At 64.7% G+C, this 112,313-nt stretch carries 109 protein-coding genes and 2 pseudogenes (2 of these 111 only partly in view); 42 read left to right on the top strand and 69 right to left on the bottom strand.

Features of this window, described 5'->3' with window-relative positions:
* Positions 1-21, bottom strand: partial view of an SAM-dependent methyltransferase gene (locus tag F8237_RS18255; RefSeq protein ID WP_137900599.1) — the 5' end (the start) only. It extends 405 nt beyond the left edge of the window; the window shows 21 of its 426 coding nt (coding positions 1-21); it begins with the start codon at positions 19-21; its stop codon lies beyond the left edge, outside the window.
* A gap of 161 nt (positions 22-182) precedes the next feature.
* Between F8237_RS18255 and F8237_RS18260 the strand changes: the two genes are divergently transcribed.
* The 4 genes from F8237_RS18260 to F8237_RS18275 are packed head-to-tail and all read left to right on the top strand — an operon-like array spanning position 183 to position 2,070.
* Complete coding sequence (locus F8237_RS18260) at positions 183-521, top strand: ArsR/SmtB family transcription factor (protein ID WP_116970616.1); 339 nt, start codon at positions 183-185, stop codon at positions 519-521.
* The gene (locus F8237_RS18265; RefSeq protein WP_116970615.1) at positions 511-978 is read left to right on the top strand and encodes an SRPBCC family protein; all 468 of its coding nucleotides are present in this window, start codon (positions 511-513) and stop codon (positions 976-978) included. The genes F8237_RS18260 and F8237_RS18265 overlap by 11 nt, the downstream gene beginning before the upstream one ends.
* The gene (locus tag F8237_RS18270; RefSeq protein WP_137900600.1) at positions 978-1,433 is read left to right on the top strand and encodes an SRPBCC domain-containing protein; all 456 of its coding nucleotides are present in this window, start codon (positions 978-980) and stop codon (positions 1,431-1,433) included. Before F8237_RS18265 ends, F8237_RS18270 begins: the two co-directional genes overlap by 1 nt.
* 49 nt (positions 1,434-1,482) lie before the next feature.
* Positions 1,483-2,070 (top strand): uridine kinase family protein, encoded by a 588-nt coding sequence (locus F8237_RS18275; RefSeq protein WP_157973342.1) that lies wholly within the window; start codon positions 1,483-1,485, stop codon positions 2,068-2,070.
* A 50-nt stretch (positions 2,071-2,120) separates the two neighbouring features.
* Here the strand turns inward: F8237_RS18275 and F8237_RS18280 are convergent, their stop codons facing one another.
* From F8237_RS18280 to F8237_RS18355, 16 genes are all read right to left on the bottom strand, one after another.
* On the bottom strand, positions 2,121-2,549 hold the full coding sequence (locus tag F8237_RS18280) for a CopG family transcriptional regulator (RefSeq protein WP_116970689.1): 429 nt from the start codon (positions 2,547-2,549) through the stop codon (positions 2,121-2,123).
* Between the two features lie 9 nt (positions 2,550-2,558).
* Positions 2,559-4,544: a conjugal transfer protein TraG gene (locus F8237_RS18285; protein WP_137900601.1), complete on the bottom strand. Its 1,986-nt coding sequence runs from the start codon at positions 4,542-4,544 to the stop codon at positions 2,559-2,561.
* 407 nt (positions 4,545-4,951) lie between these two features.
* Complete coding sequence (locus tag F8237_RS18290) at positions 4,952-5,344, bottom strand: VOC family protein (RefSeq protein WP_137900602.1); 393 nt, start codon at positions 5,342-5,344, stop codon at positions 4,952-4,954.
* 228 nt (positions 5,345-5,572) lie between these two features.
* Complete coding sequence (locus F8237_RS18295) at positions 5,573-7,312, bottom strand: relaxase/mobilization nuclease domain-containing protein (protein ID WP_137900603.1); 1,740 nt, start codon at positions 7,310-7,312, stop codon at positions 5,573-5,575.
* Between the two features lie 244 nt (positions 7,313-7,556).
* Complete coding sequence (locus F8237_RS18300) at positions 7,557-8,333, bottom strand: lytic transglycosylase domain-containing protein (protein WP_137900604.1); 777 nt, start codon at positions 8,331-8,333, stop codon at positions 7,557-7,559.
* A gap of 4 nt (positions 8,334-8,337) precedes the next feature.
* Complete coding sequence (locus tag F8237_RS18305) at positions 8,338-8,673, bottom strand: DUF736 domain-containing protein (RefSeq protein ID WP_137900605.1); 336 nt, start codon at positions 8,671-8,673, stop codon at positions 8,338-8,340.
* A gap of 46 nt (positions 8,674-8,719) precedes the next feature.
* Positions 8,720-9,265 (bottom strand): S26 family signal peptidase, encoded by a 546-nt coding sequence (locus F8237_RS18310; RefSeq protein WP_137900606.1) that lies wholly within the window; start codon positions 9,263-9,265, stop codon positions 8,720-8,722.
* On the bottom strand, positions 9,262-9,783 hold the full coding sequence (locus tag F8237_RS18315; protein ID WP_137900607.1) for a DUF2840 domain-containing protein: 522 nt from the start codon (positions 9,781-9,783) through the stop codon (positions 9,262-9,264). The genes F8237_RS18310 and F8237_RS18315 overlap by 4 nt, the downstream gene beginning before the upstream one ends.
* Positions 9,780-10,034 carry a hypothetical protein gene (locus F8237_RS18320; RefSeq protein ID WP_137900620.1) on the bottom strand — a complete coding sequence of 85 codons (255 nt, stop codon included), beginning with the start codon at positions 10,032-10,034 and terminating at the stop codon, positions 9,780-9,782. Before F8237_RS18320 ends, F8237_RS18315 begins: the two co-directional genes overlap by 4 nt.
* Positions 10,031-10,669, bottom strand: coding sequence for a ParA family partition ATPase (gene parA / locus F8237_RS18325; protein ID WP_137900608.1), 639 nt, complete (start codon positions 10,667-10,669; stop codon positions 10,031-10,033). Before parA ends, F8237_RS18320 begins: the two co-directional genes overlap by 4 nt.
* 211 nt (positions 10,670-10,880) lie before the next feature.
* Positions 10,881-11,765, bottom strand: coding sequence for a replication initiator protein A (locus F8237_RS18330; RefSeq protein ID WP_137900609.1), 885 nt, complete (start codon positions 11,763-11,765; stop codon positions 10,881-10,883).
* A gap of 11 nt (positions 11,766-11,776) precedes the next feature.
* The gene (locus tag F8237_RS18335) at positions 11,777-12,058 is read right to left on the bottom strand and encodes a helix-turn-helix transcriptional regulator (protein ID WP_137900610.1); all 282 of its coding nucleotides are present in this window, start codon (positions 12,056-12,058) and stop codon (positions 11,777-11,779) included.
* A 134-nt stretch (positions 12,059-12,192) separates the two neighbouring features.
* On the bottom strand, positions 12,193-12,732 hold the full coding sequence (locus F8237_RS18340) for a DUF2285 domain-containing protein (RefSeq protein ID WP_151646748.1): 540 nt from the start codon (positions 12,730-12,732) through the stop codon (positions 12,193-12,195).
* The gene (locus F8237_RS18345; protein ID WP_137901433.1) at positions 12,710-12,964 is read right to left on the bottom strand and encodes a transcriptional regulator domain-containing protein; all 255 of its coding nucleotides are present in this window, start codon (positions 12,962-12,964) and stop codon (positions 12,710-12,712) included. Before F8237_RS18345 ends, F8237_RS18340 begins: the two co-directional genes overlap by 23 nt.
* A 111-nt stretch (positions 12,965-13,075) precedes the next feature.
* A complete protein-coding gene (locus F8237_RS18350) occupies positions 13,076-13,339 on the bottom strand; it encodes a DNA -binding domain-containing protein (protein WP_137901432.1) in 264 nt (87 codons plus the stop codon).
* A gap of 128 nt (positions 13,340-13,467) precedes the next feature.
* Entirely contained in the window at positions 13,468-13,716 is a 249-nt protein-coding gene (locus F8237_RS18355) for a helix-turn-helix domain-containing protein (protein ID WP_033965369.1), read from the bottom strand.
* 154 nt (positions 13,717-13,870) lie between these two features.
* Here F8237_RS18355 and F8237_RS18360 point away from each other — a divergent pair, with 154 nt between their 5' ends.
* Positions 13,871-14,089 carry a helix-turn-helix domain-containing protein gene (locus F8237_RS18360; RefSeq protein ID WP_137901431.1) on the top strand — a complete coding sequence of 73 codons (219 nt, stop codon included), beginning with the start codon at positions 13,871-13,873 and terminating at the stop codon, positions 14,087-14,089.
* Positions 14,090-14,292: 203 nt separating this feature from the next.
* Here the strand turns inward: F8237_RS18360 and F8237_RS18365 are convergent, their stop codons facing one another.
* The 5 genes from F8237_RS18365 to F8237_RS18385 all read right to left on the bottom strand — a co-directional run bounded on the left by F8237_RS18365 (position 14,293) and on the right by F8237_RS18385 (position 18,698).
* Complete coding sequence (locus F8237_RS18365; RefSeq protein ID WP_137901430.1) at positions 14,293-15,333, bottom strand: IS110 family RNA-guided transposase; 1,041 nt, start codon at positions 15,331-15,333, stop codon at positions 14,293-14,295.
* 114 nt (positions 15,334-15,447) lie between these two features.
* A complete protein-coding gene (gene merBA, locus F8237_RS18370; RefSeq protein ID WP_137901429.1) occupies positions 15,448-17,712 on the bottom strand; it encodes a bifunctional organomercurial lyase/mercury(II) reductase MerBA in 2,265 nt (754 codons plus the stop codon).
* On the bottom strand, positions 17,709-17,957 hold the full coding sequence (locus tag F8237_RS18375) for a mercury transport protein (RefSeq protein WP_137901428.1): 249 nt from the start codon (positions 17,955-17,957) through the stop codon (positions 17,709-17,711). The genes merBA (F8237_RS18370) and F8237_RS18375 overlap by 4 nt, the downstream gene beginning before the upstream one ends.
* A 1-nt stretch (position 17,958) precedes the next feature.
* Positions 17,959-18,252 carry a mercury resistance system periplasmic binding protein MerP gene (merP, locus tag F8237_RS18380; protein ID WP_137901427.1) on the bottom strand — a complete coding sequence of 98 codons (294 nt, stop codon included), beginning with the start codon at positions 18,250-18,252 and terminating at the stop codon, positions 17,959-17,961.
* Between the two features lie 20 nt (positions 18,253-18,272).
* Positions 18,273-18,698: a mercuric transporter MerT family protein gene (locus F8237_RS18385; protein WP_137901426.1), complete on the bottom strand. Its 426-nt coding sequence runs from the start codon at positions 18,696-18,698 to the stop codon at positions 18,273-18,275.
* Positions 18,699-18,782: 84 nt separating this feature from the next.
* On the opposite strand from F8237_RS18385, the gene F8237_RS18390 reads away from it, so the two are divergent.
* Positions 18,783-19,205 (top strand): MerR family transcriptional regulator, encoded by a 423-nt coding sequence (locus F8237_RS18390; RefSeq protein WP_137901425.1) that lies wholly within the window; start codon positions 18,783-18,785, stop codon positions 19,203-19,205.
* 361 nt (positions 19,206-19,566) lie between these two features.
* Here F8237_RS18390 and F8237_RS18395 read toward each other — a convergent pair whose 3' ends face one another.
* The gene (locus F8237_RS18395; RefSeq protein ID WP_137901424.1) at positions 19,567-19,911 is read right to left on the bottom strand and encodes an ETC complex I subunit; all 345 of its coding nucleotides are present in this window, start codon (positions 19,909-19,911) and stop codon (positions 19,567-19,569) included.
* Between the two features lie 78 nt (positions 19,912-19,989).
* Positions 19,990-20,496 (bottom strand): Hsp20/alpha crystallin family protein, encoded by a 507-nt coding sequence (locus F8237_RS18400; RefSeq protein ID WP_137901423.1) that lies wholly within the window; start codon positions 20,494-20,496, stop codon positions 19,990-19,992.
* 376 nt (positions 20,497-20,872) lie between these two features.
* Between F8237_RS18400 and F8237_RS18405 the strand changes: the two genes are divergently transcribed.
* The 3 genes from F8237_RS18405 to F8237_RS37375 are packed head-to-tail and all read left to right on the top strand — an operon-like array spanning position 20,873 to position 24,106.
* Positions 20,873-22,378 carry an ATPase domain-containing protein gene (locus tag F8237_RS18405; RefSeq protein WP_244625929.1) on the top strand — a complete coding sequence of 502 codons (1,506 nt, stop codon included), beginning with the start codon at positions 20,873-20,875 and terminating at the stop codon, positions 22,376-22,378.
* Positions 22,356-23,609 (top strand): ATP-binding protein, encoded by a 1,254-nt coding sequence (locus tag F8237_RS18410; protein ID WP_338025185.1) that lies wholly within the window; start codon positions 22,356-22,358, stop codon positions 23,607-23,609. Before F8237_RS18405 ends, F8237_RS18410 begins: the two co-directional genes overlap by 23 nt.
* A 2-nt stretch (positions 23,610-23,611) precedes the next feature.
* Complete coding sequence (locus F8237_RS37375; RefSeq protein ID WP_338025186.1) at positions 23,612-24,106, top strand: response regulator; 495 nt, start codon at positions 23,612-23,614, stop codon at positions 24,104-24,106.
* 88 nt (positions 24,107-24,194) lie between these two features.
* Here the strand turns inward: F8237_RS37375 and F8237_RS18415 are convergent, their stop codons facing one another.
* Both F8237_RS18415 and F8237_RS18420 read right to left on the bottom strand, forming a co-directional pair.
* On the bottom strand, positions 24,195-24,521 hold the full coding sequence (locus tag F8237_RS18415; protein ID WP_065997979.1) for a DUF736 domain-containing protein: 327 nt from the start codon (positions 24,519-24,521) through the stop codon (positions 24,195-24,197).
* Between the two features lie 570 nt (positions 24,522-25,091).
* Complete coding sequence (locus tag F8237_RS18420) at positions 25,092-25,526, bottom strand: hypothetical protein (protein WP_137901421.1); 435 nt, start codon at positions 25,524-25,526, stop codon at positions 25,092-25,094.
* Between the two features lie 368 nt (positions 25,527-25,894).
* On the opposite strand from F8237_RS18420, the gene F8237_RS18425 reads away from it, so the two are divergent.
* The 4 genes from F8237_RS18425 to F8237_RS18440 are packed head-to-tail and all read left to right on the top strand — an operon-like array spanning position 25,895 to position 31,654.
* Entirely contained in the window at positions 25,895-27,334 is a 1,440-nt protein-coding gene (locus F8237_RS18425) for a tyrosine-type recombinase/integrase (RefSeq protein ID WP_012092607.1), read from the top strand.
* The gene (locus F8237_RS18430; protein WP_012092606.1) at positions 27,334-29,142 is read left to right on the top strand and encodes a hypothetical protein; all 1,809 of its coding nucleotides are present in this window, start codon (positions 27,334-27,336) and stop codon (positions 29,140-29,142) included. Before F8237_RS18425 ends, F8237_RS18430 begins: the two co-directional genes overlap by 1 nt.
* Positions 29,139-31,283: a hypothetical protein gene (locus F8237_RS18435; protein ID WP_066115909.1), complete on the top strand. Its 2,145-nt coding sequence runs from the start codon at positions 29,139-29,141 to the stop codon at positions 31,281-31,283. The genes F8237_RS18430 and F8237_RS18435 overlap by 4 nt, the downstream gene beginning before the upstream one ends.
* Positions 31,280-31,654, top strand: coding sequence for a hypothetical protein (locus F8237_RS18440; protein WP_012092604.1), 375 nt, complete (start codon positions 31,280-31,282; stop codon positions 31,652-31,654). The genes F8237_RS18435 and F8237_RS18440 overlap by 4 nt, the downstream gene beginning before the upstream one ends.
* Before the next feature lie 12 nt (positions 31,655-31,666).
* Here the strand turns inward: F8237_RS18440 and merBA (F8237_RS18445) are convergent, their stop codons facing one another.
* From merBA (F8237_RS18445) to F8237_RS18460, 4 genes are read right to left on the bottom strand one after another with little or no spacing between them, the layout of a single operon-like run.
* Positions 31,667-33,904 carry a bifunctional organomercurial lyase/mercury(II) reductase MerBA gene (gene merBA / locus F8237_RS18445; protein ID WP_012092603.1) on the bottom strand — a complete coding sequence of 746 codons (2,238 nt, stop codon included), beginning with the start codon at positions 33,902-33,904 and terminating at the stop codon, positions 31,667-31,669.
* Positions 33,901-34,149 carry a hypothetical protein gene (locus F8237_RS18450; RefSeq protein WP_012092602.1) on the bottom strand — a complete coding sequence of 83 codons (249 nt, stop codon included), beginning with the start codon at positions 34,147-34,149 and terminating at the stop codon, positions 33,901-33,903. Before F8237_RS18450 ends, merBA (F8237_RS18445) begins: the two co-directional genes overlap by 4 nt.
* Positions 34,150-34,443: a heavy-metal-associated domain-containing protein gene (locus F8237_RS18455; RefSeq protein WP_012092601.1), complete on the bottom strand. Its 294-nt coding sequence runs from the start codon at positions 34,441-34,443 to the stop codon at positions 34,150-34,152.
* A gap of 20 nt (positions 34,444-34,463) precedes the next feature.
* Positions 34,464-34,889, bottom strand: coding sequence for a mercuric transporter MerT family protein (locus tag F8237_RS18460; protein ID WP_012092600.1), 426 nt, complete (start codon positions 34,887-34,889; stop codon positions 34,464-34,466).
* 85 nt (positions 34,890-34,974) lie between these two features.
* Here F8237_RS18460 and F8237_RS18465 point away from each other — a divergent pair, with 85 nt between their 5' ends.
* The gene (locus F8237_RS18465; protein WP_012092599.1) at positions 34,975-35,415 is read left to right on the top strand and encodes a MerR family transcriptional regulator; all 441 of its coding nucleotides are present in this window, start codon (positions 34,975-34,977) and stop codon (positions 35,413-35,415) included.
* Here the strand turns inward: F8237_RS18465 and F8237_RS36375 are convergent.
* Entirely contained in the window at positions 35,398-35,535 is a 138-nt protein-coding gene (locus tag F8237_RS36375) for a hypothetical protein (RefSeq protein WP_167527479.1), read from the bottom strand. The genes F8237_RS18465 and F8237_RS36375 overlap by 18 nt on opposite strands.
* 430 nt (positions 35,536-35,965) lie before the next feature.
* Here F8237_RS36375 and F8237_RS18470 point away from each other — a divergent pair, with 430 nt between their 5' ends.
* From F8237_RS18470 to F8237_RS18485, 4 genes are all read left to right on the top strand, one after another.
* Positions 35,966-36,304 carry an ArsR/SmtB family transcription factor gene (locus tag F8237_RS18470; protein WP_137901420.1) on the top strand — a complete coding sequence of 113 codons (339 nt, stop codon included), beginning with the start codon at positions 35,966-35,968 and terminating at the stop codon, positions 36,302-36,304.
* Complete coding sequence (locus tag F8237_RS18475) at positions 36,304-36,819, top strand: SRPBCC family protein (RefSeq protein ID WP_137901419.1); 516 nt, start codon at positions 36,304-36,306, stop codon at positions 36,817-36,819. The genes F8237_RS18470 and F8237_RS18475 overlap by 1 nt, the downstream gene beginning before the upstream one ends.
* Positions 36,819-37,391, top strand: a complete 573-nt coding sequence (locus tag F8237_RS18480; protein WP_137901418.1) for a dihydrofolate reductase family protein — start codon at positions 36,819-36,821, stop codon at positions 37,389-37,391. Before F8237_RS18475 ends, F8237_RS18480 begins: the two co-directional genes overlap by 1 nt.
* Before the next feature lie 204 nt (positions 37,392-37,595).
* Entirely contained in the window at positions 37,596-37,946 is a 351-nt protein-coding gene (locus F8237_RS18485; protein WP_137901417.1) for a GFA family protein, read from the top strand.
* Between the two features lie 244 nt (positions 37,947-38,190).
* Here F8237_RS18485 and F8237_RS18490 read toward each other — a convergent pair whose 3' ends face one another.
* From F8237_RS18490 to F8237_RS18520, 7 genes are all read right to left on the bottom strand, one after another.
* Positions 38,191-38,649, bottom strand: a complete 459-nt coding sequence (locus tag F8237_RS18490) for a hypothetical protein (RefSeq protein ID WP_137901416.1) — start codon at positions 38,647-38,649, stop codon at positions 38,191-38,193.
* Positions 38,650-38,693: 44 nt separating this feature from the next.
* The gene (locus F8237_RS18495; RefSeq protein ID WP_137901415.1) at positions 38,694-39,623 is read right to left on the bottom strand and encodes a DUF2493 domain-containing protein; all 930 of its coding nucleotides are present in this window, start codon (positions 39,621-39,623) and stop codon (positions 38,694-38,696) included.
* Between the two features lie 315 nt (positions 39,624-39,938).
* Positions 39,939-40,997: a DUF7146 domain-containing protein gene (locus tag F8237_RS18500; RefSeq protein ID WP_137901414.1), complete on the bottom strand. Its 1,059-nt coding sequence runs from the start codon at positions 40,995-40,997 to the stop codon at positions 39,939-39,941.
* A gap of 72 nt (positions 40,998-41,069) precedes the next feature.
* Entirely contained in the window at positions 41,070-43,241 is a 2,172-nt protein-coding gene (locus F8237_RS18505; protein WP_137901413.1) for a ParB/RepB/Spo0J family partition protein, read from the bottom strand.
* Positions 43,242-43,416: 175 nt separating this feature from the next.
* Positions 43,417-44,613 (bottom strand): DUF932 domain-containing protein, encoded by a 1,197-nt coding sequence (locus F8237_RS18510; RefSeq protein ID WP_137901412.1) that lies wholly within the window; start codon positions 44,611-44,613, stop codon positions 43,417-43,419.
* A 126-nt stretch (positions 44,614-44,739) separates the two neighbouring features.
* Positions 44,740-45,144, bottom strand: coding sequence for a YkvA family protein (locus tag F8237_RS18515; protein WP_244625930.1), 405 nt, complete (start codon positions 45,142-45,144; stop codon positions 44,740-44,742).
* A gap of 182 nt (positions 45,145-45,326) precedes the next feature.
* A complete protein-coding gene (locus F8237_RS18520) occupies positions 45,327-45,755 on the bottom strand; it encodes a hypothetical protein (protein ID WP_137901411.1) in 429 nt (142 codons plus the stop codon).
* Between the two features lie 149 nt (positions 45,756-45,904).
* On the opposite strand from F8237_RS18520, the gene F8237_RS18525 reads away from it, so the two are divergent.
* From F8237_RS18525 to F8237_RS18540, 4 genes and pseudogenes are all read left to right on the top strand, one after another.
* Positions 45,905-46,321 carry a response regulator gene (locus tag F8237_RS18525; protein ID WP_058639974.1) on the top strand — a complete coding sequence of 139 codons (417 nt, stop codon included), beginning with the start codon at positions 45,905-45,907 and terminating at the stop codon, positions 46,319-46,321.
* Positions 46,318-46,722 carry a response regulator gene (locus F8237_RS18530; protein WP_116968902.1) on the top strand — a complete coding sequence of 135 codons (405 nt, stop codon included), beginning with the start codon at positions 46,318-46,320 and terminating at the stop codon, positions 46,720-46,722. Before F8237_RS18525 ends, F8237_RS18530 begins: the two co-directional genes overlap by 4 nt.
* 28 nt (positions 46,723-46,750) lie before the next feature.
* A complete protein-coding gene (locus F8237_RS18535) occupies positions 46,751-46,960 on the top strand; it encodes a hypothetical protein (RefSeq protein WP_058771712.1) in 210 nt (69 codons plus the stop codon).
* A gap of 294 nt (positions 46,961-47,254) precedes the next feature.
* Positions 47,255-47,452, top strand: a pseudogene (locus F8237_RS18540) (PAS domain S-box protein); the annotation flags it as partial.
* A 218-nt stretch (positions 47,453-47,670) separates the two neighbouring features.
* Here F8237_RS18540 and istB read toward each other — a convergent pair.
* Together istB and istA are read right to left on the bottom strand one after the other, a co-directional pair.
* Complete coding sequence (gene istB, locus F8237_RS18545; RefSeq protein WP_151650599.1) at positions 47,671-48,399, bottom strand: IS21-like element helper ATPase IstB; 729 nt, start codon at positions 48,397-48,399, stop codon at positions 47,671-47,673.
* On the bottom strand, positions 48,386-49,900 hold the full coding sequence (gene istA / locus F8237_RS18550; protein WP_151646750.1) for an IS21 family transposase: 1,515 nt from the start codon (positions 49,898-49,900) through the stop codon (positions 48,386-48,388). Before istA ends, istB begins: the two co-directional genes overlap by 14 nt.
* Before the next feature lie 240 nt (positions 49,901-50,140).
* On the opposite strand from istA, the gene F8237_RS18555 reads away from it, so the two are divergent.
* Positions 50,141-50,695 carry a putative glycolipid-binding domain-containing protein gene (locus F8237_RS18555; RefSeq protein WP_198669278.1) on the top strand — a complete coding sequence of 185 codons (555 nt, stop codon included), beginning with the start codon at positions 50,141-50,143 and terminating at the stop codon, positions 50,693-50,695.
* A gap of 119 nt (positions 50,696-50,814) precedes the next feature.
* Here the strand turns inward: F8237_RS18555 and F8237_RS18560 are convergent, their stop codons facing one another.
* The 3 genes from F8237_RS18560 to F8237_RS18570 are packed head-to-tail and all read right to left on the bottom strand — an operon-like array spanning position 50,815 to position 55,897.
* The gene (locus F8237_RS18560; protein WP_116968899.1) at positions 50,815-52,719 is read right to left on the bottom strand and encodes a UvrD-helicase domain-containing protein; all 1,905 of its coding nucleotides are present in this window, start codon (positions 52,717-52,719) and stop codon (positions 50,815-50,817) included.
* A 2-nt stretch (positions 52,720-52,721) separates the two neighbouring features.
* The gene (locus F8237_RS18565; protein WP_116968898.1) at positions 52,722-54,704 is read right to left on the bottom strand and encodes an ATP-dependent nuclease; all 1,983 of its coding nucleotides are present in this window, start codon (positions 54,702-54,704) and stop codon (positions 52,722-52,724) included.
* 14 nt (positions 54,705-54,718) lie between these two features.
* Positions 54,719-55,897 carry a Fic family protein gene (locus F8237_RS18570; RefSeq protein WP_116968897.1) on the bottom strand — a complete coding sequence of 393 codons (1,179 nt, stop codon included), beginning with the start codon at positions 55,895-55,897 and terminating at the stop codon, positions 54,719-54,721.
* 125 nt (positions 55,898-56,022) lie between these two features.
* Here F8237_RS18570 and F8237_RS18575 point away from each other — a divergent pair, with 125 nt between their 5' ends.
* The 4 genes from F8237_RS18575 (at position 56,023) to F8237_RS18590 (ending at position 60,376) form a co-directional block, all read left to right on the top strand.
* On the top strand, positions 56,023-56,628 hold the full coding sequence (locus tag F8237_RS18575; RefSeq protein ID WP_198669277.1) for a hypothetical protein: 606 nt from the start codon (positions 56,023-56,025) through the stop codon (positions 56,626-56,628).
* Positions 56,629-56,741: 113 nt separating this feature from the next.
* Complete coding sequence (locus F8237_RS18580) at positions 56,742-57,938, top strand: ABC-three component system protein (protein WP_137901410.1); 1,197 nt, start codon at positions 56,742-56,744, stop codon at positions 57,936-57,938.
* Between the two features lie 3 nt (positions 57,939-57,941).
* On the top strand, positions 57,942-58,442 hold the full coding sequence (locus tag F8237_RS18585; protein WP_137901409.1) for a three component ABC system middle component: 501 nt from the start codon (positions 57,942-57,944) through the stop codon (positions 58,440-58,442).
* On the top strand, positions 58,439-60,376 hold the full coding sequence (locus F8237_RS18590) for a DUF3732 domain-containing protein (protein ID WP_162006109.1): 1,938 nt from the start codon (positions 58,439-58,441) through the stop codon (positions 60,374-60,376). Before F8237_RS18585 ends, F8237_RS18590 begins: the two co-directional genes overlap by 4 nt.
* Positions 60,377-60,526: 150 nt before the next feature.
* On the opposite strand, the gene F8237_RS18595 is transcribed toward F8237_RS18590, so the two are convergent.
* The 3 genes from F8237_RS18595 to F8237_RS18605 all read right to left on the bottom strand — a co-directional run bounded on the left by F8237_RS18595 (position 60,527) and on the right by F8237_RS18605 (position 62,942).
* Positions 60,527-60,814: a thermonuclease family protein gene (locus F8237_RS18595; protein ID WP_232824134.1), complete on the bottom strand. Its 288-nt coding sequence runs from the start codon at positions 60,812-60,814 to the stop codon at positions 60,527-60,529.
* A gap of 131 nt (positions 60,815-60,945) precedes the next feature.
* Positions 60,946-62,199: a tyrosine-type recombinase/integrase gene (locus tag F8237_RS18600; RefSeq protein WP_116968893.1), complete on the bottom strand. Its 1,254-nt coding sequence runs from the start codon at positions 62,197-62,199 to the stop codon at positions 60,946-60,948.
* Between the two features lie 131 nt (positions 62,200-62,330).
* Positions 62,331-62,942 carry a JAB domain-containing protein gene (locus F8237_RS18605; RefSeq protein WP_151646752.1) on the bottom strand — a complete coding sequence of 204 codons (612 nt, stop codon included), beginning with the start codon at positions 62,940-62,942 and terminating at the stop codon, positions 62,331-62,333.
* Positions 62,943-63,087: 145 nt separating this feature from the next.
* Here F8237_RS18605 and F8237_RS18610 point away from each other — a divergent pair, with 145 nt between their 5' ends.
* Entirely contained in the window at positions 63,088-64,581 is a 1,494-nt protein-coding gene (locus F8237_RS18610) for a glucosaminidase domain-containing protein (protein WP_162006110.1), read from the top strand.
* Between the two features lie 78 nt (positions 64,582-64,659).
* Here the strand turns inward: F8237_RS18610 and map are convergent, their stop codons facing one another.
* Positions 64,660-65,478, bottom strand: coding sequence for a type I methionyl aminopeptidase (gene map / locus F8237_RS18615; protein ID WP_014439361.1), 819 nt, complete (start codon positions 65,476-65,478; stop codon positions 64,660-64,662).
* A 119-nt stretch (positions 65,479-65,597) separates the two neighbouring features.
* Positions 65,598-66,914 carry a mechanosensitive ion channel family protein gene (locus F8237_RS18620; RefSeq protein ID WP_151646756.1) on the bottom strand — a complete coding sequence of 439 codons (1,317 nt, stop codon included), beginning with the start codon at positions 66,912-66,914 and terminating at the stop codon, positions 65,598-65,600.
* A 210-nt stretch (positions 66,915-67,124) separates the two neighbouring features.
* Here F8237_RS18620 and F8237_RS18625 point away from each other — a divergent pair, with 210 nt between their 5' ends.
* Positions 67,125-68,918, top strand: a complete 1,794-nt coding sequence (locus tag F8237_RS18625; protein ID WP_151646758.1) for a potassium/proton antiporter — start codon at positions 67,125-67,127, stop codon at positions 68,916-68,918.
* A 45-nt stretch (positions 68,919-68,963) separates the two neighbouring features.
* Here the strand turns inward: F8237_RS18625 and modC are convergent, their stop codons facing one another.
* From modC to mepA, 5 genes are all read right to left on the bottom strand, one after another.
* The gene (modC, locus tag F8237_RS18630) at positions 68,964-69,626 is read right to left on the bottom strand and encodes a molybdenum ABC transporter ATP-binding protein (protein WP_151646760.1); all 663 of its coding nucleotides are present in this window, start codon (positions 69,624-69,626) and stop codon (positions 68,964-68,966) included.
* A 2-nt stretch (positions 69,627-69,628) separates the two neighbouring features.
* Positions 69,629-70,324 carry a molybdate ABC transporter permease subunit gene (gene modB, locus F8237_RS18635; RefSeq protein WP_151646761.1) on the bottom strand — a complete coding sequence of 232 codons (696 nt, stop codon included), beginning with the start codon at positions 70,322-70,324 and terminating at the stop codon, positions 69,629-69,631.
* 6 nt (positions 70,325-70,330) lie between these two features.
* Positions 70,331-71,113: a molybdate ABC transporter substrate-binding protein gene (modA, locus tag F8237_RS18640; RefSeq protein WP_151646763.1), complete on the bottom strand. Its 783-nt coding sequence runs from the start codon at positions 71,111-71,113 to the stop codon at positions 70,331-70,333.
* Between the two features lie 233 nt (positions 71,114-71,346).
* Positions 71,347-71,850, bottom strand: coding sequence for a hypothetical protein (locus F8237_RS18645; RefSeq protein WP_162006111.1), 504 nt, complete (start codon positions 71,848-71,850; stop codon positions 71,347-71,349).
* A 314-nt stretch (positions 71,851-72,164) separates the two neighbouring features.
* A complete protein-coding gene (gene mepA / locus F8237_RS18650) occupies positions 72,165-73,109 on the bottom strand; it encodes a penicillin-insensitive murein endopeptidase (protein WP_151646767.1) in 945 nt (314 codons plus the stop codon).
* Between the two features lie 513 nt (positions 73,110-73,622).
* Here mepA and F8237_RS18655 point away from each other — a divergent pair.
* Positions 73,623-75,791, top strand: a complete 2,169-nt coding sequence (locus F8237_RS18655; protein WP_151646769.1) for an EAL domain-containing protein — start codon at positions 73,623-73,625, stop codon at positions 75,789-75,791.
* A gap of 146 nt (positions 75,792-75,937) precedes the next feature.
* Here F8237_RS18655 and F8237_RS18660 read toward each other — a convergent pair whose 3' ends face one another.
* Entirely contained in the window at positions 75,938-77,902 is a 1,965-nt protein-coding gene (locus F8237_RS18660; RefSeq protein WP_151646771.1) for a methyl-accepting chemotaxis protein, read from the bottom strand.
* A gap of 369 nt (positions 77,903-78,271) precedes the next feature.
* Here F8237_RS18660 and F8237_RS18665 point away from each other — a divergent pair, with 369 nt between their 5' ends.
* The 3 genes from F8237_RS18665 to F8237_RS18675 are packed head-to-tail and all read left to right on the top strand — an operon-like array spanning position 78,272 to position 82,751.
* Positions 78,272-79,369, top strand: coding sequence for an efflux RND transporter periplasmic adaptor subunit (locus F8237_RS18665; RefSeq protein WP_162006112.1), 1,098 nt, complete (start codon positions 78,272-78,274; stop codon positions 79,367-79,369).
* Positions 79,369-82,443: an efflux RND transporter permease subunit gene (locus F8237_RS18670; RefSeq protein ID WP_151646775.1), complete on the top strand. Its 3,075-nt coding sequence runs from the start codon at positions 79,369-79,371 to the stop codon at positions 82,441-82,443. The genes F8237_RS18665 and F8237_RS18670 overlap by 1 nt, the downstream gene beginning before the upstream one ends.
* Positions 82,440-82,751, top strand: coding sequence for a DUF3240 family protein (locus F8237_RS18675; RefSeq protein ID WP_151646777.1), 312 nt, complete (start codon positions 82,440-82,442; stop codon positions 82,749-82,751). Before F8237_RS18670 ends, F8237_RS18675 begins: the two co-directional genes overlap by 4 nt.
* A gap of 31 nt (positions 82,752-82,782) precedes the next feature.
* On the opposite strand, the gene F8237_RS18680 is transcribed toward F8237_RS18675, so the two are convergent.
* Positions 82,783-84,003 carry an MFS transporter gene (locus tag F8237_RS18680; RefSeq protein ID WP_151646779.1) on the bottom strand — a complete coding sequence of 407 codons (1,221 nt, stop codon included), beginning with the start codon at positions 84,001-84,003 and terminating at the stop codon, positions 82,783-82,785.
* A gap of 160 nt (positions 84,004-84,163) precedes the next feature.
* Between F8237_RS18680 and F8237_RS18685 the strand changes: the two genes are divergently transcribed.
* The 3 genes from F8237_RS18685 to F8237_RS18695 all read left to right on the top strand — a co-directional run bounded on the left by F8237_RS18685 (position 84,164) and on the right by F8237_RS18695 (position 86,631).
* Positions 84,164-84,613, top strand: a complete 450-nt coding sequence (locus F8237_RS18685) for a GNAT family N-acetyltransferase (protein ID WP_151646781.1) — start codon at positions 84,164-84,166, stop codon at positions 84,611-84,613.
* A gap of 136 nt (positions 84,614-84,749) precedes the next feature.
* Positions 84,750-86,012 carry a serine hydrolase domain-containing protein gene (locus F8237_RS18690; protein WP_162006113.1) on the top strand — a complete coding sequence of 421 codons (1,263 nt, stop codon included), beginning with the start codon at positions 84,750-84,752 and terminating at the stop codon, positions 86,010-86,012.
* 205 nt (positions 86,013-86,217) lie between these two features.
* Positions 86,218-86,631, top strand: a complete 414-nt coding sequence (locus tag F8237_RS18695) for an SRPBCC family protein (RefSeq protein WP_151650600.1) — start codon at positions 86,218-86,220, stop codon at positions 86,629-86,631.
* Positions 86,632-86,864: 233 nt separating this feature from the next.
* Here the strand turns inward: F8237_RS18695 and lepA are convergent, their stop codons facing one another.
* Positions 86,865-88,676 (bottom strand): translation elongation factor 4, encoded by a 1,812-nt coding sequence (gene lepA, locus F8237_RS18700; protein WP_151646783.1) that lies wholly within the window; start codon positions 88,674-88,676, stop codon positions 86,865-86,867.
* 114 nt (positions 88,677-88,790) lie between these two features.
* Between lepA and F8237_RS18705 the strand changes: the two genes are divergently transcribed.
* Positions 88,791-90,416 carry a glycosyltransferase family 39 protein gene (locus tag F8237_RS18705; protein ID WP_151646785.1) on the top strand — a complete coding sequence of 542 codons (1,626 nt, stop codon included), beginning with the start codon at positions 88,791-88,793 and terminating at the stop codon, positions 90,414-90,416.
* Between the two features lie 116 nt (positions 90,417-90,532).
* On the opposite strand, the gene F8237_RS18710 is transcribed toward F8237_RS18705, so the two are convergent.
* The 5 genes and pseudogenes from F8237_RS18710 to F8237_RS18730 all read right to left on the bottom strand — a co-directional run bounded on the left by F8237_RS18710 (position 90,533) and on the right by F8237_RS18730 (position 94,596).
* Positions 90,533-90,850, bottom strand: coding sequence for an HPr family phosphocarrier protein (locus tag F8237_RS18710; protein WP_151646787.1), 318 nt, complete (start codon positions 90,848-90,850; stop codon positions 90,533-90,535).
* The gene (locus tag F8237_RS18715; RefSeq protein WP_011090868.1) at positions 90,847-91,248 is read right to left on the bottom strand and encodes a PTS sugar transporter subunit IIA; all 402 of its coding nucleotides are present in this window, start codon (positions 91,246-91,248) and stop codon (positions 90,847-90,849) included. Before F8237_RS18715 ends, F8237_RS18710 begins: the two co-directional genes overlap by 4 nt.
* A 190-nt stretch (positions 91,249-91,438) precedes the next feature.
* Positions 91,439-91,921, bottom strand: a pseudogene (locus tag F8237_RS18720) (HPr kinase/phosphorylase).
* A complete protein-coding gene (locus F8237_RS18725) occupies positions 91,918-93,720 on the bottom strand; it encodes a sensor histidine kinase (RefSeq protein WP_162006114.1) in 1,803 nt (600 codons plus the stop codon). Before F8237_RS18725 ends, F8237_RS18720 begins: the two are co-directional and overlap by 4 nt.
* Positions 93,721-93,894: 174 nt before the next feature.
* Entirely contained in the window at positions 93,895-94,596 is a 702-nt protein-coding gene (locus tag F8237_RS18730) for a response regulator transcription factor (protein ID WP_008542552.1), read from the bottom strand.
* Between the two features lie 240 nt (positions 94,597-94,836).
* Between F8237_RS18730 and F8237_RS18735 the strand changes: the two genes are divergently transcribed.
* From F8237_RS18735 to F8237_RS18745, 3 genes are all read left to right on the top strand, one after another.
* On the top strand, positions 94,837-95,571 hold the full coding sequence (locus F8237_RS18735; protein WP_151646791.1) for a HugZ family pyridoxamine 5'-phosphate oxidase: 735 nt from the start codon (positions 94,837-94,839) through the stop codon (positions 95,569-95,571).
* A gap of 85 nt (positions 95,572-95,656) precedes the next feature.
* Positions 95,657-98,251, top strand: coding sequence for a CHAT domain-containing protein (locus tag F8237_RS18740; RefSeq protein WP_162006115.1), 2,595 nt, complete (start codon positions 95,657-95,659; stop codon positions 98,249-98,251).
* Between the two features lie 281 nt (positions 98,252-98,532).
* Entirely contained in the window at positions 98,533-100,149 is a 1,617-nt protein-coding gene (locus F8237_RS18745) for a phosphoenolpyruvate carboxykinase (RefSeq protein ID WP_151646793.1), read from the top strand.
* A gap of 232 nt (positions 100,150-100,381) precedes the next feature.
* Here F8237_RS18745 and F8237_RS18750 read toward each other — a convergent pair whose 3' ends face one another.
* The 5 genes from F8237_RS18750 to F8237_RS18770 all read right to left on the bottom strand — a co-directional run bounded on the left by F8237_RS18750 (position 100,382) and on the right by F8237_RS18770 (position 106,867).
* The gene (locus F8237_RS18750; protein ID WP_151646795.1) at positions 100,382-101,197 is read right to left on the bottom strand and encodes an acyl-CoA thioesterase; all 816 of its coding nucleotides are present in this window, start codon (positions 101,195-101,197) and stop codon (positions 100,382-100,384) included.
* A 192-nt stretch (positions 101,198-101,389) separates the two neighbouring features.
* Positions 101,390-103,906, bottom strand: a complete 2,517-nt coding sequence (locus F8237_RS18755) for a glycogen/starch/alpha-glucan phosphorylase (protein ID WP_162006116.1) — start codon at positions 103,904-103,906, stop codon at positions 101,390-101,392.
* A gap of 281 nt (positions 103,907-104,187) precedes the next feature.
* Positions 104,188-104,790 (bottom strand): PAN domain-containing protein, encoded by a 603-nt coding sequence (locus F8237_RS18760; protein WP_151646799.1) that lies wholly within the window; start codon positions 104,788-104,790, stop codon positions 104,188-104,190.
* A 107-nt stretch (positions 104,791-104,897) separates the two neighbouring features.
* The gene (locus F8237_RS18765) at positions 104,898-106,268 is read right to left on the bottom strand and encodes a glutamate--cysteine ligase (protein ID WP_151646801.1); all 1,371 of its coding nucleotides are present in this window, start codon (positions 106,266-106,268) and stop codon (positions 104,898-104,900) included.
* Between the two features lie 101 nt (positions 106,269-106,369).
* Positions 106,370-106,867, bottom strand: a complete 498-nt coding sequence (locus tag F8237_RS18770) for a MarR family winged helix-turn-helix transcriptional regulator (RefSeq protein ID WP_151646803.1) — start codon at positions 106,865-106,867, stop codon at positions 106,370-106,372.
* 126 nt (positions 106,868-106,993) lie between these two features.
* Between F8237_RS18770 and gstA the strand changes: the two genes are divergently transcribed.
* Both gstA and F8237_RS18780 read left to right on the top strand, forming a co-directional pair.
* Positions 106,994-107,608, top strand: a complete 615-nt coding sequence (gene gstA, locus F8237_RS18775; protein WP_151646804.1) for a glutathione transferase GstA — start codon at positions 106,994-106,996, stop codon at positions 107,606-107,608.
* 223 nt (positions 107,609-107,831) lie between these two features.
* Positions 107,832-108,140, top strand: a complete 309-nt coding sequence (locus F8237_RS18780) for a hypothetical protein (RefSeq protein WP_151646806.1) — start codon at positions 107,832-107,834, stop codon at positions 108,138-108,140.
* A 450-nt stretch (positions 108,141-108,590) separates the two neighbouring features.
* On the opposite strand, the gene F8237_RS18790 is transcribed toward F8237_RS18780, so the two are convergent.
* The 3 genes from F8237_RS18790 to F8237_RS18800 all read right to left on the bottom strand — a co-directional run.
* Positions 108,591-110,804: a 3-hydroxyacyl-CoA dehydrogenase NAD-binding domain-containing protein gene (locus F8237_RS18790; protein WP_151646809.1), complete on the bottom strand. Its 2,214-nt coding sequence runs from the start codon at positions 110,802-110,804 to the stop codon at positions 108,591-108,593.
* A gap of 147 nt (positions 110,805-110,951) precedes the next feature.
* A complete protein-coding gene (locus tag F8237_RS18795) occupies positions 110,952-112,160 on the bottom strand; it encodes an acetyl-CoA C-acetyltransferase (protein ID WP_151646811.1) in 1,209 nt (402 codons plus the stop codon).
* Positions 112,161-112,231: 71 nt separating this feature from the next.
* A protein-coding gene (locus F8237_RS18800; protein WP_151646813.1) for an acyl-CoA dehydrogenase C-terminal domain-containing protein crosses the window boundary here: on the bottom strand, positions 112,232-112,313 show its 3' end. It continues 1,709 nt past the right edge of the window; only the last 82 of its 1,791 coding nucleotides appear in the window; its start codon lies off the right edge, out of view; the stop codon is at positions 112,232-112,234.

The following is a 112,313-nucleotide window of genomic DNA, read 5'->3' on the forward strand; positions in this document are numbered from 1 at the left end:
TAGGGACAGCCGTTCAGTCACTTTTCTCCTCCGGACAGGCTCGGTGGCTTCGACGGGTTTGGTGCGACGACGTCGTCCGTGTCGTTTGGTTTCATCATGACCTTCGCTCCGCCGGATGGAAGACACCTTTCCATATGGCTAGGTATCTTGACGAGCACTGTGCCAAGTCAATAGATAGCCATATGGCTAACCTTGATTCGATTTTCCACGGACTCGCTGATCCCACCCGCCGTGCGGTGATCGCCCGGCTGGCAGCCGGCCCCGCGCCTGTCTCTGAGCTTGCCGCGCCGCATGACATGGCGCTGCCGAGCTTCCTCAAGCACCTGAAGGTGCTGGAGGCGGGCGGATGGATTGAATCCGACAAGGCCGGCCGCATCCGCACCTGTCGGCTCAAGGCTGAAACGGCGAAAGCCGCCGAAGGCTGGCTGGGCCAGCAGCGGTCACTTTGGGAGGCGCGTCTCGACCGCCTCGATGCATTTCTAGCGAATCTACCCGGTGAAGGAGAAAATAGTGACGCATGATGCCAAACTCGATCTCGTGCTGGAGCGGACGGTCAGGGCCACACCCGCCCAGCTCTGGCGCGCGTGGACGGAGCCCGACCTGCTCAAGCAATGGTTCGCACCGAAACCTTGGACGGTAGCGCGCGTCGCGATCGACCCCCGCGCCGGGGGAATCTTCTCGGTCGTGATGGCGTCGCCGGACGGCGCCGAAATGGATGAAACGCCAGGCTGCGTGCTGCTGGCAGAGCCTCGGAAGCGTATGGTATGGACCGATGCGGTCGGGCCCGAGTTCCGTCCGAATTCCGAAACCTTCATGACCGCCGACATCACGATGGAGGCGGTGGAAGGCGGCACCCGCTATCGGGCACTGGTGCGCCACAAGTCAGACGCAGACCGTCAGAAGCATGAGGAGATGGGCTTCCATGATGGCTGGGGCACGTGCCTCAACCAGCTCGAAGCCTTGGCCGGAGGGCTCTGATGGCGGGCAACCCGATCAAGCACGGAAGCTTCACCATCGAACGGAATTACTCTGCGCTGCCGGCCAAGGTTTTCGCGGCGTTCGCGCAGGCCGACGCGCGGCGCAAGTGGCTGGTCTTCGCCGACGGCTGGACCATCCATGAGTATCGGCCAGCCGAACCGACCGTGGCAGGCGCCGTTGAGTTCACCCGGTTCAGCCCCCGGGGAGCGGACTTCGTCCTCACGAACGCCACGACCTGGCTGCACGTAGATGAGGGCAACACGCTCATCTACGCCTACCACATGACATTGGAGGGGACGCCGCTGTCCTCTTCGCTCGTCACCATCAGCTTCAACTCCGATGGCGCCGGTACGCGTTTGGAGCTGACCGAACAGGGCGCCTACTTCGACGGCGACATCGCCGGCCGGGAAGCAGGTACGAGAGCGCTCCTCGATGAAGTGGAGAAGGTGCTTTGAAAGGAGGATCGCTGAACAGCCCGACGCAATCAGCGAACGGAGTGGTCGAATGATGCGTGCCAGCGATGAGGTCACGCTGGCCGGGATCATGACCGAAGCGGCGCAGCGTAAGGGGCTGCCCTTGATCGTCGCGGTTGATGGCAGAAGTGGTGTCGGCAAATCGACGTTGGCGAGGACGCTCGCCGAGCGGGTCGAGGCCTGCGTGATCGAGGGCGACGACTTTTATGCGGGCGGGATCGAGCTTCGGGCGGATAGCGCCGTAGCGCGCGCAGCGGCCTGCATCGATTGGACGAGACAACGATCGGTGCTCCAAGGCCTTGCGGCCGGCCGGGAGGCATGTTGGCGCGCCTTCGACTGGGACGCTTTCGATGGACGGCTGCGCGATGAGCCGACGTGGATCGGCCCAAGGCCGATCGTGATCCTGGAAGGGGTCTATGCGGCGCGTCCGGAACTGGCCGACCTGCTCGATCTGCGCGTCGCGCTCTTGGCGCCGGACGATGTGCGCTTGGCGCGGTTGGCCGCTCGGGAAGGAGCGATCGGACCTTGGGAGCGGCAGTGGCATGAAGCTGAGGATTTCTACTTCAAGAGCGTGATGCCCCCTGACGCGTTTGACGTGGCCATTAATCTCACCCCCTGAGCCCGAGCGTCGCAAACCTGGTCGCGTAGCCGAGGTGGTCCCGGCACCGATCAATTGCCGCCTGCAGGAACGTCCTCCGAGATTTCCTGTCGCAGCTTCGGCCCCTTGGCGAGTCGCCGGCCGAGGGCCGCGACGAACGCATCGTAGCGCTCGCCGGCCTGTGCGCGGGCGGCGGCTTGGGCCGGCTCAGGCAAGGGTGGATTGGTCGTGAGCCAGAAGCGCACGAAGACCGCCAGTGTCTCGACCGAGATACCGAGGTCGCGTTCCATGCGCGTCATGCGCCGATCGAGTTGATCGAGCCGCTTCGTCGTGGCCGCCTCCTGCCGCTCGGCGGCGTCGGGAGACAGGAAGGACGCGATGGCCGCCTCCGCGACGAGAGAGCGCGAATGATCCCGGCGCGCGGCATAATCCGCCAGCGCCTTCATGACCTCCCGGTCGAGGTAGACGGACAAGCGCTGTTTTTTCGAGCTTGATGCCATCGCCGCCTCTCACAGCTCCATGCCGTCGTTGGGATCAAGCGACACTTGCCGGGCCACACCCTGCACGAGCCGGTTCATCCGGCTGATCCGGGCGCTGTCGTCTTCGGCGTCATCATCGAGATCTGCCGCAAACTCGTTCTCGATCGGGACCTTCTTCTCGACCGCTTGGGCGTGGCTCAATTCGGGCTGGTGGCGGCGCTCCGATCCCGTCGGATCCTCACCGTCAGTCCCGCCCTGCTCGACGGCTGGTTCGGTTTGCGGTGACCGCGGCAACGGCAAGGCGCTCCAATCGTCGGGATTTGCCTCAGGCGACTTCGCCAAAGAGGGCGGTGGCAGGATGCGCTCCTGGAAGCGCCGGTCCTCGAAATAGCGCGCCTTTTTTGCGCGGATCGGCGGCGTCCCAGCCACCATGACGATCTCATCGGCCGGTGGGAGCTGCATCACCTCGCCGGGGGTGAGCAGCGGCCGCGCCGTCTCCGAGCGCGAGACCATAAGGTGGCCGAGCCAGGGCGAGAGGCGGTGCCCGGCATAGTTCTTCATCGCGCGCATCTCGGTCGCGGTTCCGAGCGCATCGGAAACCCGCTTGGCGGTACGCTCGTCGTTTGTCGCGAAGCTGACCCGGACATGGCAGTTGTCGAGGATCGAGTTGTTCGGCCCGTAAGCCTTCTCGATCTGGTTCAGCGACTGCGCGATCAGGAAGCTCTTCAGGCCGTAGCCGGCCATGAAAGCCAAGGCGCTTTCGAAGAAGTCCAGGCGTCCGAGCGCGGGAAACTCATCGAGCATCAGGAGCAGCCGGTGGCGTCCGCCTTTGGCCTGCAGGTCCTCGGTCAGCCGTCGGCCGACCTGGTTGAGGATCAGGCGGATCAGCGGCTTGGTGCGCGCGATGTCGGAGGGCGGCACCACCAGATAAAGCGTGGTGGGTCGTTTCCCCCCAATGATATCCGTAATGCACCAGTCGCAACGGCGCGTGACTGCGGCGACGACGGGATCGCGGTAGAGGCCGAGGAACGACATCGCGGTAGAGAGCACGCCTGACCGTTCGTTGTCCGATTTGTTGAGCAGCTCGCGCGCGGCGCTGGCGATGACCGGGTGGGGACCGGCCTCGCCGAGATGCGCGGTCTTCATCATGGCGGCCAGTGTCGATTCGATCGGTCGCTTCGGGTCGGAAAGGAAAGCGGCGACACCGGCCAGCGTCTTGTCGGCTTCGGCGTAGAGGACATGGAGGATGGCGCCGACGAGGAGCGCGTGGCTGGTCTTCTCCCAATGGTTCCGTTTCTCCAGGCTCCCTTCCGGATCGACCAGGATGTCGGCGATGTTCTGGACGTCGCGTACCTCCCACTCGCCGCGGCGGACCTCGAGCAGAGGATTGTAAGCGGCCGACTGCGCATTGGTGGGATCGAACAGCAGCACCCGGCCGTGCCGGGCGCGAAAGCCCGCAGTGAGCTGCCAGTTCTCACCCTTGATGTCGTGGACGATCGCGGAGCCCGGCCAGGTCAGAAGCGACGGAACGACGAGGCCGACTCCTTTGCCGGACCGGGTCGGAGCAAAGCAGAGCACATGCTCGGGTCCATCATGACGGAGATAGGCGCGGTCGAGCTTGCCGAGCACTACGCCATCGGGTCCGAGTAACCCGGCGGACCTCACCTCGTCCGGGCGTGCCCATCGCGCCGAGCCGTAGGTCTCGACGTTCTTGGCCTCGCGTGCCCGCCACACCGACATGCCGATCGCGACCGCTATCGAAATGAAGCCACCCGATGCGGCGATATAGGCGCCTTCGACGAAGATCGGCGGCGCATAGGCATCGTAGAAATACCACCACCAGAAGAAGGCCGGTGGGTAGTAGATGGGCCAGCCGAACAGCTCGAACCAGGGTGAGCCGAGCTGCGGCTGGAAGCCGAGCCGCCAAGCCGTCCATTGCGTCGCCGCCCATGTGGTCAGGACCACGATCAGCAAGACGGTGAGGATCTGACCCCATAGGATTTTCGTGGCAGACAAGCAGATTTCCTCGACGGTGACTGCATCGAGGTCAGTGCTTGGCCGGCCAGATTGCAAGACGCGTTTTCGGGGATCGCATTGCCGGCAACCTTGGCGCGCGAATACAGGTCTTGGCGTAGAAAGTTTCATTGTCCGAGACCGGCGCCCGCATGACACCTGACCCCGTATTGCGCTGGGGCAGGCATTTCTCGCCATCGGCCGGTTCGCGATGATCGCCTGGGGCCGGACTTCTAGCCCGTGCCAAAGGCGACGCTACGGATAGGCAGCTTTTGCCATATCGGCGACGGGCGGCTGACTGACTATGCGGGCGAACCCCAAGGTGAGCATTTGAACGGCGCGCTCAGCAGCTGACTCCCTGTGGAGTCCGGAATGTCGGCCTTTGCGACAAGAACCGATTGAACCGGAGGCTAGAAATAAGGCCCGTTGCTCAGGCGCTGGGAGATCCACCATATGTTGCCTGCGGGATCTCTGATGCCCCCTTGCAGATCTCCATAAGGCATGTCGGCCGTATCCATGATCTTGTCGGCGCCAGCTCCCAATGCTTTGTCCATCGCTGCATCGGCATCGTCGACGTAAAGGTAAAAGGCAGCTGAGCTCGCTGGAAAATCCTCGGACGCTTCGCTGATCATGATCGTCGCGGTCTCGAATCTCATCTGGCAATTGGCGATGCGGCCGTCGGGAGCGATGCTTCTACCGATTTCGCGCGCGCCGAATGCGGCCTCGAGGAAGCGTACATAATCCTCGCCTCCATCTACAAAAATGTACGGCGTCACCACCGCGAAACCTTCTGGAACGGGCATGTCACTCTTCCTTTGGGTGCGAAATACGATGTCTAGCTCAGCCTTTAAGGTCAACGCGGAAGCCTACGTTTGGCGGAAACGTCATCACCGCGGTCGAACGCTGGCAGTGTGCCAGCCTGTAGCGACGCCATCCAGGTGGCGGGCACGCTCGTCGGCCAGGCCACGTTGGCCCCCTGTCCAACGATGGGGTCTCGGCTTCCTGTAAACTATTCCAAAACGCAACTCCAACTATAGGCCGAGGCCCCGCTTGCGGCCGAAGCTCCAGTCGACGCCGCCGTCGCCGCGCGAGACGCCGGAAACATGCTGACCGAGCTGCCTTTCCAGCGAGGGGGACCAAGGCACGAGCTGGAAGCCGAGCCCGTCGTCGATCATCGCGAACCGGCCCGAGGCGAGCGTGAAGCGCTGTCGGTAGCTGCCGGCGACATACTCGCCGGCCGCGGCGCGGGTCAGCGGCCGGCCGATTTCGGTCGTCAACTGTTTCGCGAGGGCGTTCAACTCACGCTGGCGGAGCGTCTCGATCAGCCCGGGTCGGAAGCTGACGCCGCGAGCCTGGCGTTCGGCAAGACCTTGCCCGATCAAATGTTCGGCGCGTGCGTCCATCGCGTGGCGAACCTCCGCGCCGAAACCGGCACCGCCGAGCGCGACCGGCTCGCGCGCGATCGCCTGCCGGTCCAGCCAGGTGGCGCCGCTCGCGGTAATCTGTTGTTCGATCGCCAGGTCCGAGCGGACCGCCAACGCGACCCGTCGCTGACCCCGCGCGTCGTCGAATTTGCGGAGTTCGACGATCGAGCCCGGCGCACTGTCGCCGGCGGCGTCGAGGTCGGCGAGTCTGACGTGGTGCGTGCGGCCATCGACGCCGTCGATCACGGCGAAGGCTGTGCCCTTCAGCTCGTCGTCGAGGCCGCGGGCGACCAGCCGGCCGACGACGGGATCGTCGAGGCTCTCGCCGGCCAACACGTAGCTCGCCGTGCCGCGCTCGATGCCGCGCTCCGAAAGCCCACGATGGATGCGCTTGATGATGTCGCCGCGCTCGCCGAGCTCGCGCAGCGTCGCCTCGGCCTTCTCTGATACCGACCACTGGCCGGGGCCGATCTGGTCGGCGAGTCCCAGTGACTCCAGCTTGCGCAGCCGTCCGACCTTGAGGGCATGGAATTCATCGGGCTGGCGGTCTGGATGCGGTGCGAGGTCGATGACGCCGGTCCGGTAGGTGTCGCGGGCGAGCTGGCGATCGAGATTGGTCCAGCGCTCTGCTTCGATCTGGCGTTCGAGCGTGCGGCGGATCTCCTGATCGGTCCGGACGCCGAGCTCCTGGGTGATCAGGTCGCGCGCGCGATCGCGCATGCCTTCCTTGATGTAGTCCCGCGCGATGACAAGATTTTCGCCGTCGTCGCGCACGCCGCGGAGGATCAGGTGGACGTGCGGATGTTCGGTATTCCAGTGCGCGACGCCGACCCAGTCGAGCCCGGTCCCGAGATCCTTCTCCATCTGGCCGACGAGCTCGCGAGTAAAGCCTTTGAGGTCGGACATCTCGACGGCGTCGTCGGGCGAGACGATGAAGCGGAAATGATGGCGGTCCTCCTCGCACCGTGCCGAGAAGGCCTTGGGATCGGCGTCGTCGATTTCGGGGCCGAACAGCCGGGCCTTCTCTCCATCCCGGGTGACGCCTTCGCGGCGCAGATAGCTCAAGTGGGTGGCGAGCGGCGCGCCTCGTCCCGTGTGGCGCACGACGCGCGCCTTGATCACGGCGCCGCGCGACCGGGCGGTGATGAAGCGATTGGCCTGGACCGAGGCGCGCTGGCCGCGGCCGAAGCGCGAGCGATGGCCGGGTCCGATCGCGCCCTTGCGTGAGACCGATCCGCCTGCGCGCTGGGCGGCGGCCAGCGCCTGGGCGATGAAGGGTCGCGCCCGGTGCGCGCTGGTCGAGCGGATGCGGCCCGGCCGGATGCGGAACTCGTCCTCGCCGCTCATTGTGCCCAGTTCGCACATCGCGCGATCGCGCTGATCTGCCGAGGAAAATACCGAAGTCGCAGGCTGCGCCTCTCATGCGCACATCGCGAATTTGCCGCATAAGTCCCTGAAAAAGCACGACCGACCCGAAGCGCACATCGCGCCCCTTTATCCTGCCATCGTGCGGTTGTGTTGCCTGCTTCTCCTCCCGAAGGTCGCCAGAAGACGCCGGGGCACGCTAGACTGCGATATCGGCTTGGTGCGGTCATCGCGGGCCTCGACTATCGGGTCGTGCGACGAACAGGCCGGTGGACTGCGGCGCCATCGCTAGCGTTTCCTGCACTGGAGCGGGCAGCGGAGCCTCGCCCGAACGGCGTTCAGTTTGCGCCGGATCGGCAGCTGTCGTGCTGCCGCTGTGCGCGATGAACAGCGGCGCCCGCGTCCATGCGAGTGGATCGGCGGCCGCCACTATGGCGGGGCCGGCGATCTCTCCGCCGCCAATGACGGGCGCGAGCGCCGCCACATAGGCCCGCGTTTCAGCCGGCAAGGCTCGGCCGCTCGCCAGGTATTCGTCGTAGCGGCCGGGACCCGCATTGTAGGCCGCGAGGAAGCCGGGCGAGCCGTAGCGGTCGTGCATCTCGCGCAGATAGGCGGCCCCCGCCAGGATGTTCTCGCGGGGATCATAGGGGTCGTTCCCGAGCCCGTGACGGGTGCGCAAATCGGCCCATGTCGCGGGCATGATCTGCATCAATCCCATCGCGCCCGCAGGAGAGATCGCGCGCACCTCGCCGGCGCTTTCGACACGCATGACGGCGCGGAGCCAGCTCTCCGGAACGCCGAAGCGCTGCGCCGCTTCGGTGACGAAGGCGGCGAACGGATCGGCTGGAACCGAGCGGACGATCTGCGGCGTCTGGCCGAGTGCGGCTGCGGGCGGGCCGAGCTGGATTAGCAGACCGGAAAGGAGAAGCGGTGAGAGACGCCGGGCGGCGTGTAACCGCCCGGTGTCGGTGGATGGCTCAAGCGAGCGGCGAAACCTCCACATCGGCTCAGTCCTGCTCGTTGCGCTTGGGCGGACGGCTCCAGTTCAGGCCCCAAGCCGATATGTCGTCGCCCGACTGGAACAGGTTGGCGCGCATCGGACGGGCGAGCGTGGGATCGTCGAGCAGCAGCGAGACGTAGTCGCCGGCCTTCTCGCCGGTGCGTTTCCACGCAGCGCCGACCTCCGGGCCGTCCTCATCGCCGAGATGGATGCGGAAGTCCGGCGCATTCTCGGCGTCGGACGGATCGGCCGGGAGGAGGACGAGTGCAGCATCCAGCGTGAGCGTTCGGATGTGGCCGGAATAGCCGGACTTGGTGCGGGTGAATTGACCGATCAGCGCCATGGAAAGGCTCCTTCTGCTGGTGGTGGGGGAGAGGATCGGCGCGCGGTCATCGTGTTGGCGCGCGCCATTCGAAACGGCCGCTGCCGTCTTCGTCGGTCCACACCGGCATCGCGCGGCCGATGATCGTGCCCGTGGGAAGCGGACCGAAGTAGCGGCCGTCGAGGCTGTCCTCGACGGACCAGTTCATGAGGAAGATTTCGCCCGCCGCGATACGGCGGCAGCCCTGCCAGATCGGCAGTTCGCGACCGAGCCGGTCGCGCGCCAGCGCGTCTCCCATCGGCACGCCGTCGACGCTGACCTGCGCGCCGGCGCGGCAAACCCGTTGTCCGGGAAGGCCGGCGACGCGCTTCAGGAGTGGCACGCCGCGGGGCAGATAGCCACGCCCGGCGAGGAAGGACGCGAGCGGTTCCGGGGCGTCCACGGCCACGAGGTCCGTGACCTCAAGACGGGGCGAGCGCTCGATCGCATAGAGCCCGATCGGCGTGCTGCCGGAGGCATTCCAGATCAGCCTCGGCGTGATCGGCAGCACCGACAGCCCGCCGATCAACATAACGGTCAGACCCGTTGTCATGACATAGCCGAGACGGGTCATGGTGCGACGCTCCGGCGCAGGCGGAACGCCAGGTGGCGCGCGGACGTATAGGTCCGCGGCTCCAAACCGGCGGCCAGCCGGTTGTGGACATGTCGCCAGTAATCCGGCGCGGCGTCGGCGGGATCGAGGCCGCGGTGCTCGACGGCGTCGATGGTCTGCAGCACGCGCTCGACCTTTGGCCATCCATCCACCGTCAGCAGGATGTCCGCGCCAGGACGCACCGATGGCAGCGTCTGAAAGGCCTCGGCGTGCTCCACCGCGCGCCCAATGGCGATGTTGGAGAGGATCGTGCCGAAGTCGTTGGCCGCCCACCGGACCAAGGCAAACGTGCTTCCGGGTGGGAAGCTGACGACCCGTCGGCGGCGATCGAGAATCTGTTCACGCGCCTGCCGGCCGAACCGGATCCAGTCCTCCTGCCGCTTCTCGAGCCAGGTCAGCTCGACGTGGGTGAGCGGGTCGGATGCGGCGTCGGCGGAGCTCTTGTCGCGCCTCGCGGGGCTGGCGTCGGGGGCGATCATTGATCACCTCCTTGGTTCTCGGGATACTCACGCGCGAGCAGCGCGCGCAGCATGTCGGCGACGGTTTGCGCACGCTGGAACGCGGCGATCTTGATCCGTCCGCGCAGCTCCGGCGTGACGTCGATGGTTAGCCGGGCCGTGAAGGCGGCGGCATCGCCGCTTCGCGGCCGTTGCGGGTCGCAGGCCTTGATCCAGCTGTCCGGATCAGCGGGACGCTTGGCGAAGGCACGCTTCGACGACCGCTCGGTCACCATGTGATCCTCCCGATTTCGGCGCAGAGGGCGGTGATCTCGCGCGCCGCTCGGCTTTGCCCGTCGACCTCCGAGACGAGCCGTCCGGATTGAGCGGTGTCGGCGAAGGCGACGCGCTGGCCGATGGTGGAAGCCAGCAGCGGCGGATCGTGGTCGGCGAGCGTCTCGGCGGTGTCGCGGGCGATGACGGTGCGCGCGGCGCAGCGGTTGAGCACGAAGCGTGCGGCGAGCTGCGGGCGGTAGATGCGCGCCTCGCCGAGCAGCGACAGCATCTCGGCGGACGCCCAGCCGTCGAACGGCGATGGTTGCACCGGGATCAGGATCAGATCGGCGGCGAGCAAGGCCGATCGCATCAGCCCGGCGACGCGCGGCGGGCCGTCGATGACGATGTGATCGGCGTCCTGCGCCAGCTCGGGCGCTTCACGGTGGAGCGTGTCTCGCGCCAGGCCGACGACGCCGAACAGGCGCGGCAAGCGCTCACGGGCGCGCTGCTGCGACCAATCGAGCGCGGAGCCTTGCGGGTCAGCGTCAATCAGGGTGACGCGCCGACCCTGGCGCGCCCACTCGCCGGCGAGATGCAGAGCGAGCGTTGTCTTGCCCACGCCGCCCTTCTGATTGAGGAGCGCGACGATCATGACGCGCCCCGGAGCAGGGCCTGCCGGTTATCCGCAGGCGTGCAAAACCGCGGTCGCGTTAGAAAGATTCCGAAGGAATCTAGGTTAGATAAGTTACGGGGGCCGCAAGCTACTGAACCGAAGACTGGAATCGACGATTCCGGTCCCCGATAGCACGAGGATCGGGTCCCCGATGGCACGATAGGGGCGGTCCCCAATAGCACGAGACGATTCACAGCTTATCCCCAAGGCGCGTTGTCGGCCGACGGTGGCGCCGCGGCATCCCGAGCGCGTCGGGATCGGTTGCGACGAAGGACAGGATTTCGGGGCCGTCGGCGCACGGCTCGATGCGTAGGCGATAGCCGGGCAGCGGCTGACGGCGGACGATGTCGCGCAGGTCGTAGGCGAAGTGCTTGAGCGGCGAGAGGCTGCCCGACTTGGCGTGGAGGTGCGCGAAGTCGAAGCTCCAGCCGTGTTCCTGGCGGCCGCCATGCTTGCGGACGAGCCTGTAGAGCCAGCGCTCAAGGCCTCCGGTGAGGCCGAAATAGGCGCGGTCGATGGTCAGCACGAGCGCGTCGTCGAGCACCGCGGCGTAGAACCAGTCGGGCACGATCAGTTCGAGGCCGAGGGGCCGCCCGCGCGCGTCGGCCTTCTCCTTCCACTCGTTGATCCAGGAGAAGCGGTGCATCCGCCGCTCGCTGGGCTGGCGGATCGAAGTTGCGATCGTGGTCGACTGCAGCCGGTCGAGGGCCGCCTTCAGCCGGTCATAGTCGCGCAGAGACACGCCGCGACCGATGAAGTTCAAGATCCCGTAGGGCGTCGTGCCCATCAGCCGTGACGGCCGCAAGCCGGTGTCGCGCGCCTCGACGATCTGGCTCGCGGCCCAGATCAGCACGTCGGCGTCCCAGATGGTTGCCATGCCGTGCTCCGGCACGGCTTCGACCCGGATGACAACGGGGCCCGCCTTGAAGTTGATCGGCGCCAGGCGCTTCGACTTGGCGAGCGAGAAGAACGGATAGGCCATGAGGTCTTGGGTATCCCTGGGTGCGAGGTCGCCGGGCAGCGCCCGGAAGAGATCGAGCTGCTCGCGTTCGTGGCGTGGACGAGGCGGCGACATCCGGGGATGTTTCAGCGGGCCTGACGACTGGCGCGGACCAACGCCGCGGGTTCATGGCGCTTGGCGGGGAGGACGCTCCCGCGCGGGTCGGACGTGGAGGTGACGGCGCCGCGATCGGCCCAGGCCTGCAGGTCGTCGACCGCGTAAACGACACGGCCGCCGAGCTTGCGGTAGGCGGGGCCGGTGCCGTAGGTCCGGTGCTTTTCCAGGGTGCGGCCGGACAGACCGAGAAATCGCGCGGCTTCGGGTGTGCGGAGATAGCGCGGCGGCAAGCCGGCTGCGTTGGCGGACATGATCGAGCCTCCGGGTCGTTCGTTGAGGCCGCTGGCGAGCAGCGGCGAGCGAAGGCCACGGTGGCGAAGAGTTGTCGCGCGGGGGGATGGCGAAGATGGGTGGGCTTAAATCGCACCCCTTTTGGTGCGCAGCCTCAGGTACGGCGTCGGCTGCGCAGCAGCTTGCGATAGCCGCCGGCGATCAGCGCGGCGCCGTCCTTGACGAGGTCGATGGTGCTATCTCGGAGGGCGGAGGTCTTCCATGCGGCCGCGCCGACCCGCGACGCACCGTAGATCGCGGCGGCGATCTCGCGATAACTTGCGCCGTTCATGTGCCCGTCAACCGCTTGCAGCATATAACGCAGCCGGCGTCGCTGCTGGGCGGTGAGGCGGCCGTCCGGCGGCACGGACCGTTTGTTGAGGGCGCGCCAGAGTCGCGTCACAGCTTCGATCCGGTCGAGGCCGTCCGCGCCGAGGGGGACGAGCGCCGCGAGGGGCTGGGTGGGAAGGGCAGCGTCGACAAGAAGGAGGCGGACGGCTTTCGGTCCGCGTCCGTAAACCAAGCTGAGCCCGTCGACGCCTGCATGGAAGTCGCCTAGCTCGCGGCCAGAAAGCGATCCTCCATCCAAACCCGGGATCGGTGGAACCGTTGTGACAATGACGCTGCCTGGATCAATCTCCGGCGCCCAGAACACCGTCGTCTCTGTGGCATTGAGGATCGGTGGGACGGGGAAATCGCAACCCCCATCGCAGGCGCACTCCCTCGGTGATGATCTGCAGGTCGGGGGCGGGCCGCTCGGTGTCAGCGTAATCGCGTTGATAATCGCGGTTGCGGCGCAGACATTCCCAGGCGAGGTCCGGGGCAATGAGTTGGTCGAGGAAATCGTAGCCGGGTGAAGTGCGCCACCCGGACGTGTCGGGCGTCATCGGTATCCTCCTGGTCGCACGCGTGCGGGACGGGGAAGAGACGATCCACGGTTGAGCGAGGCGCGGGAAGTCAGCGCGTCGGCAATGGGTGATGCCGCGGCGGCATCGCGCTCAGTGGTGGCCTTCACGGACGAGCTGGCGATAGCCGTGCTCGGTCATCCAGCGCGCGCGCGCCAGGTGGCTGTGGTGAACGCGTTGGGCTCGTTCGGGCTCGCGGTCCGGATCGATGCCGAACAGCAATGCGACCGCCTCCCGCCAATCGGCCCCATCGGTGTCGGCGTCGAGCAGGCGCAAATAGAGCTTCACGTGCGTACGGTCGTAGGGTGTCAGCGCCGGGCTCTCCGGCGGCTGGTCAAGAAACTCTTGCTGGGTCATGCGTTCCCCCCGCCGTGATGAGCGCCGCTGAATCAGCGGTTAACCATATCCACAATTCTGCGACATGCGAGGGGCGATGGGGGGCATCACCCGATGAACGCGCGGCATCACCGCAGGTCCGGCGCACCTCAAGTTGCTGAGCCGATCTTCGCACGGACAAGCATGACTCCTTCACCCTGGTCGGAGGTGAGGAGGACGATGCCGCTTCGTTCCAGGGCCCGACGGACCTGATCGCGCGTGCTTTCAAACACCTCGAGACCGTTGACGGATTCGAGGCGTTTGAGCGCGGTCAAAGAAACCTGGGCCTTGTCAGCGAGCGTCTCCTGGTTCCAACCGAGCAGCGCGCGTGCGGCCCGCGACTGTCGGGCGGTGATCATGCATGATCACCTCCCACCGACACGAACGTGCACGCCAGAACTACGACTTCTCTATTCGGATCAGGCCGCTAACACGGTCCAATCCCATATCCAATCGTCATTTACATACTATAGTTGATAAACTCAAAGTATGTAAATCACGATCCTCCTGCGCATGGATATGCGCAAATTGGTCGGCCGGAACTTCGCCCGTCTGCGTCGGGAGAAGGGCCTGACCCAGGAGGAGGTCGAAGCGCGTTCTGGGTTCAGTCAACAATACCTCAGCAGTCTGGAGCGCGGGCGGCGCAATCCGACCGTGATCACCCTTTTCGAGCTGGCCCAAGCCCTGGGCGTCAGCCATATCGAGCTCGTCCAACCGGACGGCGAAGGCTGATAGGCATACCCGTGAGGATCATGCTTCTCTTCGTGGTCGGCACAAAGCCGCCACAGGATGGGGTCAGAGGAGCGGCGGAACAATCTAAAATGCGGCATCGCGTTGGTAGGACCGACGCGGCCAAGTCGTATTTGCGAACTCGCCGTCCCTCGTCCCCTCGCGGGGAGCCCTTCGCACCCGGCCTGCGCCCGGCGCGAGATCGTTCAGGCCGTAGCCGCCGCAGGCGGCGTGCCCCAGTCGAACTCCGTACCATCGACCCACATGCGATGTAGGACGACACCAATGCGGCGCGCGAGGGCGACGATTGCTTTCTTGTGCCCGCGGCGCCGCGAGACGTGAGCGGCCCACGCCTTGAGCGCAGACCAGCGTTTGACGCGCGTGAGGAGAACCTGTGCTGCCTCGTAGAGCGCGCTTCGCATCATGGCATCGCCCCACTTGGAGATGCGACCGGTGCGGTCAACTTCACCCGATTGGTACTTTCGTGGCGTTAGGCCGAAATGCGCGCCCACGTCTCGCGATCGAGTGAATCGTGCTGGCACGTCGACAGTGGCGCGGAAGGTCAGTGCGACCACCGGGCCGACGCCGGGAACGGTCATGAGACGGCGCGAGAGTGCATCATCACGTGCAAGCCGGACCAACAGATTATCCAAGCGGCCGAACTCCTCGCGAAGAACCCGACGTGCATTGAGCAACGGATCGGCGATGACATGCAGATCGCTCTCGCTGAGCAATTCGCGGACTCGCGATTCGAACTCGCGTGCTGTGACCTTGCCGAGATGGTAGCCGAAGTTGCGGATGAGACCCCGGATCTCGTTCTCGACATCCTGGAGCTTGTTTCTCAGCAACTGGCGCGCCGTCAGGATTGTGCGTAGCCGCTGGCTGGTCGGCGTCTTGACGTGCACCGGCTTGAATAGACCGACGCGCATCATTTGGGCGATGCCGCGGGCGTCGTGACGATCGGTCTTATTGAGCTGTGCGGAGAGCGCCGCCTTCATATGACGGGTCTCGACGCAAACAACGGGAAGTCCCGCTGCCGCCAATCCCGCAAACAGATGCTGCGAGAGCATTCCGGCCTCGAGGCCGATGCGGGCGAGATGCAGATCGAGACCAAGAAGATGCGCTGAGATGGCGTCAGGGTCGACGTTCAGCTTGCGCTCGTGCGCCACGCGACCCTCGTCGTCGACCACGCACAAGTTCACGGAACGGGCGGATACATCAAGTCCAACGTAGTGCTTTGCTGTCATCACCGGAGTCCTCAGTTGAATGTCCGGTGATTTCTTTAGCGCTTCCGACGCGGCTTTTGGCAACTACGACCTTTCTAGTCGTCCTTCACGACGACAGTCGCAAGCAGGCCGTGCTCAGCCGGCGCAGCACGATAACTTGGCGACATCCTTGCCGAACGACAGCGCCGCGAGCTTCAGACCCTCGACAGTGGTGAGATACGGAAAAATGGTATCCACGAGGTCATCGACCGTGAGGCCCTGTCGGATTGCGATCGCCGCGGTCTGGATGCTGTCGGCGCCTTCCGGCGCAAGGATATGGGCGCCGAGTAGACGGCCGCTGCCGGCGTCGGCCACGAGCTTGATCAGCCCGCGGGTGTCACGAGCGGCAAGCGCGCGTGGCACCTGGTCAAGGCCGATCGTCGAGACACGAACGGTATGACCGGCCGCGCGCGCGGTGGCCTCGGTCAGCCCGACGCTCGCCACCTGGGGATCGGTGAACACGATGGCGGGCATGGCGCTGTTGTCGTAGCGCAGGCTGTCGCCATTGAAGGCGTTCCTGGCGGCGAGCTTGGCGCCGTAGGCAGCCATGTAGACGAACTGGTCGCGGCCGGTGACGTCGCCGGCGGCATAGACGCCAGTCTTGGTCGTGCGCATCCGGTCGTCGACTACGATGCCGCCCTTCGTCGAGACAGTGATCCCGTGCTCGGCCAGCCCAAGGCCTTCGATGTTGGGCGTGCGCCCCGTGGTGATCAGCACCTGATCGGCGTCGATCGCAATATCCTGGCCGTCGCGCGTGACCGTCAGTGACACACCGCCATCAATTTTACGGATCGCGCGGTAAGCGATGCCGGAGACAACGGTGATGCCTTCGTCCTCGAAATACCCCGTGAGCGCCGCGCTGATCTCGGGCTCGGCCTCTGGGAGCAGACGAGACCGGCAGACGAGAGTCACCTTAACGCCTGCACGAGCGAACATCTGCGCGAGCTCCGCGCCGATGTAGCCGCCGCCGATCACGAGAAGCGAGCTCGGCAGCTCCTCGAGCTCGAGCGCCGTTGTGCTGGTGAGATACGGCACGGTCACGAGGCCAGGAATGGCAGGCACTGCCGGCCGCGCGCCGGTCGCGATGATGATCTTGCCAGCGGCAATGCGCGCGCCGTCAACTTCGACACCGCCGTCGAGGAGGCGAGCTGGCCCGTCGCGATAGGCGATGCCGTTATACGCGGGGAGCAGATCGGCGTACTTGGCTTGGCGCAGTTCGGAAACGAGGGCGTCTTTCTGACGAACGGTTCCGCGCCAGTCGATCAGTTCGGCCGCCGCCGTGATGCCGGCAAAACGTGCCGCCACGCGAGCGTTGTGAAGCGTCTCGGCGGCGCGGATCAGGGTCTTTGACGGCACGCAGCCGATATTGACGCAGGTGCCGCCGATGGCGCCGCTGCCGATGAGCGCCACTTGCGCGCCCTGATCGGCGGCCGTGATCGAGGCCGAGAAGCCGGCAGAGCCGGCGCCGATCACGACGAGATCGTAAGCGCCTCCATTGCGACCGTTTGTGCGGAAGGGGCGGTTCGCGACTGATGGGCTGTTCGATTCCGGATCGGCAGGCGGTTGTTGTGTCACACCGAGCCCGGCGAGGCTCGGCCCGAACAGAGCGCGGCCGGCCTCCAGGCCTTCATCGATCGACAGCCGAAAACCTGGCTCGTCGGCGGAACGCTCGCGGCGCCAGGCGGAGAGATGCTCATCCGAGCAGAAAAAGGTGGTCGTCGCGCACAGCGAGTTCGCGGCGCATGCGTCTTCATAGCGAACGCTTTGCCACATGACGGCCGTCTGCGGCTCGACATCGGCCAGCACCCGCCCTCGGTCCCGTGTGGTGATCCGGATTGGCGCGCCGCAATGGCGGCAACTCGAGGCGATCGAGATGTCGCGATCGGTCATGGCGCCGATCCCAAGCGCGTCGACCGCGCACATAGCGTTGAGCGCGCGCCCGTCCAGCGTGACCTCATGGCCCCTGTCTTGGTCGGTGAACGGATAGGCGCCGACGATTCGTTCGCCGTCGAGAACGACCAGGTCGCGCCGGCGGAGCTCGTCGAGCAACGGCGGGACGGCGGCCTCACCGAGACCTGCAAGGTTCGCAATCGCGGCTACGGTCAGCGCTCGCCCGTGTTCGACGTAGAGCTGAAGCAGCGCAACGCGCACGCGATCCGTGGCGGGATCGTAGCCGCTCCAGCGATTGAGCACGTGGCCAGACCCGACCATGGCCAGCAAAGCGTCCCTCACTGCGGGCGACGTGACCGTCGACCAATCCGGGAACGTGACGCCCGGCCGCACCGCATAGCTGGGCAGAGTGTCGGGCGTAGGGATGACAGCTTCGTTTCGGGACGAGGAGGAGGCACAACAATCGTTCACGGCTTCACGCCTTCCTTGTGAATCGTCGTCTCGCAACGGGCGGCCTTTGCGTGGCGACGATGGAATATCCAAGCGATGAGGCCGAAGCTCGCAGCCATCAGCGGAAGCACTACAAGGCCCTTACCGGCTAGCCACGCGCCAAGGCCCGCAAAGGACAGGCCGACGGCAATGAGCGGCGCGGCGCAGCAGATCGCGACCAGGACGGCACCGGCCATGCCTACGCGGATTGCGGTGCGGTCACTCATCTTAGCTGCCCCGCTGCCTCAGATGGGCTGGATAGCCCGCGTTCATGCTGGCGACGGCGATGATGTCGGCGTTCGTCTTTGCGTCGTCGAAGGTCACGGTCGCTGTCTTTGCCTCGAAGGAGACGGTCACATTCGCGACGCCCGGGACTGCCGTCATCGAGGTCTTCACGATGTAAGGGCACGAGGCGCAGGTCATGTTGTCGACGGCAAACGTAACGGTGCGTTCGGCGGCGAACGCGGTCGATGCCGTCATCACCGAGGCGATTAGGGCAAGGACGCTCAAGCTCTTCTTCATGGGATGGTCTCCTCTTGGTGTCAGGCGAGCAGCAGCAGCGGGGCGACATAGTCAAAGGCAAAGGCGGCGATCACGAGCACAGTCGCGATCCAGAGCGCGAGCTGGACGAGACGGCTGGGGATGGGGCGCGCGCACGCGGCGCCAGCGGCGCAGGCGCGCCGCGGCTTCCAGTATACGAGGTAGAAACCGTATCCGAGGAGTCCCGCCGTTCCAGCGACGAAGAGCGGCTTGTACGGCGCGAGCGCCGTAAGGTTGCCGATCCAGGCGCCGCCGATGCCGAGGCTAAACAGGATGAGCGGAATTACGCAGCAGGACGACGCGGCGATCGCGCCGAGAATGCCGCCCAGAGCAACCAGACGCTGCCGTCCAGCCTCGGTCCGCTCCGACGATGCAAGAACTGTCGTGACGGGTGCCATATCTGCCGTTCCGGATCGCGGTGTAACCATGTCCGACCTCTCATTCCTTGCCGAAATCCTCATTGCGGCGTAGGATGCGGTCTGTAGTCACTACAGGGTCAAGGGGTATTTGCGATGCGCGATCACGCTGTAGTGAAGGGCCTGCAGCGAGCCGAACTCGCCCGGCGGACGGGCAGCAATCTGGAGACGGTCCGCTACTACGAGAAGGTCGGGCTGCTGCCTGAGCCGCCGCGCACGACGGCGGGCTACCGCAGCTATGACACGACGCACGAGCGGCGGCTTCGCTTCGTCCTGCGGGCGCGCGAACTCGGCTTCTCGCTGGATGAAATCCGCGAGCTGCTGCGGCTCGTCGATGAACGCGATCAACCTTGCGCGGAGGCGCGCGCCGTCGCTGCTGCCCATCTCGACGACGTGCGAGCGAAGATCGCCGATCTGAAACGGATGGAGCGGGTATTGAAGGACGTGGTCGCACAATGCGCCGACGGCACGCTGCCAGAATGTCCGCTGATAGAGACGTTATTTGGTGAAGCCGCTTGAACGCTTCGCCTATACGCTTTGCGGACTATGGAGCAACTAAAGCCGACCGCTAAACGCTCCGAATACCCCATCTATAATAGTCGTCCTTGTGTCGGAGCCGCCAGTGTTTTTCCGTTTCGGGGCAACTTTTCCGGGCGGAGCGGCCAACCTGATTCGGTCGCCTGATCCGTTGCTGATGTTTGGCCCAATTGATCAGATGAGCCGTATCGTCAGACCCCTAGGTATGAGCGCAAATCGACTGTGATCGGAGGGGGATCGAGCCGTCCGCCTCCACAAGCCCAAGGAGGATTCAGCGCACCAGAATGGCGGTGGGCGCGCGCAGAATTGCCGGTCGCCGCTGCTCCGGCGCCTTCGGATCTGCTTAGTTCACGACATAGGTTAGACCCTGGCGTCGGGCGTAGGCGACCGCGGATTCGAGGGTCGGAAACCGGAGTTCGACCTGCGTCAGCGGATCGTCACCACCCGTCCAACCCATCAAAGGCTCGATGAAGGGTGGGGTTTGCCGTTCGAAGCGGAGAATCCAATGCTTCGTGCGCGCCTTGCCCGAGGTCATGACCGAGCGCGAGGGGCGAAAGATCCGAGCGACGGCATCGGGAGGAAACACCGAGTCCGGGTTGTGCGCACGCGGCGCGCGGCGGCCGAGGTCGGTGCGACTTGTCTCGGACAGGGGCTGCGCGGGTTCTATTTCTTTCCAGACATAGCTCATGACCTGTCCCTCCCGCGTACGGCAAAGGAAAGGCCGGGGGCGACGACCCGGCTGGGTCTGCCCCTGGCCTCGTCAGGCTTACTGCGCCTGGGCGCCGCCGTTGATGGCGATGCGCTTGGCTTTGGACTGGGCCTTTTCGGACTTCGGCAGGGTGATGGTCAGCACGCCGTTCTTGAAGTCGGCAGCGACCTTTTCCTCCTCGACGTCGAAGCCGAGCCCGATGCGGCGCTCGAAGCGGCCATAGATCCGCTCGCTGAACTGCCGCGCCGCGTCTTCGGTGTGTGAGCGCTTTTCGCCGCGGAGCGTCAGGACGCCGTCCTCGATGAGGACCTCGACGTCCTTCTCCTCCAGGCCGGGGAGTTCTGCGGCGATACGCACGTCCTTCTCGGTCTCGGTCACCTCGACGCTTGGCCACGCCGGGGTGCGGCCGAAAAGACCGGGCGCGCCGAAGTCGCGGAAGGCCTCATCGAACAGGCGGTTCATGTCGCGATGGAGCGACAGGAACGGGCTCGGAGTCCCGCTCCGATAGGGGGTCGGGGTCTGATCGGTTTCCCGACCCCAGGGGATCAGATCACGCACGTTCATCGTCATGTCCTTTCTCAAAGCAACATGGTTGAATGAGGTGCGCCCGGAGCGCCGGACGCCCCTCGGAGCCGGACCTCAATCGAGCGTCCGGCGCGTCAGAAATTTGGGAATGGGGCGGCCGGAGGTCAAGAACCACACGGTCGTGGTTGGGCAACTTTTCGATGAAGAAACAGCTTCGTCGGGCTGATCGCGACCTTTGGGCGACGCGCAGTCCCAGACATCTGCAAGATCAGGCAAGCTTGTTTGAACCAAACCGGCTTTGTTAAGTTACAGGCTGCGATGGAGTCTTGCGCCAAAGGGGCTGGCCTTGTGACGAACTGAGGTCGTGCGACCCGGCCGCGCGCTCCAAGCGTGTTTGCACCGGGGAGCGTCGACCGTGGAAGACCGACCGCAACTGGATAGCTTGGCCGCGAGTGGCATCGCCGGTTTCGATTCTGTCGTGCATGGCGGGTTGGCGCGCGAACACATGTACCTGGTCGAGGGCACCCCGGGTTCCGGCAAGACCACGCTCGCGCTGCAGTTCCTCCTAGAAGGCGTCCGGTCGGGCGAGCGATGCCTCTACATCACGCTGTCGGAAACCGAGCGCGAGCTGCGCGCCACCGCACTCAGCCACAGCCTCGACCTGAATGGCTTGACCATCCTGGAGGTCGCGCCGCTGGAAGCCGATCCGGAGCAGCAGCAGGGCATCATCCACGCCGCCGAGGTCGAACTCGACCACACCGTCGGTTTGATCATCGACAAGGTGAAAGCGCTCCGGCCGGACCGCCTGGTCATCGATGCCCTGACCGAATTGCGTCTCCTCGCGCTCGACTCTTTAAGCTACCGCCGCCAGCTGCTGACCTTGAAGCGTTTCTTCGCGGATCAGCAATGCACCGTCCTGGCGCTCGATGATCTCACCGACAACGCGCAAGGTCTTCAGTTGCACAGCATCGTCCATGGCGTCGTCACCCTCGAGCAGCGGCGGATGCAATACGGCGTCTTCCGCCGCCGCATGTGCGTCGCCAAGCTGCGCGGTGTCGATTACCGCACCGGCTATCATGACTATGCAATCTGCAAGGGCGGTATTTTGGTGTACCCGAGCCTGATCGCGGCCGAGCATCGGACCGAGTTCACGGCAGATGTGCTGCGGAGCGATGTCGGGCCGCTCGATGAGATGCTCGGCGGAGGGCTTCAACGTGGGACCAGCACGCTCCTGATCGGTCCGTCGGGCGTCGGCAAGTCGTCGCTCGCGCTGCAATACACGATGGCGGCGGCGCGCCAGGAGCAGCGGGTGGCGTTCTTCGCTTTCGACGAGAACTACCGCACCGCCGAGGCGCGAGCCGCAGGGCTCGGCATGGAGATCGAGGCGGCGAGAGAGAGCGGAACGCTTGTCTGGGAGCAGATCAACCCGGTGACGCTGTCACCGGGCGAGTTCGTCGACAAGGTGAAGCGCAACGTCGAGGCGGGCGCGAAGCTGGTCGTGATCGACAGCCTCAACAGCTATATGGCGTCGATGCCGGAGGAGCAGGCGCTCATCCTGCATATGCACGAGCTGCTGGCGTATCTCGGGAATCAAGGGGTGGTCACTATCCTGATCATGGCCCAGCACGGCATGGTCGGCGACGTGGCGGCGCCGATCGATCTCAGCTTCCTCGCCGACGGCATCGTCCTGCTGCGTTACTTCGAGGCTGAAGGCGAGGTCCGCAAGGCGATATCAGTCTTGAAGAGCCGCAGCGGCCGGCACGAGACGACGATTCGCGAATATCGTCTGATATCTGGCGAGGGCGTCAGCGTCGGTCCGCCGATTCGTTCCTTCCGTGGGGTCCTGTCGGGCGCGCCCAGATTTGTCGGAAGTCCCGAGGCCCTTCCGGACGCCCGCGATGACGCAAATCCCGGGCGCTGAAGAACGTGACGAGCGCGTGCTGATCCTGGCGCCGTCGCGTCGGGACGGTCCCACGGTCGCGGCGATCTTGGAGCGAGCAGGACTTGCGACCCAGACCGTCGCCACGCTCGCCGATCTATGCCGGGGAGTGGACGAAGGGGCCGGGGCAGTGGTGGTCGTCGAGGAGGAGGTCTCGCCACCGACCGCGATGTCCATGCTGCAGGCTTGTCTTGCGCGGCAGCCCGCGTGGTCGGAGCCGCCGATCCTGGTGGTGACGGCCAGTGGCTCGCGCGGCAGCGCCGGGTTCGGCCGCGGCAGTGAACACTTCGCAGGCTTCGGCAATCTGGTGCTGCTGGAGCGGCCGCTTCGCTCTGCAACGCTGGTCAGCACCCTGCATTCGGCGCTCCGGGCGCGACGGCGGCAATATCAGGTGCGCGACCATTTGCGCGAGCGGGAGCGTGTCGAGGCGCGGTTGCGGGCGCAGGAGCAGGAATTGCGCGGCCTCAACGAAACGCTCGAAGAGCGCGTTCGCGAACGCACCGTGGAGCTGGAAGAGGCGAACCGCAGGCTGGCGGCGGAAATGGAGCAGCGGCAGGAGGCCGAGCGGGCGCTCCGGCAGGCGCAGAAGATGGAGGCGATCGGCCAGCTCACGGGCGGCGTCGCCCATGACTTCAACAATCTTCTGATGGTGGTCTCTGGCGGGCTGGACATGTTGGGGCGGGCTCCCGACCCGGAGCGCCGCGAGCGGATTGTCTCCGGCATGCGCCAGGCCGTCACGCGCGGCGCGTCGTTGACGCGCCAGATGCTTGCCTTCTCGCGACGCATGTCGTTGGCGCCCGAGGCGATCGACTTGCGTGCTCGCTTCGATGACATGCGCATCCTGATGGCAGGGGCTCTGCGCGAGGATATCGCGCTCGAGATCGAGCTTGCGGAAGACCTCTGGCCGGTGATGGCGGACCAGACGCAGCTCGAGCTTGCCATCCTCAACACGGTCGTCAACGCGCGGGATGCCATGTCGCAGGGCGGGACCGTGACGATCTTCGCTGGCAATGCGCGACTGGACGGCCGTGGCGAAAGTCGTCTGGCCGGCGAATTCGTGCGGATCGAAGTTCGTGACACCGGCATCGGAATAGCACCTGACATCTTGGATCGGATCTTCGATCCCTTCTTCACGACCAAAGAGGTCGGGAGCGGCACCGGGCTCGGCCTCAGCCAGGTCTACGGCTTCGCCAAGCAGTCGGGGGACATGTGAAGGTGCGGAGCCGTCTCTGGGAGGGGACGAGGATCATCCTACACCTGCCGCGCGCCAGCAGCCTTCCGCTCGCGGCGGCTGTCGAGGCGAGTGCACCCGCAATACAGGTACCAGGCCCGAAGGGCGAGCGCCGGATTCTCCTAGTTGAAGACAATGACGAGGTCGCGGAGCTGGCCGGCCAGATGCTGGAGGGGCTCGGCTTCACGGTTCGCCGGGCGGAGAGCGCGCCGTCCGCGCTCGCGCAACTGGAGAACGGCCACGCCGCCGATCTGGTGTTCTCCGACGTGGTGATGCCGGGCGGCATGAGCGGCATTGAACTCGCCCGCGAACTCGCGCGCCGCCGTCCGGGCCTGCCCGTCGTGCTCACGAGCGGGTTTAGCGACGGCCAGCGGGATGGCGACGCAGAGGGCCTGAGATTGTTGCGGAAGCCCTATCGGCTCGACGAGCTGGAGGCGGCACTCGCGGCTGCCTTTGGAGCGCATCTCCCTTCCAGCTGAATCGATGGCCGTACGGCAAAGCCAAAGGTGCCGGAGAGCTGAAAGATCGCCCCGCCCGGTTTTGCCGGGCGGGGCATTCGCTGGGGCCTCAGTCGCCGTTGCGGCGGCTGGGGCGGGACCAGATGAGGCTGAAGCCTTCGCCTTCCTCGTCGTCGAAGAGGTTGGCGTAGATCGGAGCGGTGAAGCTCGGATCGTCCAGCTTGAGACCGAGATAGTCGCGGCCCTCGTTGGAGCGCTTCGACCAGGCGGCGCCGATCTCGGCGCGGCCGACGAAGACCCGGTGGCTGGGGGCGTTCTCGCCGCTGGCGCGGGCTTCGGGGACGATGCGGACGTTCTTGGTCTGGACGCTGAGGGTGACGATTTCGCCGGTGTACTCGTTCGAGCCGGTCTTCTTGAAGGTGCCGATGGTCGCCATGGGAAGTCTCCTTTGGATTTGCCTGTCGAGCCCGCACCATTGCGGCCTCGATGGTGATCGCCCGGCCGGAGGCAATCGACGGCGCACCCGCAGGGCTTCAGACAGCAAAGGAGGGACTTTCTTGGTGCGCGAGGAATGACGGCGCAGCCGGCAGGGGAAGAAAGTCTTGACGGCGCTGTTGCGCCTTAGGCGATTGAGGCGAAGCCGTCCTTCGGCCAGATACACCCATCGAAGAGGCCGTGTCGGTGCGCTCGCAACAGGCAATGGGTCAACGGAGACCTAGCGATCTGTCGCCGCCCGCAAAGCCCGGCTCCGGACAGATGGCGATCGTCATCAACTTGGCGTGCGTACGACGCTCGCGCGGTCCCCGAAGCCCGCTTCTGGGCGGGGACGCTGCTGCTCGCGTCTTCATCAATGCGTGCGTCCGCGCCGACCCCGTCGCAAGCCCTCGAACGGCGCGGCTCTCGGCTGGACTGGACGCTTCGAGCCACCCGCTCCCCGACCGTCCTCTGGTCGAGGAGGTGCGCTGAACCAGGGTCTGGTCCCGCCGCTGCATCCCTCAGATGGGTATTACGCCCCCGCGAGCCTCTCGCCCGACTGGGCGGGAGCTGCGGCAGCGATCCGGACCCAGGCCGTCACGCCGACGGCGACGGCTCCGATTGCGGAGAACAGCATCTGCCAAGTCTCCGAGGGCACCGCGTGTTTCACGATCCCGTGGACGGCGTGATAGCCGGCCAGCGCCGCAGGCGCTGCAAAGACCAGCCCGACGGCCAGCCGCAGCCAAGCCGGGCGGGTGATGGTGAAGAGGAATTGGCCGAGCCCGAGCGTCAGCCCGGCGGTTATGAGGCCGACCAGGATGCCGCCGGGCCAGCCTGCGCCCATCTCATAGGCCCAGCTGCCGGCGACGACGCCGGCAAACAGGGGCAGCGCGTAGATGGCGAGGGTGAAGAGCAGCCAGCACAAGATGCCGATGGTTGCGATGCTGAGGAGGATGCCGATAACCATGGTGGTGCTCCATGCAATAGCCTGCGGGTCGCGCCTTCCACCACCGCCACGGCGCAGATCGAAATATAGCCGAAAGAGAGCAAGCGCGGGAGCGGAAATCCGGCAGGATCTTCGCTCCGCGGAGCCGATCGTGCTTAGAGCGCGAAGGGATCTACTTCGTGGACGATAGCCGCGGCGTCGCCGTCATATTCGTTGGCGGGAACGACGGAGTTATCCTGACTCTGTGTTCTGTCTTACCGCTGTGACGTTCGCAGCACACGATCAACGTTGACGACATTCCCCTTCGCTTGAGGTGAGGCGATGCGATTTTCCCGCCGGGACGGGCTCGAGCCCGTCCCGGCGGGAAAATCGCGGCCGAGGAGAACAGGATGCCCCAGCTCTTCTTCACGGATCTTTCGACGCTGCGGCAGTCTGTTACGGTTGATGGCGTCGTCCACAGGCTGTCGGTGGATGAAGTCGCAGCCGCCGAGAAGCTGAACCTCGTGGACGGCATGCCGTTCATTCTTGGCGATGACGACAGCTACGATCACGACCTGAACCGGTTCTTTCGAGCTTGCCCCACGTTGGGGGTTCGTTCGCCCAACAGCTTGCGCGCCTATGGTTGGGATATCCTGATCTGGATGCGCTTTCTTGCCGAGCGCCGAGACAACAGAGCCCTCTGGGCGGCTGATCGGCACGATGTCGCAGCCTTCCATGCGGCGCGACGTCTGGCGCTTCCTCCGGCGCGCATCTCGGCCGCGAGCTGGAACCGGTCGGTAGCAGCGCTCGACAAGCTTTACCGATGGGCTCTTGAAGAGGGAATGATCGCCAAATCGCCTTTCACCTATCGGCAATCATGGCGACGGACGAACGGCGGCGGGGCCATAGCGGTCGCTGCCAATGTTGCCACCGAGCGCGGCGCACGGACACGCGATATCCGGTTCCTTTCCCTGGATCGGTATCTCCTGTTTCGCGAGATCGGCTTGCGTGGTCGTCTTCCAGACGGGAGCGAGGATCCCACCTGGCAGGGCCGCAACAGCGAGCGCAATGCGTTGTTCGCCGAATTGCTCGTCACGACGGGCCTGCGGCTCCAGGAAGCGGCAAGTCTGCTCTGGATCGAGTTCCCGAGGACGGAGCCGGTCGGTGCATTGAGGAGCCGATCTTTCCGACTGGCGCCGGCCATTGCCAAGGGTAGCAAGGGGCGCGAGATCCGCTTGCCCGAGCGCGTGCTGAAGCGTCTGCATGAATACGCGGCGTTGGAACGGACCAATGTCCTCATGCGCCTTTCGCAACCGCGCAATAGGTCAATCGAACATCCGATCCGTGTCGTCAGCCACGATCGGGGAAGGCTCCTTCTGGAAAAGGACACAGTTCGAGCCAGTGTCGACGTGCTGGCGCCGCGCGAACGCAGCCGCTTGGTATGGGCGGAAACATCCGAACCATTGTGTCTTTGGCTGGCGGAAGGGGCGCGGCCCATGCCCCCGGCCGCTTGGGAGGTGGTCTTCCGGAGGGCAAGCGTACGGTGCAGGCGGTTCGGGATCGACCTCGACGTCACTCCGCACATGATGCGCCACACCTTTGCGGTTCATATGCTGTCGCTGCTCGTGCGTGAACAGATCGGATGGGTACTCGACGAACGCCGATCCCATATCGGCGCGGCGTACCGCCGCTTGATTGGCGATCCTCTTCTGAAGTTGCAGCGTTTGCTGGGCCATAGCCGCATCGAAAGCACTCACATCTACCTGGATTGCATGGAAGAAAGCCAGGAAATGATCGACGCTGCGGTCGAGGCCTGGGAACTGCGCGTTAATGCTGGTGGACCCCTGTGATGAAACGCGGTCGTCGTGCCACCTTCCCAGTTGGAATCGAATTGTTCGACACTCAAGAGGAAAATCCGCAAAATCCGCTCGTCTTCGTCCTTCGGACGGAAGATGCCGGGAGGATCGACGTCAATCTGTCTTCCTGGCCGCTGACGGCGCTGACCCATGAGGTTGCGCCATTCCTGCAGGAGTATCTCCACCGGATGGGGCCGGCACCACTCTGGAAAACCGCAGGCACCTTTATCCGCCGTCTGCGGCGGTTCTGGCTGTTCCTGGAAGGGGCGTCGGTAAAACCTCGTCGTCTCGACGACTTAACTCCGGCGGTAATCAATGCCTATGAGGACTGGCTGGAGCAGAACGGCGGCGAGCGACCCAATCAGCGCAATGTGCTCGGTGCTCTGATCGGGGTGCTGCGCGTCGCCGCCGAGCTCAATCCTGAAAGGCTTCCGCCCGAAACACTGTTGCGCCTGAAATACATCGGTCACGGCGAGCACGGCGTCTCAAAGCCGCGCGATGCCTACAGTGGGAGGATTGCCTCGACGTTGCTGCAGGCAGCGATGCGCCAGATCATCGAGGCTCGCGACCGGATAGCGACGGGCGAGGCTCTGCCTCCCCCACTTCTGGATGTAGGCCGTGATCCAGAATTGCGCCGTCGCTATGACCTAGTGGTCGAACAGATTGTGACGGCGGGAGTAGTCGCCGGGGAAGGCGCGCTGTTCGACAATCTGCGCTACCACGCTCATAGATGCGGGCTCGAGCCGCCTCCGGTCGAGGAACTGCATGCCGGCTTCCATCTGACCCGGTACGATGTCGTCGGCTTCCTCGTCTGGCTGTCCTTGACGACCGGCATGGAGATCGAAGCGCTGCGTGGGCTTGAGGCTGACTGCTTGCGCAATCCCAACCGGGGTTATGTCGAGATCGAGTATCGAAAGCGGCGCGCGCATCATGCCCAGTGGAAGCGCTTGCGTGTCCGCGATGGCGGACGGGAGACGCCCGGAGCCGTCCTGCGGCTGGCGATCAAGCTGACGGAAAAGGCTCGGCAGCACACTGGATCGAGCAAGCTCTGGATCACCTGGAAGCCGGGGCGCCTGTCGTCGCCGAAAAAGCTGGGGACCTGCGTGGCCGCGTTTGTCGAGAAGTACGGAATCGTCGATGACGCCGGAAAATCGCTGGCGCTCAATCTCTCCAGGCTGCGCAAGACCCAGAAGGCTGACTGGTATAAGCGGACCGGAGGGCAGTTGGAGAACTTTGCCGTCGGCCACACGGTAGCGGTGGCGGCCAACCATTATGCCGACATCCCCGCCCTTCGGCATCTGCATGAGCAGACGATAGTCGAGGCACTGACCGACGCGATGGCGCCGGCTCTGCGACCTTGGATCGTTGTGCCCGCGGATGAAGCCCGGCTGCGAACCTCAGCCGACGCGACCGGGCTGCCGGTGCCGTCGGAAAAGATCGGCCCGCTCCTGGACGGAGAGCAGGATCTTTGGCTGGCGGCGTGCAGCAACTTCCGCGTCAGCCCTTTCGGTCGGGAAGGCGAAGCCTGTCCGACGCCGTTCTGGGGGTGCCTGGAATGCTCCAACGCGGTCATTACCGCACGGAAACTACCGGCGCTGATCGCGTTCCAGGCGTTCATGGACGAGCTGCGGGAGGCGTTGCCTTCTGGCGACTGGAACGAGAAATTCGATCGGCCATACCGCAGGATCACGGAGCAAATTCTGCCGATGTTCCCGTCCTCCGTCGTCGGAGGCGCACGGGTTGAGGCGGCAGAATCCTCGGCGCGGTTGCTCTATCTTCCGCCGGAGGCTTACGGCTCATGACCACTACCTCTCCTTTGAACGATGAGCGTGCCGTCTCACGCCTCAGGGTCGATGACGACATCGTTTTGGCTTCGATGCCTCTCAGGGATGGTACCGACCGAGCGGCGCTCTCGCGGTTCGGCGATGATGTCTGGGATATGGCGCCGGCGATGTTCAACATGGCCAGAAAGGCCTTTCGAACGGTCGACTTCGGCGTGATCCCCTGCGCGGCAGAGCGGTTGCTTGCGAAGGAATACATCTATGCCTGGATGAATGAACGGCGCGCCGACGGTGAGCCGCGGTTGCGGCCAGTCTCCGGCCATACTGCGCTTGCGACGCTGCGCCGGTTCCTGGACTTCGTGCGCTCGCGGATCGGCAAGCTCGATCTGGCAAACGTCGATCAGGATTTGATCGATGCATACGCGACCCATCACCGGGCGCGGCCGATCACGCCGGGGCGCGTGGGTGTGTGCCTCAGGCCCATCGTCCAGCTTCATCGCCTGGCGCCCTATCTGACGTGCGGTGGCATCACCTTCACCCCGTGGCGCGGCCGACCGGTCTATCGGGCAACCGGCCAGGGAACGCGCTGTTCGGAAAACCGGACCGCGCGCATCCCGGAGCCGGTCATCGGCGCAATGCTGCGATGGGCCTTGAAATATGTCGAGCACCTCTGCGACGACATCTTCACTGCCCGGGCTGAAGCCGATGCACTGAACAGCCGGTTCGCAGCACGCTCGCGCGCCCGCCACACGCGGCCCGCGGTAATGCTGGCCTCCTGGATCGACAAGCGTCGCGAGGAAGGAAGAGGCATTCCTGTCTGGGAAAGACCTCTTTCGATCGGGGGGCTGACCGGCAGATTGTCGCGGGGCGGCAGGTTTGATGGCGAGGTCATCAATCTGAAGCTCCTGACGATGCAATGCGGGCTGCATCTCACCACCGTCCACAAAGATCCGGCCCTGTTGTCGATGGTTCATGATGCTGTCGACGAGCTTGGGTTCGAGGTGGGCGGGATGGACACGCCGATCTCCCCGGATCCCGACACGGGGCGACCGTGGCGGGAGCGCTTCGATGCCATCAGCCTGGCGCGGGAAGAACGGCACCTGCAGACGGCCGCCTATATCGTGTGTTGCTATCTGACGGGCATGCGCGACGGTGAGGTGCAGTCGCTGCGATCCGGCTGCCTGAAACGGAATCTCGACCGGGACGGGCGAACAGAAAGGCTGGCGATTGAGGGCGTGACCTGGAAGGATCGCGGCGCTCGCGGCGAACAGGTCGAATGGATCACCATCGAGGCCGCCGTCCAGGCGATCGGGGTTGCCGAGCGTCTTTCGGAACGATTCCGCCGGAATGCGGGGACAGAGCGGCTATGGCTTGCCCTTGACGACCGCGAGACGAACAATGCCGAGACGCCGATACTCATCGCCAAGAAGATCAACCAATTCCGAGAACATCTCGATGAGCGATATGGCGCGGACGATAGTCCTGTGATCCCCCGAGTGGGAGAAGACGTCTGGCGCTTCAACACCCGTCAGTTCAGGCGAACGCTGGCCTGGTACATCGCGAACCGGCCCTTCGGGGTTGTCGCCGGCAAAATCCAGTACAAGCACGCCTCCGTGGCCATGTTCAACGGCTATGCCGGCTCGTCCGCATCCGGCTTCAGGCAGGAGGTCGAACAGGAACTGGCGCTCGGACAACTCGACGACATCATCGACTACTTCGAAAACCATCGACGCGGTCACGGTCCAGGCGGACCCGCCGGTAAGCGCGTCGGCGTGGAACTGGAGCGGGTCGGCCGCGAACTCGGCCCGCTTCCGGGGCAACTGGCCGATCGCAAGCGCCTGAAGGCGATGCTGGCGCATCTGGCGCGCACGCTGCATGTCGGATATCTGAACGACTGCTTCTTCGACCCATTGACGGCGCTCTGCCTGCGGGAGTCTGAGAAACCTTCAGCCTCGGTGCCGGTCCTGTCGCGATGCGCGCCCGACCGATGTCCCAACGCCTGCCTCGTCGAGCGACATCTCCCGCCATGGGAAGCCTCCATTGCACAGGCGGAGGATCTTCTCGCCGACAAGCGTCTCTCCCCGCTGCAACGCGAAGCGCTGCGCCTGGACAACGACAGAAAACGCAGGCTCATCGCGCCGTTGAAGGAACGCACATCATGAAGCCGGTCAGTGCAGCCACGGAACAGGCGCTTCGTGAGGCGATGGCGCGCCTCCTTTATGGGTGCCCCCGCGTGGCTGATGGCAGGCTGACGGTTGTGAATCTGGCCATCGAGGCAGGTGTCAGTCGCGCGACCGCGAACCGCGCTTCCGAGGTGCTGGAAGCCTTCCGCCATGCAGTTGCCGAGTCGAGAGCCCGGCGCAACGCGACGGATCGGCCGGCGGGGACGGCCCGGGCCGAACAGGAGCGGCGCGCCGTCGAAACCGTGCTCGCCCAGCATCGTCAAGTCCGCGCGCTGTGCCAGCTTATGGAACGGCGGCGCGATAACCGCACCGCCGACGTCATACCGATCATCGGCAGGAAACGCCCTTGACGCCGATTGTGCTCACCCGGCGCAGCAGGAGAGTTTGGCGATGTCCTTGCCGAACGAAAGTGCTGCGAGCTTCAGCCCCTCGACCGTGGTGAGGTAAGGAAAGATCGTGTCCGCGAGGTCATCGACGGTGAGACCCTGGCGGATCGCGAGAGCCGCGGTCTGAATGCTGTCGGCACCTTCCGGCGCGAGGATGTGGGCGCCGAGCAAACGACCGCCAGCAGCATCGGCCACGAGCTTGATAAGCCCACGAGTGTCGCGGGCGGCGAGTGCGCGCGGCACCTGATCGAGACCGATCGTCGAAACGCGGATCTCATGCCCGGCCGCACGCGCCGCCGCCTCGGTGAGACCTACGCTTGCGACCTGCGGATCGGTGAAGACGATAGCGGGCATGGCGCTGTTATCGTAGCGCAGGCTGTCGCCATTGAGGGCGTTCTTGGCGGCGAGCTTGGCGCCATAGGCGGCCATGTAGACGAACTGGTCGCGGCCGGTGACGTCGCCGGCGGCATAGACGCCAGCCTTGGTCGTGCGCATGCGGTCGTCGACCACGATGCCGCCCTTCGCCGAGACGGTGATCCCGTGCTCGGCCAGCCCAAGGCCTTCGATGTTGGGCGTGCGGCCCGTGGTGATCAGCACCTGATCGGCGTCGATCTGGACATCGTGACCGTCACGCGTGACGGTCAGTGACGCTCGGCCCTCGGTTTTGCGGATCGCGCGGTAAGCGATGCCGGAGATAACGGTGATGCCTTCATCCTCGAAATACCCCGTGAGCGCCGCGCCGATCTCGGGCTCGGCCTCGGGGAGCAGTCGGGACCGGCAGACGAGGGTCACCTTGACGCCGGCACGGGCGAACATCTGGGCGAGCTCCGCGCCGATATAACCGCCGCCGATCACCAGCAGCGATCGCGGCAGTTCCTCGAGGTCGAGCGCCGTCGTACTGGTGAGATACGGTACGGTCTCGAGGCCAGGAATAGCAGGAACTGCCGGCCGCGCGCCGGTTGCGATAATGATCTTGCCAGCGGCAATACGCGCGCCGTCAACTTCGACACCGCCGTCGAGGAGGCGAGCCGGCCCGTCGCGATAGGCGATACCATTGTACGCGGGGAGCAGGTCCGCGTATTTGGCCTGGCGCAGCCCAGACACGAGCGTGTCCTTCTGACGAACGGTTCCGCGCCAGTCTGTCAGTTCGGCTTCAGCAGTAATGCCGGCAAAACGTGCCGCCACGCGAGCGTTATGAAGCGTCTCGGCCGCGCGGATCAGGGTCTTCGACGGCACGCAGCCGACATTGACGCAGGTGCCGCCGATGGTGCCACTGCCGATGAGCGCCACCTGTGCGCCCTGATCGGCGGCCGTGATCGAGGCCGAGAAGCCGGCCGAGCCGGCGCCGATGACGACGAGATCGTAAGCGCCTCCATTGCGACCGTTTGTGCGCAAGGGTCGGTTGGCGACCACCAGGCTCTTCGACGCCACATCGAGACCAGCGAGGCTCGGCCCGAACAGAGCACGGCCGGCTTCCAGTCCTTCCTCGATCGACAGCCGGAAACCTGGCTCGTCGGTGGAACGTTCGTCGCGCCAGGCGGAAAGATGCTCGTCCGAGCAGAAAAAAGCGGTCGTCGCGCAGAGCGAGCTCGCGGCGCAGCCGCCTTCATAACGGACGCTCTGCCACATGACGGCCGACTGTGGCTCGACGTCGGCGAGTGCCCGCCCTCGGTCCTGCGTGGTGATCCGGATCAGTGCGCCGCAATGGCCGCAGGGCGAGGCGATCGCGGTGTCGCGATCGGTCATGGCACCGATGCCCAGCGCGTCGACCGCGCACATTGCATTCAGCGTGCGTCCGTCCAGAGTGACCCGATGGCCGGTGTTATGATCGCTGAACGGATAGGCGCCGACGATCAGCTCGCCATCGAGAACGACGAGGTCGCGCCGGCGGAGCTCGTCGAGCAGTGGCCGGATGACCATCTCACTGAGTTTTGTACGCTCCGCAAGCGCGCTTATGGTCGGGGCACCCCCGTGGTCGGCGTAGAGTCGGAGCAACGCAACACGCACCCTGTCGGTGGCGGGATCGTAACCGCTCCAGCGATTGAGCACGTGGTCGGACCCGACCATCGCCTGCAGAGCGTTCTTGACCACAGGCGACGTGACCGCCGACCAATCCGGAAACGTTACGCCCGGTCGAACGGCAAAGCTCGCCAGTGTCGCGGGCTGAGAAACGGCCGGGTTGTCCCGGGAGGAGGTTGCACAGCAATCGTTCATGGCTTCACGCCTTCCTTGCGAATCTTCGTCTCATAGGCCGTGGCTCTTGCCCGGCGATGATGGGGCCCCCACGCGCCGAAGCCGAAGCCCGCGACGATCAGGGGAAGCACCACTGCACCCACACCTGTCAGCCACGTGCCAAGACCCGCCAGAGACAGGCCGACGGCGAGGAGCGGCGCCGCGCAGCAGATCGCGGCGAGGACGGCGCCAACGGCACCTGCGCGGATTACGGCGCGATCAGTCATCTAGCTGCCTTGCTGCGTCGGGTGGGCCGGATAACCAGCATTCATGCTGGCGGCTGCGATGGCATCGGTGCTCGTCTTAGCGTCGTCGAAGGTCACGGTCGCGGACTTCGCCTCGAAGGAGACGGTCACCTTCGCGACACCGGGGATTGCCGCCATCGTGGTCTTCACGATGTAGGGGCACGAGGCGCAGGTCATGTTGTCGACGGCAAACGTCACAGTGCGTTCGGCGGCGAAGGCGGCAGGCGCAGTCATCACCGACGCGATCAAAGTGAAAGCGCTCAAACTCTTCCTCATGGGGTAGTCTCCTCTTGGTGTCAGGCGGAAAGCAGCAGCGGCGCGACGTAGTCGAAGGCGAAAGCAGCGGCGACGAGTACGGTCGCGAACCAGAGCGCGATCTGAACGAGGCGGCTGGGGACGGCGCGCGTGCAGGCAGCCCCATCGGCACAGGCCTGTCGCGGCTTCCAGTAGACAAGGTAGAAGCCGTAGCCGAGCATGCCCGCCGTTGCGGCGACAAACAGTGGCTTGTAGGGCGCAAGCGCCGTCAGATTGCCGATCCAGGCGCCGCCGATGCCGAGGCTGAACAGGACGAGCGGAATGATGCAACAGGACGAGGCGGCGATGGCGCCGAGTATGCCGCCGACGGCGACCAGGCGCTGTCGCCCGGCCTCGCTTCGCTCTGGCGTCGTCAGGTTTGCCGCAGTCGGTGCAACGTCTGCTGGTCCGTGTCGGGATGCATTCATGTTCGACCTCGCTCTTCTTGTCGAAAACCTATCCAGGCGCTAATGTGCGGTCTGTAGCAACTACAGGGTCAAGGGGTATTTTTGGATGCGCGATCACGCTGGCGTGAAAGGCCTCAAGCGCGCCGAACTCGCACAGCGCACAGGGTGCAATCTGGAGACGGTCCGCTATTACGAGAAGGTCGGCCTCCTGCCGGAGCCGCCGCGCACGGCGAGCGGCTATCGCAGCTACGACAGCACCCACGAGCGACGGCTTCGCTTCGTCTTGCGGGCGCGCGAGCTCGGCTTCTCCCTCGATGAAGTCCGTGAACTGCTGCGCCTCGTCGACGAGCGCGACCAGCCCTGCGCCGAGGCAAGCGCCGTTGCCGCCGCGCATCTCGACGACGTGCGTGAAAAGATCGCCGACCTGAAACGCATGGAGCGAGTGCTGAAGGACGTGGTGGCCCAATGCACAGAAGGCAATCGGCGGGAATGTCCGCTGATCGAGACGCTGTTCCGGGAGCCGGCGAGCTCAGCGAAATGCCAGTGAGACAGCTTGACTGTTCAGATAAACGCCGAGGCTGCCGTCACCGGCCTGGAAGATCACGATGGTGACCATCAGCGTCGTGGCGAGGCTGAAGGCGAAGGCGTGCGCTTGGTTGAGGGACATCGTTCCGGCTCCTGTCTGGAGGCGGGGGACCATCCCCCGCGTGACAGGCGCCCGATGTGTCCGGGCGAAGGCCGCAATCACCGCGCAGGCGAAGCCGCAGCGGCGGCATGCGCGCATAGCCGACCCTTTACGGGTTGATGGCGTCAGGCCCTCGGCCGGACCAAGGATCAGCGCAAGGACAAGGGGGCTGGTCCGACGTCTGGACCGGAGGCTTGGCTGGATTCTCCAGTACGACGCGCCTCGATCTTTATTGGTTGGTCAGGACATAGCCTCGCGGATCGCTGTTCGGCCGGCACCTGCCTCTCGACCCGTGACGAAGGGCTGCGGTTACCCCCGTCAGAAGCGGAGTTGAGGCTGGGCGCCAACGCCCATGGTCCCGGCCGTGGGCAGGCGGCTTGACGCTCGATATGCACCGACATACATATGCATCATGATGCAACAAAGCGTTTTCCAGACATTGGCCGACCCGACGCGGCTTCGTATCGTCGAAGCGCTAGCAGCCGGGGAACAGGCGGTGGGCGACCTCGTTCGTGCCGTGGACATCGATCAGTCCGGCGTTTCGCGGCACCTGAGAATCCTCGGGGAAGCGGGATTCGTCGTCATGAGGCCCGATGGGGCAAGGCGCCTCTACTCGCTCCGACCTGAGCCGTTCCATGCGATCGACGACTGGGTTCGAAGCTATCGCAGGCTTTGGGAGGGCCGGCTCGATCGTTTCGATGCAGCTCTGGCGCGACGGGGGAGCGCGCGGCAATCCGAGGGTGAGAAGTGATGGCGCACCGCAGCGAGCGGGCCGCGGGTCCCATCAGGTTCGAGCGGATCTATGACGCATCGATCGAGGACGTCTGGGCGCTTTGGACCACGAAAGAAGGGCTGGAGGAGTGGTTCGCACCCGAGGGAATGCGCGTCGAGATGACGGCCCTTCAGCTGCGGGTCGGCGGCGCCTTTGATTATGTGATGACCGCGGTGGGTGCCGAGCAGGTCGCCTACCTGGCAAACCTCGACATGCGGCAGACCGCGCGGGTGAGCGGTCGGCTCGTGGAGATAGTGCGCCACCGGCGACTGCGCATCCGCTTCGACATGGACTTCGTCCCCGGCGTCGAGACGTATCCGTATGACATGCTGGTCGAGATGAGCGTCGAAGCCGGGCGTGTCCGGATGGTCCTTACGGCGGATCGTCATCCGGACCCCGAGATGACAAGCGGCGCAATCCTTGGATTGACCAGCCAGCTGCAAAAATTCGACCTGGCTATCTCAGCAAGAGCAACAAAGGAGCAACGTCCATAGTGCGACCCCTTCTCTACTCCATCAACGTGACGATCGACGGTTGTGTCGACCATAGCGCCGGCTCTACGGACGCGGTGCTTCTGGAGGAGGCGCTGCGTGCAACACATCACCATGCCATAGCGAGCATGGGCCGCGCCGATGCGCTGCTCTTTGGTCGCGTCACCTACCAGATGATGGAGGAAGCGTGGCGGCTGGAGACGCGGACCTTGACAATGCCCGAGTGGACGGACCCGTTCGCACGGACCATTGATGCGATGAAGAAGTACGTCGTTTCCAGCACGCTCGGCGAGGTCGATTGGAACGCGGAGCTGGTCCGTGGCGATTTGGCCGAGGCCGTCCAGGCGCTTAAACAAGAACCCGGGAAGGCGGTGTTCACCGGTGGCGTCAGGCTCCCAATGGCGTTGGCGGAGCTGGGCCTGATCGACGAGTATGAGTTCGTGGTCCAGCCCATTATTGTGGGGCGTGGCCCCAGCTTGTTCGCCGGCCTCTCAAAGGTCATAGACTTGAAACTCGTCGATCGGATTGAGCTGAGCTCCGGCGCCGTGGCTCTGCGCTATGAGCCTAGAAGGTAGGTTGGACGCAGCTCGCAGGCCCCTTTGCTTCCAATCAGATGCACGCCAGGGGCAAATCGGAGTCTTGCGACCAATGGTTTAGGTGCCAGCTCCTTTGACGAGTGGCCATTACGTGGCTCCCCGGCCGGGTTGTCGCGGCAGGCACCCAAGGGGGCGTTCGTGTTGTTAACTGGCTTTACGTAGCAAGCTGTATGGAGGCGCTGCATGGCTTACGAAGGCAGCTGTCACTGTGGGAAGGTAGCATTCCGAGTTAACGAAGACCTTCCAGCGAATGCGGTCAGGTGTAACTGTTCGCACTGTCGAAGGAAGGGGTTTTTGCTATCCTTTGTGCCATCAGGCAGTCTAATGATCCTTCAGGGAGAAGAGGTGCTTACGGATTATTTCTTCAATAAACATGCCATTGCTCACCGGTTCTGTTCGACATGTGGTTGTGAGGCGTTTGGTTATGGCAAGGGTCCAGATGGTGCTGATATTGCGTTCATTAACCTACGGTGCGTGCCTTCGATCGATCTCGATGCCCTGGTAATTCAAGACGTGGACGGTGCTAATCTTTAGATATGCCTGATCGCACCGTCCCATGGATGAGTCGAATGCTGAGAGCTCTTGCTACGCGGGCCGTTCCACATATTATTGGTTGATGGCGTCAATCGATCGGTCGGACCAAGGATCAGCGCAGCAAAGCGGGAGATGGTGGCCGGCGATGGGTGGTTCGATGGTTGTTCTGGATACGGGCCGGACTTCGCCCTTGTCATGAGCCCGCAGGAGAATGCAACAGTGCGCGGCCTGAAACGGAGCGGTCCTACGGCACCGAATTGAGACGCTCGGCCAGACGATCCAGGCCGCCGCGAATCATGCTCGCATACGGGGTGTCGGGCAGATCTGCGGTGGCGGCCATTCCTGCCGCGAGATGGCGCTGGCAAGCCGCTCTGTCTCCTAGGCGCAAATAATCGTCGCCGAGGTTGAGGTGCAACGACGGCATGAAAGCCGCAATAGATAGGCTGTCGTGATGTCCTTTGGCTTCGGCGTCGGTGCAGCGCAGCGCTGCAGCCAGCGCTCGCTGGTCCCATGCCAGCTCATCCTGCAGGTTGTCCTGCGCATCGGCCATGAAATGCGCCAGTGTGCACTCATGGAGGGGTCTTGGATCGCGCTCAATTTTATCCCAGATATCCACGAACGCTTGGCGCGCTTCGGCTCGTGCACCACCTTGTAAGGTCGTGATGGCTGCTTGGATCTCGGTCATGATAGGATCGTCGGACATTGGCAAATCCTAACAAAAATAGATGGTTTTGCGGAAGTCCGGGGCTAACTCGCCCCGGCTCCGAAGTGCCAAACCGGGATGCCGAGCTTCTTCGCCTTGTCGGCGAGGTTGTCCTGGATGCCCGTGCCGGGAAAACGCATGACCCCGATCGGCAGCACGTCCAGCATCTGATCGTTACGCTTGAAGGGCGCGGCCTTGGCGTGCCTGGTCCAGTCGGGCTTGAACGCCACCTGCGGCACCTTGCGATGGTCCGCCCAACGGGATGCGATGCGTTCGGCGCCCTTGGGCGAACCGCCGTGCAACAGCACCATGTCGGGGTGCTTGGCGTGGACCTGATCGAGCTTGGCCCAGATCAGACGGTGATCGTTGAAGTCCAGTCCGCCGGTGAAGGCGATCTTCGGGCCAGCCGGCAGCATGACCTGCGTCTCGGCCCGCTTCTTCGCCGCGAGGAAGTCACGGCTGTCGATCATCGCCGAGGTCAGGTGGCGGTGGTTGACCATCGATCCGCTGCGGGGTCTCCACGATGAGCGAGTTTGGCGCTCGAACTGCTCGGCGGCCTCGTCGCGCATCAGTTCGAAGGCGTCGCGCCGCTCGATCAGCGTCTGCCCTTCGGCAATGAGGCGTTCCAACTCGACCGACTTCACCTCGCTGCCGTCCTGCTCGCGCTGCGAGCGGCGCTGCGCCTGCTCGTTGTCGTCCAGTTCGCGCTCGATCCGCTGGGTGGCGCGGTGGAAGAGGTTGACCGTCGACCAGAGGAGGTCGTCGAGGTCCGGCTCGAGGCGGGTGTCTTCGAGCGTCGAGATCAGGGCGTCGAAGATGTCCGCGATGGCGCCTGCCACCTGGTTGCCATCGGGCAGTTCCCTCGGGTCGGGGTCGTCCGCGAAGGGACGGTAGCCATAGAGCTGAAGTTCGCTGAGGACATGGTCGGTGGGAGATGCGGCGTGGTCCGGTTCGTGGTCGTGATGCTCGCTCATGGGATGCTCCGTCGGTCGTGACCGCGACCCTCGCGGCCTTCATGGCGACGAAAGCTGGCGAGCGGACCGGACCTGCACCCGCAGCGAAGCGCAGGGCCGAAGCGTCAGCGGAGGATGGCGGAGGCCGGCTATTTTGTTTCGCGATGGAAAGCGGCCCAACGGGGCCGCGCCGGAAAATAGTCGGCTGCAGACATTGCCGGTCCGGCCCGGTTGCCGGCCGATCGCCCTCTCGAAGGCCGGGGCGCGGTCCTCCCCGACACGGGAAAGCATCTGAGCGAGGCGGAGAGCGGATTGCCTGCCACATCCCTTCTCGGCCTATGCCGCCAACTGCATAAAGCGCGCGACGTCCTGCGCCGCGATCTGCACCCGCAAGGCTGCCCGAAGGCTATCCTGGCCCAGGATGCGCAAGTCTTCGTTGAAGTCCTCAAGGCTCGGCGACAGCACGATCGCCTCGATGCCGACCGCATGCGCGCGTTCGGTCAAGGTCGCCATCGCGCCGTCGCCTGCCGGATCGTCGTCGCGCGCGATGTAGAGCCGGCGCAGCGTGTCCGGGAAGAGGAGGGCGGCAAGGTGCGCGGCAGAGAGCGCCGCCGCCACGGGCATGGCGGGCAGGACTTGCCTCAAAGAAAGCATGGTCTCAATGCCTTCGCCGGCCGCCATCACCTGGCCCGCCACGCCGAACCGTACGGCGTGTCCGAGGAGGTCGCCCATCGCCCGCCTCGGCGTGTCGATCGTCGCCTTGCCGTCTGCGCTCGAATCCATGCCAGGGGGCGCGAGATAGGTGCGGTGCGCCCCGGTGATCCTGCCGTTAAGGTCGGTGACGACCGCGATCATTGCCGGCCACGTCTGGGTCGGAGAATGCTCGTCGGGGCGATAGTAGCAGCGAGGGTGGAAGCGCAGCGACCCGCTTGCGTGCAAAGCCGTAATGCCGCGTTTGCGGAGATACGTTTCGGCGAGAGTGCCCGAGATCGGCTGCGACATGGCGACCAGCCGCCGTGCCGCCTCCGGCGATCCGGTCGGAGCGGCTGCCTGGCGCGAGGACCGCTGATCAGGGTGAGGCTCAGGATGCGGCAGGCTGAGGAAGCGCCGCGCCTCATCGGTGACGTCCTTGAAATCGATGAGGCCACAGCTTTCGCGGATCACGTCGAGCAGGTCGCCATGCTCGCCCGTGGCCGCGTCGGTCCATTTGCCGGCCGCGCCCTTGCCGGACTCGGAGCCTTTCAGCCGGACGAACATCGATCGGCCGGGCGTGTTGCGTGCGTCGCCGACCAGCCAGTAGCGGCCCTCGCGGCGTCCGGCGGAAAGGTAATGGCGGCAGACCGCTTCCGCCTGACGGCCGAGACGCTGCGCGAGGTCTGATGCGGTTTTCGGCATAAGGCGACCCCAGAAAAAGAAGGCCCGCCGTCGCCGGCGGGCCTGAGGTGGAGACGGGTTTGTTGACGAACGTTATTCGGCCGCGACGGCGTGGGGGACGTTGGCCTCGGCTTCCTCATCATCGTCGACGGGATCGAACTCGCCCATAGCCGTTTCGCCGCCGTCCTCCGCCGTCTCTTCGACGACATCGGTGTCGGCGGTCTCGACCGGGGCCGGCGCCGTGATTGCCGCGTCGCCGGCGTCGGCCGTCTCCGCAGCGACGGTGCCGATCGCCCGCCCAGGCGTGCGCAGCGGCTCCGGCAGCCAGCCCGAGCCCGCGAGGATCTGCGCGGCGGCCTCCGCCATGTCGCCCTTCTTCATATGCTCGATGCGGTCACCGGCCCGGTCGCCCTTCGCCTCGCGCACGGCGGCGAGGATGCGCGCCTTGGTGAGCCGGCCGAGGAAACCGTCCACGGTCGGGGTCCAGCCGGCGCCCGCCATGTCGAGATCGACCGCCTGCGCGAGCCGGTCGGCATGAAGGATCGCCCGCGGCCGGCGATTGTAGGGCTCGATCACGGCGTTGACCGACAGCGCGACGCAGTGCGCGAACAGCGCCTGCCGGCTGTCCGCATCGAAGCCGTCGAGCGCGTCCCAGAGCTCTTCCGGCTCCTTCGGGAGGGTGTTGGCCCAGGCCTGATGCCGCACATCGAGCGCGCGGGCCGACGGCGTATCGGCGAGCCCGGGCGCCTGAGCGGCGAAGCCGGCGCTCTTCAGGTCGAGCTCCAGGCAGGTGTCGAGCGCGTAGCGGTAGAACACGCGGATGCAGAGCGCGTGCAGCGCCGCCAGGAACGCCACGTCCGGGTTCTCGCCGAGCGCGTGGCGCAGCGCGATCGTGCGATGCGCGGTGAGTTCCGCCATCAGCCGGTCGGGAATGGGCTTCAGGCCCTCATCCTCCTCCGGCTCCTCGACGGGTCCGACCTGAACGGCCGTGCCATCGTCGTCGACCTGAGCTGCGACGGTCCGCGTCTCCTCGCCATCGCCGGTCAGTTCGCCGGTGGCGCTGTCCGCCTCCGGCTCGATCGGCAGCTCGTCCTCCGGCCGGACGAACCCGCGCTCGATCCGCAGACCGCCGCCGGCGTCGATGCTCACGAAGGCGCCGGCGCGCCCGATCTCGTCGACGTCGAACCGGACCGGCCGCTGATCGAGGGCCTCCAGCGCGGTCTCGATCTCGCCCAGGCGTGCGTCCACCTCTTCGGGCAGCTCGTCCGCCTCGGCGTATTCGGCCTCCAGTCCATCGAGCTCGGCCTGGAGCGCGGCACGCGCGGCTTCCTCCTGCTCGGTAATGGGGACCTCCTCGCCGCGCAGCTGACGAAGGCCGAACACATGGCCGTAGGGGAACGAAGTCGCGACCTCGGTCCACTTCCAGCCCTCGGCCTCTACCTCGGCCGCTGCTTCCCGGAGCTTCTCCGTCACCATCATGTCGAGCAGGCTGACATCCTGCAGCCAGCCGCCATCGTCGGCCTGGAACAGGTCGCGCAGGACCGTGCCGCCGGCCTCGACATAGGCGTCGATCCCGACGAACTGCGCCCGCTTGTCGGAGGCGCGGACGGCGTGCTCGGTCAGCATGCGCCGGATCACGTAGGGCTGCTTGTCGTAGCCTTGCGTCAGTCGTTCGAACACCTGCTCCTGGCGCTCATGATCGCCCGAGACGGTGAAGGCCATCAGCTGGTCCAGCGTCATGCCGTCCTCGGCATAGACGTCGAGCAGGCGCGGCGACACCGAAGCGAGCTTCAACCGCTGCTTGACGACCGCGACCGGCACGAAGAACGCCGCCGCGATATCCTCCTCGGACTGGCCCTTCTCGCGCAGCGCCTGGAAGGCCCGGAACTGGTCGAGCGGGTGCAGCGGCGCGCGCTGGACGTTCTCGGCGAGGCTGTCTTCCTCGGCGATGCCGTCGTCGCGCACGACGCAGGGCACGGGGGCAGTTTTGGCGAGGCGCTTCTGCTTGACCAAAAGCTCCAGCGCCCGGAACCGCCGACCGCCGGCCGGAATCTCGTAGATGCCAGTCTCGGTCCCGTCCTCGCCGACGATGGGGCGAACCGACAGGCCCTGCAGCAGGCCGCGCCGGGCGATGTCCTCGGCGAGCTCCTCGATCGAGACGCCGGCCTTGACGCGCCGGACGTTCGACTGGGAGAGCACGAGCTTGTTGAGGGGGATGTCGCGCGAGGACGACAGGGTAATCTTCTTCGATGCCGCTTGGGCCATGGTCTTCACTCCACGACGGGCGGCCGGGAGCCTCTCTCTCGGCCTCCTACCCGTCACGAAGCGCAGCGCCGCCCTCTTCCTCTGAAGAGAGCGACGCCGCAGAAACGTGGATCAGGAAAAGCGCAGAGCCGGAGAGCCGCGAACCGGCAAAGCCGATTCCACGGCTCGGCAGGAGTCAGGCCGCGCGGTCGAGGAGCTTCTTTGCCCGGGCTTCGAGATCCAGCCGCGCGTCCTGGTGCGGCTTGTCGCGGGCGACAGCGGTGATGCCCTGGACGAAGTCGAAGACGCTGGTCGGCGCGCGGCCCTCCTCGACGAGCACCGCCTCGATGATCTTGGCGGTTTCGGCCTTGCCGAATCCACGCTTGCGCAGGAAGTCGGTCCGGTCCTCGTCCGTGCGGGCGACGATCTGCGCCCGGGCGGCCTTGATGCCATTGATGAAAGGCGCCGGTGAAGAGTTCGCGAAGCGCGTCAGCGCCGGCGCCGCCTCGTGAGCGAAACGGGAAGCGGCATATTTGGAGTGCCGGATCGTGATCTCCTCGAAGTCTTCGACGCCCCAGAGATTGCGGTTCTGGCAAACGGCGCGGAGATAGAAGCTGGCCATCCCGAGCGTCTTCGCGCCGACCTCCGAGTTCCAGCAGTAGAAGCCCCGGAAATAGAGATCAGGCGAGCCGTCGGGCAGGCGCCCGGCTTCGATCGGGTTGAGGTCGTCGACCAGGAAGAGGAACACGTCTCGGTCGCTGGCGTAGAGCGTCGTCGTGTCCTGGGTGATGTCCACTCGCGGATTGTAGAAGCCGGTCGACCAATCGAGCACGCCTGGCACCTTCCAGCGGGTGTCGCCGGTGCCGTTGCCGGCGATGCGCTGCACCGCGGCGACCAGCTCGTGGTCGAAGATGCGGCCATAGTCCGGGCCGGTGACGGCGCGCAGTTCGACGCGTCCATCGTCGGTCTCGAGAGTCTTGACCTGCTCGGCGCGGTGCGAGGTGAGGCCGTATTGTAGGTTGATGCCCGCCAGCGGCGCCGGAAGTTGGCGCAGATAGGCGGCCGGCGCGCCGACCAGCGCGGCGAGTTGGCCGAAGCTCCAGTGCGTGGGGGCGACCGGCGCCTCGGAGCCGGGCAGCACCAGGTCGAGCCGCTCGGCATTGTCGCGGCTGGCTTCGACGCGAACGGCGGCGCTCTCGACGGTGCGGGTGCGACTGCGCGCGGCCCGCCCTTTCACCGACGCCATCAGCTCGGACAGTGATAGGTAGCGTTCGTCGGCCGGTCGGTTGAACCACTCGGACGACACGCGGCCGATTCGCTCACCTCGACTGACATCGACCTTGTAGCCGCCACGCGCATCGGGGCGGGTATCCAGGACTTCAACTTCGGTCATGACTCATCTCCATGACGAGCCGGCCGGGAGCCTCTCTCTCGACCCTCAACCCGTCACGGCGATAGCCGCTGCCCTCATCCTCTTATGGGCGCCTTGCGGGGCAGGATGCGCGGAAAACGCGGCGCTCTAGCCTGTCATAGGCCTCGACCAAAACAGCCAGAGCAGCAGGATCGCGGCCGCGATCCAGAGGATGACGATGGACGCGGCTGCCACCCAGCTGACAGGACGGTCCGCTCGCGAGTCGGCCTTCGCGCGAAACTCGGCCATGAGTTGAGGTGGGACCAGGCGCACAGCAAGGAGGATCGCCAGCGGCAACAGGACGATCTCGTCCAGATAACCGAGCACGGGGATGAAGTCGGGGATCAGGTCGATCGGTGAAAGCGCATACGCTGCGATCGCGGCGCAGACCGCCTTGGCATACCAAGGAACGCGAGGATCACGCGCCGCAATCCAGAGCGCCTCGACGTCCCGCTTGATCCGTCGCGCCCAGCGCTTGACTCTGGTTAGTATACCTTCGCTCTCATCAGACAAATCTCTCTCCTGACCCGGCTCCCTTTTGTCCAGTGAACCAAAGTAGGGTTGGACAGCGCCAAAGTCGTGTCTTGCAGGGCGCGTCGCCGTGCCTCGCTCCGACGCGGAGTTTCAGCACGGCCTCCGGGGTGCCGCCCGCAGATGGGGTTCGGTGAGAGCACGGGCTGGCCCGGGGAAAGGCTTCATCCCTCGCCGCCCTCCACCCAAAAGCCGCTGGCGAGTGCTTTCCGAAGGCGGGTGCTCACCGTGATCGCGTCCGCCGCAGTCCAGCCGGCGGCGCCCGCCTCCACGAACTCGGCCACACGATGGACACGCGAAAAAGGGCTGAGGGCTTGCAGGAAGGCGCGAATCTCGGGGTCGATACCCTCGAGCCCCTCCCGCTCGCACGCGGCGAGCGCCTTGCCGAGATCGTGTCGGACATCTGCGATGCAGCGCGCATCCGTCCACCCGCGATGGTGAAGGTAGGCCTTCAGCAACAGTTCCAATCCCCAATGGAGATTTTGGAACACATGCTCGTCGGTGCGGCCCCCGTCAGTCCCGTCGAATCGTTCTGCCGATGCGCAGAAATTTCCGCCCATGCTGCGGAGGTGTTGCACGAGAGTTTCCTGCATCTGCCTGCCCCACCCTGATCACTCCTACCGGTCACGCGCTCCGTCGGCCAGTCCGTCCTTTTTGTGCGCCGAGGCGCGCTACGGCGCCCGGCTCGTGCCGCTCCAGGAACCTGGGACCAGCTTGGGCATTGTGTCGGAAAGGGGGTGAGATGATCGAGCCTGCATCCGACTCGGAAGAAGAACGCACGTCGATACTCGTCGTTGAAGACGAGATTTTGGTAAGGTATGTCATATGCGACTACCTGAGAGACTGTGGCTTCCATGTCATCGAGGCTGGTACAGCCGACGAAGCTCTGGAATACCTGCGGTCACATAACGATGTAGGGCTGGTCTTCTCGGATGTGCGCATGCCAGGGTCGCTGGATGGCATAGGCCTTTCCCAGCAGGTGCGGCTTCTCTACCCGCATATCCCGGTGATCCTGACGTCTGGGCATCTGCTGCCGGGCGAGATCGACGGAACGCCGCTGATGACGAAGCCCTATGTACTTGGCGACGTGGCTCAGAAAATCCGTGCCATTCTGGACGACGCGGGGGGCGGTTTCACGTCGAACAGTGAAGCGGTATGACTAGTCCCCATATCCTGTTGGTGGAGAACGACGTGCTCGTGCGGAAGCCGCTCGCTGAATATTTGCGCGACTGCGGCTATAAGGTGGTTGAAGCCCTGAATACCGATGAAGCGGTTGAGGTGCTGACCACGGGCAGCGCTGCCATCGGCATCGTGCTGGCCGACGTGAGCAGCCCCGGCAAGATCGATGGCTTCGGTCTTGCGCGTTGGATGCGGTCGAACGGTATCGACGCAAAGATCATTCTCGCCGGCACCGTCCAGAAGGCGGCCGCCAAGGCGCAGGACCTCTGCGAGGACGGCCCGCTGTTGTCGAAGCCCTACGATCACTCGCTTCTGCTCAATCGCATCAAAAGCGAAGTGGCGGCGAGAGCGCGAAACGGAAAGCCGGAGTCTGACATCTGAGGTCGGCGAAGAGCGCGAAGAGCAAACGATGGACTGCAAAGAAAAGGCGCGCCTGGTCATTGATTACGAAGCAAAAACGGCCAGTTTTTCACGCGCTGTGACGGTTTTTCAAGGCAAGTTGGCGACGTCTGCAAAGGAGGAATACGACCGACTGCAACGGCGTGTCGACGAGGCGCGGGTTGAATCGGAGGGCGCCCGGCTCGCGCTGGAACGCCATATCTCTGAACATGGTTGTTGAACTGACTCTGCGGTACGGCGGTGCGATTGACGGGTGCGTCTCCCCTGGCGGTCGCGCGCGAGAATATTTCGCGAGGGAGGAGGAGCGCCCGGTCCGGGAAATTGAAGCACCTCGCGCGCGAATGCGAGGTTCTGGGACGACCAGCGGGTGGGGGACGCGGGGCGGTTTCAGGGTCGCGGCTGCAGTGGTATCGGCGTAGGAAGAAGGTCGGTCTGCTTTTGGTCCGAACGTTGCGGGTTGCCCTCCCTGGGCGATAAGCTTTCAGTGCGATGAAAAGCAAGTTCGGCCCCAAAAATTGCTTACGAGGTGCTCGTCCAAAGCGTTGTGGACTACGCGATTTACTTGCTCGACCGCGAGGGCCGCGTGTCGAGCTGGAATCCAGGCGCGGAGCGGATCAAGGGCTATTCGCCGGGCGAAATCCTGGGCAAGCACTTTTCCCGGTTTTACACCGAAGAGGATCGCCACGCCGATGTGCCCGAGGCGGCGCTTGGCCCAAGCTTGGGCGGTGACATTCAGTTCGAGACTGCCGTCCCCTGAGCCGCGTAGCGACGGGCTCTCGCGCCAATTGTCAAACGGCTTGCAAAATTGACCCCCGATCGGCGTCCAAGATTGACCCCCCTGGCGCTGGCGTTGGCAGTCGCCCGGCGGCGTAGCGCGGAGCCCTTGCGCAGCGCAGCGCGTAGCCGACGGGCGCACCCCTCACGGTCGGATTAGGATCGGTTCTTCAGCCGCCAGCTGTCGTTGCCGGTTTCGACGATGTCACAGTGGTGGGTCAGGCGGTCGAGCAACGCCGTGGTCATCTTGGCGTCGCCGAAGACGCTGGGCCATTCACCGAAGGACAGGTTGGTGGTGATGATCACCGAGGTCCGTTCGTAGAGCTTGCTGATCAGGTGGAAGAGCAGCTGGCCGCCGGATTGCGCAAACGGCAGGTAGCCCAGCTCGTCCAAGACGACGAGATCCAGCCGCGACAGTTGGGCGGCGAGCATCCCGGCCTTGCCGCGCCGGGTTTCATCTTCGAGCCGGTTCACGAGGTCGACGAGATTGAAGAAGCGGCCTCGGACGCCGGCGCGCACAACATTGGCGGTGATGGCGATGGCCAGATGGGTCTTGCCCGTGCCGGTCCCACCGACCAGCACGACATTGCGACGGTTGGCCAGGAAGGCGCCGTCGTGCAGCGATCGGACGAGGCCCTCATTGATCGGCGAGCCTTCGAAGAGGAAGGCCGACAGGTCCTTCATCACCGGCAGCTTGGCCGCGGTCATACGGTATCGGATGGAAGCGGCCTGACGGTGGGCGGTTTCCGCCGCCAGGAGATCGGCGAGGATTTCCATGGCCGTCCGGTTGCGCTGGAGGCCCGTGGTCACCGCGTCGTCGAAGGCGCCAGCCATGCCCTTCAGGCCGAGCTGCCCCAAGGCCTCGATCATATCATGCCGCTGCACGGGAGCCTCGCAGTAGGTCATAACGGGCGCAGTCAGCGACCGGAGGATCACGCAGCTTCAGGGCCTCCGATGTTGTGATCCCTTGGGGGCCTGGGGGTTCTCGTCGTCGGGCCAGGATATTGAGGATCACCTCGTCACTGGCGACGCCAGCATCCAGGGCTTCGCGGACCGCCTCATCGACGGCCTCCAGCCCGTCGTCCAGCACAGCGGCTAACACCCGCACGAAGCGCCGGTCGGCCTCGTCGCCCGATCCCAGCTTCTTTCTAAATCGGGTCAGGGCCGGTGGCAGCGACCAGTCCCGGAAGGGCGCGCCGTTGCGCAGGGCGCCTGGCTTGCGGGCCAGCACCGGCAAGTAGTGCCAGGGGTCATAGACCGTCCTGTCGCGGCCGAGGCTGCGTGGGTGATCGGCCACCTTCTCACCGTCGCAGAGCACAACGATCCGGTCCGCATAGGCGCGGATCTGAACCGCCCGGCGCGCGGCCCGGGCCGCCACGGAGTAGCGGTTACGATCGAAGTTGATCAGGCAGGTCGCCTGGGCCACCGCCTCGACCTGGTGGAAGCCGTCGAAGGGGCCGGCAAACGGCGCCAGAAACGGCCTCTCCGCCTCGAAGACCTCCCAGACCGTCCGGTCACGTTGTTCCGGATGGCGATCGCTGCGCGCGCGGCGCTCGCACTCGGCCTCCAGCCAGCCGTTGAGCTCCTCCAGGGTCTTGAAGCGCAGGCGCGGCTTGAAGATGTTGTCCCGGGCATAGCCCACCTGGTTCTCGACCTGGCCCTTCTCCCAGCCCGAGGCCGGCGTGCAAGCCACCGGCTCGATCAGGTAGTGCGAGCACATCTGCTCGAAGCGCCGGTTGAAGCGCCGAGTCTTGCCCGCGAAGACCGCGTCGACCGCCGTCTTCATGTTGTCGTAGATCCCCCGCGTCGTGACCCCGCCGAACAGTGCAAAGGCGCGGGTGTGCGCGTCGAAGACCATCTCCTGGGTCTCGCGCGGATAGGCCCGGATGTAGAAGCGACGGCTGTGGCAGAGCCGCAGATGCGCCACCTTCACCGTCAGCGGCCGCCCCCCGATCTCGACCTGGTCGTGGCTCCAGTCGAACTGGTAGGCGTCGCCCGGAGCAAAGCTCAGCGGCACAAACGCCTCGACTGGCGAGCTCACGCCGCGGCGCGCCGATGCCCAGCGACCGGCATATCGGCGCACGGCGTCATAGCCACCCTCATAGCCTTCCCGGGACAACAGATCGGCCATCCGCGTCAGCGTCAGCCGGTCCTTGCGGGCGCCCGCCGCGTTCGCATCGAGCATCGCCTCCAGCCTCGGGATGAACGCGCCCAGCTTCGGATGAGGCTGTTCGGAACGCTCATACTCGAACGCTGTCTCCCCGGATCTCAGCACCTTCCGGACCGTGTTGCGCGACAGCCCAAGCTCCCGCGCGATCGTCTTCACGCCCTTGCCCCGCCCGAAGTGCTCGCGCCGGATCTTCGCAACCGTCTCCACTACCAACATCCCCGTCTCGATCCGCAGCTGAACAAGCCGCCGATCTGGCCATCAAAGCCTCAGGGATAGGGGGTCATTTTTCGACGCCGATCTCCCCGAGATGGGGGGCAATTTTCCACGCCGATTCACACGCCAATCATGAAATTGTCCGTGCCGCTCGCATCAGGTCGAGGTGATGGGCCACGGCTGGCGAAGATGAGCACTACATCTACGCTTTACCACAATGATGATCCGATCCGGAGGTCGAACGTGACTATCGTGGCAACTGCCTTTTGGCGACGGCTGGATACGCTCGGTCACGACGCGTGCCGTTTGGAGCAGTGCGGTAGTGGTTGGCGTATCGAAGGAACCGCCGTCTTTCGCCGTAAGGAAGGCCCGGCGTGCATTGCCTATCGCGTCGAATGTGGCGCCGATTGGAAAACGGTGCGCGGAGACGTTCGGGGTTTCCTTGGGCGCCGACCTATCGAATACCTCATCGTTCGACAGGGGACTGAGTGGACGCTGAACGGGGAGGTCGTGCACGGCTTGGATCATCTCGTTGATCTCGATCTCGGGTTCACGCCTGCGACGAACCTGCAACAGCTTCGTCGCGTTCCGATCGCTCAAGGCTGCGCCGCTCACATCTCTGTTGCATGGCTCGATGCCGAGACAGGTGAGTTGACCGAACTGGACCAGCGATACACGCGACGTGGCGAATCTGCCTTCTGGTACGAGGCACCGAGCGCCAGCTACGAAGGCCTCCTCAAACTCGCGCCGGATGGCTTCATTCGGCATTATCCTACTCTCTGGAAGGCGGAACAGTAGCGTAACGGCGGCGGCGACGCCGCGCCCCAGCGTAGATTTGGCGGGGCAATTGGAGCCAGAAAGCAGCTGCCTCACAATTCTTGAACCTGAATCTCGGTGCCTCGGGCTGGACGGAGATTTCAGGCTATCTGGATGGTCTGAACGCCGGCCTTGCTGAGAAGGCCGTAGAGGGTGGCGATCTTGGTGCGCGCCCCGCGTTTGGCGCAGTAGGTGAAGACCACCCTCTGCTTGGCCCGCGTGAACGCGACGAAGAAGCCGGCGGTCGCCTCCATTTGGTCGCCAGCAAAACTCCACCAGGCGCCGTCATCAAGCCCGACAAAGATGACGCTATGGTATTCGAGCCCCTTGCTCTTGTGGATCGTCATGAGCGGAATGGCATGCAGGCCTTCGTAGGTGTCGAGGGTCTCCGTCCAATCTGCGGCGTCGGCCGATGACCCGTGCAGATGCACTGCGGTGGCCTCAACGACCTTCTCAAACCACCCGCCCTGCGCATAGGCGGGATGAACGGCGATCAGCCGTTCACGGCCGACGAAGCAAAGGACGTCATCAACGATGGTCCGCGCATCGGCTTTGGACGCTGGCGGTTCGGGATGGTCGGCGCTGAGCTGGGTCGCTTGGGCGTCGAGCTCGCGGGCGAATATTGCCTGGGCGGCTTCGTCCTCGGGAGAAATCCCGCGCAAAGCCCCCAGCGCCTCCTGGCATTCGGTCCAATGCCGACCTGCGCGTTTCGTCATGGCAAGACGTAGAACCTTGACCAACAGCTCTGATGCTTCTTCCGCGAGAAGCTCTTGCAACATGACGGCGCCGACGGTTCCGGCCTCGTTGCGAAGCGGGATTCCCGCGGCTCGAAAGGCTGGCTCGAGTACGGCCGCATAGTCGACCGCCTTCTGGCGCACGAGCAGGACGAAGTCGCGAGGGCCGAGCGCATGGGCCTTCACTTCGCCGGCGACGAACCGGGCCAGCCGCTGTGCTTCGATCTCGGGACTCGAGAAGTCCCAGATTGCGCAGCTTTCGCCTGCAATCGTGGTTGCCGTCTTCGAAACGGGCTCTACCGCACGAGCGTCTAGCGCTTGCGCGAGGACATGCTGGATGCGCACGAGCTCGGGCGACGACCGATAGTTGTTGTAGAGCGGCGTGCGCTTGCCGCCGAAATCGGCGTCGAACGCGGAGAATGGATCGTCCATCGCCATCGCCCAACGCATGATCTGCTGCTTATTGTCTCCCACTGCAGTGATCACTGCATCGGTTCCGAGGAAGATCGTTCGCACGAGATCGTATTGGATCTGGGTGGTGTCCTGGAACTCGTCCATGAACAGGTGCGAGTAGGTCAAACGGAGGGCGTCGCGCGCCATCGGATTGACGCGCAGGAGCAGTTCGGCGAGCCGTCCGATCATCGGGAACGACAGAAAGGTCTTCTTTCCCTCGTGCAGCGACGATTGCCAGAATCGATCCGCCGCCCACTGGCCGACTGTCGGGTCAGGCCAGCCCAGAACGGGAAGCGGTGAGCCTACGAGCAGCGAGCGCTCGAATGTCTTGATGGAGATCGCCTGGAGGTCAGCGTAGCTGCCTATGGCTTTCGGAGGCGTACCGACATCCTGGAACAGAAATCCCCGAAAGGCCGTATCGTTTGGGAACATGAGTTCATAGTCGGGTCGCGGTCGCCATCGCTCGGGCAGCGCTTGGCCGAACCGGTCGACCAGGCTTTTGGCGAACGCGTCGAAGGTCATCGAATCGAGACGGCCGGCGTGGCTGCGATGGCAGCGCTGGCGGACGCGGGCGGCGAGATTGGTCGCGGCGTCACGCTTGAAGCTGATCGCGAGAATGCGCCGCGGCGGCGGCGCGATGCCGGTCTGCAGAAGATAGGCGGCGCGCTGTGCGAGGAGCTCGGTCTTCCCCGCACCGGGGCCGGCGATGACCGAGCGGTTGTCGGTGGAGCGGACCACCTTGATCGCGTTCGCTTCGAGGGCGTCGACACCGATCGGCTTCCAATCGTCGGGTCGAACCCGTCGCGCAAGCACCGCCATGGTCAGTCTCGCCGCAGGCATTTGGCGATATGGTTGAGAAGTTCCGAAAGCAACGGCGGCATGTCCTCACGCAAGGCCTTGGTCTTGATGTGGGTGAGCGCCGCGAGATGTGTCGCCGGCTTGCTGTTCGTGATGAAGTGGTAGCGATAGGCGGGCAGCAGATCCGGGTAGTCCTTGTAAGGTCCGGTGTAGAGGGCGAGCCCTGGTCCAGCTGTGCCCAGGACGACTTCGGCTGCCTTATCGACGGCCATCTTGGGTCCGCCCCCCTTGGGTATAACTGCTTCATAGGCGTCGGGAAAAGCCGCGATCATCGCCAGGTCGAGGTCGAGCGGCGCGGAGAAGTAGACGGCGTGAGGCTTCAGGCAGTCGACCCATCCCTTGAGCAGCTTGCGGTCATCGGCATCCTGCCACGTGTGCATCTTGGCGAAATCGGCGTCCGATAACATGCCGCCTTCGATCTTGAGCAGGTTAGCCTTCGGCACGCCGAATTCGATAAGTTTCTCGATCGCGGTCTTCACCCGGCCGAAGCCGCCGCCGCTACGGCCGAGGTCGAGATCGAGCAGAGTCGCGTGTGGAATGCCAAGGTGCGTCAGCAACCGCCAGAAATGCTGCACATGGCGCCCGCCCAGCGGCACGATCGCGACGAAGGCAGGATCGATCAGGAGGTCGAGCGCTTCGGCGAGACGCGGGAGGACGATCCGCTCCGAGTCCCCTTCGACGAGAAGGACGAAGCGTGCGAAGTAGAGTTCCGGGTAGGCGAGCATGGCGCCACGGACGAACTTGGCCGCCTCGTCTATGCCCGTCGGCATCTTGATCTTCTTGACGGACGAGACGCGCGTCTTCGGGTCGCTGCGGCAGTAGCGAACCTCGCGCGGGTTGACCCGGCTCAGAACCGCCGGGGAATGGCTGGTGACGATCGCCTGGGCGCCCCCGCCGTCGGTGAGCGACCGGACCTGACGAATGATCCGGGCAAGGAAGTACGGCGACAGGTGGTTTTCCGGCTCCTCCAGCGCGAACAGCGTGAGTGCGGGGATACGCAGCTGGTCGTCAAGAAAGCCTTCGACCTTGCCCGCGACGACCTGGCGCTCAAGGTCGAAAACGGCCGCGGCCAGCGCGAAGTAGAAGAGCGATTGTTGGCCGTCGCTCAGCGCGTCCAGGCCGCGTTCTTGGCCGTCGGGGCCTTGGTCGAAGATGACCGCGATTTTGCTGACGATTTCTTCAAACCTACGACTAACGAGGCTGAGCCGAGGCTTGGTGTCGACGACATCGTCATGGAGGTCCGACCAGCGTGTCTGTAGGGCCTTTGCGATCGCCGCGATTGCTGCCTCGCCCTCAAACGCGGTGGCCAGATCTTCGCTCGCGCCCTTTACGGCGTCCTCGGTGTCCGATGACCATTCAATGGCGCGCAGCAGGCGCGCGGCGAGCGCTCCGGTCGTGGCGCGGATCTGAGCGGCGGCATCGCGACTGGCCGGGGTGTAGTAGAGTTGGATGAGGCCGCGATCGGCCGCAGAGACGGGGTGGCGCTTGTCGTCCGGGGGATTGTCGTCGAGCGTATCGACCCAGAACAGCTCCTGCGACACCTCGCCCTCGACGGTTCCGTCGTCCTCCCAACGCGCTTCGAGCCGCAAGCGACAGACCGGTGCTTTGTCTGCACGCTCGAGCTGCATGTGCCGAAATGACGGTGCGATGGTTTCGGGCGTGGCGGTGCCGTCGGCCAGCTCGGGCAGTCCGATCAACACGTCAATGAACAGGTCCTTCGGCTCACGGTCATCGATGTCCTCGTCAGCTCCGACATGAAAATCCGACCGCTGCACGGTGCGTTGTGCGCGCGAGACGCCGAACAGCTTCGACAAGGCGTGGAGGAGCGCGGTCTTGCCGGCCGCGTTCGGACCAACGACGGCGGTGATCTCCGAGGCAATCGGCACCGTGATCGGGTCGGGGCCGAAGCAGCGGAAGCCGGACAGGGTGACGCTTTCTAGACGCACAATTTTCTCTCGGGTTAGGCTGCGGGCAGGGGATCGGTGCCCTCGCTGAGGATTGCGAGATAGCGGCGATAGCCGAAGACGCGACCGCGCCGCCGGCCGGTCACCTCCTCGACGATGCCGAGGCGTTCAAGATCGGCAAGCGCGGCGTTGACGGTGGGCGCGGACAGGCCCGTTCGCTCGACCAGCAGGTTTGCGGTGAGATAGGGGTTCTGCTGAAGGAGATCGTGGATGCGCAGCGCGGAGCCAGGGCGTTCGCTCTCGCCGGTGATGCGTTCGCGGTCGTGCTTGAACAGTTCGACGATCCGGGTCGCGGCGTCGAAGGCTTGGTTTGCCGTATCCGCAACGCCGGTCAGGAAGAAGTCCAGCCAAGCCTCCCAAGCCCCGTGTTCGCGCACCTCCTGAAGCAGCCTATAATAGTCGGCGCGATGGGTCTTCAGATAGAGGCTCAGGTAGAGCAGCGGCTTTCGCAGCACGCCGTGAACGCAAAGGTAAAGCGTCACCAGCAGACGCCCGATACGGCCATTGCCGTCCAGGAAGGGATGGATCGTCTCGAACTGGACGTGCAGGAGGCCCGCCTTGATCAGCGCCGGCAGTCGAGACTCGTCCTCGTGCATGAAGCGTTCAAGGGCGTCGAGGCAGCCATCCAACTCCGTCGTTGGAGGCGGGACGAAAAGCGCGTTGCCTGGTCGGCTGCCGCCGATCCAGTTCTGCGAGCGCCGGAATTCGCCCGGGCTCTTGGTGCCGCCCCGCCCGCTTTGCAGAAGCCGTGCGTGCATTTCGCGGATCAGGCGGAGCGACAGCGGCAAGTCCTCAAGCCGCTCCAGGCCATACATCATTGCGTCGACGTAGTTCGAGACTTCGCGGATGTCGTCGATCGGCTGCCCGGCCTGCGCCTCGGTCTCGAAGCGCAGGAGGTCGGTAAGGGTGGATTGGGTTCCCTCGATCTGGGACGAGAGGACGGCCTCCTTCCTCACATACATGTAGAGGAAGAGCTCCTGGCGCGGCAAAAGCATGGTTATGCCGTCGAGGCGGCCCAGCGCGCGTTCAGCTAGGCTCAAACGGTCCAGCAGCGTGAGCACGTCGATCGGCGGCGCCGGGGGGAGCGGCGGCGGCACGAAGGCACGCACCGTCTCGCCGGCGACGGGGGTTTCGACAAAGCGGCCCAGCCGCTGATTGGGTTCGGGATCAACCATGTGCGCCGATTATGGCAACCCACCCTTATTTAAGCAATGCCCACTTGGCTTAAATAGGAAATGGGCTAAGGTAAGTCAGCTTAAATAACGAGGCCTGATGAGAAGTGGGAGGCTACAGCCAGCGCGTGCGCGACAGCATTCTGCCCCTTTCGGTGGCCGACACGCTGCCTGCCGCCTTCGCCGAGTGGTCCTTCACCGAAAACACGGTCGACCACGAGACACCGATCGAGACATGCGAACTGTGCGGCCAGCAGGACCTCAGATATCACTTCGAGATCGCCAACCCATATACCGAGGCAGCGCTCTGGGTCGGCTCACATTGCATACTTCAATTCGACGTCGCCGTCATGGAGAATGGCCGGCGCCTTTCGCCCGAGGAGGCAAAGCGCCATCTGGCCAAACTTACCCAGCGGATGCAACTGGAGTCCTGCATCCGTGCGCTGGAACAGCTCGCCACGAAGGAGGTCAACCCGGTGCTGTCGGGCGCGCTCGACTACTACCGGCGCAACAAGAAGCTCACGCCCAAATATGCCGCCGTGGTGTTCTGGAAGCTTCGGACGTTTCGGATCGACCACCACCCCTCCTTCTTTCAGGTCGAGCTTCGCCGCGCCCAGCACATCGAGGACCTGCGACAGATGCCGACACGCCGGGTTCATCGCTTCTGGAGCGCGCTGAGCGCGGGACAGCGCCGGAAGGCGGTGGAACTCGGACATACTCCCCCAGATGAATGATGGGGGACAGGACTGGGCATTCTGTATTGCACGAGCGGTCACTTACATTGAAGGTGATCGCTGTAATTACCGAACCGAAGGAATCTTCATTTGAGTAGGGGCCAGAGCCAGGGATGAAGCCAGCCAGCACGCACGAAGCCAGCGCTTCGGCGACTGGCTACCTTTTTCAATGCCGCTACGCCTTGCTCGCCGGTCTTCAGGCTATCGCCAAGTCGCCCCAACTGGAGATTTCGATCGAGAAGTTCGACGATGTGGGGTTCGAGGTCAACGGTGAGCCGACACAGCTTATCCAGACCAAGCACCATGTGGGCAAGCTGGGCAACCTGACGGATGCCAGCGTCGATCTGTGGAAAACGTTGCTCATCTGGACCAAGCGCGTGACGGAAGACGTCGAGGCGCCCTTCAGGATCAAGTTCGTCCTGTTGACGACAGGGTTCGCGCCAGATGGGTCAGCGGCGGCGCTCTTGCGCATGCGCGAACGGGATGAGTCGGCCGCTGATCAGCTGCTCCTGAAGACCGCTGCTTCATCCAAGAACAAGGAGAACGCTGCAGCCTATCAAGCCTACTCGGCGCTGCCGGAAGATTTGCGTCAAAGCATGCTGAAGGCGATCCTCGTTCTCGACGGCTCGCCCAACATCGTCGACGTCGGGGATGAGATCGCGCGCGAGCTCGTTCACGCCGCGCCGCGCGATCAGGTCGACCATCTGGTAGAGCGCCTTGAAGGATGGTGGTTCGGCGTGGTGATCAAGGCCCTCTCCGGAGCAGGCCCTTCGGCCATCCCCGTGCTCGCCATTGACCAGCGGGTCGATGAACTTCGGGAGGAGTTCAGGCGAGACGCCCTGCCGGTCGATTATGCGTCCACCTATCCGTCACCGACGGTCGTCGCCGAACTCGACAAGCGTCCTTTCGTGAAACAGTTGCGAAGGATCGAGGTCGGCCCGCGGCGCGTGGAGTTCGCGATTCGAGACTATTACCGAGCGTCCGAGCAGCGATCGCGCTGGGCGCGCGAAGAGCTTCTCGTAGGTGGCGAACTCGAGAACTATGAGCGGCAGCTCGTGGAAGCGTGGGAGCCGCGCCACGCCGCCTTGGTCGACGAACTCGGCCCGGGTTGCCCGCCCACCGAGAAGGTCGCCGCCGGGCAGCTGCTTTACAAATGGGTGGAGAACGAGGCCCAGTTTACATTGAGAAGCGTTCGGGACCGGTTCCTGACCCACGGCAGCTATCACATACTGTCGAATCGATACGCAGTCGGGTGGCATCCTGAATATCAGAGCGACCAGGATGACCCTTCCGATGACGGGGTGGGCTAATCCATGCAGCCCTGGTCGAACCGCGTCACCGAAGAAGCTTATCTGTTCAATCCGGCTTTCTGCGCCACTTTGCTGGCGAAGACGACTGAAGACTATACGAAGAAGGCGGGGCGGCCGTTCCCGTTTGCTCTCACCTTCCTTATTCTCCCGATCGTTCTGCACCAGGGCACGCGGCGAGCGTTGCCGAGCTCGACAGTGACCTCGCTTTTGCCTTGGATTCAGGACAACCGTGAGCAACTTGTCGACTTCGCGAACAGGGTGACGCGCCTGAGCGCGATCACCCGCGAAGCCGTTGTGTTCGGTGCTCAGCACCAGATCTTGGCGCTGGCGGACAGCGGCGACCTGAGCGTTGGGGCGAAGCGTCAAACCGCGACCGAGAAGCGGACCGCGCTGTTCACCGCAGAAGCCCGCGAGTGCGTCGACCGGGCAGGTTTCTTGGGACGATGGTTTGCCGCCGCGGGCACAACCGCAACAATCTACGCCGCGTGGGGGGTGACACCGTGAGTCTGCAAATTGCCAAGCTCATTCTCTACAGTCGCCGGGGTGAAGTTCGCGAGGTCGTGTTCAGACCCGGCGAGCTAAATATACTGACCGGCGGCTCAAAAACCGGCAAGTCAGCGATAATCGACATCATCGATTACTGTACGGGCCGCAGCGAATGCAACGTCGCGGATGGCGTGATCCGCAAGTATGTCGGCTGGTATGCTTTGCTGTTTCAAATTGGCGACGGACAGATCTTCATCGCCCGTCGCAACCCCGATGTCGGCGATCGAACGAACGGCGATATCTACATGGACCGAGGGTCGAGCATCGAGACACCGTCGGAGTCCGCCCTGTTCAAAAACACGACGGTGGGCGCAGTAGAGAAGTTCCTCGGCGCCGCGATCGGCATCAGCGAGAACGAACATCGACCTCCGACCCCAACCCGCGACCCGCTGGAGGCAAACTTCCGGCACGCGCTGTTGCTCTCCTTCCAAGACCAGAACGACATCGACAGCAAACAGCGCCTGTTCCACCGGCAAGGCGAGGACTTCGTCAGTCAGGCCATCAAAGATACGTTGCCCTATTTCCTTGGGGCCGTGGATGAAGACCGCCTATTCAAGCAATCCCAGCTCGATCAGGCCAAACGCGAACTACGTCAGCTAGAACGCCAGCTCCGCGACGCGGACGCCCTTGATAGCAGCACGTACCCGCGTGCGCGCGCCCTTGTCGACGAAGCCAAACAGGTGGGACTTATCGACGAGCGGACTGTCGCGCTCACCTACGAGGCGGTCCTTGCGGTTCTTCAGCGCGTGGTGCGTGACACCGGCGTGCGCGACAATTTTATGGTGGGTGACGGCGAGGACGTGCTGGCTGGCCTACGCGCTGAACGCCAGGGTCTTCGAACCGAACTCGAGAGGGTCAACGCCGAGATTCGATCGACCCGGACGTTTACGTCGGAGACGAGTGGCTACGAACGTGAAGCAAAAGAGCAGCGAGCTCGCTTGAGCTCCGTCGGCCTGATCAAACATGGCGATCACGATTCCGCTCATTGCCCGCTGTGCGAAAGCCAGCTTCCCGTGCCGGCGCCGACCGTGGTGCAGATGCAGCGCTCGCTTCAGGAGCTCAGCGATCAACTCGAGGCGGTTGAGGCTGAGAACCCGCGGCTTCAGCTCAGATTGGCGTCGCTCAATCGCGAAGAGGCCGACATCGAGCAGCGTCTGCGGGAAAACCAGCAGCAGATTGCGGCGCGAATGAGGGAGAACGAGATCCTCCGCGTTCAACAGGACAGCTTCATTCTACAGGCGCGAACAACCGGAAAGATCACTCAGTATGTCGAGACCGCCAGCACCGCCGACACCAGCTCAGGGCTGAAATCGGCCATCGCGGCAAGCCGGATTCGGGTTGCGGCGCTGGAGCGGGAGCTCGACGCCGAAGCGATGAAGGAAAAGCTTGATGCCTTCTTGAACATTATCGGCCGCTACATGACCCAGTATTCTGACGATCTGGAACTGGAGCACCGAGGTAGCCAGCTAAGGCTCGACATCAGGGCCCTGACGGTCGTCGCTGATACTCTTGACGGTCCGGTCCCTTTGTTCCGGATGGGAAGCGGCGAGAATTGGGTCGGCTACCACGTCCTGGCACACCTGGCTCTCCATAAATGGTTTCGTCAAAAGAAGCGTCCCGTGCCGGGGTTCATCATTTTCGACCAGCCATCTCAAGCTCACTATCCACCGGACCGCGATGCGGAAGGTTCAATCGACGGGCTTTCCGACGAGGACCAGACCGCCGTGCTGCAGCTCTTCAAGCTGGCGGCCGATGCAGCGGCCGAACTCGCGCCGGAGCTGCAGATCATCATCATGGATCACGCAGACCTAAAGCCGGAGTGGTTCGCAACGGCGGTGATCGAGCGATGGAGGAAGGGCGAGAAGCTCATTCCCGCGAGCTGGTTACAGTGAGTTTGCGGGATCAGCCCGCGCGGGGTCGGCGATGGCCGGCATGTTGCTTCGGCACCGAGGCAGTATCTCATCGTCTGTGCGAAGCGGGTCCACAGGAGCTTGGACGCTCGAGCGACAGCGGGTGAGCCTAGGGAGCTACAGGTTCTCGGGCTAGCGGCCGCCCTGAGGCGCGCCGATCTGCCGCAACAATGTTCCGATCGATCGTCCGCTGATCTGGCAGACGGCGATGACGCGGTCATAGACCTGCACGCGGCCATTGCGGCCACGCACCGCGGTGCAGAAGGCCCCGCGGCCGAGAGCGACATCTTCCAGTGCTGCCTTGGCACGCGCTCCGATTGGGGCGTGAAGCTCGGGCGCATCGAAATCCGCCAGGCGGACCTCGATCCAAGTCGTCGGATCTGGGGAATCGCCGACGCACAGGCCGTCGCCGTCACCCACGTAACGGACCTGGCCCGAAAAGGAGTGACCGGCGCGAGTGGGGACCGGTGCTGTGCACGGATCCGCAGCTGCCGGGGTCGCAGCCGCCCCAGCGGCCAAGACGCACGCCACGATCATAAGTACGCGCGAGATCACGCCGCCTGCTTCGCTGGCCGGCGGACGGGCTTCTTGGCCAGCATGGTGCGGGCGAACTTGTCCCAGCGCGCCATGCCAGCTCGCTTCTCTGGCATGTAGTTCCAGCGGTCGTAGCTCTTGGAGCTAACGTCCTGCAGCGCATGGTTCTGAATGCGATCGCGGATTTCCTTCGGCACGCCAGCCTTGCCTGACAGCGTCTTCCACGTTCGCCGCAAGTCGCGATTGGTCACGACCGGGATGACGCCGCGGTCGCGCTGGCGCCACATAAAGGCATAGAGCGTCCCATGGCTGACGGGCTTCGATGGATCCTTCGCCGAGGGGAAGAACCACCCATGTTCGTTCGGCTTAATGGAATCGAGAAGCTCCGCCGCCAAGGACGGAACAGGGACCGCATGAGGCTTGCTGTTCTTGGTTTTTGACCAGTCGAGAATTCGTTCGCGGGAATCCCACTGATCCTTGTGAAGGCGCGCGATTTCCTCGACCCGCTGGCCCGTGAGCATCAGGATCTGAACGGCCCGCAGATAGGGCGGGTGCACCGGCACGTCGGGGCATTCGAGCCATCGCCAGAGCTGGACAAACTCATCTTCGTCCAGCCACCGGGACCCGACGACCTTAGGCTCAGTCGGGATACCTGCCGCCGGATTGTAGACCAGTCGAAATCGGCGCGGCGACGTGTTTCGATAGTCGTGCTCCGATTTCATTCCCCAGCTGTAAGCTGCGCGGATGTAGCAGCGGACGTGGTCCGCCATGGCAGGGGCCCCACGCTCAAAGATCGGGCGGAGCACCTCCGTCACCTCGTCCGGCTCGATCTCCCGGGCAAGGCGGTTGCGCCCAAGAGTGTCGGCTACCTTGTTCAGTCCTTTCTCCGTTTCCTTCCAGGACGGCTTACCTGCTTCTTTGAGCGAGGCGACGTAGGCTTCGAAAAGGTCGGCGACGGTTCCGGGCCGAGCATCGGTGACGATCTTGATGCTCCGACCCTTCTGGATCGCGTCCGCGAAGTCGCGCTTGAAAACCTCTCGGGCTGCGGCGAGCGACATCGATGGATAGTCGCCGAGTTTCGCCTTGATCCGCTTACCGTCGCGCCATTGCTGGGCCATCCATTCCGCCAGCACCCGCTTAGGCATCGGCCGCACGACGAGGACCAGGCGGCCCACGCCGCGTCCCTCGCCGTCGGCCAGGGACTTCTGCTTTCCGGTCAGTTCGACGTCCTTGATGCTGCGCCGGATCGCGCCATCGGTGAGGCTGCCCATGCTACGTCTCCCGAAAACTGAGGGCGGTAGTCAGTCGGTTATTGGGGTCGGAATGTGCTCCGATCCCCCAATTACCGCCCTCAGTTTGCCCCAGTCACCGGAAGCTTTTCAAGCCCAAAAATCGTGGTGTTTCAATGTGCTTGGGCGTGATCGAGCGTGATCGATGTGGGTCTAGTAGGATGGTTATGTACCAGGATCAGCGCGGTGGCCGATAGTTCGAGCGCGCGCTTGATCACCTCGCGCGGATAGACCGGGGTGTGGTCGACGGTGCCGGTCTGCTGCACCTCGTCGGCGATCAGCTGGTTGCGCTTGTCGAGGAACAGCAGGCGGAATTGCTCCTTGTCGGCGAAGGCCATGCTGGAGCGGCAATAGTCGATCACCTCGTTCCAGGACGATAGCGCGTTGCGGCTGTTGACCTCGCCCTTGGTCACGCGGCTCGCCGCGGCCGCGATCAGCTTGAGCTGGTTGACCGCGGCCTCGCCGACGCCCTCGACCTCGCGCAGGCGCGCGACCGGCGCATGCACGACTTCGGCGAACGACCCAAACGTCTTGATCAGCGTCTTCGCGAGCGGCTTGGTATCGCGCCGCGGCAGCGCGGGAAATAGCGCCATCTCCAGCAGCTCGTAATCGCTGAGCGCATCCGCCCCCGCGCTGTAGAAGCGCTCGCGCAGCCGCTCGCGATGGCCGTGATAGTGCGGCGTGTCTTCGGGGCTGGTTTTGTCGTGGTCTGGCTTGGCGGGCATCGGCCGTCAGCATCGCTTCAACGAACGAGTATTGCAACCATAGCAGCAGGTGATGCGGCGCGCTGGGCAGTCTGCGACAATTGTTGAGTTGCCATGAAGCTCGTTATGGTTGTATAGTACTGACTTTCTTATGGGGCATTTCCGAATGTTATTTCAATCTATTGAGCGAACCCCTGCTTCTTTAGCTTTGATGGCGTTCCTCTCGCTGGTCGGCCTGGTTCTTTCAATCAGTACCGTACGTGCCGCAGATGATTCCAATTGGGGGTGTTACGACCCTAAGCCTGGACATCCCACGGCGTCCGAACGCAGCGCCTTCGTATCCCGCCTGAGACCCGTGGCGAGGAGCCTTCAGGACGAACTCGGGGTGCCTCAGGGCGGTGTTCTTTCGATGGCGGTGCAGGAGAGCGGGTTTGGCTGGACCAGAACTGCGATCAATGCGAACAACTTGTTCGGCTGGAAGTTTAGACAATCCGCGCGAGAGGCGAATCTCGGCTCGTGGACCTTGGCCTGCCAGCCAGCGGATGATCCTGGCAAGGTCTATGCCGTCTTCCCAACCTGGGAAGATTCGATAAGATTCGTCGCAGGGCAGCTCGCTCGTGCCTCTAGGTATAAATCTGCGACCGCGGCTGCTCGCGCGGCAATTGCTGAGGGTGGCAGCGATGAAGCTGTCGCGGAGGCTTGGCTGAAGGGTATTCAGCAGGCGGGGTACAATCCCAATTCAGGGTACCCCTCGGAAGTAATGAATTCCGGACGGAAGGCAGGAGTCTTTGCAAAGTCGCAGGAGGTCAGCGCAGTGCAAGCGACGGCTGCCGCTGCTTCAGGGCAAGGGACGCCAGTGCCGTCCGAAGCCGACGTCGAGAAGGTGTTGGGATGGTTTAAAAGGGATGCATCAGGGCGCTATTGGATTGCTGGCGCTGATTGCGTGCCTCTGAAGTCGAGCGCTTGGCCCGGCTACGAGTCGCTGCCCGACGGCGCGATCCGTGCCTGCCAATATACGGTTGTGTCCTGTGCAAATCTGAAGGGGACGAACCGCGCAAGTTGTGAACATAGCCGCACTGTCGTTGGGCCAAAGAGCGCCACGGTAGTAGTACTTGAACCTACCGTCGATCGCATGGCACGTTGGATTGCAACCGCTTGCGCGGAGGCTGGTGGAAGTCGGGATAGATGCCTCCAAGCGGTCTACAGCTCGGGCGTTGAAATGAGTGGCTGGCAAATCCCTATTGCGGGCCTGGGTTACGAAGACATGGAGACTTCGCACTACGTTCAGGTCGCTTATGCGTTCCGTGATGGGCTGACGGTTCGTGCAGATTCAGTCTGCGCATGGAAGAACGGTTATCCGGGTGGGGAGGCGCCGCCATCGCCGGAACAGAACGCGGCATGTAGCAAGCCCGGCGTCCGCCCCGCCGCCGTCAGCTTTCAGGCCCGCCCGGCCCGAACGACGCGAGGCGATCTCGTCGCGTATGACAAGAAATATAACGAAATGATTCCGCCCCATCAGGCGGCTTTTCCCATTCCTGATGCAGCAGCCGATCAATGGCGCGGGGTCGTGCGTGAGGCTCTAGCGGCAGCGTACGCATCGGACCGAAACGTTTTGGTTTCGGCCAAAGCGGTCTCGCTGCGAAAGAGCAAAGCCTTTTGAGGCGGCTTCGAGGCTGTGGAAGGTTCTCGCGTCTCTATAGCCTCGAATGCAAGCTTTGGATTTCGACGCGACCGGCAATCAGCCGATCTGCTTCTCGCCGTGCCGCTCCGACAGCGTGAAGATCTCGACGCCCGTCGCGGTGACGCCGACCGAGTGCTCGAACTGCGCCGACAGCGAACGGTCGCGGGTGACGGCGGTCCAGCCGTCCGAGAGGATCTTCACATGCGGCTTGCCGAGATTGATCATCGGCTCGATGGTGAAGAACATGCCGGGCTTGAGCTGGACGCCTTCGCCGGGCCGGCCGATATGGATGATGTTCGGCTCGTCGTGGAACATGCGCCCGAGGCCATGGCCGCAGAAATCGCGCACCACGCTCATGCCCTGCGGTTCGACGAAGCTCTGGATGGCGTGGCCGATGTCGCCAGTGGTGGCGCCGGGCTTCACCGCTGCGATGCCGCGCATCATGGCTTCATACGTCACCTCGATCAGCCGCTCGGCCCTGCGCGCGATCGGGCCGACCGCGTACATCCGGCTGGAATCGCCATACCAGCCGTCGACGATGAAGGTGACGTCGATGTTGACGATGTCGCCTTCCTTGAGCGGCCGGTCGCCGGGCATGCCGTGGCAGACCACGTGGTTGAGCGAGGTGCAGGTCGAGTAGCGATAGCCGCGATACATCAGCGTCGCCGGATAGGCGCCGTGGTCGAAGGCGAAGTCGCGGACGAACTGGTCGATACGCTCGGTCGGCACGCCCGGCCCGACGATGTCGGTGAGCTCGTCGAGGCACTTGGCTACCAGGGCGCCGGCCTTGCGCATGCCTGCAAAGGCGCCCGGGCCATGCAGCTTGATCTGTCCGGTCTTGCGCAGGGAGGTATCGGAGGCTTCGACGTAGCTCATGCGGGGCGGTCTTCTGGGCTCAATCTCGATGTCGCGGAAAGGCTTGATTTCACGCCCCAATCTAATGGTTGCGGGCCTGCATGCAAGCCGGGCCTGCCTGCCTTGCGGCCGAAACCGGGCTAATTCGGGACTTCTACGGTGGTTTCCACCGGCAGAGCGCCGCCGCGGATGCGGATTTCACGGACCGGATAGGGAACCCGGATGCCCTCGCGCTTGAAGGCGTCCCACAGCGCCAGCATGACGTCGCTCTTGACGTTGTCCATGCCGTCGGGGTCGGCGATCCAGAAGGTCAGCGAGAACTTCATCCCGGCCTCCGCGAATTCGGTCAAAATGCTGTTCGGCGGCTTGCCCTTCTGGGCGCGGGGATGGGCGGCGGCGGTCTCGGCGGCGAGCTTGCAGACCAGCCTTGGATCGGCGTCGTAGTTGGTGCCGAAGGCGATCTTCACCAGCGTGTTCTTGTCGGTATAGGTCCAGTTGACGACCTTCTGCGTCACCAGATCCTCGTTCGGCACCAGGAATTCGCGGCCGTCGCCGGCGGCGACGGAAATATAGCGCGTCTTCATCGCGCTGATGCGCCCGGTGTTGTCGCCGATGGTGACGAGGTCGCCGGGCTTCACCGATTTGTCCGCCAGCAGGATGATGCCCGAGATGAAATTGGCGACGATCTTCTGCAGGCCGATACCGATACCGACGCCGACCGCGCCGGAGAACACCGCGAGCGCCGAGAGGTCGATGCCGACCGTGCCGAGCGTAATGACAATTGCGACGGACAGAAGCCCGATGCGGATGATCTTGACCAGCAGCACCTGCACCGACGGCGTCAGATCGCTGGTCGCGTTGATCCGGCTTTCGGCGAAATTGCTGGCGATGTTGGTGAGCCAGAGCGCGATCAGCAGGAGCGCGCCCGCCTTGATCACCAGCAGCGGCGTCAGCCTGAAGCCGCCGAGCACGATCGCGACGGAGTCGAGCAGGTCGACCGTCGAATCGAGCTGGCCGAGGATGGACAGCGCCGCGACGAACCAGGCGGTGATCGACACCAGCCTGACGATGAAGGCGTTGCGCAGCACCGAGGTCACCAGCCGGATCGCGAGCCAGGCGAAGCCCAGCTTGGCCGCGACCATCAGGAGGTAGGAGCGGCTCGGCCAGGTCGCATGGTACATCACCACGCGGGATACGATCACGAGCAGGGTGAACACCGCCGTCGAGGCGCTCGCGACCATGATCCGGGCAAAGCGCCGGAGCGGCAGCGGCAACCGCATCGCCAGCGAGGTCGTGTCGACGCGGCTGCGAATGGTCGCTTCCGCGGCATAGGCAATGCCGGCCGCGGCCAGCATCAGGCCGAATTGCAGGTAGAACCAAGGTGAGGAGATTTCCGCCCCGACGCTGCGTGCGGTGGTCTGCACGAACTCCATGAAGTCTTTCAGGTCCATGTCCATTGGTCTCGTCGGAAGGCGGGTCAGAAGGATTTGATTCGAAGGCGCCGCAGAATCCCACAAAGGCAGCGGCGCGGCCATCGATACACCGCCAAGTGAAGCGCGTTAAGGCCGCAAAATACGGGCAGATTGCCGCGAGCTGGAGAAATGGGTTGGCGCGCCGGGGCTGCGACGATAAGGATGCAAATCCAGCAATTCGTACCCGGAAGGTGGATGGCCTCCCTCGACTCTGTCAGCCTCGCCATATTGCTCGGTGCCGTCCTCGTGATGGCCGGTATCCTGTCGAGCCTGCTTGCGCTGCGCTTCGGCGCGCCCTTGCTGCTCGTCTTTCTTGCGGTCGGCATGCTCGCCGGTGATTCCGGCCCCGGGCAGCTCCAGTTCGACGACGTCCGCACCACCTATCTGGTCGGCTCCGTCGCGCTCGCCTTGATCCTGTTCGATGGCGGCCTGAAGACGCGCTTTGCCAGCATCCGCACCGTGCTCGCGCCGTCCGTGGTGCTCGCGACCGTCGGCGTGCTCCTGACCGCGCTGATCACGGCGCCGTTCGTCAAATACGCGCTCGACCTAAACTGGACGGAGTCGCTGCTGGTCGGCGCCGTGGTGGCCTCGACCGACGCGGCCGCGGTGTTCCTGCTGGTGCACACCCAGGGCCTGCGCCTGCGCCCCCGCGTCGGTGCGACGCTGGAAGCCGAATCCGGCACCAACGATCCCTTCGCGATCTTCCTCACCCTGATGCTGGTCGAATACATCTCGCTGGGCTCGAGCTCGGCCGGCCACGTGGCGATGGAGTTCATCCAGGAGTCGGTGCTCGGCGCTGCCGTCGGCTTCCTCGGCGGACGTCTCGTCGTCATCGCGCTCAACCAGGTGGCGCTGCCGCAGGGCCTGCATGCGCCGTTCGTGACCACCGCGGCGCTCGTCATCTTCGGCGGCTCGCAGATCATGCACGCCTCGGGCTTCCTTGCGGTCTATCTCGCCGGCATCATCATCGGCAACCGGCCGACCCGCGCGCATAATTCAGTGGTGGCGTTCCTCGATGCCGCGACCTGGCTCGCGCAGATCGTGATGTTCGTGCTGCTCGGCCTGCTGGTCTCGCCGAGCCGGCTTGGCGCCAGCGTTCTTCCCGCAATCGCCGTCGCGTTCGTCCTGATGCTGGTGGCGCGGCCGATCGCGGTGTTCGTGTGCCTGGCGCCGTTCCGGTTCAACTGGCGCGAGAAAATCTTCATCGCCTGGACCGGCCTGCGCGGCGCGGTCGCGATCTTCCTGGCCTCGATCCCGATGCTGGTCGGCCTGTCGAAAGCCTATCTCTATTTCGACGTTGCCTTCGTCGTCGTCATCATCTCGCTGCTGTTGCAGGGCTGGACCCTGGCGCCGGCCGCGCGCAAGCTGCATGTCGCGCTGCCGCGCGCCGAGCGCGGCCCGCGCCGCGTCGAGCTCGATCTGCCGGGCCAGCTCGAGCAGCAGCTGGTTGGCTATCCGGTGCGCGCGAAGAGCCTGTATTTCCGCCGCGGCCTGATCCCGTCCTGGTCCAAGCCGACGCTGGTGATCCGCAACGAGAACATCCTGACGCCCGTGGAGGCCGATCCGATCGCGCCGGGCGATTACATCTACCTGCTGGCCCCGCCGGAAAAGGCCGAGTCGCTCGACCGCTTTTTCGTCGACATGCAGCCGAGCTCGGCGCCGGACCCGCATCTGCTCGGCGACTTCATGGTTTCCGGCGATCACACGCTGGCCGAGCTTGCCGAGATCTACGGCGTGAAGGCCGGCGAGGACGAAAGCAAGCTGACCCTGGCTGACTATTTCGACGTCCATCTCGACCGTGCGCCGAAAGAAGGGGCGGAACTGCCGCTGGATGAGATCGTCCTCGTCGCTCGCAGCATCTCCGGTGGCCGCGTCAGCGTCGTCGGCCTGCGTCTGCCGGAAGACGAGGAGACGCCCGTGCCGCTGACGCGCAGGCAGGCGCTGCGGAGGAAGCTTGCGGAAGTGTGGACCTCGGTCGCGGGGGTTTAGGTGCGGGGCAACCCGCATTGAGTTCGGCGGGATGGGCCATGGTCATCACGTCAGCACCTTCACCCCGCCGAATGATGTCACCCGCCCCTGCTTCAGCATCACGATCTGCGTCGCGAGCTGGCGCAGCTCGGCGACGTCGTGGCTGACATAGACCATCGGGATGTTGGCCTCGTCGCGCAACCGCACCAGATAGGGCAGGATCTCGAGCTTGCGGGCCTCGTCGAGCGCGCCGAGCGGTTCGTCGAGCAGCAGCAGTCGCGGCTTTGACAACAGCGCGCGGCCGAGCGCGACGCGCTGCCGCTCGCCGCCGGAAAGCTTTCCGGGGCGGCGATCGAGCAGGGCGCCGATGTCGAGCAGGTCGATGATGCGCTTGTGCTGTGCCGGATCGGACGCGAGGCCGCTCATGCGCCGTCCATAGTCGAGATTCTGCGCGACGTTCAGGTGCGGAAACAGCCGGGCATCCTGGAACACATAGCCGATGCGGCGGCGCCAGGTCGGCACATGGATGCCGGCCGCGGTGTCGTCCACGGTCTCGCCGTCGATCACGATGGTGCCACGATCGGGCCGCAGCAGCCCGGCGATCATGTTGACCAGCGAACTCTTGCCCGCGCCCGATGCGCCGAACAGGCCGATGACGCGGCCTTCGCTGGAGAAGGATGCGGAGAGCGAGAATTCGCCAAGCTGTTTTTCGACGTCGACCCGCAGCATGATCAGTTCCCGTGCAGGCGCGCGGTGGCGCGGCGGGCGAACCATTCGGCGGCGATCAATGCGCCCAGTGCCAGGACGATCGAGACGATCACGAGCCGGCCCGCTGCCGTGTCACCGTCCGGCGTCTGGATCAGCGAATAGATCGCGGACGAAATCGTCTGGGTCTCGCCGGGGATGTTGGAGACGAAGGTGATGGTCGCACCGAACTCGCCGATGGCCTTGGCAAAGCCGAGCACCATGCCGGCGAGCACGCCCGGCAGCGCCAGCGGCAGCGTCACCGTGAAGAACACCTTCCACGGCGCCGCGCCCAACGTCTCCGCGGCCTGCTCGAGCCGGCGGTCGATCGCCTCGATCGACAGCCGCATCGGGCGCACCAGCAGCGGAAACGACATCACGCCGCAGGCGAGCGCCGCACCGGTCCAGCGGAAAGAGAAGACGATGCCGAGATAGTCGGCCAGGAAGCCGCCGACGAGGCCCTTGCGGCCGAAGGTGAGGAGCAGGAGATAGCCGGTTACGACCGGCGGCAGCACCAGCGGCAGATGCACCACCGCGTCGAGAAATGATTTGCCCCAGAAATCGCGGCGGGCAAGCAGCCATGCCAGCGCAATGCCGAATGGCGTTGCCACCAGCGTCGCGATCACGGCGATCCTGAGCGAGAGCAGGATCGCCGTCCATTCGGCGGGAGAGATGTCGAGCACGAAAAATCAGGTTGTGGGGCTGATCAGGAACTTGAAGCCGTACTTTTCCAGGATGGTCTTGGCGGCCGTCGAGCGCAGGAAGGCGAGATAGTCGTTGGTCTCGGGCTTCGCGGTGGTGGTCGCAGCGACGGGATAAATGATCGCGGGATGCGAATCCGCCGGGAAGGTGCCGACGATCTTCACGCCCGGCTCGACCTTGGCATCGGTGGAATAGACGATGCCGAGATTGGCCTCGCCGCGCGCGACCAGCGTCAGCGCGGCGCGCACGCTCTCGGCCATTGCGAATTTCGGCTCCGCAGCGGTCCAGGCTCCGAGCTTCTCCAGAGCCGCCTTGGCATATTTGCCGACCGGCACCGACTTGACGTCGCCAGTCGCGATCTTGCCGTCGCCGGCAAGCTTGGCGAGATCAAAGCCCTGCGCGATCGTGACGTTGTCGATCTTGGAATCCTTCGGAGCGATCAGCACGATGCTGTTGCCGAGCAGATTGACTCTGGAAGGCTCGTTGATGGTCTTCTTGGCTGTCGCGTAGTCCATCCAGTCGGTGTCGGCCGAGACGAACACGTCGGCCGGCGCGCCCTGCTCGATCTGCTTGGCGAGCACGGAGCTTGCGGCATAGCTGACGCTGAACTTGACGCCGGTCTTGGCGGTGTAGGCCGCGTCGATCTCGTCGAGCGCGTTCTTCATCGAGGCTGCCGCGAACACGGTGATGGTCTTGTCCTGCGCGGCCGCAGGCGAGAAGGCCGCGAGCAGAACGACGAAGGCGGAGAAAAGCACGGAAAGGCGGGACATCGGGAGCGCTCCATACACGCTTGCGCGCGCCAATCAGGCACGCAAGACGGCGTTGGTTGAGTAAAGGTTCGCGATCGGCGGAAGCGCTGTTCCGGTGAGCCCGACGGACTTACGGTCCTTCAGGATGTCGCTGGGCGTGACCATAACAGGCTGGCGGAACAGGTCAAAGCTGACCTTTTGAGGTCAAAGCTGACCTTTTGAGGCCAAAGCCGGACGTATGGTCCGTGCGGTGCCTACTCGCTCGGCAGGATCGCGACCGATACCGAATTGTCGCCGGCGCCGCTGATCTGGAGCACGAAAGGCTGCGCCGACAGCTGGTATTTCACGGTCTTGCGGATGCCGTCGCAGTCGGTGGCGCCGCTGAAGGCCACGGGCTTCAGGAAATGGCCGTCCTGCACCACGTCGACCCAGGCTCCGCCGGACAGACTGATCATATAGAGCCCGGCCTTCGCGGTCTTGACGCTGGTGAAACCGGCAAAGGTGCCGTCCTTCGGCGCCCGCTCCGGCGGCGTCGGCAGTTTTGCCTCCGCGGGTGCGACCAACCCCAGCGTGATGGCCGATGACGGCAGCGCGGCCTGTTCGCTCCCCGATGCGAGCCTGGGGCGATCCGGCGCCGTGAGCGCGGCGCGCTCACGCTCGATCGGCCATTTGAACTTGTCGCAGCCGCTGGGCTCTTCGGCGGCGAGAGCGGAGGTGACGCCGAGCGAAAGCGCGGCGAGGATGGCGAGGACGCGCATGTCAAATCCCATCGTTGGCCACGCGACAGACGTGGGCTTGCGGTCAGGTGTGAGGAGCGGGATGCGCGTCCCGGGATGCCACGGGCTTACGGCACGGCGGCGAGGACGATCCTAGCGCATTCCGCGGGATAGGAGCCAGTAATGAGTCTGTCATCCCGGGGCGCGCGCAGCGCGAGCCCGGGATCCATAGCCACAAGAAGGAGTTTGGCGAAGACTCGTGGTTATCAGCGCGCCCCGCATTTCTCTCCGGGAGTATGGGTCCCGGGCTCGCTTCGCGCCCCGGGACGACACCGATCGGGAGGAGACAGCGTACGCTACGGCTTGGCGTCGCCTGCGTGCAGCACCACCTTGCAGGCGGCCGGCATCTGGGCCAGCGTCATCGGCGGCTTCGGCTTGGGCGGTTCCGGCGGCGGCTTCGGGTGCAGCACGCCGTCGCTGAACCAATAGGCGAGATCGGCCGGCTTGCAGCCTTCGTCCTCGGACTGCGACGGCTGGCCCTCGCATTCGCCTGATCCCGCCGGGCAGTGCATCCGGATGTGGAAATGATAATCGTGGCCCCACCACGGCCGGATCTTCGACAGCCAGGAACGGTCGCCCTTGGCGTCGCGGCACAGCGCCTTCTTGATCGCGGCATTGACGAAGATGCGCTGCACCGCCGGTTCCTGCGCGGCGTCGCGCAGCACCAGCACGTGGGCAGGCGTGAACACCTTCGGGTCGATGTCGAGCCGGTCCTGCCGCACCATCATCACCGCCGACATCTCCTCGCGCTCCTCGCGCGAGAGCCGGCGGTCCGGCATCGGCGTCAGCCAGATGTCGGCGTCGAGCCCGATCTGGTGGCTGGCATGGCCTGACAGCGCCGGCCCGCCGCGCGGCTGGGCGATGTCGCCGACCAGGAGGCCGGGCCAGCCGGAATCCTTGCTCGCTTTGGCTGCCAGCCGCTTGATCAGCGCGATCATGTCGGGGTGGCCGAAATTGCGGTTACGCGACAGCCGCATCACCTGCCAATGGTCGCCGTTGAGCGGCATCGGCATGGCGCCGCCGATGCAGCCCTTGGTGTAGGAGCCGATGACATGGGCCGGCCCCTTCGACGGCAACAGCTTGCGCGCAAACAGCTCCTTGGCGCCGAGCGTGGGATCATCGGGGTTGGCGAGCGGCGGCAGGGGTTTTGGCGTGACGCTGCCCTTGTCCTGGGCCAGCGCGTCGCCGGCGGCCAGGAACGTCATGACGAGCAGGAGAGGGGCGAGGCGGCGGGGACTCATGCTGATCTCCTTATAGCCGAACGCCGTCTCAGGGTTAACAATCAGGCTTGCAGCCAACGGCGGCCTCACGCTGTCTTTACAGCCGCGGGCTCGGTGCGCATCACGACCATCCGGGATCGCGCGAAAGTTCTGGATTTCGCGCCGTCCGGTCGCTTTTTTAACAGCGCGATAACCGTATCCTGCGTTGACCATTATTCGTGCGCGGATCGAGATTCGCCTGTCTCATGCATGCAATCGGACGCGGCTCCGGAATTGATTCATGGAGAGCGCGCGTTTTTGCACCACCTCTCGCTCCGATTGCGACGAGGGAACAGGCTCGCCGCGCCCGTCGATGCCCCTCGCGCCTCTCAAACAGGCAAAACGGCCTGTCTGCGAGCCGGCGGTTCCGTGGCCAGTCCGCCGAAGATTACTTTTTTTTCAGACACTTGCCTCAAAGCTTGCGGCCGCTGGACGCGGCTAGGACGAGTGAAGTTGGGTTTGGGGTCTCGAAAGACAAAAAAGCGAAAGCAGAACGTGCTTGCGAAGGCTGGCCGACAGCCGCGCAAGCCGCGATTCGCGCGCGCACCTCATCGGCCCGTTGAAGATCAGGCGCTGGTGAAAAGCCGCGCGGAAGCCGAAGCGGCCATCGCCGAGGCGCGCAAATCGCATGAGCGGCTGCGTCAGGCCGTCGACCTGCTGCCGCAGGGCATCGTGATCCTCGATCCCGAAGGCCGCTACGTTCTCTGGAACAAGCAATATTCCGAGATCTACAGCAAGACCGCCGATCTCTTCAAGGAAGGCGCGCGGCTGGAGGACACGCTGCGCGTCGGCGTTGCCCGCGGCGACTATCCGGATGCCGCCGGCCACGAGGACGAGTGGATCGCGCAGCGGTTGAAGAAGCTCTACGAGCCCGGCAAGCGGCATGAGCAGACGCTGTCGGACGGCCGTGTCATCCTGATCGAGGAGCGCCGCACCGATGACGGCGGCGTGGTCGGCCTGCGTGTCGACATCACCGAGCTGAAGCAGCGCGAGGCCTCGTTCCGGCTGCTGTTCGACGGCAATCCCGTGCCCATGATCGTCTGCGCGCTGGACGACGAGCGCATCCTCGGCGTCAACGACGCCGCGGTCGCCCATTACGGCTATAGCCGCGCCGAGTTCGAGCGGCTGAAGATCCGCTCCCTGCAGGCGTTCGACAGCGAGCCGCCCTGGACCATCGATCGGTCCAGCGACGAGCAGGCGGCGCGCACCTGGAAGCACGTCAAGGCGGACGGCGCGCTGATCGATCTTGCGATCTATTCGCGCGAATTGACCTATGCCGAGCGGCCGGCGGTGCTGCTCGCGCTGATGGACATCACCGAGCGCAAGCGCGCCGAGGCGCGGCTCGCCTTCATGGCCCAGCATGATGGGCTCACCGGCCTGCCCAACCGCAATCTGCTGCGCCAGCAGGTCGACGAGATGCTGCAGTACATGCGGCGCAGCTCCGACAAGGTCGCGCTGCTGATGCTGGGGCTGGACAATTTCAAGGCGGTCAACGACACGCTCGGCCATGCGGTCGGCGACAAGCTGCTCCGCGGCGTCGCCAAGCGGCTGCGCTCGACCCTGCGCGAGGAGGACGCGCTGGCGCGGCTGAACTCCGACGAGTTCGCCATCGTGCAAAGCGGCCTGACCCGGCCCGAAGACGCGGTGATCCTCGCCAAGCGCCTGCTGGAAGCCATCGCCGATCCCTATCTGCTCGACGGCCATTCCGTGGTGATCGGCGCCTCCATCGGCATCGCGATGGCCCCCGGCGACGGCGACGATTCCGAAAAGCTGCTCAAGAGCGCCGACATGGCGCTGTCGCGCGCCAAGGCCGATGCGCGCGGCACCTTCGCCTTCTTCGAGGCCGCGCTCGATGCAAAAGCGCAGAGCCGCCGCAAGATCGAGGTCGAGCTGCGTGACGCCATCCAGAACGACGTGCTCCGCCCGTATTACCAGCCGCTGATCGACCTTACGAGCGGGCGCATCACCGGCTTCGAGGCGCTGGTGCGCTGGCCGCATGCCGAGCGCGGCATGGTCTCGCCGGCCGAGTTCATTCCGGTGGCCGAGGAAACCGGCCTGATCAATCCACTCGGCGGGCTGATGCTGCGCCGTGCCTGCCTCGACGCCGCGACCTGGCCGGACGACGTCCGCGTCGCCGTCCATCTGTCGCCGCTGCAGTTCCGCAGCGGCAATCTGCTCTCGGTGGTGACCGACGCGCTGAAGCATTCCGGCCTGCCGCCGCGGCGGCTCGAGCTCGAGATCACCGAGACGCTGCTGCTGGAGAAGAGCGCGCAGGTGCTGGCGACGCTGCATGCGCTGCGCGCGCTCGGCGTGCGTATCTCGATGGACGATTTCGGCACCGGCTATTCCAGCCTCAGCTATTTGCGCAGCTTCCCGTTCGACAAGATCAAGATCGACCAGTCCTTCGTGCGCGATCTCGGCGCCAACCGCGAGGCCCAGGCGATCATCCGCTCGATCGTCAGCCTCGGCAAAGGCTTGGGCGTCACCATCACCGCCGAAGGCGTCGAGACCGAGGCCGAGCTGAGCTGCCTGCGAGCCGAAGGCTGCGACGAGGGCCAGGGCTTTCTGTTCAGCAAGGCCCGGCCCAACGTCGAGATCATCAGCCTGCTGAAGGCGCAGCGCGGCATCGACGGCGATGAGGAAGACGCCGCGATGGTGGCGTGAGGCTGCGAGCTGTCGCGATCCGAAAAGGTCGTCATGCCCGGGACAAGCCCGGCCATGACGAAGGGTGATTGGCGGTGCCCCCTCCCGCAAGCGGGAGAGGTTTAAGCGAGCCCGCGGCTCGTCTGTCCTAACTCAAAGCCGAAGCCTTACGCCGCCCGCAGCCCCGCCAAAAACGTATCCACGCTCGTCTTCAGCGCCGATGCGTGCTGCCCGAGCTCGCCCGAGGCGACCATCACATTGCCGGCCAGGGCGCGCGATTGATCCGCGGCCTGGCTCGCGCCGGCGACATTGGCGGAGACGTCGGTGGTGCCCGCGGAGGCCTGCTGCACGCTGCGGGCGATCTCCCGCGTCGCCGAGCCCTGCTCTTCGACCGCGGCGGCAATTGTCGTGGTGATGCCGCTGATTTCGCGGATGGTGTCGCTGATGCCCGAGATGGCGGTGACGCAATTGCCGGTCGCGACCTGGATCGCGTTGACCTGACTTGCGATCTCGTCGGTCGCCTTCGCGGTCTGGCTGGCCAGCTCCTTCACCTCGGAGGCGACGACGGCAAAGCCGCGGCCGGCCTCGCCCGCGCGCGCCGCCTCGATGGTGGCGTTGAGGGCCAGCAGATTGGTCTGGCTCGCGATCTCGCTGATCAGCCGCAGCACGTCGCCGATGCGCTCGGCGGCGCCGGCAAGGCTGGTGACCATCTCGGTGGTTTCGGCCGCCTTGACCACTGCGCCGCTCGCGACCTGGCTGGAATGGGTGACCTGACGGCCGATCTCGCTGACCGACGAGGCCAGTTCCTCGGTCGCCGCGGCAACCGCATTCACGCTGGTCGAGGCTTCCTCGGACGCCGTCGCCGCGGCGGATGCGCGCTGCGAGGTGCCGTTGACGCTTGCAGTGATCTCGCCGGCGACGCTCTGCATGCCCTCGGTGGCCCTGGCGACCGCCGCGACCACGCCCTTGACGTCGGCCTCGAAACGGTCGGCCATCTGGCGCTGCAGCGCCTGCTTCTCGACCTCCGCCCTGGCCTTGTCGGCCTCCTGCGCCTCGCGCATCGCGACCGATTCGAGCATGTTGCGGCGGAACATCTCGACCGCCTTGGCCATGGTGCCGAGCTCGTCCGGGCGCTCGCTGCCGGGAATGGTGACGCTGGTGTCGCCGCTGGACAGCCGGTTCATGACGGCCGTGATCGCGGTGAGCGGGCGCGACAGGCCGCGTCCGAGCAGCAGCGCCAGCACGATCGCAACGGCCAGGATCGCGACCGTGCCGAGGATCAGATTGCGCTCGGCGGTAGCGAACGCGGCCTCGTATTCCGTCGTGTCCTTGATGATCTCGAGCACGCCGACCGGCGCTCCCGCATAGTTCCTGATCGGGCCGGCGTAGACTGCGACAGGATGACCGTCGAGCTCGGCCTCACGCAGCAGCGGAGTGCCGTCGACCGCCGCTTTCAGTTCGTCCGGCTTGGCGACGGCATTCTCGCCGAAGGTCGAGGACAGCTTGTTCAAATTCTTGCCGTCGACGGAGTAGACCGCAAGGTCGATTCCGAAGCGCTTTTTGGCCCGGTCGACGAATTCCTTGCCGAAAGCGGCGCCGACATCGACATTGGCGAGGTTCTTGCCGTCGCGAACGATCGGCGTCATGCCGAAGATGCCGAGCGCCTCGCGGCCGGGCTCGACCCCGACGATCTGGCGGCCGGTTTTCAGCGCCTCAACCACGGTGGCGCGGCGCGCAGAGACGTCGTCACCGAAGGTTTTGGGCGTGTGGACGCGGAAGAATGAGATCGCCGGCGGAAGCTGGAAGGTGATCAGCGGAATGCCCTGCGCCTTCAGCGCCTTGTTGGCGTCGCCGAGCAGCGCGAGCAGGCTGTCGCGGTCGCCCTTGGCGATGGCGTCGCCAACCGGCGGCAGGGCGGCAATCACGGACGAGACCGCCAGCGCCGCGCGCCCCTCATAGTCGATCGCCGCGATCACGCTCTCATATTGCAGCTTGAGCTGCTGATCGAGCGCCATTCGTGTCAGCGCCCGCTGCTGGGTGATCGAGAAGCCGGAGAGGATGGCGCAGGCCACCGCAACCGTGAGCGCGATGGCGAGAATCAGGCGAGCGGCAATCGACTTGAGCTTGATCATCAGAATTCCCATGCATTTCCAAAATCTTGCTTTTGTCGAACGCTGTCAGAAATTGCTTAACAACAAGGACGGCACAGCCTCCGTGTTTCAACGGGGGCCGTCCCATCCTTCTGCATGACTCAATGCAGTGGGTGCATGGAGAGCGCGGTCATTCGCCGCAAGCAGGGACGGTGCGCCGGCGCTTCGCCCGCCTGAGACTATCGGTTTTCGGCAAGGATCGCCTTGCCGACGTCCTCGTCAGGACCCTGCATTGACGCAGATCAACACCCCCGGATCGATCCGGATCTATCTAAAGCCTGTAAATCACATGCGAAGTTTGGACTGATGCTCTCGCTCCATCGGGTGAAGTGCTCGCGGCGCCGATGGCGGATGCCGGGCCCAATTCTGCTTGCGCTCGCGCTTGCCGGTCTGCCTTGCGTTGCGATCGCAGATGACGAGGTGAAGCTCACCGCGGTGCAGGCTCAGAACCTCGGGGTCCGCGTGACCCACCCGATCTCGAGCCGGACCGATCAGACACTGCCCTATCCGGCGCAGATCGTGATTCCGACCCCGCAATTATGGGTGGTGAGTGCGCCGGTCGCCGGCATGGTCACCAATCTGGCGGTCGCGCGCGGCGATCGGGTCATCGCCGGACAGCCGCTGGTAACCCTGCAGAGCCCGAGCTTCGTCTCGCTGCAGCGCGACTATCTGCAAGCCGTCGCGCAGGAGGTTCTCGCCAACAATCAGCTGAGGCGGAATGCCGATCTGTTCGAGGGCAAGGCGGTGCCACAGCGCGTTCTGGAGGCCAGCCAGACCGAAGCTCGCCAGGCCGGCATCGTGCTCGCCGAGCGGCGGCAAATGCTTCATCTGAGCGGCATGTCGGACGAGGCGATCTCCCGCCTGATCAACGACGCCGCGATCATCGCCACGCTGACCGTCCACGCCCCGCAGGCGGCTTCCGTCGTCGACATCGCGGTCTCCCCGGGGCAGCGGCTGGAGCAGGCGGCGCCGCTGGTGAAGCTGGCGCGGCTTTCACCGGTATGGGCCGAGATTGCGATTCCCGCGTCGAGCATCCGGGCCGTCCAGGCCGGCGCGAAGGTCGAGATCGAGGGTTATGATGCGCCGGGCCGTGTCATCCTGGTGTCCGAGACGACCGACGCGGCAAGCCAGACCATCCTGGTTCGCGCGGAGATGCCGAACGACGGCGGCGGGCTGCGCCCCGGCCAGACCGCAACGGCGCGCATCAGCTTTCTCTCCGCGGGCGAAAGCGCCTGGGAGATTCCCTATAGCGGCCTCGTTCGCCGCGGCGAGCAGACCTCGGTTTTTGTGGCCATCGCCGGCGGCTTCCGTCTCGTTCCCGTCACGTTGCTCGCCGAGGACCAGGATCATGTCGTGGTCGCAGGTCCGGTCACCGACAAGGACGAGATCGCGATCGGTGGCATTTCGGCGCTGCGGGGCATTCTGTCGCGACTCGGAGCTGGCCAGTAATGCTGCAGCGTCTGGTCGCATTTGCGCTGTCGCAGCGGCTGTTCGTTGCACTCGGCGTGCTGCTGCTGGTCGGCGCCGCCGCGGTGTTTCTCCCGGGCCTTCCGATCGACGCCTTTCCGGACGTGTCTCCGGTCCAGGTGAAGATCATCATGAAAGCCCCGGGCCTGACCCCGGAAGAGGTCGAGCAGCGCATTACCGTTCCGATCGAGCTCGAGCTGCTCGGGCTTCCCGACAAGAAGATTCTCCGCTCCACCACCAAATACGCGCTGGCCGACATCACCGTCGATTTCGAGGACGGCACCGACATCTACTGGGCCCGCAACCAGGTCTCCGAGCGCCTGTCCAACATCGCGCGCGATTTTCCGGAAGGCGTCAGCGGCGGACTGGCGCCGATCACCAGCCCGCTCGGCGAGATGTTCATGTTCACCATCGACAGCGCCGAATTGTCGCTGGCCGAGCGGCGAACCCTGCTCGATTGGGTGATCCGCCCCGCGCTGCGTACCGTCCCCGGTGTGGCCGACGTCAACTCGCTCGGCGGCCATGTGCGGGCGTTCGAGATCGTTCCTCTGGCCGACGCGCTCGCAGCCCGCGGGATTTCCTCCGAGCTGTTCCGGCGGGCCATCGAGGCCAACAGCCGCAACGACGGGGCCGGGCGCGTGAACCAGGGCGAGGATAGCTCGCTGGTGCGCATCGAGGGCAGCATTCGGACCATCGACGACATCCGGGCCATCGTCATCGACACCCGCGAGGGGGTTCCGATTCGGGTCAACGACGTGGCGCGCGTCAGGGTCGGCGCGCTGACGCGCTACGGCGCCGTCTCCTCCGACGGCCATGGTGAAACGGTGGAAGGCCTCGTGCTTGGCCTGCGCGGTGCCAATGCCGGCCAGCTCGTGCGGGACGTCCGGGCCCGCCTCGATGAATTGCAGCCGTCGTTGCCGAAGAGCGTCTCCATCAACGTGTTCTATGACCGCAGCCGGCTGGTCGGACGCGCCGTCGGAACGGTGGTACGGGCTCTTGGCGAAGCCACCGTGCTCGTCGTGGTCCTCCTGCTGCTGTTTCTCGGCAATTGGCGCGCCTCGTTGGTGATCGCGCTCAGCCTGCCGCTGGCCATCGTCATTGCGCTTCTCGCCATGCGCGCGGTCGGCATGTCCGCCAATTTGATGAGCCTCGGTGGCCTCGCGATCGCGATCGGCATGCTGATCGACGCGCTGGTCGTCGTCGTCGAGAACATCGTCGGCAATCTCGGCAAGCACGAGCCCGGAAAGGGCCCGCCGCTGATCCATATCATATTTCGGTCGGTCTGCGAGGTGCTGCAGCCGGTCGCCTCCGGCGTGCTGATCATCATCATCGTGTTCGTGCCCTTGCTGACGCTGCAGGGGCTCGAGGGCAAGCTCTTCATTCCCGTCGCGCTCGCCATCATCTTCGCGCTCGCCGGCTCGCTGCTGCTTGCTCTCACCGTCGTTCCGGTCGCAACCTCCTTCCTGCTCAAATCCGCAAGCCATGGCGATCCGCTGCTGATCCGCCTCGCGCAGCGTGTCTATGCGCCGGCGCTGGACTGGGCCCTGAAGAACGAACGCAAGGTCGTCATCGTCGCGCTACTGGGGCTCGTCGCGGCGGGCTACGCCTACACGCAGCTCGGCAAGACCTTCATGCCGACCATGGATGAAGGCGACGTCATCGTCAGCGTGGAGACACTTCCGTCCGTCAATCTCGATGAATCCATGGCCATCAATGCCAGGCTGCAATCGGCCCTCATGAAAGTGCCCGACGTGGCCGGCATCGTCGCCCGGACCGGCTCGGACGAGCTTGGTCTTGATCCCATGGGGCCCAACCAGACCGATACGTTTCTGGTGCTCAAGCCCGTGGACGAGAGGAAGACCCGGGACCGGACGGAGCTCCTGCAGGTCCTGCGCGATGTGCTGGCGGATTTCCCGGGCCTGTCGCTCAGCTTCACCCAGCCGATCGACATGCGCGTGCAGGAGATGATCAGCGGCGTGCGCGGCGACGTCGCGGTCAAGATCTTCGGCACCGACATCGGCCAGCTCAACGACATCGCGACGAAGCTCTCCTCGATCCTGTCGAGTGTCGACGGCGCGGAAGACGTCTACACGACCATCAACGAGGGCGCCCAATACTACACGGTCGCCGTGAACCGGATGGAAGCCGGCCGCCTCGGGCTGACCGTGGATGCCATCTCCAACGCGCTTCGCACCCAGATCGAGGGGCGAATCATCGGGACGGCGCTGGAGGACGGCCGCCGCACGCCGATCCTGGTCCGCGGCAGCGAGACGACGCGGGAAGCGCCGACGCTGCTCGCGAGCCTGCCGCTGACGCTGGCGTCCGGGCAGCATGTTGCGCTGTCGCAGGTCGCCCGCATCCAGCGGGTCGATGGCCCCGTCAAGATCGACCGCGAGAACGGCAACCGGATGAGCGTCGTCCGCGCCAACGTCCGTGGCCGCGACATGGTCGGCTTCGTGCAGGCGGCCCAGCAGAAGGTCACCGCCGAGCTCCCTCTGCCGAAGGGCTATCGGCTCACCTGGGGCGGACAGTTCGAGAACCAGCAGCGCGCGGCCGCGCGCCTGTCGATCGTGGTGCCCGTCGCGATCGGCCTCATCTTCGTGCTGCTGTTCACCACCTTCGGCTCCGTGCGCCACGCCTTGCTGGTGCTCGTGAACATCCCCTTTGCGCTGATCGGCGGCGTCTTTGCGCTGGTGTCGACCGGTGAATATCTGTCGGTGCCGGCGTCCGTCGGCTTCATCGCGCTGCTCGGCATCGCGGTCCTGAACGGCGTCGTGCTGGTCTCGTATTTCAACCAGTTGCGCGCGCATGGTCTGGCCGAGGAGCGCATCGTCATCGACGGCGCCAGGCGGCGGCTGCGGCCGGTGCTGATGACCGCGAGCATCACCGCGCTCGGACTGATCCCGCTGCTGTTTGCTACGGGGCCGGGATCGGAGATCCAGCGCCCCCTCGCCATCGTGGTGATCGGGGGCCTGTTGTCCTCGACGCTACTGACCCTGATCCTGCTGCCGATCCTGTATCGCCGGTTCGGCGGCGCTGCCAAGGCGGCCAAATGACCAGCGAAACGGTCTGCCTCACCCTGATCGCCGCGCGCCAGCTTCGAGACGAACTGTTCGACTATCTCAGCGAGCAGGCCGATCTGGTGCCGGGTTTCACGGCCTCTGACGCAGCGGGACACGGCGCCAACGTCAGGCTGCAGAGCCCGGAGGAACGCGTCAAGGGGCATGCCGACCAGGTTCTCGTCCGGATCGTCCTGCCAAACGCTGCTGCCGAGCGCCTGCTGGAGCGGCTCAAGGTCTCGTTTGCCGGGACCAACCTCGTCTATTGGGTGATGCCGGTTGAGGACTTCGGCATCATCGATTGATGGGCTGGCGGTGCACGCGCCGCTTGCAGGTTCAGGCCGAGGCGCGGCCGAGGTCGAGCGTTGGCCTTCGGTTGGTCGGGAAGCTCAGCGCCACTGCGACGGCGGCGAGCCCGATCGCGAAGGAGCCGACGTGCAGCCAAGTGTAGCGCTGGAAATTGTCGAACACGAGCCCGCCGGCCCACGGTCCGATTGCCATGCCAAGGCTGGCAAAGGCCGACACCGCGCCGAACACCGTGCCCATGATACGCGCGCCGAAGAATTCGCGGACCAGCACCGCATAGAGCGGCATCACCCCGCCATAGGCGAGGCCGAACACGACTGACAGCGCGTAGAACTCGCCGAGCTGCGCCACCGCAAGATAGGTCGCGATGCAGATCGCCTGCACGAACAGGCCGCCGACCAGCACCGGCTTTGCGCCGATGCGATCGGCCGCCGCGCCCAGCAGCAGGCGCCCGCCGAGCCCGGACACGCCGGCAACGCTGTAGACCGTCACCGCCGTAAGTGGTGCGATGCCGCAGACCATCGCATAGGACACCATGTGGAAGATCGGGCCGGAATGCGCGGCGCAGCAGGCGAAGTGCGCCGCCGCGAGCGCGATGAATTGAGGCGTCCGCAGCGCCTGCGCCGCGGTCAGCTCCATCCCTGGCGCCGCATCCGCGCTGGCAGGCCCTGTCGCGGCCGGCGCCGGCCGCACCAGGAAGCAGGCGGGGATCAGCAGCGCCCACGCAGCACAGCCGATCACCAGCATCGCGGTGCGCCAGTCATAGGCCGTGATCAGCCAGCTCGCGGTCGGCGCGATCGTCACCGGCGACACGCCCATGCCGGCCGAGACCAGTGCCACCGCGAGGCTGCGGTTCTTGTCGATCCAGGCGCTCGCGAGCGCCATCATCGGCGCGTAGAAGCTGCCGGCGGCAACACCGATCAGCACGCCGAAGCAGAGCTGGAACTGCCAAAGGCTGGTCGCCTGGCTCGCAGTCACGAGGCCAAGCCCCAGCAGCAGGCTTCCGGCAAGCACCACCATGCGGGTGCCAAACCGGTCGGACAGCGTGCCCCACAGGAACGCGGCCACGCCCATGCAGAGGAAATCGATCGTCGCCGCCGCCGACACGCCGGCGCGCGACCATCCCATCGCCTCCGAGATCGGCTGCAGGAACACCGCGAGCGACAGCATCGTGCCGAACCCGACACAGGTCATCAGCGCCCCCGCGGCGACCACGACCCAGCCATAGTTGAAGCCTGACGGCTTGCTCATGCGTTTCCTCGCGCTTTTGGTTTTGTTGGTGGTGCGCGCGGGGATGGTGGCGTATCCGGCGGTGGAGGGCAAGTCCGCGGTGCATTGCACGTCGCCTCGCGACAACAATTGCTGGTTTCTGATAATATCGCCAGCGAACCACGACCCTTGATGTCAGTAGATGACCGAAGCCATTATCCGCACTGCCATAGAACATGATCTGCTCGAGGTGCTGAAACTCTACCGGCATCTTCATCCGCACGATCCTCAGCTCGAGGCGGCTGATGCCGAGCGCGTCTGGTCGAGATTACTTGCATCCGGCTTCATGACCGTGATCGTAGCGCAAGCAGCGGAGCTGCTGGTTGCTTCCTGCACGCTTGCGATCGTGCCCAACTTGTCTCGCGGCGGCAGATCATACGGTGTGATCGAGAATGTTGTTACCCATGCCGATTACCGCCGCGTGGGGCTCGGTCGACGAGTGCTTGCCCATGCGCTGGAGATTGGTTGGCAGGCCGACTGCTACAAGGTTCTATTGGCAACGGGCTCAAAGCAGCAGAGCACTCTCCACTTCTATGAGGGAGCGGGCTTTGATCGTGGAAGCAAAACCTACTTCGAGGTGCGCCGCCCATGACGGCCACGGGCCACATGCTGACACCGTCCATCCGGAATGATAGCATCGCTCTCATCAGCGCACGCGTAAGCAAGGACGTGTGAGGGAGGCAGATACGATGACTCCGGGAGCGCTCCGCAGGCCGCACGTTTTCCGCATGCTTGTCCTGCCTATCATTCTCGCCTCCGCGGTCTGGTCGCCTTTGGCATCTGCGCAGGACGTCCGAAGCTCTCCCGGCGAGCCGGGGCCGGTGTTTTCGGATAGCGGCCCCGACGCTGATATCTATGGTGCGGCCGAGGGCTATCCCGTCGGCACGCGGGGGACCGCCACCCAGCTTGACAAGCTCGTCGGGGTCTACAGCCATTTCGGCGAGATCTATCCCTCGCGCCAGATCGGTCGCGCGGCGGCACCCTGGCAATTCAAGCGCGCGCCGGAGCCGTCGATCACCTACAGTTTCGGCACGGAACGGCTGAGCATCGCGGACTACCTGAAGCGTAACCCGGTGACGGGACTGCTGATCGCCAGGGACGACACCATCCTGTACGAGCACTATCAATATTCGCGGACCGATCACGACCGCTTTCTGTCGCAGTCCATGGCCAAGACGCTGGTCGCCATGCTGGTTGGGATTGCGGTCTCGGAGGGACGCATCAAGTCGATCGACGACCTCGTCTCGACCTACGTCCCTCGCCTTGCCGGAACGGAATATGGAAACACATCCATCCGGGCCCTGTTGAACATGTCGTCAGGCGTCGAATTCTCGGAAGAATATGACGGGCATGATGACATCGCCCGGCTTGGAAGAGCCCTGTTCGTCGAAGAGACGAAAGACCCCGCCGCCGTCGTCGCGCAATTCAATACCCGCACCTCACCGCCGGGGACCAAATGGCACTATGCAAGCGTGGAAACCGAGATCCTGGGCCTGGTCCTGCGCTCCGCTACCGGCACTCCCGTTGCCGACTATCTCCACGACCGGATCTGGGATGCCATCGGCACGGAAGCGGATGCGTCATGGGCGATCGATGGGAGCGGGCAGGAGATCGCCTTCTGCTGCTTCAACGCAACCTTGCGTGACTATGCGCGCCTGGCCCGGCTGCTCGCAAATGACGGCGTCTGGGAAGGCCGTCAGTTGATTCCCCGGCAGTGGCTGCTGGATGCCACCACCGTCAGGCCAGGCGACGGTCATCTCGCTCCGCGCGTGGCCACCCCCTATTTCGGCTACGGCTATCAGGTGTGGCTCCTCCCCGGCGAGCAGCGCAGATTTGCCCTGCTCGGCATCCGCGGTCAGGTCATCCTGGTCGATCCGGCCTCGAAGCTCGTCATGGTGCACACCGCCGTTCGCCAGAAGCCGTCGGAGCCCGGAGCCCTCAGGGAGCCGCTTGCGCTGTGGTCCGCCGTTCTCCAGCAGCTCGGGCATTGACCGCGGCGGCCGAGTTGTTCGCGGCAGTCGGTGGATGGTCAGGAGCTGCTCCACCGGCAATTTTTGAGATATCGACGACGCGACCATGTCGGCGCGGACGGGTCTCGACCGTCCTTGGATGGACACTCCCGGAGGTGCCGTGGATGAATCCGGCACATCTGAAGTGATGTTGTCACCGCGACTGTCAAACGAACTGGAGCAATGCATGAGGATCACCGTCGAAACCAGCGTAGCAGCCCCGATCGATCGGGTATGGGATGCCTATACGACGCCTGCCGACATCGTGAAGTGGAATGCCGCGTCCGACGACTGGCATACGACCAAGGCCACCGTTGACCTGCGGGAAGGCGGCGTCTTCTCGTCCCGGATGGAGGCCAAGGACGGCAGCATGGGTTTCGACTTCGCCGGCACCTACACGAAGATCGTCGAACACCGGCGGATCGAATACGCGTTCGGCGATCGCAAGGCCGAGGTGGAGTTCGTGCCTGGTCCGAATGGCATTGTCGTCCGCGTCGTCTTCGATGGCGAGACGACGCATTCGGTCGAGCAGCAGCAAGCCGGCTGGCAGGCGATCCTCGACAGCTTCGCGCGCTACGTCGAGGCGAAGCAAACGTCGTGATCGATCAAACGGTCGAAGGGAATGACGGGTGGTTGCATCACACACCCTGCAACTATGCCACCATACCCCTGTTTTGCCCGACGGGTCAACCGGATTTCGTAAAATCGAAAATTCGCAATGCCGCCAGGGAGGCGGCTACTGTGCATGGGGTTGTTTTCGCGTTCTTGTTTGCCGGCCCCGGATAGCCGGGCCTGACCAGTCTCGTTACGTGAAGACTGGTCCAGGCGGCAGCCTCAGCTGTCCACCTTCAGCGCGGCAATGAAAGCTTCCTGCGGGATGTCGACCTTGCCGAACTGCCGCATCTTCTTCTTGCCTTCCTTCTGCTTCTCCAGAAGTTTTCGTTTACGCGTGATGTCGCCGCCGTAGCACTTGGCGGTGACGTCCTTGCGCAGCGCGCGGACGGTTTCGCGCGCGATCACCTTGCCGCCGATCGCCGCCTGGATCGGGATCTGGAACATGTGCGGCGGGATCAGGTCCTTCATCTTCTCGACCATGGCGCGGCCGCGGCCTTCGGCGCGGGTGCGATGCACCAGCATCGAGAGCGCATCGACCGGTTCGTTGTTGACCAGGATCTGCATCTTGACCAGATCGGCCGGCTTGTAGTCGGTGAGATGATAGTCGAACGAGGCGTAGCCCTTGGAGACGGACTTCAGGCGGTCGTAGAAGTCGAACACGACTTCGTTGAGCGGCAGGTCGTATTTCACCATCGCGCGCGAGCCGACATAGGTCAGCTCCTTCTGCGAGCCGCGGCGGTCCTGGCACAGTTTCAGCACGCTGCCGAGATATTCGTCGGGGGTGAGGATCGTGGCCTCGATCCAGGGCTCCTGGATCTCCGCGATCTTGACCACGTCGGGCATGTCGATGGGATTGTGGATCTCGATCTCGGAGCCGTCGTTGAGCTTCATCTTGTAGATGACGCTCGGCGCGGTCGCGATCAGGTTGAGGTCGAACTCGCGCGACAGCCGCTCCTGGATGATCTCCAGGTGCAGCAGCCCGAGGAAGCCGCAGCGGAAGCCGAAGCCGAGTGCGGCCGAGGTTTCCATCTCGAACGAGAAGCTGGCGTCGTTCAGCCGCAGCTTGCCCATCGCGGCGCGCAGCGTCTCGAAGTCGTCGGCATCGACCGGGAACAGGCCGCAGAACACCACGGGGATCGCCGGCTTGAAGCCCGGCAGCATCTCGGTGACAGGCTTCCTGTCGTCGGTGATGGTGTCGCCGACGCGGGTGTCGGCCACTTCCTTGATCGCGGCGGTGATGAAGCCGATCTCGCCGGGACCGAGCTCGTCGACCTGCGTCATCTTCGGCGTGAAGAAGCCGACGCGCTCGACGTCATAGGCCGCACCGGTGCCCATCATGCGGACGCGGCTGCCCTTCTTCATGACGCCGTCGACGACGCGGATCAGCACGACGACGCCGAGATAGACGTCGTACCAGCTGTCGACCAGCAGCGCCTTCAGCGTCGCGTCGCGGTCGCCCTTCGGCGGCGGCAGGCGGGTGACGATGGCCTCCAGCACGTCGGGAACGCCGAGGCCGGTCTTGGCCGAGATCATCACCGCGTCGGAGGCGTCGATGCCGATGACGTCCTCGATCTGCTGCTTGACCTTCTCGGGCTCGGCGGCGGGAAGGTCGACCTTGTTCAGGACCGGAACGATCTCGTGATTGTTGTCGAGCGCCTGGTAGACGTTGGCCAGTGTCTGCGCCTCGACGCCCTGGCTGGCGTCGACCACCAGCAGAGAACCCTCGCAGGCCGCCAGCGACCGCGAGACTTCGTAGGCGAAGTCGACGTGGCCGGGCGTGTCCATCAGGTTGAAGATGTAGTCCTTGCCATCCTTGGCGCGGTAGGCGAGGCGCACCGTCTGCGCCTTGATGGTGATGCCGCGCTCGCGCTCGATGTCCATGGAATCGAGCACCTGCTCCTTGCCCGCCATCTCGCGGTCGGAGAGGCCGCCCGTCATCTGGATCAGGCGGTCGGCCAGCGTCGATTTGCCATGGTCGATATGAGCGACGATGGAGAAATTGCGGATGTTCGAAATCGGGACGGTCGTCATGGGCGCGGGATACCACTCACACCCCCGTGCGGCAACCATATTGCTGTATTTTCAGGGTCTTTCTTCACGGCAAGCTGATTCCACGACGGCCCAAAACGCGCTACGCAACGGCCCATGTTGACCACCTCTCTTCCCACCGCCAGGGCGCGTACCAGGACCCGGATCAGCTTTGGCCGCTTCCGGGCCTGGCTGGTTGCCAGCGCGACGGGGCCGGAGACGCGCCTGTGGCTGGTGATTCAGCTCGCGATCCTGCATGCGGTGCTCTGGACCTTCATCCTGATCAATCTCAAGGCGGCGCAGGACGTTCACATGGACGTCGCGGAAGCCTATGGCTGGGGCCAGAAATTCCTGCTCGGCTACGGCAAGCACCCGCCGCTGTCGGGCTGGGTCGCCGGCCTCTGGTTCACCGTGTTCCCGGCGACCGACTGGGCGACCTATGCGCTGGCGATGGCGACCGTCGGTGTCGGCATGGTGATCTGCTGGCTGCTGAGCTTGCGCGTCGTGGACGCGCGGCGCGCATTCCTGGTCGTGGTGATGCTCGCGCTCTACCCGATCTTCAACTTCAAGGGCTTCAAGTACAACCCGGACCTGCTGCAGCTCGTCACGCTGCCGCTTCTGGTGCTCGCCTATCTCAATGCCTTCGAGAAGCGGAGCTGGCAGTCCGGCATCTGGTTCGGGCTCGCCGGCGCGCTGGCGCTGATGACGAAATACTGGGTGCTGACCATGATCGGCGCCATCGGTCTTGCGGCGCTGATCCATCCGGAGCGGATGAGATTCCTGTTGTCGCCGGCCCCGTGGGTCGCGATCGCGACCATGGCGGTCGCGATGATCCCGCACATCGTCTGGCTCGCGGACGCGCATTTCGTGCCGCTGACCTATGCCGGCGACACCTACAGCCTCGAGGACAGCAGCCTCGTGCATCAGCTCGTCGCCGGCTACTTCCTGCATAATGTTGCGCTGCTGGCCTTGCCGGTGGCGCTCGCCGCGCTGGCCATGGCGCTGGTGCCGCATTGGTTCACGCTGCTGCTGCGCGCGCCCTCGCGTATCGTCACCAGGGCCTGGGCGCGCGGCGCCAATGCGGGCGTCGATCTCTCGCAGGCGCTGAACGTCTGGATCATCCAGATCATCGTCGCGGTCGGCCCGCCGCTCGGCGCGCTGGTCTTCAGCATCTACATGAAGACCGATTGGGGCATCTCGCTGTTCTTCCTGGTGCCGCTCGCGCTGGTCGCGATCCCCGCGCTGCGGGTGCAGCGCGCAGTGCTGGTCAACATCGTCGCAATCTGGCTCGTGCTCAGCGTCGCGACGCTCATGGCCTCGCCCTGGATCGCCGCGCGCGAGATGGCCGCCAATGCCGGCAACACCGCGACCTACGGCGCACGCTCGGATCTCGCACGCGAGCTGACGCAGGCCTGGCACGCGCGCTTCGCCTCGCGCTGGACGATCGTCGCGGGCACCATGGAGTCGATCCAGCCGATGGTGTTCTACAGCCCCGATCATCCCACCGCATTCGTGCCGATCGAAGCCTGGGATTCCGGACTGATCTCGCGCGACGACATCAAGACATCTGGCTTCATCGGCGTGTTCGATCCGACCGACGGCCGCCTGCCGGCGTTCGAGAAATGGGTGTCGGAGACCGCGCCGAACGCCGAGCGCATCGTGATGACCACGCGCCGCTTCACTCGCGGCAAGGCCGGCCCGTCGATGAGCTGGAACATCTACATCGCGCCGCCGGCGAAGTGATTGAGGTCTCGTAGGGTGGGCAAAGCGAAGCGTGCCCACCACATCTCACAATGATCGAAAGATGGTGGGCACGGCGCGTTGCGCCTTTGCCCACCCTACGGCACCGAGCGTGTGGCTCAGATCCCTTCCTCGTTGAACTTGCTTTCAACGAGCTCCGTGATCGCCGCGAGCGCGGCATCCGCTTCGGCGCCGGCCGCGGCCACCGTGATCGTCGTGCCCGGTCCGGCCGCGAGCATCATCAGGCCCATGATCGAGGTGCCGCCGACGGTCTCGCCGCCGCGTGTCACCCACACCTGCGCGTTGAAGCGCTCGACCGCCTGGACGAACTTCGCCGAGGCACGCGCATGCAGGCCGCGCTTGTTGATGATCAGGAGGTCCTTGGAGATCGCGCCCGCGGGCACGCCCGACCCGGCTTGCGACGCGTCGTCGCTCATTTGCCGGCGAGCACGCGGCTGGCGATGGTGACGTATTTGCGGCCCGCTTCCTGGGCCATCGCGATCGCGTCAGGCAGCGCACGCTCTTCGCGCACCTTGGCGAGCTTCACCAGCATGGGAAGGTTGATGCCCGCGAGGACTTCGACCTTCGGCCGGCTCATGCAGGATATCGCCAGGTTGGACGGCGTGCCGCCGAACATGTCGGTGAGGATCGCAACCCCATCGCCGGAATCGACGCGGTTAACCGCCTCGATGATGTCGCTTCGACAGAGATCGGAATCATCTTCGGCGCCGATCGTGATCGCTTCGATTTGCTTTTGTGGGCCCATGACATGCTCAAGCGCTGCCTTGAACTCGTCGGCAAGGCGCCCGTGGGTCACAAGTACTAGACCAATCATCGGAAAACTCCTCGCGGGCGCTTTTGGTGCACCGCACGAACGCGCCACTTTGACCATCCAGAGCCCCCGCGCAAGGGGGGATGTTGCGTATCTCCCTGAATCTAGACGGATGGATAAGGGGAGCTGCGTCGGTCTATTCGGTCGCGATAGTGGGGCTGATATGGTTACCATTTCCCTTCAAACAATCGCCTCAAGGGTTAGTGGAAGGTTAACTCTTGGTAGTGGTCAAGACCGCAACAACCAAAGGGAGGGGCGAATAGCCGCGCCCGACCGGGATTCGGGGTATTTCGACACCGGAAATGCTTGTTTTGAGCGATTCTGCCGCGGGCAGGCGTTCCGCCTCCGCAGCGTCCAGATCGACCACGAGGCCTACGGTCGCATGCTCCACGAAGTCGCAGCGGCGGATCCCCAGTCCCCGGACCTCGATCAGGCCGGCCAGTCTCGGCGCGGGCCGGACCTCAATTTCATGGCCGACTGTCGCCAGATGGACACGGTCGTCCCCGACCAGAACGGCCGTTTCGACCATGCCGGCGCGCCCCGCCATGATCAAATCGAAGGCAAGGCGCGACTTTCCGGAGCCCGAGGGTCCGCGGATCAGCACGGCCAGAGGCCCCACCTTGACCGCGGAGGCGTGAACGCTGGGGCCGCCGTCGCTCGAGCTCCCTTGGCTCATAGCGCCGGCAGCCTCACCACGAAGCGCGCGCCGGCAACCGTCGGCGCGCCGTCCGCGTCCAGCGGGCCCGCACGGTTCTCGGCCCAGATGCGTCCGCCATGGGCATCGACGATCTGCTTGGAAATCGACAGGCCGAGGCCGGAGTTCTGGCCGAAGCCTTGATGCGGACGGTCGGTGTAGAAGCGCTCGAAGATGCGCTCCAGCGCGTCGTCGCGGATGCCGGGGCCATCGTCGTCGACCACGATCTCGATCTCGGAGCGGACGCGGCGGCAGGTGAGGCGCACCTTGCTGCCTGCTTCCGAGAAGGATTGCGCGTTGGAGATCAGGTTGGAAACCACCTGCCCGAGCCGCGAATCATGGCCGGTCACGGCGAAGGCGTCGGTTGGGCTGCGGCCCTCGAAGCGGGTCTCGACCGCGACGTCATGGCCGAGCTTGGTCTCGTTGGCGACGGACACGAGTGTCGTCAGCAGGCGGCGCAGGTCGACCGGGACCGCATCCTGGCGCTGCAATTCGGCGTCGAGGCGGCTGGCGTCGGAGATGTCCGAAATCAGCCGGTCCAGCCGCTTGACGTCGTGCTCGATCACCTCGAGCAGGCGGGCGCGGCTGTTCTCGTTGCGCGCCAGCGGCAGCGTCTCGACCGCGGAACGCAGCGAGGTCAGCGGATTCTTCAGTTCGTGCGCGACGTCGGCGGCGAACATTTCGATGGCTTCGATCCGGCTGTAGAGCGCGCTGGTCATGTCGCGCAGCGCGCCGGAAAGATGTCCGATCTCGTCGCGGCGGCGGGTGAAGTCGGGAATCTCGATGCGGGCCTTGATGCGGCGGCGAACGCTCTCGGCGCTGTCGGCAAGCCGGCGCACCGGTCCTGCGATCGTGCTGGCGAGCAGCAGCGACAGCATGATCATGACCGCGGCAGCGACGCCGCCGACCTTCAGGATGGCGAGGCGCTCGGCGGTGACCATCTGGTCGATGTCGTCGCCCTGGGTGGACAGCATCAGCGCGCCGTGGATGGCGCGCGAGCGCAGCACGGGGACCGCGACCGAGACGATTACCTCGCCGCGCGCATTGACCCGCACCATCGAGCGCTTCTGGCCCTGGAGCGCGTCACTGACTTCCGCATAGCCGTTGCCGTTCTCGGGCCCGAGCTCGCGATAGAGCGGCAGGTCGCCGCGGTTCAGCCATGTGCGCACCGCGACCATGCCGCGCTCGACGAAGCCGGGCTTGTCGGCCGGCGGCGGCAGGTTGAGGCGCAGCACGTTTTCGAGATTGCGGCTGTCGAGCAGCAGGCTGCCGTTCGGATCGTAGATGCGGGCGCGCGTCTTGGTCGGGGAGATCAGCGTGCGCAGCACGGGCGCCACGCGTTCCGGATTGATCGGAAAGTCCAGCGGCGAATACTCGTCCGGTCCGCCATAGGTCTCGCCCGGCTTGAGGTCGAGCAGCCGATCGGGATCGATGGTGATGGTGTTGGTCTGGACGGTCGCGGACGCCGCAATCGCGCCGGCGATGATTTCGGCCTGCACCAGCAGGCTCTGCGCGCGCGCGTCGATCAGGCCGGCGCGGAACTGCGACAGGTAGAGGATGCTCGCGACCAGCGCGACGAGACCGGCAAGGTTGAGCGAGACGATGCGGCGGGTCAGGCTCGAGAAGGACAGCGCGAAGAAGAACTGTCCGGCGCGCTTCAGCCAGTTCAGCGGTCGCCAGCCCTGCGCGGCCGGCCTGTCCTCGGCGACGTGCTCCAGACCGCCGTCGGATGCGACATCCCCGGCGCTCTGGTTCTCGTCAGGCTGCGTTCGGTCAAGCAATGCTCACGCCCGCGTTAGGACTTCTCGTGTGAAGGGTCCCCGCATCCTAGAGCATGATCCGGAAAAGTGTGCAGCGGTTTTCCGAAAAGATCATGCTCAAACTATCGAGCTATCCCGGTCCCGATGGAATCAGAACCGGCGATACTCTCGGTCTTTGGTGAAGGCGCGTGAGGCTCAGGCTTCCTTGAAGCGGTAGCCGACGCCGTACAGCGTCTCGATCATCTCGAACTCGTTGTCGACCACCTTGAACTTCTTGCGCAGCCGCTTGATGTGGCTGTCGATGGTGCGGTCGTCGACATAGACTTGGTCGTCATAGGCGGCGTCCATCAGCGCGTTGCGGCTCTTGACCACGCCGGGCCGGGTCGCCAGCGCCTGGAGGATCAGGAATTCGGTGACGGTCAGCGTCACCGGCTCGTTCTTCCAGGTGCAGGTATGGCGTTCCGGATCCATCCGCAGCAGGCCGCGGTCGAGCGCCTTGGCGTCGTTCTCCTTCGGAGCGACGGTCGGGTCCTTCGGCGCCGAGCGGCGCAGCACGGCCTTGACGCGCTCGACCAGCAGACGCTGCGAGAACGGTTTGCGGATGAAGTCGTCGGCGCCCATCTTGAGGCCGAACAGCTCGTCGATCTCTTCGTCCTTGGAGGTCAGGAAGATCACCGGCAGGTCGGACTTCTGCCTGAGACGACGCAGCGTCTCCATGCCGTCCATGCGCGGCATCTTGATGTCGAGGATGGCGAGATCGGGTTGAGTGGTACGGAAACCGTCAAGCGCGGAGGCGCCGTCCGTGTAGGTCATGATGCGGTAGCCTTCGGCCTCCAGCGCGATCGAGACGGATGTGAGAATGTTGCGGTCGTCGTCGACCAAAGCGATTGTGGGCATGAGCCTCTGCTTTCTGCTTTCCGTTTGGGTCGTGGCTTAAACGGCGAGCAATCCACTGATGCGCCGCATACATGGGTGCCGAATTTGGCGTTCGAACCTTGTCACCGAGCAATGCAAGCTGGGCTGAAGTGTGACCAAGTTCCACGAAACACGGCAGATTCGCCGCATGTCGACCCATAACCGGGCCCTCGTTTACCCGAAAAAAGGCCCTCCTTGCAACCACCCGAGCCGAGAAAGCCAATGCAACCGACCTCCGATTTCGACCCCGGAAAGCTCGCCAGATCGCTGCTCAGGCGGTCGCGCCAAGGTGCGCTGGCAACCCTGATGGCGGGCTCCGGCGATCCCTATTGTTCCTTGGTCAATCTGGCCAGCCACCCGGACGGCTCCCCGATCCTGCTGATCTCGGGATTGGCGGTCCACACCAGGAACATCCTCGCAGACAGCCGGGTCTCGCTCATGCTGGACGAGCGTGCGGCCGGCGATCCCCTCGAAGGCGCCCGGATCATGCTGTCCGGCCGGGCCGAACCGGCCGCAGCCGATAAGGAACTCCTCCAGCGGCGGTATCTCAATGCTCATCCTTCGGCTGAAGCCTTTGTATCGTTTAAGGATTTCTCCTTCTTCCGGATCCGGCCCACGGGCACCCATCTGGTCGCCGGCTTTGGCCGCATCGTCGACCTCAGGCCGGAGCAGTTCCTCACCGACCTCACCGCCGCCGAGGACCTGCTGGCGGCGGAGGAGGGCGCCGTCGAGCACATGAACGCCGACCACCGCGATGCCATGGGCCTCTATGCCACGAAGCTTCTTGGCGCGCCCGAGGGCGACTGGCGCTGCACCGGCTGCGACCCTGACGGTCTCGACATGCAGGACGGCCAGACCGCGCTGCGGCTGGACTTCCCGGAGCGCGTGACCAATGGCACGGCGCTACGAAAAATGCTGGTGCACCTCGTTGGCGAGGCACGCAAGACGGTGGACTGAAGCGCAACCCATTGAACGCTGCCGGCGATCGCTGCGACCCAAGACCGTAACCGCAATGGTCTCAAGGCGCGCAGCGAGAGGGTTCATGACACGTCGTCGTTTGACGCTGGTCGCGGGTTTGGCGCTCGCGATCACTGCATCGCTGGTCACGCCCGGTTTTGGCCAGAAGGGCAATCTCGCATCGGACAGCGCAAGGATCAACACGCTGAGAAGCGCCGGCAAATATTCGGAAGCTCTGCCGCTGGCGCAGGCCATGGTGGCGTCTCTCGAGAAGACCACCAACAATCGCGACCTCGCAGGCGCGCTCAACAATCTCGCGCAAATCCATGCCGACCAGGGCTACGACGACCAGGCCGAGCCGATCTACAAGCGCGCCATCGCGCTGATGGAAAAAGGGACGGGTCTCGACAGCGTCGAGATCGCACCGGTCCTGAACAACCTTGCTGCACTTTATCAGCGGCAGAGCCGGCTCACCGAGGCTGAGCCGCTGTTCAAGCGCGCGCTCGCTGTTCGCGAGAAGGCGCTGTCGCGCGAGCATCCCGATGTCGGCCAGTCGCTCAACAATCTCGGCACGCTCTATGTGAAGCAGCAGCACTATGCGGACGCGGAGCCCTTGTTTCAGCGAGCGCTTGCGATCTACCAGAAGGTCGGTGGCCCCGAGCATCCGGCCGTCGCGACCCTCCTGAACAATCTCGGTCAACTCTATCGCGATCTCAACCGCGACGCGGAGGCCGAAGCACCGATCAGGCGCTCGCTCGCGATCCGCGAAAAGGTGCTGGGGCCGGATCATCCCGACGTCGCCCGCTCGCTGAACAATCTCGCCGGCCTCTACGAGCACCAGCAGCGCTATGCCGATGCCGAGCCGCTCTATCGCCGCGCGCTTGCTATCCGCGAGCGGGCGCTCGGACCCGATCACCCCGATGTCGCAACCTCGACCAGCAACCTTGCTTATTTCCTCTACGCGTCAGGCCGGAACGCGGACGCGCTGCCTCTCGCGGAAAGAACCCTCCGCAATGACCGCGCACAGCTGCGTGTCGTGCTGCCGGTCCTGTTCGCCGCGCGGCAGCAACATCTGCTGCCCGACGACAAGGCGCTGGACGGCGCGCTCGCCGCGATCCAGCGCGGCACGCAATCCTCTGCCGCATCGGCCGTGAACAAGCTGGCCGTGCGCCTTGCTGCCGGCAGCGACCGGCTTGCCGAGCTGGTGCGCCGGGATCAGGACCTCGCGGCCGAGTCCGAGGCGCTCGACAAGGCGATCATCGTCGCGGTGTCGAAGCAGTCGGCCCAGCGCGATGTCCCGGCCGAGCAGCGCAGCCGTGCGCGGATCGCGACGATTGCGAACGAGCGTGCGGGCTTGCAGAAGACGTTCACCGTCGAGTTCCCGGACTACGCCTCGCTTTCCAATCCCCTGCCACTGGCCGTGAAGGACATCCAGCCGCTGCTGTCGGCCGACGAGGCGATGGTGCTCTTTTCCGTGGTCGACAAGCAGAGTCATGTCATCGCGATCACGCGCGAGGGTGTCGAGTGGAAGGAGATTCCGCTCGGCGCGGACGCGCTGGCGCAGAAGGTCACTGCGTTCCGCCGGGGACTCGATGTCGGCAAGGCGCGCGATGCGTCCGGCAAATCCGGATTGTTCGATCTTGCGCTCGCCAACGAGCTCTATGTCGCACTGCTCGGTCCGGTCGAGGCGCTGACGAAGGACAAGCGCAATTTGCTGGTGGTGCCGTCGGCCGCGCTGACCGCCTTGCCGTTTCACCTGCTCGTCACGGAGAAGCCGCAGGCTGCGATCCCGGATACGCTCGATGGCTATCGCGGCGCCGCCTGGCTGCTGCGGCGTCAGGCCGTGTCGGTGCTGCCGTCGGTGGTCAGCCTGAAATCGCTGCGTGCCTTCGCGCGGAGGGACCAGGGCGTGAAGCCGATGACCGGCTTTGGCGATCCCGTGTTCAATCCGGCGCTGGAGGGGCCGGCCGATCGCCGCGCAGCGAATGGAAAGGTTGCCGCGCGCAGCATCGTGACATCAGCCTATACCGACTTCTGGCGCGGTGCCGGCGTCGATCGCGCGCGGCTTGCGCAGGCGCTGCCGCAATTGCCGGATACCGCGGACGAGTTGAACGCGGTGGCCAAGGATGTCGGCGCGGCCGCGGCCGACATCCATCTCGGCCGCGATGCCAGCGAGACGACATTGAAGCGTGCAGCGCTTGCTCAATACAGCATCATCTACTTTGCCACCCACGGCCTCGTTGCTGGCGACATCAAGGGATTGGGCGAGCCTTCGCTGGCTCTCTCCATTCCCGAGCAGCCCACGGAGCTGGATGACGGCCTGCTCACGGCGAGCGAAGTCGCCCAGCTCAAGCTCAATGCGGATTGGGTTGTGCTGTCGGCCTGCAACACCATTGCCGGCGACATGCCCGGCGCTGAAGCCCTGTCGGGACTGGCGCGCTCGTTCTTCTACGCCGGCGCTCGCGCGCTGCTGGTCTCGCATTGGGCTGTGGACTCGGAAGCTGCCACACGCTTGACCACCTCGACTTTCGAGCTGCTCAAAAACGAACCAGAAATCGGCCGTGCCGAAGCCTTGCGCCGCGCGATGTTGGCGTATGTTGATGACACCTCGTCGCCGCGCAATGCTTACCCCGCGATGTGGGGACCGTTCGCACTGATCGGCGAAGGCGAGGTACGATAGCCCGGACGTGGATTGTGCGTCGCAATAATCTCGGGAAACGCCGAAACACGCATTTGGTTGCGCGATCATCCGTGATTTTTGGTGCAACTGCTCAGGGCTGACATGCGCGACGTTTGGCGCGGTCCTTGAATAAACCAAATCCTGCGGGATCAGCTTGGCAACGTCAGCGTTCACCGATATTAGGTCGTCCAACCGAGGCCGGACGGCCTGTAATTCACGGTGACCGCGATGGCGCCAAAGCCAGGTCGCGCTATGTGTCGCGGGTTCTAGGAGGATTTTTCGTGCAAGAGACGGGCGTGCGCAACGGTGCCTTCGGCGCCGACAAATTCGGCTTAAAGAATCTCAAGCAGGTTCACTGGAACCTAGGCGCACCGCAGCTCTATCAGTACTCGCTCGCCGCTGGCGAGGCGGTGCTGTCGGCTGACGGCGCGCTCTGCGCCGACACCGGCGAGTTCACCGGCCGCAGTCCGAAGGACAAGTTCACGGTGCGCGACGCCACCACCGACAAGAAGATGTGGTGGGCCGGCAACCAGTCGATCACCGCCGAGCAGTTCGAGACGCTCTACCAGGATTTCCTCAAGCACGCCGAAGGCAAGAAGCTGTTCGCGCAGGACCTCTATGGCGGCGCCGATCCGGCTTACCGGATCAAGACCCGCGTCTTCACCGAGCTCGCCTGGCACTCGCTGTTCATCCGCACGCTGCTGATCCGCCCCGAGGCGATCGAGCTGTCGACCTTCACGCCTGAGCTCACCATCATCGACATGCCGAGCTTCCGCGCCGATCCGAAGCGCCATGGCTGCAAGTCGGAAAACGTCGTCGCGATCGACTTCGCCCGCAAGATCGTGCTGATCGGCGGTTCCTATTATGCCGGCGAGATGAAGAAGTCGGTCTTCACCACGCTGAACTACTATCTGCCGGAGCGCGGCGTGATGCCGATGCACTGCTCGGCCAATGTCGGCGCCAAGGGCGACGCTGCGATCTTCTTCGGCCTCTCCGGCACCGGCAAGACCACGCTGTCGGCCGATCCCAACCGCACCCTGATCGGGGACGACGAGCATGGCTGGGGCCCGAACGGCGTCTTCAATTTCGAAGGCGGCTGCTACGCCAAGTGCATCAAGCTGTCGAAGGAAGCCGAGCCCGAGATTTTCGCGGCGTCGACGCGCTTCGGCGCGGTGCTCGAGAACTGCGTGCTCGACGAAGACACCCGCGTCGTGGATTTCGACGACGGCTCCAAGACCGAGAACACGCGTTCGGCGTACCCGCTCGACTTCATCCCGAACGCCTCGCGCACCGGCCGCGCGCCGCAGCCGAAGAACGTGGTGATGCTCGCCGCCGATGCCTTCGGCGTGCTGCCGCCGATCGCCAAGCTCACGCCGGCGCAGGCGATGTATCACTTCCTCTCCGGCTACACCGCCAAGGTCGCCGGCACCGAGCGCGGTCTCGGCAACGAGCCGCAGCCGGAATTCTCCACCTGCTTCGGCTCGCCCTTCCTGCCGCTCGATCCCAGCGTCTACGGCAACATGCTGCGCGACCTCATCGCCCAGCACAATGTCGACTGCTGGCTGGTCAACACCGGCTGGACCGGCGGCAAGTACGGCACTGGCTCGCGCATGCCGATCAAGGTGACGCGCGCGCTGCTCACCGCCGCGCTCGACGGTAGCTTGCGCAACGTCGAATTCCGCACCGACAAATATTTCGGCTTCGCGGTCCCGACCGCGCTGCCGGGCGTGCCGAGCGAGATCCTCAACCCGGTCAACACCTGGAAGGACAAGGACGAGTTCGACAAGACCGCCCGCGCCCTGGTAGGCATGTTCCAGAAGAACTTCGCCAAGTTCGAAGCCCAGGTGGATGCCGAAGTGCGCGCAGCCGCGCCGGACGTGAAGCTCGCGGCGGAGTGATTTCTCTCGCCTTTGTTTGAATGCAAAAGGGCGGCCGAGAGGCCGTCCTTTTTGTTTGTGCGCGCAGGCGCGAACCACACACGCGATGTCGTCCCCGCGTACGCGGGGACCCATAATCCCGGGGAGAAGTCGTAGCGCGAGCTGGCAACTCAAAGCCTTCGCCAAACACCATCCTGTGGTTATGGGTCCCGGATCTGCGCTCCGCTGCGCTTGTCCGGGACGACGAATGTGGCTACGCCTTGAAATACGCGATCTGCGTGGTCGTCGCGAGCAGCCTTCCGTTCGGCGACCACAGCTCGGCGTTCTGGTCGGCGTAGCTCTTGTGCATGATCTTCGAATCGGCCGTCGCGAGCACGCGGGTGATGTCCTCGGCGGCGAGCTCTTCGCTGTCGGTGTGGAAATACGTCGTCAGCGACACCGTGCCGAACGGCACCAGTTCGCGCCGGGCGTGGAAGATGCGGCCGAAGAAGGCGTCCGACATCGACATCAACGACAGCATGTCGAGCTTGCGCGGAGTGCGGTCGCTGATCCAGATCTTCGAATAGGTGCTGGCAAGTTCGGCCTGCGGCGGGCCGATCCGCATCTCGCCCTCGACGAAGCGGAATTCATACTGGTTGGCCCACGACGCCGAGATCTTCGGGAACGGCAGCGTCTGTTCGAACGGCTTTGCTTCAGGATATTGCGCCACCCTGTGCTCCCACGACGGTCGGCGCTCGGCGAACACGGCGGTGGCGAGCGTTGCGATCTCACCGCCGCCCTGCGACAGTTCGACGCTCCAGTGCTGGCTGGAGCGGTTGGCCTTCACCAGCCGGATGTCGAGATCGAATGGGCCCTTGGCGATCGGCGCGCAGTAATTGACGGTCAGCGCCAGCGGTTCGCCGGCGCGTTGCGGATGCTCGATCAGTGCACGCAGGATCGTCGCGGCCGTGATGCCGCCGAACGGGCCGACAAAGGCCCAGTAATCGTCGCTGGTGTGCCCCTGCCAGCTGCTGTCACCAGCGGTGATGCGGGTGGCGTCGTCGAAGGGGTGCGGGAGCTTGGCGTGCATTGTATTCCTCGATGCCGACCTTTCCGTCATTGCGAGCGCAGCGAAGCAATCCAGACTAGCTCCGTGGAAAGATTCTGGATTGCTTCGCTGCGCTCGCAATGACGGGTGGCGGAGATGACGAGGATCATATCATCATCCTCTCCGCGAGATGCAATAACCTCGCGGGTAACGCCGATTTCACGCCGCGGAAAATCAGCCCGCGACGTCGCGCAGATTCGGCAGCAGCGGCGTGGTCGGGTTCACCGGCACGGTCCAGATCTCTTCGGCGTATTCGCGGATGGTGCGGTCCGACGAGAACCACGCCATGCGCGCGACGTTGAGGATGGAGGCGCGCGTCCAGGCCGGCGCCACCTGCCAGCGGGCGTCGACGCTGCGCTGCGCTTCGTAATAAGAATCGAAGTCCGCGCTGACCATGTAATGGTCGAGATAACGCAGCGCATGCGCGATGGATTCGAAGCGGCCGGGATCGCCCGGCGAGAACTCGCCGGCACCGATCGCATTGATGGCGCGCTGGAGCTTCGGCGATTTGCGGATCACGTCGGAGGCATCCAGCCCCTGCTTGCGCCGGATCATGACGTCGCCGGCCTCCATGCCGAAGATCGCGATGTTCTCGGCGCCGACATGGTCGCGAATCTCGATGTTGGCGCCGTCGAGCGTACCGATGGTGAGGGCGCCGTTCAGTGACAGCTTCATGTTGCCGGTGCCCGAGGCTTCCATGCCGGCGGTCGAGATCTGCTCGGACAAATCGGCCGCGGGAATGATCACTTCCGCGAGGCTCACATTGTAATCGGGCAGGAAGACGACCTTGAGCTTGCCGCCGATCGCAGGGTCGTTGTTGACCACCTCAGCGACGTCGTTGATCAGCTTGATGATCAGCTTGGCGTAGCGATAGCTCGCCGCCGCCTTGCCCGCGAAGATCTTGACCCGCGGCACCCAATTGCCGTCGGGATCGTCCTTGATCGCCTGGTACAGCGCGACCGTCTCGATGATGTTCAGGAGCTGGCGCTTGTATTCGTGGATGCGCTTGATCTGCACGTCGAACAGCGCGCTCGGGTCGACCTTGATGCCGAGCCGTTCGCCGATCAGGCGCGCGAGCGCCGTCTTGTTGTGCAGCTTGACGCTGCGGAACTTCTTCTGGAATTCGACGTCGCTGGCGCGCGCCTCGATCAGGCTGAGCTGGGTGGGATCGTCGAGCACGGCGTCGCCGCAGGTCTCGCGCAACAGATCGGTCAGCTTCGGGTTTGCCAGCATCAGCCAGCGGCGGAAGGTGATGCCGTTGGTCTTGTTGGTGATGCGGCCGGGATAGAGATGGTTGAGATCGTGGAACACGGTCTCGCGCATCAGGTCCGAATGCATCGCCGAGACGCCGTTGATGCGGTGCGAGCCGACAAAGGCGAGCTGGCCCATGCGCACGCGGCGCCCGCTCTTCTCGTCGATCAGCGAAACCGAGGCCCGGAAATCGATGTCGCCGGGCGCGCGCGCCTCGGCGAGCGCGAGATGCTGCACGTTGATGCGATAGATGATTTCCAGGTGCCGCGGCAGCAGCCGCTCGAACAGCTCGACCGGCCAGGTCTCCAGCGCCTCGGGCAGCAGCGTGTGGTTGGTGTAGGAGAGGGTGGCGACCGTGATCTTCCAGGCTTCGTCCCAGCGGAAATTGTGGAGGTCGACGAGGATGCGCATCAATTCGGTGACGGCAAGGCTGGGATGGGTGTCGTTGAGCTGCACCGCGACCTTGGACGACAGGCTGCGCAGCTGGCCGTCGGACGACAGATGCCGCTTGATGAGATCCTGCAGCGAGGCCGAGACGAAGAAATATTCCTGGCGCAGGCGCAGCTCGCGCCCGGCGGGGCTCTCGTCGTTCGGATAGAGGAATTTGCAGATCGCCTCGGCGCGCGACTGCTCGGCGCTGGCGCTGACATAGTCGCCCTTGTTGAAGGCATCGAGCTTCAACGGATCGGGCGAGCGCGCCGACCACAGGCGGAGCGCATTGACGTGCTGACCGCGCCAGCCGACGATCGGCGTGTCATAGGCGATCGCCTGCACCGTCTCGCCCGGATGCCAGATCGCGCGGTCGCGGCCCTTGTCGTCGACATGCTCGACGCCGCCGCCGAAATTGATGTCGTAGATGACCTCCGGCCGCTGCAATTCCCAGGGATTGCCGAAGCCGAGCCATTCATCCGGATATTCCTGCTGCCAGCCCTGATTGATGATCTGGCGGAACAGGCCGTAATCGTAGCGTATGCCGTAGCCGATCGCGGGGATCGACAGCGTGGCCATGCTTTCCATGAAGCAGGCGGCGAGCCGCCCGAGGCCGCCATTGCCGAGCGCGGCATCAGGTTCGCATTTGCGGAGCTCAGGGAGCGAGACGCCGAGATCGCCGAGCGCGACCTCGAAGATCTTGAGCAGCCCCATGTTGTTGAGCGCGTCGGTGAAGAGGCGGCCGATCAGGAATTCGAGCGAGAGATAATAGACGCGCTTGCGCCCGGCGTCGTAGCTATGCTTCTCGACCGTGAGCCAGCGATGCACGATGCGGTCGCGCAGCGCGAGCGCCGCGGCTTGGTACCAGTCGTGCTTGGTTGCCATGCCCGCGTCCTTGCCGATGGCAAGGCGCAGCTTCGCCAGGATCGTGCCCTTGATCTCAGCCAGTGCGAGTTCGTCGATGGGCTGGCCGGGAGCTGGGAAATTTGGCTGGAACGATTGATCTTGCAAGGCCGTCACTTCCTGGTCGCGAGAACACCACTAACCCTACGCGTCTTGTAATCCTAAGCGTCTTGCCCCCGCACCGGAACCATCGCTGGTGCGGCCGTGCACTGCGCTGCCGTAAAATTATGCAAGGAATGGGCCGATTTGGGAACCCGGAAGCGTACGGAGAGACGCCGATTTGGCACGTCTGGGGCAGCTCGTGTCGGTGGTGAATTGACCAGCGCGCTGCGAAATCCTCGGGCCTGGTCGCAGGAGTCTGGCGTTACCTGACCACCAGGAGTCTGGCGTTACCTGACCACGCCCGACGTGAAGCCCGCCTTGCGGCGCGGCGGCTTGATTTCCTTTTTCAGGAAGCAGCGCGCTTCGCGCCCGGTGTAGCCGGGACGGGCATAGGTGAAGGCGCGGCATTTGTTGTCGGCGGTGCAGGCTGCCTTGCAGGCCTCTTCGCCTTCGCCGTCCTTGAGCTCGAAATTGCGCAGGTCCCCGCCTGGACGGTCGATCGACGTTTCCACGCCCTCGACCCGCGGCTCGATCACGCCGGCGCCGCGGACGCCGGAGATGCAGCAATTGCCCGGGACGCGCGGCGGCACCGTGTTCTTGAGCCAGCACACGGCCGAGCCGCCTTCAACATCGGGATAGCTGAAACTCCAGGCGCGACAGCGGCGATCGCGCTCACACTGCAGCGCGCAATCCTCGGGGTCACCTGAAGTGACCGGCGTGTTGAAATAGTCGCCGCCGGGCCGGTCGAACGCCGTCTGGGCGCGTGCGGGGTCGCTCGAAAACACGAGCGAGAGCAGCGTGGCGCAGGCCACGACGCTTGCCAAGAACTTTGCCGAGACCTTTGCCAAGAGCTTTGACATGTCAGCCCCAGGCAGGCGGCCCTTCCCCATCGGAACAGCTTTCGAGTTATTGACGGCGCTGAGTTTTTTCAGCCGGTCATTTGATCGCCGCAAACCTGTATGGGCGATGAACGGCTGAACTTCCGGGCGCCGGGACCCTAGAAAGCGTATTCCGCGTAGGCCGGTTCCACCGAGCCGTTCCAGGGCCCTTTGAACTTCTCCAGCATCTCCTCGGCCGGAGTCCGGCCGGAATCGATGATGCGGTCGAGCGGCTCCAGATGCCGGGTTTCGTCGCGGCCGAGCTGGTCGATCCGGCCGCGCCGGCGCAGGCCGGCATGGGCCAGGACGAGGCATTCCTTGGCGATCTCGAACAGGTAGCGGTCCTTGATCCGCGCCTTGAAGCCGAAGCGCGGCACGTCGTCGCGCAAGGCTTGCCGCTCGGGCGCGGTCCAGTGCTTCACCAGGTCCCAGGCGGCATCGAGCGACACGTCGTCGTAGAGCAGCCCGGCCCAGAACGCCGACAGCGCCGGCAACCGCTCCCACGGGCCACCATCGGAGCCGCGCATTTCCAGATAGCGCTTGAGACGCACCTCGGGGAAGATCGTCGAAAGATGGTTGGCCCAGTCCGACAGCGTCGGACGCTCGCCGGGCAAATTGTTGTTGCGGCCGTCGAAGAAGGCGCGGAACGAGGAGCCCGACACGTCGATGTAATCGTCGCCGCGCTTGACGAAATACATGGGCACGTCGAGCGCGTAGTCGACATAGCGCTCGAAGCCCATGCCGTCCTCGAACGCCCACGGCATCATGCCGGCGCGCGCATTGTCGGTATCGCGCCAGATCTCGGAGCGGAACGAGAGGAAGCCGTTCGGCTTGCCTTCGGTGAACGGCGAATTGGCGAACAAGGCGGTCGCGACCGGCTGCAGCGCGAGCGAGACGCGCAGCTTCTTGACCATGTCGGCTTCGGAGGAGAAGTCGAGATTGGTCTGCACCGTGCAGGTGCGGTACATCATGTCGAGGCCGTACTGGCCGACCTTCGGCATGTAGTTGGTCATGATCTTGTAGCGGCCCTTGGGCATCACGGGGATGTCGGCGCGCGACCAGGACGGCGTCATGCCAAGCCCGAGGAAGCCGATGCCGAGCGGGGTCGCGATCTCGCGCACCTGCGCCAGATGCGCCATCAGCTCGCTCTGGGTCTGGTGCACGTTCTCGACCGGCGCGCCGGAGAGCTCGAACTGTCCGCCGGGCTCGAGCGAGATCGCGCCGCCGCCGGTGACGTCGTAGAGGCCAATGATGTTGCCCTTCTCCATGATCGGCTCCCAGCCGAGCAGGAGCTTCATGCCTTCGAGCAGCGCGCCGATGCCGCGCGGACCTTCGTAAGGCACCGGCCGGTGGCCTTCGAGCGTGAACGGCGTCTTCTCGTGCTCGGTGCCCATGCGGAATTCGGACGGGTCCTTGCAGCCGGCCTCGAACCACGCGACGAGCTCGTCGCGCGATTGCAGCGGCGTCATATCGATCTGGTCTCGCGCCATATCAAACTCTAATCAAAAGGGCGCTTCGATCGAAGGCGCGCGGGTGACAGGGATGGTCCGCGAACCCATGGGGTGCGCGGACGTGCTGGTTGGCCGCGCGATCATCGCGGCGGCGAGGTTTCGTTGACGCTGGCGACGGGCGGCAGTTTCATCTCGCCGCACGAGCAGCCCAGGCGGTCGAGCAGACCGCTGAGCTTGACGGCATCAGCATCGGACAGTTTCGAGCCGACGTATTTCTCGATCGCGGCGGAATAGGCGCCCCACATCCGCTTCTGCAGCTCGCGGCCCGCTTCCGTGATCTCCACGAACTGGCCGCGCTTGTCGATCTTGCATTCGCGCCGGCAGGCGAGGCCCTCGTCGACCAGGCGGTCGATCAGGCGCGAGGTGGAATATTGCGGGATCAGCATCTGCCGCTCGAGCTCCACCGGCCGCAATTCGCCCGAGGGTGCCCGCGACAGTTCGAGCAGCGCGTCATACCAGGCCAGCGGCGGGAACCCCGCCTTCTTCAGGTCCTGCTCGACGCAATCGAGCACGCGACTCTGCACCCGCATCAGGCGGATCCAGGCGGAAGTTGCCTCGGTCGATGGCTTGCGTTTCATGGTCCCGCTCAAACTCGTCGCCCGTCTCTTACCCCACTCGATGCACCTGCATCAATCTTGACTATTGCATGCACGTGCATGTAGGCGTTTATTCGCTGCAACCAAGCGTCAAGGGGAGGAAATTCCATGAAACTCTATTACTCGCCCGGCGCCTGCTCCCTGTCCCCTCACACCGCGCTCCTGGAAGCCGGCCTGCCCTACGAACTGGTCAAGGTCGATATCCGGGCCAAGAAGCTCGAAAATGGTGAGGATTATCTGAAGCTGAACCCCAAAGGTCAGGTCCCCGCGCTGGGCCTCGACAGCGGTGAGATCGTGACCGAAGGTCCGGTCATTGTCCAGATGATCGCCGACAAGGCTGCGGCCAAGGCGCTGGCGCCCGCCCACGGCAGCGCCGAGCGCTACAAGCTGCTCGAATGGCTGAACTTCCTCACCTCGGAGGTGCACAAGAGCTTCGGTCCAATGTTCGCACCGGCGCTGAACGACGAGGCCAAGGCCTTCTTTAGGGATCGCGTCATGGGCAAGCTGAAATACATCGACAGCCAGCTCGCCGGCCGCGACTATCTCATGGGCAAGCAGTTCACGGTCGCGGACGGCTATTTCTTCACGATGCTGACCTGGGCCGACCGGATGAAGTTCGACTTCTCGGCGATGCCGAACCTCGCCGCCTATAAGGCCCGCGTCGCCGCGCGCCCGCAGGTGCAGGAAGCGCTGAAGAAGGAAGGGCTGGCGCAGGCTGCCTGAACTGCGAGCGCAATCGATCGTCGAAAGGGCCGGGTCGACGGATCCGGCCCCTTATTTGCCGCGGGACGGCACGGGGTGCTGAACCCATTTCGCCGGATCGCCGTACCCGACTTATGAACTACTGTTCGCCAAATGTAAGTAGTGCTGTCTTGTCAGTACTCGCAAAGCGGGCGAGCTTGCTGGATCTGTTGAGGACTTGTTTGGACTCTCTTCGGAGTTGAACTTGACGATTGCCTCCGTCCTGATCGTTGCAAGTGGGGTGGTGGGAATAGCCACAGGTTACGTTTTCAGGATCTGGGCGCTGGTCCTGATCTCTCCGATCATCGCAATTCTTTCCGCGATTGTTCTTCGCGCTTACGATTTCGGAATGCTGACGGGCGTGACCGTCATTGCCGCCTGCCTTGCCGTCTGCCAACTCGCGTACTTCGCGGCAACGTATCTGCTGCACGCGCGCGAGGCCTCACCCCATGATGAAGTCGACGGCCAGCCAGGCGAGATAGGCGAGCAGAAAATCCGCAGCCAGCACAAGTGACGCCAGAGCCGTCCAAAGCACCGGTCCCTTGCGACGCAGGCGAGCCGGCTTCTGCTGCGAGGGGCGGCCGGTCGCAGACGCAACGGCATAATTGTTGGCAAGATCGCGATCGAGCGCGGTCTTCCGCAGCACCAACGAGTTCATCAAGGACACTTTCTTGTTTTGTCTTCAACTCGCCGATCGATCGGCAAGCGTCCCAACGCGATTCACGACCCCGACCCGCAGCAAGGCGAATGCCGGGGCCGAGCGACAGAACGACGCTGCTTTGACGCGCCTATGAGATTGCGCGACACCGCGGCAGTGGAACTCTGACACGGTTCCTAAGCGGATCTTGTGATCGGTTCCACAACCGGGAATATATCTGACGCAACCGTGATGACATTGCGCAAAAGAAAAAGGTCGGATCGATGATCCGGCCTTCGCAATTTCGTTCGCTGCGAGCTCCGACGATCAGGCCGCCGCCTTCTTCGGCGCGAAGCGGCCGTAGAAGGTTTCGCCCTTCGTGGCCATCTCCTCGAGCAGTTTCGGCGGGGTGAAGCGCGAGCCGTATCTTGCTTCCAGCTTGTGGCAGAGCTCGACGAACTTCTTCGTGCCCATGAAGTCGATGTAGGACAGCGTGCCGCCGGTGAACGGCGCGAAGCCGAAGCCGAGGATCGAGCCGACATCCGCCTCACGCGGATCGGTGATGACGTGGTCTTCCACGGTACGCGCGGCTTCCACCGCCTGCACCACCAGGAAGCGCTGCTTCAGCTCCTCGATGTCGAGCGTATCGGGGTCGAGCTGCTTCGGCTGCAGAGCCGAGAGGCCCGGCCACAGGCTCTTCTGGCCCTTGCCCTTCTCGGGGTAGTCGTAGAAGCCCTTGCTGTTCTTGCGGCCCAGACGGCCCTGTTTCTCGACCAGCTCCACCATCAGCTTCTTCTGATCGGGGTTGATGGCGTTGGGGCCGAGATCGGCTTCCGTCGCCTTCATGATCTTGAGGCCGAGGTCGAGCGCGACCTCATCCGAGAGCGAGAGCGGGCCGACCGGCATGCCGGCCATCTTGGCGCAGTTCTCGATCATCGCCGGCGGCACGCCTTCGAGGAACATCTCGTTGCCCTCGGCGACGTAGCGGCCGACGCAGCGATTGGCGAAGAAGCCGCGGCTGTCGTTCACCACGATCGGCGTCTTGCCGATCTGCCGGACGTAGTCGAGCGCGGTCGCGAGCGCGACATCGCCGGTGTTCTTGCCCTTGATGATCTCGACCAGCATCATCTTCTCGACCGGGGAGAAGAAGTGGATGCCGACGAACTTGCCCTGGTCCTTGAAGGCTTCGGCCAGCGAGGTGATCGGCAGCGTCGAGGTGTTCGACGCGAAGATCACGTCCGGCTTCATGTGCTCCTGTGCCTTGGCGAAGGTCTCCGCCTTGACCTTGCGGTCCTCGAACACGGCCTCGATGACGAGGTCGACGTCCTTCAGCGCGGCGTAGTCCGCGGTCGGCGTGATGCGCGCGAGCAGGGCTTCTGCATCGGCGGGCTTGGCGCGGCCCTTCTTGATCTGCTCCTCGATCACCTTCTGCGCATGCGCCTTGCCCTTGTCGGCGCTTTCCTGGTCGCGGTCGATCAGCACGACGTCGAGGCCGGCGCGGGCCGAGACGTAGCCGACACTCCCGCCCATGAAGCCGGCGCCGATCACGGCGATCTTCTTCACCTTGGTTGCGGGTACGTCCTTCGGACGGCGCGCGCCCTTGTTGAGCTCCTGCATCGACAGGAACAGGCTGCGAATCATCGCGGCCGCTTCCTTCGAGCGCAGGACCGAGGTGAAGTAGCGCGACTCGACGCGGAGCGCCGCGTCGATCGGCAACTGCAGGCCTTCATAGACGCAGCTCATGATGGCGCGCGCGGCCGGATAGTTGTCGTAGGTCTCGCGGCGATAGATCGCATTGCCGGCCGGGAACATCATCATGCCGGCCTTGGAGAACACCGGACCGCCCGGCAGCTTGAAGCCCTTCTCGTCCCAGGGCGCGACGGCCTTGCCGCCGCCCTTGATCCAGTCCTTGGCGGCCTTGACGAGGTCGGCGGCGGGAACAACGGCGTGAATGAGGTTCAGCGCCTTCGCCTTCTCGACCGTAACCGGGTCGCCCTTGAGCAGGATCGTCATGGCGTCCTGCGGCGGCACCAGGCGCGGCACGCGCTGCGTGCCGCCCGCGCCGGGGAACAGGCCGACCTTGACCTCGGGCAAGCCGAGGCGGGTCTTGGGATTCTCCGCCGCCACGCGATAGTGGCAGCACAGCGTGATCTCGAAGCCGCCGCCGAGCGCGAGCCCGTTGATCGCGGCCGCCCACGGCTTGCCGGAGGTCTCGATCGAACGCAGCACCAGCGAGAAGCGCCGGCTCTGGTCGAACAACATCTGGTTCGCGGCGGTCTCGCCTTGCTCCCCAAAGACCTTGGCGTAGGCCTGGTTCATGCCTTCGAGCATCGACAGGTCGGCGCCGGCGCAGAACGCTTCCTTGGCGGAGGTGATGACGACGCCCTTCACCGCGGCATCAGCCGTGGTTTCCTTGACGATCGCGTCGAGCTCGTTGGTCGAGGTTTCGTCCAGCACGTTCATCGAACGGCCCGGGATGTCCCAGGTGACGAGCGCGATACCGTCGGAATCGGTCTCAACCTTGAAGTTCTTGTAAGCCATGTGGTGCTCCCTCGGTGCCGGCAGCCAGTGTTCGGCGCGGCGGTTGATCGTGATCTCGTAGGGTGGGTTAGCGAAGCGTAACCCACCACCTTATTCGCCGCGGCATGGTGGGTTACGCCTTCGGCTAACCCACCCTACGGCAGCTTCTTAGACGCGCTCGATGATGGTAGCGGTGCCCATGCCGCCGCCGATGCACAGCGTCACAAGGGCCGTGGATTTGTTGGTGCGCTCGAGCTCGTCGAGCACGGTGCCCAGGATCATCGCGCCGGTGGCGCCGAGCGGATGGCCGAGCGCGATTGCGCCGCCATTGACGTTGATCTTGGCGTTGTCGATGTCGAAGGCCTGGATGTAGCGCAGCACGACGGAGGCGAAGGCCTCGTTGAGCTCGAACAGGTCGATGTCCGACTTCTTCATGCCGGAGCGTGCGAACAGCTTCTCGGTGACGTCGACCGGGCCGGTCAGCATCATCGCCGGCTCGGAGCCGATGTTGGCGAAGGCGCGGATCCTGGCGCGTGGCTTCAGGCCGTACTTGCCCGCCGCTTCCTTGCTGCCGAGCAACACGGCGCCGGCGCCGTCGACGATGCCCGAGGAGTTGCCGGCGTGGTGTACGTAATTGACGCGCTCGATCTCCGGATGCGACTGAACGGCGACGCCGTCGAAGCCGCCCATCTGCGCCATCATCGTGAACGCCGGCTGCAGCTGCGCCAGCGACTGCATCGTCGTCGAGGGACGCATGTGCTCGTCCTTGGCGAGGATGGTGAGGCCGTTGATGTCCTTGACCGGCACCACGGACTTGTTGAAGCGGCCCTCGTCCCAGGCCTTGGCTGCGCGCTGCTGGCTCTGCACCGCGTAGGCGTCGACGTCGTCCCGGGAGAAGCCGTATTTGGTGGCGATCAGGTCGGCCGAGATACCCTGCGGCATGAAATAGGACGGCACCGCCATCGACGGATCCATCGGCCAGGCGCCGCCGGAGGCGCCGATGCCGACGCGGCTCATCGATTCGGCGCCGCCGCCGATGACCAGCTCATGCTGGCCGCTCATCACCTGGGCTGCGGCAAAGTTCACGGCGTCGAGGCCGGAGGCGCAGAAGCGGCTGATCTGTACGCCGGGAACGGCTTCACCGAGACCGGCCTTGAGCGCTGCAAAGCGCGCGATGTCCGAGCCGGCTTCACCGACCGGATCGACCACGCCGAGGATGACGTCGTCGACGGAATCTTCCGGCAGGTTGTTGCGGTCCTTCAGCGCCTTCAGCGGCACGGTGGCGAGCGCGAGCGCGGTCACCTCGTGCAGCGCGCCGTCGGCCTTGCCGCGGCCGCGAGGGGTGCGGACGTGATCGTAGATATAGGCATCTGCCATGGGAGCCTCCTGATTGCAGCGATTGGTTGCGACCGCGACGCGATCGAGATTGTTAGGGGAAGCGAAAATCCTCAGAAAGCTTCCGCCGGCAATTCCATGATGGTGGCGGAGCCGGCCTGGATGCGCGCGAGATTGGCGGCGGTCTCGGGCAGC

Source organism: Bradyrhizobium betae, assembly GCF_008932115.1.
Taxonomy (GTDB): Bacteria; Pseudomonadota; Alphaproteobacteria; order Rhizobiales; family Xanthobacteraceae; genus Bradyrhizobium; species Bradyrhizobium betae.

Excerpts from the sequence above, each read along its gene's own strand:
- F8237_RS18260 (WP_116970616.1), top strand. The coding sequence starts at position 183 with ATGGCTAACCTTGATTCGATTTTCCACGGACTCGCTGATCCCACCCGC.
- F8237_RS18270 (WP_137900600.1), top strand. The coding sequence starts at position 978 with ATGGCGGGCAACCCGATCAAGCACGGAAGCTTCACCATCGAACGGAAT.
- F8237_RS18275 (WP_157973342.1), top strand. The coding sequence starts at position 1,483 with ATGATGCGTGCCAGCGATGAGGTCACGCTGGCCGGGATCATGACCGAA.
- F8237_RS18280 (WP_116970689.1), bottom strand. The coding sequence starts at position 2,549 with ATGGCATCAAGCTCGAAAAAACAGCGCTTGTCCGTCTACCTCGACCGG.
- F8237_RS18290 (WP_137900602.1), bottom strand. The coding sequence starts at position 5,344 with ATGCCCGTTCCAGAAGGTTTCGCGGTGGTGACGCCGTACATTTTTGTA.
- F8237_RS18295 (WP_137900603.1), bottom strand. The coding sequence starts at position 7,312 with ATGAGCGGCGAGGACGAGTTCCGCATCCGGCCGGGCCGCATCCGCTCG.
- F8237_RS18300 (WP_137900604.1), bottom strand. The coding sequence starts at position 8,333 with ATGTGGAGGTTTCGCCGCTCGCTTGAGCCATCCACCGACACCGGGCGG.
- F8237_RS18305 (WP_137900605.1), bottom strand. The coding sequence starts at position 8,673 with ATGGCGCTGATCGGTCAATTCACCCGCACCAAGTCCGGCTATTCCGGC.
- F8237_RS18310 (WP_137900606.1), bottom strand. The coding sequence starts at position 9,265 with ATGACCCGTCTCGGCTATGTCATGACAACGGGTCTGACCGTTATGTTG.
- F8237_RS18315 (WP_137900607.1), bottom strand. The coding sequence starts at position 9,783 with ATGATCGCCCCCGACGCCAGCCCCGCGAGGCGCGACAAGAGCTCCGCC.
- parA (WP_137900608.1), bottom strand. The coding sequence starts at position 10,669 with ATGATCGTCGCGCTCCTCAATCAGAAGGGCGGCGTGGGCAAGACAACG.
- F8237_RS18330 (WP_137900609.1), bottom strand. The coding sequence starts at position 11,765 with ATGTCGCCGCCTCGTCCACGCCACGAACGCGAGCAGCTCGATCTCTTC.
- F8237_RS18335 (WP_137900610.1), bottom strand. The coding sequence starts at position 12,058 with ATGTCCGCCAACGCAGCCGGCTTGCCGCCGCGCTATCTCCGCACACCC.
- F8237_RS18345 (WP_137901433.1), bottom strand. The coding sequence starts at position 12,964 with ATGACGCCCGACACGTCCGGGTGGCGCACTTCACCCGGCTACGATTTC.
- F8237_RS18350 (WP_137901432.1), bottom strand. The coding sequence starts at position 13,339 with ATGACCCAGCAAGAGTTTCTTGACCAGCCGCCGGAGAGCCCGGCGCTG.
- F8237_RS18355 (WP_033965369.1), bottom strand. The coding sequence starts at position 13,716 with ATGATCACCGCCCGACAGTCGCGGGCCGCACGCGCGCTGCTCGGTTGG.
- F8237_RS18360 (WP_137901431.1), top strand. The coding sequence starts at position 13,871 with ATGGATATGCGCAAATTGGTCGGCCGGAACTTCGCCCGTCTGCGTCGG.
- F8237_RS18365 (WP_137901430.1), bottom strand. The coding sequence starts at position 15,333 with ATGACAGCAAAGCACTACGTTGGACTTGATGTATCCGCCCGTTCCGTG.
- F8237_RS18375 (WP_137901428.1), bottom strand. The coding sequence starts at position 17,957 with ATGAGTGACCGCACCGCAATCCGCGTAGGCATGGCCGGTGCCGTCCTG.
- merP (WP_137901427.1), bottom strand. The coding sequence starts at position 18,252 with ATGAAGAAGAGCTTGAGCGTCCTTGCCCTAATCGCCTCGGTGATGACG.
- F8237_RS18385 (WP_137901426.1), bottom strand. The coding sequence starts at position 18,698 with ATGGTTACACCGCGATCCGGAACGGCAGATATGGCACCCGTCACGACA.
- F8237_RS18390 (WP_137901425.1), top strand. The coding sequence starts at position 18,783 with ATGCGCGATCACGCTGTAGTGAAGGGCCTGCAGCGAGCCGAACTCGCC.
- F8237_RS18395 (WP_137901424.1), bottom strand. The coding sequence starts at position 19,911 with ATGAGCTATGTCTGGAAAGAAATAGAACCCGCGCAGCCCCTGTCCGAG.
- F8237_RS18400 (WP_137901423.1), bottom strand. The coding sequence starts at position 20,496 with ATGAACGTGCGTGATCTGATCCCCTGGGGTCGGGAAACCGATCAGACC.
- F8237_RS18410 (WP_338025185.1), top strand. The coding sequence starts at position 22,356 with ATGACGCAAATCCCGGGCGCTGAAGAACGTGACGAGCGCGTGCTGATC.
- F8237_RS18415 (WP_065997979.1), bottom strand. The coding sequence starts at position 24,521 with ATGGCGACCATCGGCACCTTCAAGAAGACCGGCTCGAACGAGTACACC.
- F8237_RS18420 (WP_137901421.1), bottom strand. The coding sequence starts at position 25,526 with ATGGTTATCGGCATCCTCCTCAGCATCGCAACCATCGGCATCTTGTGC.
- F8237_RS18425 (WP_012092607.1), top strand. The coding sequence starts at position 25,895 with ATGCCCCAGCTCTTCTTCACGGATCTTTCGACGCTGCGGCAGTCTGTT.
- F8237_RS18430 (WP_012092606.1), top strand. The coding sequence starts at position 27,334 with ATGAAACGCGGTCGTCGTGCCACCTTCCCAGTTGGAATCGAATTGTTC.
- F8237_RS18435 (WP_066115909.1), top strand. The coding sequence starts at position 29,139 with ATGACCACTACCTCTCCTTTGAACGATGAGCGTGCCGTCTCACGCCTC.
- F8237_RS18440 (WP_012092604.1), top strand. The coding sequence starts at position 31,280 with ATGAAGCCGGTCAGTGCAGCCACGGAACAGGCGCTTCGTGAGGCGATG.
- merBA (WP_012092603.1), bottom strand. The coding sequence starts at position 33,904 with ATGAACGATTGCTGTGCAACCTCCTCCCGGGACAACCCGGCCGTTTCT.
- F8237_RS18450 (WP_012092602.1), bottom strand. The coding sequence starts at position 34,149 with ATGACTGATCGCGCCGTAATCCGCGCAGGTGCCGTTGGCGCCGTCCTC.
- F8237_RS18455 (WP_012092601.1), bottom strand. The coding sequence starts at position 34,443 with ATGAGGAAGAGTTTGAGCGCTTTCACTTTGATCGCGTCGGTGATGACT.
- F8237_RS18460 (WP_012092600.1), bottom strand. The coding sequence starts at position 34,889 with ATGAATGCATCCCGACACGGACCAGCAGACGTTGCACCGACTGCGGCA.
- F8237_RS18465 (WP_012092599.1), top strand. The coding sequence starts at position 34,975 with ATGCGCGATCACGCTGGCGTGAAAGGCCTCAAGCGCGCCGAACTCGCA.
- F8237_RS36375 (WP_167527479.1), bottom strand. The coding sequence starts at position 35,535 with ATGTCCCTCAACCAAGCGCACGCCTTCGCCTTCAGCCTCGCCACGACG.
- F8237_RS18470 (WP_137901420.1), top strand. The coding sequence starts at position 35,966 with ATGATGCAACAAAGCGTTTTCCAGACATTGGCCGACCCGACGCGGCTT.
- F8237_RS18475 (WP_137901419.1), top strand. The coding sequence starts at position 36,304 with ATGGCGCACCGCAGCGAGCGGGCCGCGGGTCCCATCAGGTTCGAGCGG.
- F8237_RS18485 (WP_137901417.1), top strand. The coding sequence starts at position 37,596 with ATGGCTTACGAAGGCAGCTGTCACTGTGGGAAGGTAGCATTCCGAGTT.
- F8237_RS18490 (WP_137901416.1), bottom strand. The coding sequence starts at position 38,649 with ATGTCCGACGATCCTATCATGACCGAGATCCAAGCAGCCATCACGACC.
- F8237_RS18495 (WP_137901415.1), bottom strand. The coding sequence starts at position 39,623 with ATGAGCGAGCATCACGACCACGAACCGGACCACGCCGCATCTCCCACC.
- F8237_RS18500 (WP_137901414.1), bottom strand. The coding sequence starts at position 40,997 with ATGCCGAAAACCGCATCAGACCTCGCGCAGCGTCTCGGCCGTCAGGCG.
- F8237_RS18505 (WP_137901413.1), bottom strand. The coding sequence starts at position 43,241 with ATGGCCCAAGCGGCATCGAAGAAGATTACCCTGTCGTCCTCGCGCGAC.
- F8237_RS18510 (WP_137901412.1), bottom strand. The coding sequence starts at position 44,613 with ATGACCGAAGTTGAAGTCCTGGATACCCGCCCCGATGCGCGTGGCGGC.
- F8237_RS18520 (WP_137901411.1), bottom strand. The coding sequence starts at position 45,755 with ATGCAGGAAACTCTCGTGCAACACCTCCGCAGCATGGGCGGAAATTTC.
- F8237_RS18525 (WP_058639974.1), top strand. The coding sequence starts at position 45,905 with ATGATCGAGCCTGCATCCGACTCGGAAGAAGAACGCACGTCGATACTC.
- F8237_RS18530 (WP_116968902.1), top strand. The coding sequence starts at position 46,318 with ATGACTAGTCCCCATATCCTGTTGGTGGAGAACGACGTGCTCGTGCGG.
- F8237_RS18535 (WP_058771712.1), top strand. The coding sequence starts at position 46,751 with ATGGACTGCAAAGAAAAGGCGCGCCTGGTCATTGATTACGAAGCAAAA.
- istA (WP_151646750.1), bottom strand. The coding sequence starts at position 49,900 with ATGTTGGTAGTGGAGACGGTTGCGAAGATCCGGCGCGAGCACTTCGGG.
- F8237_RS18560 (WP_116968899.1), bottom strand. The coding sequence starts at position 52,719 with ATGGCGGTGCTTGCGCGACGGGTTCGACCCGACGATTGGAAGCCGATC.
- F8237_RS18570 (WP_116968897.1), bottom strand. The coding sequence starts at position 55,897 with ATGGTTGATCCCGAACCCAATCAGCGGCTGGGCCGCTTTGTCGAAACC.
- F8237_RS18580 (WP_137901410.1), top strand. The coding sequence starts at position 56,742 with ATGAAGCCAGCCAGCACGCACGAAGCCAGCGCTTCGGCGACTGGCTAC.
- F8237_RS18585 (WP_137901409.1), top strand. The coding sequence starts at position 57,942 with ATGCAGCCCTGGTCGAACCGCGTCACCGAAGAAGCTTATCTGTTCAAT.
- F8237_RS18600 (WP_116968893.1), bottom strand. The coding sequence starts at position 62,199 with ATGGGCAGCCTCACCGATGGCGCGATCCGGCGCAGCATCAAGGACGTC.
- F8237_RS18605 (WP_151646752.1), bottom strand. The coding sequence starts at position 62,942 with ATGCCCGCCAAGCCAGACCACGACAAAACCAGCCCCGAAGACACGCCG.
- F8237_RS18610 (WP_162006110.1), top strand. The coding sequence starts at position 63,088 with ATGTTATTTCAATCTATTGAGCGAACCCCTGCTTCTTTAGCTTTGATG.
- map (WP_014439361.1), bottom strand. The coding sequence starts at position 65,478 with ATGAGCTACGTCGAAGCCTCCGATACCTCCCTGCGCAAGACCGGACAG.
- F8237_RS18620 (WP_151646756.1), bottom strand. The coding sequence starts at position 66,914 with ATGGACATGGACCTGAAAGACTTCATGGAGTTCGTGCAGACCACCGCA.
- F8237_RS18625 (WP_151646758.1), top strand. The coding sequence starts at position 67,125 with ATGGCCTCCCTCGACTCTGTCAGCCTCGCCATATTGCTCGGTGCCGTC.
- modC (WP_151646760.1), bottom strand. The coding sequence starts at position 69,626 with ATGCTGCGGGTCGACGTCGAAAAACAGCTTGGCGAATTCTCGCTCTCC.
- modA (WP_151646763.1), bottom strand. The coding sequence starts at position 71,113 with ATGTCCCGCCTTTCCGTGCTTTTCTCCGCCTTCGTCGTTCTGCTCGCG.
- F8237_RS18645 (WP_162006111.1), bottom strand. The coding sequence starts at position 71,850 with ATGCGCGTCCTCGCCATCCTCGCCGCGCTTTCGCTCGGCGTCACCTCC.
- mepA (WP_151646767.1), bottom strand. The coding sequence starts at position 73,109 with ATGAGTCCCCGCCGCCTCGCCCCTCTCCTGCTCGTCATGACGTTCCTG.
- F8237_RS18660 (WP_151646771.1), bottom strand. The coding sequence starts at position 77,902 with ATGATCAAGCTCAAGTCGATTGCCGCTCGCCTGATTCTCGCCATCGCG.
- F8237_RS18665 (WP_162006112.1), top strand. The coding sequence starts at position 78,272 with ATGCCGGGCCCAATTCTGCTTGCGCTCGCGCTTGCCGGTCTGCCTTGC.
- F8237_RS18670 (WP_151646775.1), top strand. The coding sequence starts at position 79,369 with ATGCTGCAGCGTCTGGTCGCATTTGCGCTGTCGCAGCGGCTGTTCGTT.
- F8237_RS18675 (WP_151646777.1), top strand. The coding sequence starts at position 82,440 with ATGACCAGCGAAACGGTCTGCCTCACCCTGATCGCCGCGCGCCAGCTT.
- F8237_RS18680 (WP_151646779.1), bottom strand. The coding sequence starts at position 84,003 with ATGAGCAAGCCGTCAGGCTTCAACTATGGCTGGGTCGTGGTCGCCGCG.
- F8237_RS18685 (WP_151646781.1), top strand. The coding sequence starts at position 84,164 with ATGACCGAAGCCATTATCCGCACTGCCATAGAACATGATCTGCTCGAG.
- F8237_RS18690 (WP_162006113.1), top strand. The coding sequence starts at position 84,750 with ATGCTTGTCCTGCCTATCATTCTCGCCTCCGCGGTCTGGTCGCCTTTG.
- F8237_RS18695 (WP_151650600.1), top strand. The coding sequence starts at position 86,218 with ATGAGGATCACCGTCGAAACCAGCGTAGCAGCCCCGATCGATCGGGTA.
- lepA (WP_151646783.1), bottom strand. The coding sequence starts at position 88,676 with ATGACGACCGTCCCGATTTCGAACATCCGCAATTTCTCCATCGTCGCT.
- F8237_RS18705 (WP_151646785.1), top strand. The coding sequence starts at position 88,791 with ATGTTGACCACCTCTCTTCCCACCGCCAGGGCGCGTACCAGGACCCGG.
- F8237_RS18710 (WP_151646787.1), bottom strand. The coding sequence starts at position 90,850 with ATGAGCGACGACGCGTCGCAAGCCGGGTCGGGCGTGCCCGCGGGCGCG.
- F8237_RS18715 (WP_011090868.1), bottom strand. The coding sequence starts at position 91,248 with ATGATTGGTCTAGTACTTGTGACCCACGGGCGCCTTGCCGACGAGTTC.
- F8237_RS18730 (WP_008542552.1), bottom strand. The coding sequence starts at position 94,596 with ATGCCCACAATCGCTTTGGTCGACGACGACCGCAACATTCTCACATCC.
- F8237_RS18735 (WP_151646791.1), top strand. The coding sequence starts at position 94,837 with ATGCAACCGACCTCCGATTTCGACCCCGGAAAGCTCGCCAGATCGCTG.
- F8237_RS18740 (WP_162006115.1), top strand. The coding sequence starts at position 95,657 with ATGACACGTCGTCGTTTGACGCTGGTCGCGGGTTTGGCGCTCGCGATC.
- F8237_RS18750 (WP_151646795.1), bottom strand. The coding sequence starts at position 101,197 with ATGCACGCCAAGCTCCCGCACCCCTTCGACGACGCCACCCGCATCACC.
- F8237_RS18760 (WP_151646799.1), bottom strand. The coding sequence starts at position 104,790 with ATGGGGAAGGGCCGCCTGCCTGGGGCTGACATGTCAAAGCTCTTGGCA.
- F8237_RS18765 (WP_151646801.1), bottom strand. The coding sequence starts at position 106,268 with ATGGCGCGAGACCAGATCGATATGACGCCGCTGCAATCGCGCGACGAG.
- F8237_RS18770 (WP_151646803.1), bottom strand. The coding sequence starts at position 106,867 with ATGAAACGCAAGCCATCGACCGAGGCAACTTCCGCCTGGATCCGCCTG.
- gstA (WP_151646804.1), top strand. The coding sequence starts at position 106,994 with ATGAAACTCTATTACTCGCCCGGCGCCTGCTCCCTGTCCCCTCACACC.
- F8237_RS18790 (WP_151646809.1), bottom strand. The coding sequence starts at position 110,804 with ATGGCTTACAAGAACTTCAAGGTTGAGACCGATTCCGACGGTATCGCG.
- F8237_RS18795 (WP_151646811.1), bottom strand. The coding sequence starts at position 112,160 with ATGGCAGATGCCTATATCTACGATCACGTCCGCACCCCTCGCGGCCGC.